The organism is Vreelandella sp. 2A-K22, assembly GCF_054065485.1.
Genome location: NZ_JBSUGC010000002.1, coordinates 1 through 115,343, shown reverse-complemented (window position 1 = coordinate 115,343; position 115,343 = coordinate 1). Strand labels below are relative to the sequence as shown.

94 protein-coding genes and 1 tRNA gene are annotated in these 115,343 nt (G+C 53.4%); 44 read left to right on the top strand and 51 right to left on the bottom strand.

The genetic code is table 11. The features are described from left to right. Positions 1–80 precede the first annotated feature (80 nt). Positions 81–740: a tetratricopeptide repeat protein gene (locus ACW17M_RS02835; RefSeq protein ID WP_027959025.1), complete on the bottom strand. Its 660-nt coding sequence runs from the start codon at positions 738–740 to the stop codon at positions 81–83. A gap of 172 nt (positions 741–912) precedes the next feature. On the opposite strand from ACW17M_RS02835, the gene greB reads away from it, so the two are divergent. Then, a complete protein-coding gene (gene greB, locus ACW17M_RS02830) occupies positions 913–1,443 on the top strand; it encodes a transcription elongation factor GreB (protein ID WP_009287719.1) in 531 nt (176 codons plus the stop codon). Positions 1,444–1,471: 28 nt separating this feature from the next. Here the strand turns inward: greB and ACW17M_RS02825 are convergent, their stop codons facing one another. The 4 genes from ACW17M_RS02825 to ACW17M_RS02810 all read right to left on the bottom strand — a co-directional run bounded on the left by ACW17M_RS02825 (position 1,472) and on the right by ACW17M_RS02810 (position 4,982). Then, on the bottom strand, positions 1,472–2,200 hold the full coding sequence (locus ACW17M_RS02825; protein ID WP_022524022.1) for an SIMPL domain-containing protein: 729 nt from the start codon (positions 2,198–2,200) through the stop codon (positions 1,472–1,474). Positions 2,201–2,330: 130 nt separating this feature from the next. After that, entirely contained in the window at positions 2,331–3,353 is a 1,023-nt protein-coding gene (locus tag ACW17M_RS02820) for a zinc-binding alcohol dehydrogenase family protein (protein WP_022524023.1), read from the bottom strand. Between the two features lie 23 nt (positions 3,354–3,376). Next, positions 3,377–4,219 (bottom strand): fumarylacetoacetate hydrolase family protein, encoded by an 843-nt coding sequence (locus tag ACW17M_RS02815; RefSeq protein ID WP_022524024.1) that lies wholly within the window; start codon positions 4,217–4,219, stop codon positions 3,377–3,379. A gap of 22 nt (positions 4,220–4,241) precedes the next feature. Continuing rightward, positions 4,242–4,982: an SDR family oxidoreductase gene (locus tag ACW17M_RS02810; RefSeq protein ID WP_022524025.1), complete on the bottom strand. Its 741-nt coding sequence runs from the start codon at positions 4,980–4,982 to the stop codon at positions 4,242–4,244. A gap of 248 nt (positions 4,983–5,230) precedes the next feature. On the opposite strand from ACW17M_RS02810, the gene ACW17M_RS02805 reads away from it, so the two are divergent. Beyond that, positions 5,231–5,986, top strand: a complete 756-nt coding sequence (locus ACW17M_RS02805; RefSeq protein WP_022524026.1) for a FadR/GntR family transcriptional regulator — start codon at positions 5,231–5,233, stop codon at positions 5,984–5,986. Between the two features lie 23 nt (positions 5,987–6,009). Here ACW17M_RS02805 and ACW17M_RS02800 read toward each other — a convergent pair whose 3' ends face one another. Next, positions 6,010–7,014 (bottom strand): methyltransferase, encoded by a 1,005-nt coding sequence (locus ACW17M_RS02800; RefSeq protein WP_022524027.1) that lies wholly within the window; start codon positions 7,012–7,014, stop codon positions 6,010–6,012. Then, positions 7,011–7,850 carry a methyltransferase domain-containing protein gene (locus tag ACW17M_RS02795; protein WP_022524028.1) on the bottom strand — a complete coding sequence of 280 codons (840 nt, stop codon included), beginning with the start codon at positions 7,848–7,850 and terminating at the stop codon, positions 7,011–7,013. Before ACW17M_RS02795 ends, ACW17M_RS02800 begins: the two co-directional genes overlap by 4 nt. A 279-nt stretch (positions 7,851–8,129) precedes the next feature. On the opposite strand from ACW17M_RS02795, the gene ACW17M_RS02790 reads away from it, so the two are divergent. The 11 genes from ACW17M_RS02790 to ACW17M_RS02740 all read left to right on the top strand — a co-directional run bounded on the left by ACW17M_RS02790 (position 8,130) and on the right by ACW17M_RS02740 (position 19,387). Further along, a complete protein-coding gene (locus ACW17M_RS02790; protein ID WP_009287713.1) occupies positions 8,130–9,869 on the top strand; it encodes an HD domain-containing phosphohydrolase in 1,740 nt (579 codons plus the stop codon). Positions 9,870–10,003: 134 nt separating this feature from the next. Continuing rightward, positions 10,004–11,020: a LacI family DNA-binding transcriptional regulator gene (locus ACW17M_RS02785; protein WP_414121056.1), complete on the top strand. Its 1,017-nt coding sequence runs from the start codon at positions 10,004–10,006 to the stop codon at positions 11,018–11,020. Between the two features lie 86 nt (positions 11,021–11,106). Beyond that, a complete protein-coding gene (locus ACW17M_RS02780; RefSeq protein ID WP_022524032.1) occupies positions 11,107–12,090 on the top strand; it encodes a sugar kinase in 984 nt (327 codons plus the stop codon). 78 nt (positions 12,091–12,168) lie between these two features. Continuing rightward, a complete protein-coding gene (locus tag ACW17M_RS02775; RefSeq protein ID WP_022524033.1) occupies positions 12,169–13,143 on the top strand; it encodes a 2-hydroxyacid dehydrogenase in 975 nt (324 codons plus the stop codon). Next, the gene (locus ACW17M_RS02770) at positions 13,140–13,805 is read left to right on the top strand and encodes an HAD family hydrolase (protein ID WP_022524034.1); all 666 of its coding nucleotides are present in this window, start codon (positions 13,140–13,142) and stop codon (positions 13,803–13,805) included. The genes ACW17M_RS02775 and ACW17M_RS02770 overlap by 4 nt, the downstream gene beginning before the upstream one ends. Before the next feature lie 273 nt (positions 13,806–14,078). Beyond that, entirely contained in the window at positions 14,079–15,077 is a 999-nt protein-coding gene (locus ACW17M_RS02765; RefSeq protein WP_022524035.1) for a TRAP transporter substrate-binding protein, read from the top strand. Beyond that, a complete protein-coding gene (locus ACW17M_RS02760) occupies positions 15,077–15,619 on the top strand; it encodes a TRAP transporter small permease (RefSeq protein WP_457546889.1) in 543 nt (180 codons plus the stop codon). Before ACW17M_RS02765 ends, ACW17M_RS02760 begins: the two co-directional genes overlap by 1 nt. Continuing rightward, positions 15,616–16,890, top strand: coding sequence for a TRAP transporter large permease (locus tag ACW17M_RS02755; RefSeq protein WP_457546888.1), 1,275 nt, complete (start codon positions 15,616–15,618; stop codon positions 16,888–16,890). Before ACW17M_RS02760 ends, ACW17M_RS02755 begins: the two co-directional genes overlap by 4 nt. Positions 16,891–16,923: 33 nt before the next feature. Continuing rightward, positions 16,924–17,754 (top strand): 5-dehydro-4-deoxy-D-glucuronate isomerase, encoded by an 831-nt coding sequence (kduI, locus tag ACW17M_RS02750; RefSeq protein WP_009287711.1) that lies wholly within the window; start codon positions 16,924–16,926, stop codon positions 17,752–17,754. Positions 17,755–17,778: 24 nt separating this feature from the next. Then, positions 17,779–18,531: a 2-dehydro-3-deoxy-D-gluconate 5-dehydrogenase KduD gene (gene kduD, locus ACW17M_RS02745; protein WP_159176580.1), complete on the top strand. Its 753-nt coding sequence runs from the start codon at positions 17,779–17,781 to the stop codon at positions 18,529–18,531. 61 nt (positions 18,532–18,592) lie between these two features. After that, positions 18,593–19,387, top strand: a complete 795-nt coding sequence (locus tag ACW17M_RS02740; RefSeq protein ID WP_009287709.1) for an IclR family transcriptional regulator — start codon at positions 18,593–18,595, stop codon at positions 19,385–19,387. A 38-nt stretch (positions 19,388–19,425) separates the two neighbouring features. On the opposite strand, the gene ACW17M_RS02735 is transcribed toward ACW17M_RS02740, so the two are convergent. Beyond that, a complete protein-coding gene (locus tag ACW17M_RS02735; RefSeq protein WP_027959015.1) occupies positions 19,426–20,634 on the bottom strand; it encodes an amino acid deaminase in 1,209 nt (402 codons plus the stop codon). 113 nt (positions 20,635–20,747) lie between these two features. Between ACW17M_RS02735 and ACW17M_RS02730 the strand changes: the two genes are divergently transcribed. The 4 genes from ACW17M_RS02730 (at position 20,748) to ACW17M_RS02715 (ending at position 25,147) form a co-directional block, all read left to right on the top strand. Beyond that, entirely contained in the window at positions 20,748–21,611 is an 864-nt protein-coding gene (locus ACW17M_RS02730; protein ID WP_009287708.1) for a MurR/RpiR family transcriptional regulator, read from the top strand. Position 21,612: 1 nt separating this feature from the next. Then, positions 21,613–23,100, top strand: a complete 1,488-nt coding sequence (locus ACW17M_RS02725) for an N-acyl-D-amino-acid deacylase family protein (RefSeq protein WP_457546887.1) — start codon at positions 21,613–21,615, stop codon at positions 23,098–23,100. Then, on the top strand, positions 23,097–23,489 hold the full coding sequence (locus tag ACW17M_RS02720) for a RidA family protein (RefSeq protein ID WP_022524043.1): 393 nt from the start codon (positions 23,097–23,099) through the stop codon (positions 23,487–23,489). Before ACW17M_RS02725 ends, ACW17M_RS02720 begins: the two co-directional genes overlap by 4 nt. A gap of 158 nt (positions 23,490–23,647) precedes the next feature. Next, positions 23,648–25,147: a sodium:solute symporter family protein gene (locus ACW17M_RS02715; RefSeq protein WP_161463487.1), complete on the top strand. Its 1,500-nt coding sequence runs from the start codon at positions 23,648–23,650 to the stop codon at positions 25,145–25,147. Positions 25,148–25,219: 72 nt separating this feature from the next. Here ACW17M_RS02715 and ACW17M_RS02710 read toward each other — a convergent pair whose 3' ends face one another. From ACW17M_RS02710 to ACW17M_RS02660, 11 genes are all read right to left on the bottom strand, one after another. Further along, the gene (locus ACW17M_RS02710; protein ID WP_138800020.1) at positions 25,220–26,695 is read right to left on the bottom strand and encodes a mannitol dehydrogenase family protein; all 1,476 of its coding nucleotides are present in this window, start codon (positions 26,693–26,695) and stop codon (positions 25,220–25,222) included. Positions 26,696–26,698: 3 nt separating this feature from the next. Next, positions 26,699–27,979, bottom strand: a complete 1,281-nt coding sequence (locus ACW17M_RS02705) for a TRAP transporter large permease (RefSeq protein ID WP_022524046.1) — start codon at positions 27,977–27,979, stop codon at positions 26,699–26,701. A 2-nt stretch (positions 27,980–27,981) separates the two neighbouring features. Then, complete coding sequence (locus ACW17M_RS02700) at positions 27,982–28,560, bottom strand: TRAP transporter small permease (protein ID WP_230803972.1); 579 nt, start codon at positions 28,558–28,560, stop codon at positions 27,982–27,984. Positions 28,561–28,655: 95 nt separating this feature from the next. Further along, positions 28,656–29,624 carry a TRAP transporter substrate-binding protein gene (locus tag ACW17M_RS02695; RefSeq protein ID WP_022524048.1) on the bottom strand — a complete coding sequence of 323 codons (969 nt, stop codon included), beginning with the start codon at positions 29,622–29,624 and terminating at the stop codon, positions 28,656–28,658. 86 nt (positions 29,625–29,710) lie between these two features. Then, entirely contained in the window at positions 29,711–30,733 is a 1,023-nt protein-coding gene (locus ACW17M_RS02690; RefSeq protein WP_457546886.1) for a Zn-dependent oxidoreductase, read from the bottom strand. 14 nt (positions 30,734–30,747) lie between these two features. Then, a complete protein-coding gene (gene manD / locus ACW17M_RS02685) occupies positions 30,748–31,959 on the bottom strand; it encodes a D-mannonate dehydratase ManD (protein ID WP_041157987.1) in 1,212 nt (403 codons plus the stop codon). 30 nt (positions 31,960–31,989) lie between these two features. After that, a complete protein-coding gene (gene uxaC / locus ACW17M_RS02680; protein WP_230803974.1) occupies positions 31,990–33,411 on the bottom strand; it encodes a glucuronate isomerase in 1,422 nt (473 codons plus the stop codon). Positions 33,412–33,447: 36 nt separating this feature from the next. Next, positions 33,448–34,737, bottom strand: coding sequence for a TRAP transporter large permease (locus ACW17M_RS02675; RefSeq protein WP_457546885.1), 1,290 nt, complete (start codon positions 34,735–34,737; stop codon positions 33,448–33,450). Continuing rightward, entirely contained in the window at positions 34,734–35,228 is a 495-nt protein-coding gene (locus tag ACW17M_RS02670; RefSeq protein WP_022524052.1) for a TRAP transporter small permease, read from the bottom strand. Before ACW17M_RS02670 ends, ACW17M_RS02675 begins: the two co-directional genes overlap by 4 nt. 97 nt (positions 35,229–35,325) lie before the next feature. Continuing rightward, on the bottom strand, positions 35,326–36,285 hold the full coding sequence (locus ACW17M_RS02665; RefSeq protein WP_009287701.1) for a C4-dicarboxylate TRAP transporter substrate-binding protein: 960 nt from the start codon (positions 36,283–36,285) through the stop codon (positions 35,326–35,328). Between the two features lie 106 nt (positions 36,286–36,391). After that, positions 36,392–37,123, bottom strand: a complete 732-nt coding sequence (locus ACW17M_RS02660) for a GntR family transcriptional regulator (RefSeq protein WP_027959012.1) — start codon at positions 37,121–37,123, stop codon at positions 36,392–36,394. Between the two features lie 355 nt (positions 37,124–37,478). Here ACW17M_RS02660 and ACW17M_RS02655 point away from each other — a divergent pair, with 355 nt between their 5' ends. The 8 genes from ACW17M_RS02655 to ACW17M_RS02620 all read left to right on the top strand — a co-directional run bounded on the left by ACW17M_RS02655 (position 37,479) and on the right by ACW17M_RS02620 (position 46,679). Beyond that, positions 37,479–39,032 carry a sensor domain-containing diguanylate cyclase gene (locus ACW17M_RS02655; protein WP_035539125.1) on the top strand — a complete coding sequence of 518 codons (1,554 nt, stop codon included), beginning with the start codon at positions 37,479–37,481 and terminating at the stop codon, positions 39,030–39,032. 40 nt (positions 39,033–39,072) lie between these two features. Next, positions 39,073–39,738, top strand: coding sequence for an ABC transporter ATP-binding protein (locus ACW17M_RS02650; RefSeq protein ID WP_138800013.1), 666 nt, complete (start codon positions 39,073–39,075; stop codon positions 39,736–39,738). Continuing rightward, on the top strand, positions 39,735–42,236 hold the full coding sequence (locus tag ACW17M_RS02645; RefSeq protein ID WP_457546884.1) for an FtsX-like permease family protein: 2,502 nt from the start codon (positions 39,735–39,737) through the stop codon (positions 42,234–42,236). The genes ACW17M_RS02650 and ACW17M_RS02645 overlap by 4 nt, the downstream gene beginning before the upstream one ends. Further along, positions 42,233–43,405, top strand: coding sequence for a lipocalin-like domain-containing protein (locus tag ACW17M_RS02640; RefSeq protein WP_457546883.1), 1,173 nt, complete (start codon positions 42,233–42,235; stop codon positions 43,403–43,405). Before ACW17M_RS02645 ends, ACW17M_RS02640 begins: the two co-directional genes overlap by 4 nt. Before the next feature lie 115 nt (positions 43,406–43,520). Beyond that, positions 43,521–44,441, top strand: a complete 921-nt coding sequence (locus ACW17M_RS02635) for a BKACE family enzyme (protein WP_230803982.1) — start codon at positions 43,521–43,523, stop codon at positions 44,439–44,441. Continuing rightward, positions 44,438–45,391, top strand: a complete 954-nt coding sequence (locus tag ACW17M_RS02630; RefSeq protein ID WP_230803984.1) for an L-carnitine dehydrogenase — start codon at positions 44,438–44,440, stop codon at positions 45,389–45,391. The genes ACW17M_RS02635 and ACW17M_RS02630 overlap by 4 nt, the downstream gene beginning before the upstream one ends. Continuing rightward, positions 45,391–45,846 carry a thioesterase family protein gene (locus ACW17M_RS02625; RefSeq protein WP_230803987.1) on the top strand — a complete coding sequence of 152 codons (456 nt, stop codon included), beginning with the start codon at positions 45,391–45,393 and terminating at the stop codon, positions 45,844–45,846. Before ACW17M_RS02630 ends, ACW17M_RS02625 begins: the two co-directional genes overlap by 1 nt. Positions 45,847–45,860: 14 nt before the next feature. After that, positions 45,861–46,679, top strand: a complete 819-nt coding sequence (locus ACW17M_RS02620; RefSeq protein WP_230804002.1) for an alpha/beta hydrolase — start codon at positions 45,861–45,863, stop codon at positions 46,677–46,679. Positions 46,680–46,743: 64 nt separating this feature from the next. Here the strand turns inward: ACW17M_RS02620 and ACW17M_RS02615 are convergent, their stop codons facing one another. From ACW17M_RS02615 to ACW17M_RS02605, 3 genes are all read right to left on the bottom strand, one after another. Continuing rightward, a complete protein-coding gene (locus ACW17M_RS02615; RefSeq protein ID WP_230804005.1) occupies positions 46,744–47,727 on the bottom strand; it encodes an ABC transporter substrate-binding protein in 984 nt (327 codons plus the stop codon). Between the two features lie 97 nt (positions 47,728–47,824). Beyond that, positions 47,825–48,814 (bottom strand): GlxA family transcriptional regulator, encoded by a 990-nt coding sequence (locus ACW17M_RS02610; RefSeq protein ID WP_052475578.1) that lies wholly within the window; start codon positions 48,812–48,814, stop codon positions 47,825–47,827. 34 nt (positions 48,815–48,848) lie between these two features. After that, a complete protein-coding gene (locus ACW17M_RS02605; protein ID WP_233974770.1) occupies positions 48,849–50,084 on the bottom strand; it encodes a GAK system CofD-like protein in 1,236 nt (411 codons plus the stop codon). A gap of 258 nt (positions 50,085–50,342) precedes the next feature. Between ACW17M_RS02605 and ACW17M_RS02600 the strand changes: the two genes are divergently transcribed. The 7 genes from ACW17M_RS02600 (at position 50,343) to ACW17M_RS02570 (ending at position 56,632) form a co-directional block, all read left to right on the top strand. Then, positions 50,343–51,803 (top strand): aminoglycoside phosphotransferase family protein, encoded by a 1,461-nt coding sequence (locus ACW17M_RS02600; protein WP_457546882.1) that lies wholly within the window; start codon positions 50,343–50,345, stop codon positions 51,801–51,803. Beyond that, complete coding sequence (locus ACW17M_RS02595; protein WP_457546881.1) at positions 51,796–52,722, top strand: GAK system ATP-grasp enzyme; 927 nt, start codon at positions 51,796–51,798, stop codon at positions 52,720–52,722. Before ACW17M_RS02600 ends, ACW17M_RS02595 begins: the two co-directional genes overlap by 8 nt. Then, positions 52,719–53,828 carry an HprK-related kinase B gene (locus tag ACW17M_RS02590; RefSeq protein ID WP_233974767.1) on the top strand — a complete coding sequence of 370 codons (1,110 nt, stop codon included), beginning with the start codon at positions 52,719–52,721 and terminating at the stop codon, positions 53,826–53,828. The genes ACW17M_RS02595 and ACW17M_RS02590 overlap by 4 nt, the downstream gene beginning before the upstream one ends. Then, positions 53,828–54,556, top strand: a complete 729-nt coding sequence (locus tag ACW17M_RS02585; RefSeq protein WP_233974766.1) for a histidine phosphatase family protein — start codon at positions 53,828–53,830, stop codon at positions 54,554–54,556. Before ACW17M_RS02590 ends, ACW17M_RS02585 begins: the two co-directional genes overlap by 1 nt. A 27-nt stretch (positions 54,557–54,583) precedes the next feature. Next, complete coding sequence (locus ACW17M_RS02580) at positions 54,584–55,918, top strand: metallophosphoesterase (protein ID WP_022524070.1); 1,335 nt, start codon at positions 54,584–54,586, stop codon at positions 55,916–55,918. Further along, entirely contained in the window at positions 55,915–56,196 is a 282-nt protein-coding gene (locus tag ACW17M_RS02575; RefSeq protein WP_161463505.1) for an amphi-Trp domain-containing protein, read from the top strand. Before ACW17M_RS02580 ends, ACW17M_RS02575 begins: the two co-directional genes overlap by 4 nt. 118 nt (positions 56,197–56,314) lie before the next feature. Beyond that, on the top strand, positions 56,315–56,632 hold the full coding sequence (locus ACW17M_RS02570; RefSeq protein WP_041157975.1) for a hypothetical protein: 318 nt from the start codon (positions 56,315–56,317) through the stop codon (positions 56,630–56,632). A 46-nt stretch (positions 56,633–56,678) separates the two neighbouring features. Here the strand turns inward: ACW17M_RS02570 and ACW17M_RS02565 are convergent, their stop codons facing one another. Further along, positions 56,679–56,933, bottom strand: a complete 255-nt coding sequence (locus ACW17M_RS02565; RefSeq protein ID WP_022524073.1) for a putative hemolysin — start codon at positions 56,931–56,933, stop codon at positions 56,679–56,681. A 238-nt stretch (positions 56,934–57,171) separates the two neighbouring features. On the opposite strand from ACW17M_RS02565, the gene ACW17M_RS02560 reads away from it, so the two are divergent. Beyond that, positions 57,172–57,660, top strand: coding sequence for a pyridoxamine 5'-phosphate oxidase family protein (locus ACW17M_RS02560; protein WP_223288177.1), 489 nt, complete (start codon positions 57,172–57,174; stop codon positions 57,658–57,660). After that, the gene (locus ACW17M_RS02555) at positions 57,641–58,216 is read left to right on the top strand and encodes a CAP domain-containing protein (RefSeq protein ID WP_457546880.1); all 576 of its coding nucleotides are present in this window, start codon (positions 57,641–57,643) and stop codon (positions 58,214–58,216) included. The genes ACW17M_RS02560 and ACW17M_RS02555 overlap by 20 nt, the downstream gene beginning before the upstream one ends. 15 nt (positions 58,217–58,231) lie before the next feature. Here ACW17M_RS02555 and ACW17M_RS02550 read toward each other — a convergent pair whose 3' ends face one another. From ACW17M_RS02550 to hutI, 7 genes are all read right to left on the bottom strand, one after another. Next, entirely contained in the window at positions 58,232–58,720 is a 489-nt protein-coding gene (locus ACW17M_RS02550) for a CreA family protein (protein ID WP_457546879.1), read from the bottom strand. A 251-nt stretch (positions 58,721–58,971) separates the two neighbouring features. Further along, on the bottom strand, positions 58,972–62,703 hold the full coding sequence (locus ACW17M_RS02545; protein WP_457546878.1) for an SIR2 family NAD-dependent protein deacylase: 3,732 nt from the start codon (positions 62,701–62,703) through the stop codon (positions 58,972–58,974). 890 nt (positions 62,704–63,593) lie between these two features. Further along, complete coding sequence (locus ACW17M_RS02540; RefSeq protein ID WP_342583090.1) at positions 63,594–64,940, bottom strand: Na+/H+ antiporter family protein; 1,347 nt, start codon at positions 64,938–64,940, stop codon at positions 63,594–63,596. A gap of 76 nt (positions 64,941–65,016) precedes the next feature. Further along, positions 65,017–66,552, bottom strand: coding sequence for a histidine ammonia-lyase (gene hutH / locus ACW17M_RS02535; RefSeq protein ID WP_027958996.1), 1,536 nt, complete (start codon positions 66,550–66,552; stop codon positions 65,017–65,019). 65 nt (positions 66,553–66,617) lie between these two features. After that, entirely contained in the window at positions 66,618–68,297 is a 1,680-nt protein-coding gene (gene hutU, locus ACW17M_RS02530) for a urocanate hydratase (RefSeq protein ID WP_039860458.1), read from the bottom strand. Between the two features lie 83 nt (positions 68,298–68,380). Further along, positions 68,381–69,328, bottom strand: coding sequence for a formimidoylglutamase (gene hutG / locus ACW17M_RS02525; protein WP_009288317.1), 948 nt, complete (start codon positions 69,326–69,328; stop codon positions 68,381–68,383). After that, complete coding sequence (hutI, locus tag ACW17M_RS02520; protein WP_457546877.1) at positions 69,318–70,532, bottom strand: imidazolonepropionase; 1,215 nt, start codon at positions 70,530–70,532, stop codon at positions 69,318–69,320. Before hutI ends, hutG begins: the two co-directional genes overlap by 11 nt. 314 nt (positions 70,533–70,846) lie before the next feature. On the opposite strand from hutI, the gene ACW17M_RS02515 reads away from it, so the two are divergent. Beyond that, a complete protein-coding gene (locus ACW17M_RS02515; RefSeq protein ID WP_457546876.1) occupies positions 70,847–72,169 on the top strand; it encodes a YjiH family protein in 1,323 nt (440 codons plus the stop codon). Positions 72,170–72,238: 69 nt separating this feature from the next. On the opposite strand, the gene hutC is transcribed toward ACW17M_RS02515, so the two are convergent. Then, positions 72,239–72,952 (bottom strand): histidine utilization repressor, encoded by a 714-nt coding sequence (gene hutC, locus ACW17M_RS02510; RefSeq protein WP_190373487.1) that lies wholly within the window; start codon positions 72,950–72,952, stop codon positions 72,239–72,241. A gap of 382 nt (positions 72,953–73,334) precedes the next feature. Next, positions 73,335–73,643, bottom strand: coding sequence for an Arc family DNA-binding protein (locus ACW17M_RS02505; protein ID WP_035539112.1), 309 nt, complete (start codon positions 73,641–73,643; stop codon positions 73,335–73,337). Between the two features lie 227 nt (positions 73,644–73,870). Here ACW17M_RS02505 and ACW17M_RS02500 point away from each other — a divergent pair, with 227 nt between their 5' ends. Beyond that, positions 73,871–74,332 (top strand): hypothetical protein, encoded by a 462-nt coding sequence (locus ACW17M_RS02500; protein WP_161463518.1) that lies wholly within the window; start codon positions 73,871–73,873, stop codon positions 74,330–74,332. Between the two features lie 372 nt (positions 74,333–74,704). On the opposite strand, the gene ACW17M_RS02495 is transcribed toward ACW17M_RS02500, so the two are convergent. The 5 genes from ACW17M_RS02495 to ACW17M_RS02475 form a co-directional block, all read right to left on the bottom strand. Next, positions 74,705–75,826: a Fic family protein gene (locus tag ACW17M_RS02495; RefSeq protein WP_400672067.1), complete on the bottom strand. Its 1,122-nt coding sequence runs from the start codon at positions 75,824–75,826 to the stop codon at positions 74,705–74,707. A 751-nt stretch (positions 75,827–76,577) separates the two neighbouring features. Beyond that, positions 76,578–76,760, bottom strand: a complete 183-nt coding sequence (locus tag ACW17M_RS02490; protein ID WP_457546875.1) for an Arm DNA-binding domain-containing protein — start codon at positions 76,758–76,760, stop codon at positions 76,578–76,580. Positions 76,761–76,926: 166 nt separating this feature from the next. Beyond that, positions 76,927–77,003, bottom strand: a tRNA-Arg gene (locus ACW17M_RS02485). A 77-nt stretch (positions 77,004–77,080) separates the two neighbouring features. Further along, positions 77,081–78,028: an AEC family transporter gene (locus tag ACW17M_RS02480; protein ID WP_009288312.1), complete on the bottom strand. Its 948-nt coding sequence runs from the start codon at positions 78,026–78,028 to the stop codon at positions 77,081–77,083. Between the two features lie 144 nt (positions 78,029–78,172). Next, complete coding sequence (locus tag ACW17M_RS02475) at positions 78,173–80,200, bottom strand: diguanylate cyclase (RefSeq protein ID WP_457546874.1); 2,028 nt, start codon at positions 80,198–80,200, stop codon at positions 78,173–78,175. 260 nt (positions 80,201–80,460) lie between these two features. Between ACW17M_RS02475 and ACW17M_RS02470 the strand changes: the two genes are divergently transcribed. The 8 genes from ACW17M_RS02470 to ACW17M_RS02435 all read left to right on the top strand — a co-directional run bounded on the left by ACW17M_RS02470 (position 80,461) and on the right by ACW17M_RS02435 (position 96,039). After that, entirely contained in the window at positions 80,461–82,467 is a 2,007-nt protein-coding gene (locus ACW17M_RS02470) for a capsular polysaccharide biosynthesis protein (RefSeq protein ID WP_457546873.1), read from the top strand. 1 nt (position 82,468) lies between these two features. Beyond that, entirely contained in the window at positions 82,469–83,710 is a 1,242-nt protein-coding gene (locus ACW17M_RS02465; protein WP_159176539.1) for a capsule biosynthesis protein, read from the top strand. A 32-nt stretch (positions 83,711–83,742) separates the two neighbouring features. After that, complete coding sequence (locus ACW17M_RS02460) at positions 83,743–84,540, top strand: SDR family NAD(P)-dependent oxidoreductase (RefSeq protein ID WP_027958983.1); 798 nt, start codon at positions 83,743–83,745, stop codon at positions 84,538–84,540. Beyond that, positions 84,533–86,143 carry an LTA synthase family protein gene (locus ACW17M_RS02455; protein WP_457546872.1) on the top strand — a complete coding sequence of 537 codons (1,611 nt, stop codon included), beginning with the start codon at positions 84,533–84,535 and terminating at the stop codon, positions 86,141–86,143. Before ACW17M_RS02460 ends, ACW17M_RS02455 begins: the two co-directional genes overlap by 8 nt. Further along, the gene (locus ACW17M_RS02450; RefSeq protein ID WP_457546871.1) at positions 86,140–93,582 is read left to right on the top strand and encodes a type I polyketide synthase; all 7,443 of its coding nucleotides are present in this window, start codon (positions 86,140–86,142) and stop codon (positions 93,580–93,582) included. The genes ACW17M_RS02455 and ACW17M_RS02450 overlap by 4 nt, the downstream gene beginning before the upstream one ends. Further along, entirely contained in the window at positions 93,579–94,901 is a 1,323-nt protein-coding gene (locus tag ACW17M_RS02445) for an aminotransferase class I/II-fold pyridoxal phosphate-dependent enzyme (RefSeq protein ID WP_009288306.1), read from the top strand. Before ACW17M_RS02450 ends, ACW17M_RS02445 begins: the two co-directional genes overlap by 4 nt. A gap of 35 nt (positions 94,902–94,936) precedes the next feature. Continuing rightward, complete coding sequence (rfaH, locus tag ACW17M_RS02440) at positions 94,937–95,458, top strand: transcription/translation regulatory transformer protein RfaH (RefSeq protein ID WP_022524098.1); 522 nt, start codon at positions 94,937–94,939, stop codon at positions 95,456–95,458. A gap of 71 nt (positions 95,459–95,529) precedes the next feature. Next, entirely contained in the window at positions 95,530–96,039 is a 510-nt protein-coding gene (locus tag ACW17M_RS02435; RefSeq protein ID WP_457546870.1) for an REP-associated tyrosine transposase, read from the top strand. A 240-nt stretch (positions 96,040–96,279) separates the two neighbouring features. Here the strand turns inward: ACW17M_RS02435 and ACW17M_RS02430 are convergent, their stop codons facing one another. The 14 genes from ACW17M_RS02430 to glmM all read right to left on the bottom strand — a co-directional run bounded on the left by ACW17M_RS02430 (position 96,280) and on the right by glmM (position 115,198). Continuing rightward, entirely contained in the window at positions 96,280–96,519 is a 240-nt protein-coding gene (locus ACW17M_RS02430; protein ID WP_022524100.1) for a DUF2442 domain-containing protein, read from the bottom strand. Next, positions 96,500–96,610 carry a DUF4160 domain-containing protein gene (locus ACW17M_RS02425; protein ID WP_457546869.1) on the bottom strand — a complete coding sequence of 37 codons (111 nt, stop codon included), beginning with the start codon at positions 96,608–96,610 and terminating at the stop codon, positions 96,500–96,502. The genes ACW17M_RS02430 and ACW17M_RS02425 overlap by 20 nt, the downstream gene beginning before the upstream one ends. Before the next feature lie 13 nt (positions 96,611–96,623). After that, positions 96,624–96,731: a DUF4160 domain-containing protein gene (locus tag ACW17M_RS02420; RefSeq protein ID WP_457546868.1), complete on the bottom strand. Its 108-nt coding sequence runs from the start codon at positions 96,729–96,731 to the stop codon at positions 96,624–96,626. A gap of 106 nt (positions 96,732–96,837) precedes the next feature. Further along, on the bottom strand, positions 96,838–97,131 hold the full coding sequence (locus ACW17M_RS02415) for a hypothetical protein (protein WP_457546867.1): 294 nt from the start codon (positions 97,129–97,131) through the stop codon (positions 96,838–96,840). Between the two features lie 364 nt (positions 97,132–97,495). Further along, positions 97,496–98,662 carry a nucleotide sugar dehydrogenase gene (locus ACW17M_RS02410; RefSeq protein ID WP_427770735.1) on the bottom strand — a complete coding sequence of 389 codons (1,167 nt, stop codon included), beginning with the start codon at positions 98,660–98,662 and terminating at the stop codon, positions 97,496–97,498. 108 nt (positions 98,663–98,770) lie between these two features. After that, positions 98,771–100,363 (bottom strand): phosphoglucomutase (alpha-D-glucose-1,6-bisphosphate-dependent), encoded by a 1,593-nt coding sequence (gene pgm / locus ACW17M_RS02405; protein ID WP_457546866.1) that lies wholly within the window; start codon positions 100,361–100,363, stop codon positions 98,771–98,773. 21 nt (positions 100,364–100,384) lie between these two features. Continuing rightward, positions 100,385–101,446: a glycosyltransferase family 1 protein gene (locus tag ACW17M_RS02400; RefSeq protein ID WP_457546865.1), complete on the bottom strand. Its 1,062-nt coding sequence runs from the start codon at positions 101,444–101,446 to the stop codon at positions 100,385–100,387. Between the two features lie 309 nt (positions 101,447–101,755). After that, the gene (locus ACW17M_RS02395) at positions 101,756–102,787 is read right to left on the bottom strand and encodes an aminoglycoside phosphotransferase family protein (protein WP_457546864.1); all 1,032 of its coding nucleotides are present in this window, start codon (positions 102,785–102,787) and stop codon (positions 101,756–101,758) included. A gap of 258 nt (positions 102,788–103,045) precedes the next feature. Next, positions 103,046–105,319: a glycosyltransferase family 2 protein gene (locus ACW17M_RS02390; RefSeq protein ID WP_457546863.1), complete on the bottom strand. Its 2,274-nt coding sequence runs from the start codon at positions 105,317–105,319 to the stop codon at positions 103,046–103,048. An 84-nt stretch (positions 105,320–105,403) separates the two neighbouring features. After that, entirely contained in the window at positions 105,404–106,795 is a 1,392-nt protein-coding gene (locus tag ACW17M_RS02385; protein WP_457546862.1) for an alginate O-acetyltransferase AlgX-related protein, read from the bottom strand. A 193-nt stretch (positions 106,796–106,988) separates the two neighbouring features. Further along, entirely contained in the window at positions 106,989–110,072 is a 3,084-nt protein-coding gene (locus ACW17M_RS02380; protein ID WP_457546861.1) for a glycosyltransferase, read from the bottom strand. 2 nt (positions 110,073–110,074) lie between these two features. Next, positions 110,075–112,108, bottom strand: coding sequence for a hypothetical protein (locus ACW17M_RS02375; RefSeq protein WP_457546860.1), 2,034 nt, complete (start codon positions 112,106–112,108; stop codon positions 110,075–110,077). A 43-nt stretch (positions 112,109–112,151) separates the two neighbouring features. Next, on the bottom strand, positions 112,152–113,765 hold the full coding sequence (locus ACW17M_RS02370; protein ID WP_457546859.1) for a glycosyltransferase family 2 protein: 1,614 nt from the start codon (positions 113,763–113,765) through the stop codon (positions 112,152–112,154). Between the two features lie 95 nt (positions 113,766–113,860). Beyond that, complete coding sequence (gene glmM, locus ACW17M_RS02365; protein ID WP_457546858.1) at positions 113,861–115,198, bottom strand: phosphoglucosamine mutase; 1,338 nt, start codon at positions 115,196–115,198, stop codon at positions 113,861–113,863. Between the last annotated feature and the right edge of the window lie 145 nt (positions 115,199–115,343).

The window sequence follows — 115,343 nt, the reverse complement described above, 5'->3', positions numbered from 1 at the left end:
GACGCCATGAGGCACTCCCGGTGGTGATAATCGATCTATTATCAATGCTTGCCACCGGGAACACCCACTCAGCGGGTGGTTTACAGCTGCTTGAGCAGCGCTTCGGCATCACGGCGTAGCGCTTCATCGGAGACTTGCCGGTTGTCTCGAGCGGTACCGTTAACCGCTCGCTGGGCGTGCTCGCGAGCGGCCTGCTCATTGCCCTCTTCTTTCAAAAAGGCAGCGTAGTAGTAGTTCACATCGATGCCGTCTGGGCGGATCTCCAAGGCACGCTGGAACATGCGTTCAGCGGTATCACTATTGCCAAAACCGAGTGGCCGCCCTGGAGCGCGATCGTAAAGCGCACCTAGCGTGACGTAGGCGGAACCATTCAACCCCTGAGGATCTATTTCAATCGCCTTTTCTAACGCGTCACGCGCATCACCTGCGATTCCTAATGCGCCTAAACCACCGCGCTCACGGGCATAAGAAGCCAGAACTATGCCCTGCCAGACAAGTACATCAGCTTCATCGCTGTACTGCTCGGCCAACTGCTCCGCTTCACCTGCCAATGCCTTTAACGTGCTCTCGCGCTCGTTGGCGGGCATCTCAGTCACGGTATGCTCCCACCTGTTTTTAAGCGAAAACAGCTCGCCTTCAAAGGCAGAGGCGGTTAGCGGAGACAGCATCAGCGCGCTGCCAATAGCGGCGGCGATTAATGAGCGCGGTAAAAACATACGTGGAAAAGAGTGAGTTCGCATACATGCTCCTAACATTATTGTTGTCCTACTTAGACCCACCAATGACGGGCCTCTAGCCCAATATAGCAAAAAATGTAACGAACGTTTGAATGATTTACCAGTAGCATGCTGCTTGGTTGCTTCGCGCAATTAACGTAAGGTGGGTAGCTCGAAACACGATGGGGAATAGGTAATGAAAGGCCGCAACATGACCCGCTGGCGCGATCCAGCCAAAGATCCGCGTCAAGCCCCTAAGAGCAATCTGATTACCCCAGAAGGGGCGGCTCGCTTGCGCGCTATCTTGGATCACCTATCGCGGGTTAAACGCCCGGATATTTCAGCAAAAGTCGGCGAAGCAGCCGCCCAGGGCGACCGCAGTGAAAACGCCGATTACACCTATAACAAGAAAGAGCTGAACCGCGTTATCGCCCGGATTACTTACCTGACGAAACGCTTGGACGAACTGCAAATCGTAGACCGCCTGCCAGCCGATACCAGCAAGGTGTTTTTCGGCGCTTATGTAAGCCTGGAGGATGAAAGTGGCGGTGAGGTGCATCTCAGGATCGTTGGCCACGATGAAATCGACACCAAAAAGCGCTGGATCAGTATCGATGCACCTATGGCTAAAGCACTGCTCGGTAAGCAGGTGGGTGATGAAGCAAAAGTGCTCACGCCTAACGGTGATACGTTTTATACCATCACCGCCATTGATTACACTGGCTAATCCCTGCGCCATTAACGCCGCCTAGGGCCTAATCTTGTAAGGAGTAGTCCACCGTGGTGACAACGCGAACACGTTTGGTTTGCGGCGTGTAGCTGTCCAAGTCCTCGATGGAGAAGTAGCCCTGGGTCGCCTGACGAATCTGGCCCACTTGGCTACCGGAATCTTCGGCAAACTGCTGTGCGGCGTTACGCGCATCCGCAGTGGCCGCCGCAATCATTTCAGGCTTGATCGCATCAAGTCCGGTAAATAGAAACTCCGTGCGGTATTCGTAGCTGGGCGAGAGCAGTACGCCCTCTCGAACCAGTGAAGTCGCATTGGGGATTGCCTCGATCACGCCCTCAACATCGGGGGAGCGCAGTAGCAGTGTTGCTTCGGCGCGATAGCGCTCATCCGGGCGCTGACCACCGTACTGATTGCTATATTGGTCGGTAATCCGCGGCGGAGTGGAGCTAACATGCTCTGATGCAAACCCCTGGGCCTCCAGAAAATCGCGAATTGCCTGCTCGTCACTGGACAACTGCTGCTCAAGGTCACTCAAGCTATTAGCGCTGACACTGTAATTGAACGGCCACAGCACCAAATCCGCCGGCACTTCTCGCTCGGCTAAGCCGCGCACCGTGACGCTACGTGACGACTGCTGCCATACTTCTGCGGCGCCCTTGATATAACTACCGCTCCATACCAGCCCTAGCGCCAGCAGCCCGCCCAGCAGAACGGCACTTCCCAGTACCGCCGTATTTCGAATATTTCCCGCCATTGCTGCCACTCCTACTCACTACCGTTAAATTAACGACTACTTATTTGCATCATAGTCCTTAACGATAGACCTTACCGGTAAATTCGTCGGCGGCTGAATGTGGCAAGTTTGAGGAAACGATGCAGAAGTGTTAATGATCAATCGATATCATGGCCTTGATAACCTGATTAGCGGGGTCACACCACTGGGGCATCTGGGCAGGCACGTCAGCAAGGTAAGCACGGTGGGTAATCATTGCTTCAGCATTGATGTCCCCACTATCCATCAGTGACACCACACTATCGAAGTCTTCGCGAGTGGCATTACGGCTGCCGATCAAGGTCAACTCTTTCTTGTGGAAATCAGGATCACTGAAGGTAATGTCTGCTTTGACTATACTCACCAGAACATAGCAACCGCCATGCCCCACCAGATCGAACCCAGTCTCCATAGCACGAGGGCTCCCTGTGGCATCAAACACCACATCTGCTAACGCACCGCCATTTAGCTTGCTGATCTGTGCAGCCACTTCCACTTCCTGAGGGTTCGCCACCGCATCGGCACCCAGTACGTCACGGCAAAAAGCCAGACGTGATGGATTGGTATCCACCATCAAGGTACGCGCACCCTGGCTTTTAGCGACCTGGAGTACGCCCATACCAATAGGCCCCGCACCCACGATGACGGCTAATTCATCCGCTTGTAGCACGCTACGCCTTACAGCGTGAGCACCAATTGCCATGCACTCCACCAGGGCCAATTGATCGATGCTAAGGGTTTCAGATACCACTAAGTGAGTGGTAGGTACGGCCAGGTACTCCGCCATGCCACCATCTTGATGTACGCCAATAACCTGCATGTTCTGGCAGCAGTTGGTTTTATGCTGCTGGCAGGCACGGCATTCACCACAATGCAGGTAGGGTATGACATAAACCTGCTTGCCCAGTAAGTGCTGGTCATGGTCATCAGCGACTTCGACTATCTCACCGGCAAGCTCATGGCCTAACACCCTGGGATATTCAAAATAGGGTTGATTGCCACCATACGCATGAATATCCGTTCCGCAGATACCGATACGGCGTATCCATACCACGGCATGCCCAGGGGCACACTCTGGTTTAGCAGCGTGACGCAGCTCCAGATGTTGCGGCTTTGAACAGACAAGCACTTCCATAAGCGCGCTTCTCCTCGTTATGTTTAGGCCTGAACGACCCGCTGCTGCTGCTCACCTAAGCCCTCAATACCTAAACGCATTTGCTGCCCATCACGAAGGTAAACGGCAGGCTTCTGGCCCATACCCACACCGGGAGGTGTGCCGGTTGAGATAACATCGCCAGGCTGCAAACTCATGAAACGACTCAAGTAACTGATCAGAAAAGGCACTTGATACACCATGGTGCGTGTATTGCCGTCCTGGTAACGCTGGCCGTCTACCTCAAGCCACATACCTAACTGGTGTGGGTCAGCAATCTCATCACGGGTAACTAACCAGGGCCCCAAGGGGCCAAACGTATCGCAGCCTTTGCCCTTATCCCAAGTACCACTGCGCTCCAACTGAAACTCGCGTTCAGACACATCATTAACCACGCAAAACCCCGCCACATGTGACATCGCCTCGGCTTCATCAATGTAACGTCCACCCTTTCCAATAATTACCCCAAGCTCGACTTCCCAATCGGTTTTTTTGGAGCCACGGGGGATCTCCACATTGTCATTGGGACCACAGATAGCGCTTGTCCACTTATTGAAAATGACCGGCTCAGGGGGAACCTCGGCGCCGGTTTCTGCTGCGTGATCGGAGTAGTTGAGACCAATACAAATAAACTTGCCCACCTGACCAACACAAGGCCCCAGACGTACATCAGCCGCGACCTCTGGCAATATAGAGAGATCCACATCGCGAAGTTTCTGCAACCCTTCGTCGCTCAATACATCACCGGCAACATCGCTAACGAGGGCGGAAAGATCACGCACCTTACCCTGACTATCGAGAATGCCCGGCTTTTCCTGGCCCGGCGTTCCAAAGCGTAAAAGTTTCATATTGTTATTCCTTCTGAAGTAATCAGTTAGCCCAACCACCATCGATCAATTGCGTGGTGCCGGTAATAAACTGCGATTCATCACAAGCCAGGAAAGCCGCCAGCGCAGCCACTTCCTCCACTCGCCCCAGCCTACCCATTGGCTGACGGGCAATAAAAGAGGCTAGCACCTCTGCATCACTGCGCCCCTCTTTACGTGCCTGCTCAGCAATACGCTGTTTGAGAGAGGGAGACTCAACGGTGCCAGGGCAGATCGCATTGCAGCGAATTCCCTGGGTCATAAAGTCGGCGGCGACTGACTTGGTCAGTCCGATCACCGCGGCTTTAGAGGTACCGTAAGCGCAGCGATTAGCAACTCCTTTAATGCTAGATGCCAGGGAAGCCATGTTGATGATGCTGCCACTCTCTTTTGCCAACATGCCCGGTAAAAAAGCCTGCAAGGTATGAAACATTGAAGTGACATTCAGATCCATCGATCGCTGCCAAGTGGCCTCGTCGCATTCGAGTACGCTGCCACCTGCCACCATACCGGCGCAGTTAAACAGTACATCCAAGGCTGGCAGTGAAGCGGCTAAATGGTGGATCGCTTGGCTATCCGTGACGTCCAGGCGATAAGCTTCAACACCCGGTATACCTTCTAAGCTGGCAATATCGATATCTGTCGCGAATACGCGTGCGCCCTCGGCAACAAAGCGCTCGACGCTAGCACGCCCAATGCCGTTTGCAGCGGCGGTGATCAGTGCAGTTTTGTTCTTGAGTCTCATGTTATTTGCACATCCCTAACGGCTAAGGCGCGCCCCTAAAAGCTGTGGCACGACCTTGAAAAGAATGGGAACATACATTAGGCCAAATCATCCAGACACCTAATGGCCTGACCAATGAGCCGAGTATGAGCGAGAAACTTTGACCCTGACAAGCCTCAAAAGGCCAAATAGCAGCTTTTGGGAATAAACTTTAGTAGCCATCAACTTTAGTCGAAAAACACCAGTGAAACGGATAGGAAACACCACGAATGCCGATTCAAACCATCCGCTCGCAGCGCCTCTATCGCCAGATTGCTGATCAATTACAGCAGTTAATCAATGATGGTGAGTTTCCCCCAGGAACGCTGTTACCCCCCGAGCGAGAGCTTGCCCAAGCTCTTGGCGTTAGTCGGGCTTCAGTGAGAGAGGCCTTGATTGCTCTCGAAGTGGTTGGGCAGGTAGCTGTTCGAGTCGGCCATGGTGTCGTGGTGCTTGAATCGCGCGCCACTCCCATGGAGTCGGTGATGCGCGCAGCCGCTCGAACCGAGCCCTGGGCAATAGACCCAGAGTTCGAGAGCGAAATTGAGCTCAATCTGGACGAAGAGATCCCGCCCTTTTCACTTCTCCAGACGCGCCGCTATCTGGAACCGGAAATTGCCGCGTTAGCAGCCATGAACGCCACTGAAGAGGATATGAAAGCGATCCGTTTGGCATTTGAGCGGAATGTGTCTGACAACGCCAATGGCGGGCGCAACTGCGCCGGAGATCGATTACTGCATATTCGTATTGCTGAGGCCTCAGGCAACGCGGCCTACGCACTTGTCATCAAGCATCTGCTTGGCCACAAGTACGGCGCCATGTTTCGTCGACTCCAGGAACTCTTTATGGAAACAGATATGCCGCAGCGCTCCCAGGATGACCATAAGCGCATCGTTGAAGCCATTGAAGAACGTGACCCGGCGGCTGCTCGTCGTGCTATGGAAGTGCATCTGGATCACGTACTTAATGTTTTCTTTGCTGAGTAAGTGCCTCATCAAATGCCGTAGACCTAGCGCTGTGACTTAATCGCACCGTAAACCTTGAAGCGGCGATTATCCGCCAGGGTCTGGAAGTCTTGAAATGCCCGCTGCAAGAGGTCTGGATAGGGCAAAAAGCCATTTGCCACCAGGATTAACCGCCCGCCCGCATTGAGATGCTCTGGCGCTGCGCTGATCAAACGCTGGCTAGGGCCATAACTGATATCACGCTCTTTATGGAAAGGCGGGTTGCTAACAATCCAGTCAAACTGCTCACCTTCAAGTGCACTGAATACATCACTGCAGAGTACCCGCCCCTCTAGCCCATTCGCCGCCAAGGTGCGCTTACACGCCTCTACCGCAAAAGCGCTGACGTCCACCGCGGTCACATGATGGCCACGCTGGGCCAACCAAGCGCTAATAATCCCATCGCCACAGCCCATATCCAGCACTTTGAGCGGTTTTTTCGGCAAGCTATTCTCAATGCTTTCCAACAGTAACAGCGTACCTTCATCGACTTTGCCGTGGCCAAATACGCCCGGATGGCTGTTCAGCGTCAGTCCTAATGTCTCGAATTGCTGCCAAGCGCTATCGCTAGTCGAATCCAATGCCACGGTTTGGGTGGCAAAGAGTGAACAGCGCCGGGCGTTGTCGCGCTTATCCCAAGGCATCCCCAGCTCTTCCAGCATTTTAGGAACGCGTTTAATGCCACCTTGATGCTCGCCGACAATTTCAATGGGTGTGCCTTCAGGTAGCTGCTCACATAACCACTTGAGCCACCAAATACCTAACTGATGCGCCTTCGGCCAAAACAGCACTACCTCTTTGCCGAATGGCTCACCCACCGCCAAGTCAAAAGGCGTTCGAGCCTGCTTGCCTTTCGCCTGCCACTCACGCAGTACGTCAAAATCGCCACTGACCACACCCGACGATTGACCAATAAGCCAGCTATCGACTGGCGGGCCAATGACCCACAGCGCTACATAGTTATCTTTTTGTCGCTCTAACAGCTGGCACGCTGGGGCTTGGGCACTCATTCAACGATCTCCGGTTTAATTAATGTATAAAGTAGGTAGCGGCCTAAGCGCCAGTGGGGGTCATGGCGACAATACTTTTTTTCCAGCGCCAGCAGCGTTTCAGTTTCTGCTGGCGTGGCGGGAGGATGGCGCAAGTAATCTTGAAAGACGCGGATACCGGCGACTGCATCTATCACTAAGCCGTTATCCGCACTCCACTGCTCTATCTCGGCATGACTAACGGGCGAAATAGGCGTCAATCGTTGGCGCTTGCCCTTCCCTGCCAAGCGGTCGCTCAACGCCTTCTCAAGGTTGCCTTTGACCGCGTTGGAAAAGCGCAGTGCATCGCGATTAAACACCATCAAGCTAAGCTGGCCACCTGGGGCCAATAAATCACTCAAGGTGGCCAGCGCCGCTTGCGGGTCGCCCAACCACTCCAACACTGCATGGCAGGTAATGAGCGGCCATGGGCCAGGCGTTTGTTCTGTTAACCGTTGCAGCGGCGCCTGCAGATAAGTAATCGCCTCTTCCGGTAACGTTTTAACGTCCCGGTGCCAGGTTTTTGCGTAGCTGAGCATATCTGCTGAGGGTTCAGTCATCGTGACATCGTGCCCCCGCTCAGCAAACCATGCCGCCTGCTGGCCCAGGCCACCGCCCACGTCCAGCACGCACTGCCCCTCTAGATTCAGCATTTCCGGTAGCAGGTAGTCGAGCATTGCGAGACGCAGCTCGCCCCGGGGCGCCTGATAGAGCGAACGGGAGAATTTCTCGGCTAGGCCATCGAAATAGCGATCGCCAGACGGCGTTAATTCATAGCTGCTCGATTGAGAATGGAGTGATTTAGGATTTGAGGGCATGCCGCGAGCATCGCTGTAAAAGAAAGCGTGCAGTTTACCTGATTATCCCTACCCGTCCGAATGGCGGCCTGGCCTGCATCAAACATAAACAAAAATTATCAAATCATTACAAATGACTCTTAAAATCGATATAAATAGGTTTGCAAACTGGAGCGAAATAATAGCTAATCGACACAGGAAAAATGTCCTATCATGGTAGGAGTGACAAGCAATAGAAGCATATAGCAGTCACCACCAAGTCGATATTAATTATAACAAAATAAATACGGTGGGTTTTATATGATTATCAATACGGCGAACCAAAATACCACTGGGCAAATAATACGGTCTTTGCTAAAAAAAGAACATACTATTTCTATTTTTTCAAAAGAAGCGGCCTACGCCATAGAGGCGAAGGCTATTAAGATAGAATTGGACAGTGGTAAAATAACGTTAGCGATACATTACACAGGTAGCTCGCTTTCTCCTTATTTGCAAAACGACACCATTTGCTTTGACATAGAAGCTTCCCATCCTACGCCAGGTATAGAAGAAGAAATTTATAATATTGAACAAGTGCCGGCACACGTCATTAAAATAGATACCTGCACTTACCATTTAGAGTGCCAGCTTCCCGGCTCTATTTTTTCCTCCGATAATCGAAGAGCTTTGCGTGTACCCTTCATTCTGGGTATGCACGCACGTGTGCACTTGGAAGTATTTGCCCATGAGCTCAACGTGGAAGGTAAAGTGCGTAACCTTTCAGTAGGTGGCTGCATGGTGTATGTCAGACTGGAAGATAGCATGGCTCTTAGCATTAATCAGGTACTGCCGGAGGTCACTCTCGAGTTTCCAAACGGAGAAATATTCAACACTCAAGGACGTATTTGTCATATGCGACCTTTTGGGAGCCATGACTATGCGGCTATCGGTATTGAGTTTATTAATATGTCAGCCACGATGACTGAGACTCTTTTCCATTATGTATCGGAATCTGAGTTCGAAGCTGCTTTTCGCTCAGGTATACAGGATAGCTCCTCTCGAGCTAAGTCACGGCTTTTCATCGCAGATGCCAAAGAGAAGAAAATGCAGCACAAAGAAGAGCATGATCAAACCAAGAGTAGCCAACGATCTCCTCTGTTACGCGGTGTTCTTGAAGTCGCTCACCAGCTACAAGTCATGTTAATGTTTACTAAAAACAAGGATTTATTTCCAGAAGAGAGCCTCTATGAGTGTGTCGACAGCCTTCTTTATATGGTCACTCAAGACCGAAGGGGGCTTCAGTATGCACTGGCTTTTTTGCATGATGAACCCGAGTGGGTGCGCCATGCCATACAAGTGAGTAGCCAGCTAGCAATGATCCTGATCAGTCGTGACCCATACGCGTCACAGACACGGGAAACAGTGGCGGGCGCCCTACTACACACCATGGGTAAACCACTGCTGATTAGCGAACAGCTCCCCTCACTTAAAATTCGCATGTCTCCATCGCAAGCCGAGCTACTCAAAGAACATGTTGTTGCACTGAATAACAAGCTAACAGCACTGGGCTGGGTCGCCAGCCCAGCCTGCCATGACATTATCCTCAATGCCAACGAACGGCTCGATGGCAGCGGCTATCCAGCTGGAAAGCAGGCTGCAGAGTTATCCGAGCGTGTTCGACTAATCAGTGTTATTAAAATAATCAATAAATTAACCCATGAGCGAAATGGTCAGCATCCGCGGCAACCTCTTGATGCCTACCGCTGGGTTAATAACTGCCCAACTATTTATGAAAAGTCATTACTTGTAGAGTATATCCAACACTTTGGCTTATACCCTATCGGTAGCTTAGCAAAGTTCTCAAACGGTTTCTTAGCATGGATAATGGATGTAGATGCAAAGGGAATGCCGTGTAAAGTTAACGTTATTAAAAACCTCTCCTTTAGAGACACATCTATTGACACGGTTCTTGAAAATAATGACTTTACTCAAATTGGACGTCTTGAGGGCACGGTGAACCCCACAGACTACAATATTCATATGGCCAATCACCCTTAGCGGCTCGCACGCCGTTGCTTTTGGCCTAGCAAACACCCAAAATTGAGCTACTTTCATTCCGTTAATCACAATGTAACGGAAGACACTTTAACGCAAAACGCTATTTATTTAAGCACTCTATTTTAAAGTACACTATGCCACCTACACCGCGCCGTTCCACCATTCTTGAAGTAGCCCGCCTCGCTGGTGCCTCTAAAACCAGCGTATCGCGCTATTTTGGCGAAGAGCGTGATCGGCTCTCGCCCTCACTTCAAGCGCGCATCGCCCATGCGGCAGGTACCCTTGGCTACCAGCCAAATCAAATGGCACGCGGGTTAAAAGGTGGTCGCTCTAAATTGTTAGGTATGTTGGTGGCAGATATCCGCAACCCATTTTCAGTGGCTATCACACATGGTGTAGAGCAAGCGTGCCGCCAATACGGCTACTCATTGGTAGTATGTAATACTGATAACGACCCAGAACAGGAGCGCCAGCATTTAGACCTGTTGGGTGCCTATCAGGTGGAAGGTCTCGTGGTAAATGCATCCGGCAGCCCTGAACGCCAACTACATACTTTCATCAGCCAGGGGACACCCATTGTGCTGCTAGACCGCGAAGTCGATCATGTGGAAGCGGAGGTGGTTGGACTCGATAATCATCTGGCGGTCGATATGGCGCTAGAACACTTGGCCGATCAGGGCTACCAGGCCGTGCTGTATGTCAGCGAAGCTCCCCAGCAGTCAAGCACCCGACAAAAACGCTTGGCCCGCTTTAACCACACTGCCGAGCAGTTGGGGCTTATTCATTCATCCTCCCTGCTTGCTAACTCAGATGGCACTGCAACGCTTCAAGAATTAAGCGACTTTTTAGCCGCCCACCAACAGCACGCTTGCGCTGTCTTGTGCGGCAATGGCACTGCCACCCTAACCGTGACCCGCCTGTTTCAGCAGTTGGACTTACTGCTTGGCAAGGTAGGCTTGATGGGGATTGATGAACTCGATTGGTGCGCTTTGATCTCTCCCGGCATTACCACGCTTGCCCAACCCACCGATGCAATGGGTAAAACGGCTGTTCAATGCTTGATGCATCGCATTGCGCCCCACGTATCATCAATGCCAGCGGCGCTGAGTTTTTCACCTACTCTGATCGAACGAGGTTCTACTCAACGCTAATTTTTTTAGTCGGTGCTAAAAAATTGCCACAAAAATGGTATCGTTCCCATTGGATGATAATGAACAACTCGAAGAGATTACTGACTATGCCTCACTCCTTCTCTAACCCACCAGAAATTCTCACCTTCGGCGAAGCCATGGCTATGTTTGTCGCTGATTCACCAGGCGACTTATCCAACATTGATCGTTTCCACCGCCGCTTGGCAGGCGCCGATAATAATGTCGCTATCGGCCTCTCCAGGCTGGGTTTCCACGTGGGCTGGTTAAGTCGAGTGGGAACCGATAGCTTTGGAGGGTTTATTCAGGCGGCATTAACAGCGGAAGGTATCGATGATCGCTATATTCACGCCGATGCACAGCACCCCACCGGGCTGCTCTTTAAAGAGCGTGCCCAGAACGGCGCCGACCCGCGAGTTGAATATTTTAGACGTGGCAGTGCCGCCAGCCATCTCACTATTGACGACGCCCGGAATGTCGACTTTCAGGCGCTTAACCACCTTCACGCGACGGGCATTACCCCAGCGTTATCTGAAAGCGCCTGCCAGCTTAGCCATCATTTGATGGAAGAGGCCCGCGCCCACGGCGCTAGTATTTCCTTTGACCCCAATTTACGGCCGTCACTTTGGCCCAGCGAAAACGTTATGCGGTCGACCCTTAATGAACTCGCCAGCCGCGCCGACTGGGTGTTGCCTGGGCTTTCAGAGGGCCAGCTTCTCACCGGGCAGAAGACGCCTTACGACATAGCAGGCTATTATCTGGATCAAGGTGCCTCGGCTGTGATCATCAAGCTGGGCCCCGAAGGTAGCTATTACCGTGGCAACCTGGATGGGCAAGAAGAGAGCTTTACAGTGGCCGGTTGCCACGTTGCTGAGGTGGTGGATACCGTAGGTGCAGGCGATGGCTTCGCCGTCGGTGTCATTAGCGCCCTGCTTGACGGAAGAACGGCGCGTCAAGCCGCCCAACGCGGCAACCTCATTGGCGCCCAAGCCATCCAGGTAGTGGGTGATATGGAAGGTTTGCCTAATCGCGAGCAACTATTAGCGCTTGAAGTCGACCAGCCCATTGGCTAATCGCCACACACTATTTTTTAAATAGCAGGTTTTAAATAACAGGTTTTAGATAACAGGCTTTTCACCATGGAGATAACAATGAAAAAACGTCTAGTGATTCAAGGACGACTCAGCGACGCTCAACAGACTGAACTTAGCGATTTGTTTGAAGTGGATGTGTTGCCGAAAACCAGCTCGCTTGATGCCCCTGAAAATCGCGCTCTATTAGCGGAGACACACGGCATTATCGGTTCCGGCTTAGCCATTACCCCCCAGTTGCTGGACGCAGCGCCCAACTTGAAAGTCATCGCGACCATCTCTGTTGGCTACGACAACATCCCTGTTGATGAACTTACTAAGCGCGGCATTATGCTGTGCAATACGCCTGATGTGCTTACCGAAACCACTGCCGACACCGGCTTTGCGTTGATCATGGCCGCGGCGCGCCGGGTGGTTGAACTAGCCGAGTGGGTCAAAGCGGACAAATGGCAAGCCAGCATTGGCCCGGCACTGTTTGGCAGCGATGTGCATGGCAAAACCCTAGGCATGGTGGGGTTTGGGCGCATCGGTCAAGCCGTTGCCAGGCGCGGAGCCCTGGGCTTTGGTATGCAGGTGCTCTACTCCAACGCTTCACCCAAGCCCGATTTAGAGAGTGAGCTTGGTGCGCAGCGCCGCGAACTCAACGAGCTATTGGCTGAAGCCGATTTCGTCTGTGTCACTGTGCCGCTTACCGCCGAGACCGAGCATTTGATCGGTGCCCAAGAGTTTGCGCTGATGAAGCCTTCAGGCATTTTTATCAATATCGCCCGCGGCAAAGTCGTCGATGAAAGCGCCTTAATACACGCCTTGGAAACCAGCGTTATTCAAGCAGCAGGGCTGGATGTATTTGAGCAGGAGCCACTACGCGCTGCGTCACCGCTGACGAAGATGCCCAATGTGGTCGCCCTGCCGCATATCGGCTCTGCAACCCATGAAACCCGCGACGCCATGGCCCAGCGAGCGGTGGATAATATTCGTCTAGCACTCCAGGGTGAGCGGCCAATTAGCTTAGTCAACGAGGAAACCTATCAATGAAGCCTGCCACGCCCCTATGCTTACTGTTCGATTGCGATGGCACCCTGGTGGACAGCGAAATACTGCTTGCCGAGGTAATGGGGGATATTCTTCCCGAGTTCGGCTTACCCTTTTCAGCGCGTCAGTATATGGATGAATTTCGCGGGGTGCGTTTCCAGACGATCGTCCAAACCCTGGAAAAGCGTTTTCAAACATTAGCAGAAGATGCATTTTCCCAGCTTGAGGCAGGTATGCGGGCGCGTATGGAAGCCCGTATGCGTGCCGAGCTGGTGGCGATTCCTGGTATGGTCGCCGCGCTGGAACAGTTAAGTAGCCACCCCAAGGCCGTGGTCTCTAATGGCCCCGAGCGCAAAATTCGTTGTGCGCTGGAAAGCACCGAACTAGGCCATCACTTTGCTGACAAGCTCTTTAGCGCCTATACCCTCAACGTCTGGAAACCCGACCCCGAGCTGTATCGTAAGGCCGCCGCCGCTATGGGCCATGTTCCTCAGCAGTGCGTGGTGATCGATGACGCGGCGGTGGGTGTGGAAGCAGGGCTAGCGGCGGGCATGCACGTGATTCACCTCAACCACTTCCCTAATGAAGAACTCACCCCCGAAGGGGCGATTGGTATCCACCACGCCAGCGAGCTTCCCTCCGCTATTGCGCGGCTAAACCTCTGATCGCGGTTGCTTAGTTAACTGCTTAACCGCCGCCCCTCAACTCTCCAACATCGGCTCTCGTCAGGCATGTTTCCCGTGCCTGCCGACGATACCGCCTGCGTGCTTATAACCCCCTCTCTCTGTATCGCGACCAATGTCGCATAGCCCAAGCATTGACCTATGCAGGAATGACGTTAAGCTTGGCCTTACATCAAATATAAAAACAGATTTTATATTTGAGAAAACAACCATCGCATCGCAACAAAAACATCACAATAAAACGGAGAACCTTCCATGCGCCTAACCCACTTAATGATGGCCAGCCTCGCTATTGGCTTCACCACATCGCTTCAAGCTGCCGATTTCACCTTCAAGTACGCTCATTCGCAAACCGATGAGGCGCCACGCTCTGAGTCCATGCGCTACTTCAAAGAAGCGCTTGAAGAGCGCAGTGATGGGCGTATCGCTGTCGAACTCTATTTCAATGGCACCCTGGGGAAGGAGGAGGACGTACTTCAGCAAGTCCAAATGGGGCTTATTCAGGGCTATCGCGGTGGTTTGTTTGCCCAAGCTAACCCCGCCTATCTGATCTATACCATGCCGTTCCTGTTCACCACGCCAGAACAGGCTATTGACGTGATGGAGGGCGAGCTTGGTCAGGCCATTAATGAAGGCGCACGAGAAAGCCAGCTGCATATACCGGTAACCGGCGTTGCAGGTGGCATGCGCCAGTTAACCAATAACGTTCGCGCCGTTAATCAAGTTGATGACCTCCGTGGCTTGAAGATTCGCACCCCGCCACTGGCACCCACGCTGCGGGCATTTGAAGCGTTGGGAGCATCCCCCCAGCAAGTGCCTTACACCGAGACCTATATGGCGCTGCGCACAGGGGTGGTCGATGGGCAAGAAAACCCGCCCTCCAATATCGCCGATATGAAGTTCCATGAAGCTCAGGAGTACATGTCATTACTGAACTGGCAAATCCATCCTGATCCCTTCTTTATCAGCGCCCAGTGGTACGACCAGCTACCTGAAGAGCTGCAGTTGATCGTCGACGACGTCGCTCAGGAGACGATGACCCGCTCCAACGAAATTTGGCTAGCCTCCGAAGCCAACTACCTCGAAACACTGGGCGAGCACATGAGCATTAATGACATCGCCGACGAACACCGCCAAGGCTTCGTAGATGCCGTCGTTCCTGTCTGGGAGCACTTTGTTGAGCGTGGTGACTTTAGCCAGGAGCAGTTAGAGCAAGTGCTCGCGCTGACCGATCAAGCCGAGGTATTGGAGTAATGAACCCACCTCCACTGGCGCAGCCAATGGCGGAAGATACCGCCTTGATGCGGGTAATGCGCCGCTTCGCTAGCCTGCTGGAAAATCTGATCGCCGCATTAATTGCGGCGGTTTTCCTGCTCTGCCTGGCACTGGTAATACTGCGCTACGTATTCAGCATTGGCTTTGCCGGTGCTGAAGAGGTGATGCGCTTTCTATTTGTATATTCCACCGCACTGGGGGCATCGGTCGCCATTTTACGCGGCGAGCATATTCGTATCAGCGTGCTGGTGGATGCACTGCCTACGTCAATAGCCGTCTGGCTGAACCGCTTACGCCACTGTCTCGTGATGCTATTCAATGGCTATTTGGCATGGCTCAGCATCAGCTGGATTGGGCAAGTCGGTCGTTTCCGCTCCGCCGTGCTGGATGTGCCTAATTGGGTAGTACAAATCAGCGTTCCTATTGGCGCGCTACTGGTCATTCTATTTTCCTTGGCGGTGCTAATGGGTGGCGAGCGGCCCTCCGCTCAACGAGAAGACGCGCAGGAGGGTCAGGCATGATCTTACTGCTTGTTAGCCTAATGTTGCTGTTGCTGATTGGGGTGCCCATCGCCTATTCCCTAGGGCTTTCGGGGTTGGTCTACTTTTTGATCATGCAGCCAGGCTTGATTGGCGTGCTACCCCAGCGGGTACTGTCCGGTATGGATCTGTACACCATGATTGCCCTGCCGCTGTTCATTTTGATGGGGCTGGTGATGAACGCCTCAGGCATTACCGCGCGCTTGATCGACTTCTGTTTGATGTTGGTAGGCCGTTTTCCAGGTGGGTTGGGGCACGTCAATATCTCGACCTCGATGATCTTTGGCGGCATATCGGGCTCTTCTGTGTCTGATACAGCCTCGGTGGGTTCCGCCATGATTCCGGAGATGGCACGCAAGGGATACAGCGTAGAAACCGCCAGCGGTATTACCGTGGCATCTTCCACCATGGGCATGATCATTCCTCCCAGTGTGCCCATGGTGATCTACGCTGTTACCGCGCAGCAGTCTATCGGCACCATGTTTATGGCGAGCCTTGTGCCAGGTTTACTCATTGGCCTGCTGATGATGGGCATCATTGCGCTAATGGCCGGTCGTCAAGGCTACCCCCGTGCCCACGCAGGATTAAACCCGCAACAGCGCCGCCAGGTGATTCAGCGTGCGGTACTCGCGCTATTAATTCCTCTGTTTGTAGTGGGTGCGGTGGTCGGCGGTGTCGCTACAGCCACTGAGTCTGCCGCGTTAGGCGTGGGCTATGCGCTGTTTCTAGCATTGGTGGTATTTAAAAGCCTCAAACTGCGTGAACTGCCCGCACTGTTTCGCTCTGCCGTAATGACCAGCGCAACGGTGATGATCATTATTGCCATGAGCCAGCTGTACGTGTGGATTCTCTCGATGGAGCAGATTCCCCAGCTGTTGGCAGGCTTTTTAGGCGGGCTGGATCTTACCCCGATATTGCTTCTGCTGGTGATTGCAGCTGCCGTGCTACTGATCGGCACCTTTATTGATGTGACCCCCGCGATTTTGCTGATTACCCCAGTGGTGCTGCCGGTGCTTGCCCTGGCCAATATTTCACCTGTGCAGTTTGGTGTCCTGTTGATCAGTGGCTTGGCTATTGGCTTGGTCACGCCGCCGGTGGGCATGTGCCTGAACGTCTGCTCATCCATCACTGGCCTCTCGATTGGGCGTATTTTCCGCGGCGCCCTGCCGTTCCTGCTCGCAAATCTCCTGGTGATACTGCTGGTCATTGTCTTTCCGGCTATCACCCTGTGGCCGCTCACGCTGTTCTCGTGAGCCCATTTACTTTTACTATTAAAGGAAATTCATATGGATATTCGCCAAGCGCTTCATAGCGATCATTTTAAAACCCTCGATACCCAGGGCCTGCGTGACAAAATGCTGGTCACCAAGATTATGGAGCCTGGGCAACTGTCGCTAACCTACAGCCACGTTGACCGCATTATTGTCGGTGGCGCGGTACCCACTGATTCACCGCTTACCCTGAGCGGTGGCAAAGAACTTGGCGTTGACTATTTTCTAGAGCGGCGGGAAATGGGCGTTATCAACATTGGCGCGCCCGGGCGCATTACTGTCGACGGTGAAACGGTCGAGCTGGGCACCCACCACGGCTTGTATATTCCCAAAGAGAGCCGTGAAGTCAGCTTTGAGAGCCTCGATGCGACCAAGCCTGCGCGCTTTTATATCAACTCAACGCCTGCCCATGTACGTTACCAGCTTCGCCATATCCGCCCGGAAGATGCCTCGCCCACCACCCTTGGCGACCCCGAAACCGGCAATGTGCGTACCATTAATAAGTACCTACATACCGATGTACTGGATACCTGCCAGCTCTCCATGGGGCTTACCCAGTTAGAGCCCGGCAGTATGTGGAACACCATGCCCTGCCATACCCACGAACGGCGCATGGAAGTGTACTTCTACTTTGACTTGAGTGAAGACGATGTGGTGTTCCACCTGTGTGGTGAACCCCAAGAGACCCGGCATATCGTGGTTGCCAACGAACAAGCCGTGATTCACCCCAGCTGGTCGATTCACTGCGGCTTTGGCACTCGCCGCTACACCTTTATTTGGGGTATGTGCGGTGAAAACCTGACCTACGATGATATGGACTTTATCGCTTCTAAAGAGCTGCGCTAAACCACTACCCAGGGAGAGTGACCAATGAAGCTATTTTCGCTGAACGGACAAGTTGCCATGGTGACGGGTTGCAACAAAGGGTTGGGCCAGGGAATTGCCATTGCACTGGCACAGGCGGGTGCCGATATCGTGGGGGTCAACCGCAGCCCTGCTGATGACACCCGCCAGCAGGTGGAGGCTCTAGGGCGCCAGTTTTACGACATTACGGCGGAGCTGGGCAGCCAAGCGCCTAGCGAGATTGTCTCACAGGCGATCGCGCAAGCGGGCAAGGTGGATATCCTGGTCAACAATGCGGGGATTATTCGCCGGGCAGCAGCCGTTGAATTTTCAGAGCAAGATTGGGATGACGTCATTGACGTTAACTTAAAAGCCGCTTTCTTTCTCGCACAGCAGGTTGCCAAACACCTTATCGAGCGCAAAGCGCCGGGCAAGATCGTCAATATCGCTTCATTACTGTCGTTTCAGGGCGGCATTCGCGTGCCCTCCTACACCGCCAGCAAAAGCGGCATTCTCGGCTTAACGCGCCTGCTCGCCAATGAGTGGGCGGGCCATGACATCAACGTTAATGGCATCGCCCCTGGCTATATGGCCACCGACAACACCCAAGCATTGCGCGACGATCCCCAGCGCCATGCTGAAATTCTTGGCCGAATCCCCGCCGGACGCTGGGGCACGCCAGAAGACTTAGCCGGCGCTGTGATATTCTTATGCTCCGATGCCGCCCGCTACGTGCATGGACATACCCTGGCGGTAGACGGCGGCTGGCTGGCACGCTAACCAAGCGTTTTGGTTAACGCCACGATCAACGAGCGATTGGCAATCACGTAAGGGAGCTTGAATGAAGGAGAAGGCTGAAACGCAGTACCACGCCCCTGCCTTAGAGAAAGGGTTGGATATTTTGGAGCTGCTTGCCCAATCTCCCCAGCCGCTAAGCACCCAAGCGATTGCCGAACAGATCGGCCGTAAAACCAATGAGATGTACCGCATGCTGATGGTGCTGCGAGATCGTGGCTACGTCAGCATGGATGATAGCGGTAGCCGCTATCAGCTAACGCTAAAGATGTTTGAGATGGCCCACCGCTTCCCGCCCACCAAGCGGTTAGTACAGGCCGCACTACCGCGCATGGAAGAGCTGTGCCATGAAATCTCCCAGTCGTGTCATCTTAGCGTTGCTCGTCCTGGCCATCTATTGGTAGTGGCCCAGTACGAAAACCCTGACAAGATGGGCTTTGGGCTGCGCCTGGGGGCCAACATCGATATATGCGGCTCCGGTTCTGGGGCCGTCATGCTGGCCTTTCTGGATGAGCCACGCCGGGAGCGCATTCTCGCCGCCAGCGATGCAACGCAACAAGAGGTTGACCGAACGCGGGCGCTATTTGATCCGATTCGCCAGCAGGGCTACCACGTGGGGCCAAGCCCTCAAGTCCAAGGGTTAACCAATATCAGCTTCCCTGTCTTTGGGGTTCATGACGTTATCGAAGCCGTTATCACCATCCCTTATCTCACTCTGATTCCAGAAGCGATGCATCGGGAAGTTCCCAGCATCGACCGCTGCCGGGAACAGCTAGGAGAGCTGGCAGACGCCCTGACACTGGCTATTGGTGGGCGCCTACCAGCAGGTACGACGAGCTAAATGATGTTCTCTATAACGGTTTTCTCAATAACAGGGCGCTAAAAGTAGGTCGCCATACGCTCTTTAACGTTTAGTTGATCATCCACTAACAATATCTGGCGCCATTTATCGAAGGTTAAACAAGGATGAGAGGCGCCAAAGGCGACAATATCACCGACCTCGACATCTTGAGCCCCTTCCGGAAGGCCCACAAAGGTGTGCTGATCCATAATTTTCGTCACTTCCCAACCAGTCACCGGCAATGGCTGCGAGGGGTCACCTCCTTCCCGGAACCGACGCAGGGCAATAGGTAGCTGGTCATGACCGATATCACGCTTACCTAGCGCCACAATGGCAAGCCCAGGTTCGGGAAGCGACTGCACCTGGGCAAAGACTTCCAGGGCAGGCTCAAGCCCCTGCTGCAAATCCGGCCGGCGGCCTAATACCGCTGATTGCGCTTCACGATAAAGCCCATGGTCGTGGACGATGTAGCAACCTGGGCGTAGCACGGGGGTAAATCTTCCCTGAAGCGGTGCGCCCTGAAAGGCCTCTGCAATCACATCATACCAGGCGGAACCTGACGCGGTGACAATCGGGTTCTCTTCAGCAAAGCGTCCAGCAGCTTCGAGCTCTACGGCAACATCCACCAGGTATTTAGCATAGGTACGAATACCAGATTCGGGATTATCCCCGTGAACCACACCCTCATAGCCCTCCAGGCCCACCAGAGAAAGTGCTGGTTCACTAGCAATCACCTCCGCCAGCGAAAGAATTTGCTGCTGATTGCGGCAGCCACAGCGGCCACCCTCCACGCCTATCTCAATAAGCACCGATAACGTCAAGCCCCGCTCAGCAAAAAAGCGCCCGAGCTGGCGCGCATTCTCATGGCTATCGACCACACAATAAAACGCAGCGCCCTGTTCGATCAGACTGGCGATAATGGCCATATTTGCCTGACCCACCAGTTGGTTCGCCATCAATATTCGGGTAACGCCATTGGCGAAAGCCGCACGACACTGGGGCGCAGTGGCAAGTGTGATACCCCACGCACCTGCCTGGAGCTGTCGATGGAAAAGCGCGGGCGTCATGGTGGTTTTGCCATGGGGCGCCAAGCGAGCACCGTGAGCCTCTGCGAATCGTTGCATCCACTCTACGTTATGAGCCAGTGGGCCTTCATGCACCACGGCGGCGGGAAGGCTGACACCTGATAGAAGGTTTGATCCCAATTCCTCACCGCCTTTATCCATCGCTAACGCCATTGTCTGCATTCGCCCATATCCTCTTTTTTAATAAAGCATCTATGTTAGATACTTTCACAACTATTGACTTAAGGTTAGAAACTAACATACTTTTTAAATCAGGCAACCATTAGGAGTCCACGGTGAGCCAGGAAATCGACATCTTGTCACGTATTACCACTGACTTTGCTGCCTTGCGTGAAGCTGAAAAAAAAGTCGCCGAGCTGATATTTGCTGACATCGAGTTTGTCACCGAAGCAAGCATCGGTGACATCGCCCAGCGCGCGGGGGTAAGTGATGCCAGTGTCACCCGATTTGCACGCGCTATCGGCTGCACTAATGTGCGTGACTTAAAAACGCGCTTAACACGCGCTTTAGCAGCAGGTCGCCGTTTTATACAAGAAGCGACCCCCGAAGACAGCTCAAGCGTGGTGTATGACATTGCCACACAAACCCTCGCGCTTAACCGTGACTTGCTCGCCCAGGCCGATGTGGCAGGCGCGGTCGAACAGCTGGATAAAGCGCGCCAGATATTGGTATTTGGCGCAGGGGGCGGTTCCAGCATTCTCTGCCAAGAGTTTCAATTCCGTTTAGTCCGTCTTGGCTATGCGATCTGCGCTTACCCTCAAGCACTCTTACCCCGCATGGTAGCGTCAACCCTTGAGCCAAATGACGTAGTGGTTGTGCTATCGGTCACTGGCTATACCCCGGAGATGGTGGAGTCGGCACAAATTGCCAGGCAGTACGGCGCAAAAGTGATTGCCATCACCGCCCTGAATTCTCCTTTAGCCGATACATCCGACATTGTGCTCCCGATTACCTCTCGGGAAACCGACTTTATCTATCACCCTTCAGCTTCCCGCTACGCCATGCTGGCGGTCATCGATGTGTTAGCGCTTGAACTTGCCATGCGCCACCGAGAGCGTTCACGGACTAAATTGCGTCGTCTCAAGCTTAGCCTCGATGACCATCGCGGTGGCGACAACCGCCAGCCACTAGGAGATTAAGATGGTTTACGACCTGCTGATTCGTAACGCCAACGTACTGGATGGCTCCGGCGCCGCTCATTTTCGTGCCGATGTGGCTATTCAAGGCGAGCGTATCTGCGCCATCGGTGACATGCCCTACGCCACCGCCACCACCATGATTGACGCCGAAGGGCGCTATCTGACGCCTGGCTTTATCGATGTCCACACTCACGACGACACCAATGTCATTCGTACCCCAGAGATGCTGCCGAAACTGACACAAGGAGTAACGACGGTGGTGGTGGGTAACTGTGGGATCAGTGCGAGCCCCGTGACACTCACTCACGAAGTACCCGACCCCATGAATTTACTGGGCAAGCTAGAGGACTTTCGCTACCCAAGCTTCAGCGCCTATACCAATGCCGTAGACGCTGCCGCACCCAGTATTAACGTCGCCGCTTTGGTGGGGCATACGAGTCTGCGCAGCCAGGTGATGGACAGCTTCGCCCGCCCTGCCACTGCTGAAGAAATTGCACAAATGGAAGTGCTGCTAAGCCAAGCGCTGGATGAGGGAGCCCTAGGGCTTAGTTCAGGGCTTGCCTACCGTAACGCGATACACGCGCCGACCGCCGAGATGGCCCCACTGGTGGCAGCCGTTGGCCAATCAGGCGGCGTATATACCACCCATCTTCGAGATGAGTTTGCGGGCCTGCTGGGTGCCATGGACGAAGCATTTTCCACCGCTCGCAATGGCCAGGTGCCTCTGGTGATCTCGCACCTTAAATGCGCAGGCGCGGGCAATTGGGGAGGAGCGGGTAAAGCGCTGAGTAAACTGGAGACTGCCGCCCAGCACCAGCATGCCCACTGCGACTGCTACCCCTACACCGCAGGCTCCTCCACTCTCGATCTGGGCCAGGTCACGGATGAGATTGAGATCACCATTACCTGGTCGACACCGCACCCTAAGCAGGCGCGTCGCCCGTTAAAAGAGATCGCCGCCGAATGGGGGGTATCACTGTTAGATGCGGCCAAGCAGCTACAGCCGGCGGGGGCGGTTTACCACAACATGAGTGAAGCGGATATGCAGCAAGTGTTAGCGCACCCGCTCTCCATGGTCGGTTCCGATGGATTACCGAACGACCCGCACCCCCACCCACGCCTTTGGGGAGCCTTTCCGCGTGTGCTGGCCCACTACAGCCGCGATTTAAAGCTAATGCCGCTGGCCGAAGCGGTACGCAAAATGACCAGCCTTTCAGCGGCTAATTTCGGTTTAACGGATCGCGGCGTGATCCGCATAGGCGCCTACGCAGACCTCACTCTTTTTGATCTAACGATTCTTGAAGATACGGCCAATTACGAGACCCCCATCGCGGCCGCTAAAGGCATCGAAATGGTCATAGTGAACGGCAAAATCGCCTATTACCAAGGCGCAATTTCAGACCAGCGCGCTGGCAGGATGCTGCGCAGAACAGAGCGCATTTCTCAATCGATCCCCACCTTTCAACCCAACCAGGAGCAAACATCATGAGCATTACTCGATACGGCACGGAAGGCGGCGTAGGCACCGGCGGTCAGAAACTACCCTTTGCCCGCGCCGTAGAGGCAGGTGGCTGGCTATACGTCTCCGGACAAACACCCATGACCGACGGCGAAGTCGTTGAAGGCGGCATTGTTGAGCAGACCCGCCTCGCCTTCGATAACTGCCTGGCCATTATGCAAGAAGCAGGTTTCGGTGTTGAAGACGTCGTGCATGTCACCACCGTGCTCACCGATGCGCGCTATTTCACCTCGTTCAACAAGGTGTTTAAGGAGGTCTTTGGCGACAACCCACCAGCACGCATCTGCAGCGTTCAAGACTTGGTGGTGGATTGCAAAGTCGAGGTTGACGTGAAGTGCTTCCGCGCTGATCGCGTCTAGACACCCAACGTTAAGTACCCACAAAAAAAGCGCCGCACCCCGGCAAGGGCGCAGCGCCAGATTACCGCGTGATTAGGATAAAAAGCCCCGCGGTAATCGCTTCCATTGCCTACCTTCGGCCGCGGCAACGGCCGGATAAACAACGATAAGAGGTTAACATGAACAGCCAACTATTCCTTATTACCTTCGTGCTCTACATTGTCGCCATGATTGTGTTTGGCTGGTGGATTTCAAGACACAAACGGGGCAGCGGCGACGACTTTCTACTCGGCGGGCGAAGCGTACCGCTATTTCTCACCGTAGGTACTACGGTCGCGACCATGGTGGGCACCGGCTCCAGCATGGGCGCCGTCGGATTTGGTTACGCCAACGGCTGGGCAGGTGCTTTATACGGGCTTGGGGGCGCCGTGGGTATTTTACTGCTCGCGGTCTGTTTTGCTCCCGTACGTAAACTTCGCTTTATGACCATGAGTGAGGAACTCGCCTATTACGTCGGTGCTAATCGGCTGGTACGTAATGTGGTCGCGCTACTTATCTATATTGCCTGTATAGGCTGGCTGGGAGCACATATTCTTGGCGGTGGTCTCTACCTTTCCTGGATGGCGGATATCGATCTAACCACTGCGCGTATTCTGGTGGCGTTAGGCTTCGGCATTTACTGCGTGGTGGGAGGGTATTTTGCGGTTATCTGGACTGACACCATTCAAGCGGTTGTACTGTTTGCGGGTTTTATTTTGATGGCGGTGCTGGCGCTAGTGGAGGTTGGCGGCTTCTCAGGCCTTACGGCAGGTATGGATGCGGGGGCCACTAGCTTTCTAGGTATTGGTCAAATTGGTCCGCTGCCAGCGCTGTCACTGGCTGCCGTCATTGCCATTGGCGTGCTTGCTACACCCTCCTTTCGTCAGCGCATTTATTCAGGAAAATCAGTCAAATCGGTACGCCGCTCGTTCTTAATCACCGGCGTTCTTTACCTGGGCTTTTCGATCATTCCCGCGATTATTGGTATGGCCACCCACGCCCTTAACCCTGGGCTTGAAAATAGCAACTTCGCCTTCCCTTTCCTGGCCACTGAAATTATGCCCCTAGGATTAGGACTACTGCTATTGGTAGCGGGTCTTTCCGCTACGATGTCTAGCGCGAGCTCCGATGCCATTGCCGGTGTTTCCACGCTGATTCGCGATCTATATGTGCTGGCAACGGGCCGCACGCCCTCAGCGCGAAATGTAGTGCGCTTCTCGCGTATTGCGCTAGTGGCAACCATTGGTCTGGCGCTGCTGTTCGCGCTGGCCTCAGACAATGTCATCACCTACATCACCCGCATGATCTCGACGATTCTGTCAGGGCTGTTTGTGAGTGCCATGCTGGGCCGTTTCTGGTCACGTTATAACTGGCAGGGTGCCATCGCCACGTTAATTTTCGCGTCGGTGACCTCCTTAACGATTATTGCCAATAGCGACTGGACAGCCTTCTGGGGTAACCCAAGCATCCCCGCTGTGCTAGTAGCGCTGGTAGCGGGTGTGGTTGTAAGCCTAGTGACGCCCGCCTCACGCGTGACTTCTGCCCAGGCACTGGCAATTCTTGACCAAGAGCGCAAGCGTATGGAGCAAGTGCCCGAACCGACTCTCACGAACGCTGAAGCGCCCGCTGCACCTCGCTAATCGTTAGCCATTAGTGCGCACTAAAAAACCCCACTGATTGATTCAATCAGTGGGGTTTTGAACTTAACGGGATTATAAGCCCGCTAGTGCCTCACGCAACCCGCCCTGGGTGAGTGTTTGATATGCCACCAGCACCGCCTGTGCAAACGCATCGTCTTGTGCCAATGCGTTTGGCACCACATCGTCCATGGCTAAATAGGCCGCTACCAGCGCGCGGGGATCGCTACCATGCATCTGGTGCAGCTCTGCAAAGCGCTTGGCTAGCGGATCATCCACGGGGTAACTATTTCCTTGCAGGTCTTGACCCGCGGTATAGCGAATCCAGGCCGCCACCCCCAGCGCCACGCAGGGCGAAGTTTGACCAGCGGCACTACGTTCCAGCGCGCCGGAAAGCCAGCGCTGTGGAAGCTTTTGGCTACCATCCATAGCGATCTGCTGCAGACGATGACGCAAACTGTCATTGGCAAAGCGTGCCAGCAGCGAGTCAGCATAAGCGTCTAAATCGATTCCCTTGGGCATCTCAAGTGTAGGCGCCGCTTCTTCAAGCATATAGCGGCGCAGCAGCGCCCGAAGCTCGACGTGATTGATGCCGTCATAAACCGTTTCGATACCTGCAAGCGCACCCAGATAGGCAAGCAAGGAGTGGCTGCCATTGAGCATGCGCAGCTTCATGGTTTCAAACGGCGCCACATCTGCCACCATCTCAACCCCCTCAGCTTCCCAGCCGGGTCGACCCTGGGGGAAGTTATCTTCAACCACCCACTGCGTGAACGCTTCGCATACCACGGCATTTTGATCGGAAACGCCCAGTGCCGCTAAGCGCTCAAAATCGGCGTCGGTCATCGCAGGGACGATGCGATCCACCATGCTGCAGGGAAACGCCACTTCTCTGGCAATCCAACTGGCCAACGCTGCGTCTCGATGCTCGGCCAGTTGGACCACCGCTTGGCGTGTTCGCTTACCGTTATCCGGCATGTTGTCGCAAGAGAGAACGGTAAAGGGAGCAAGACCAGCCTCACGCCGCTGAGCTAACGCTTCTACCAATAGTCCAGGGGCAGTTCGCGGCTGTTGGGGCGAGACCATATCGCCGATGATCATCGGGTCATCGATTTTTAACTCACCGCTCGCGGGGTTTAAAAAGTAGCCCTTCTCAGTGACTGTTAACGTAACAACACGGGTATCCGCAGACGCCATTCGCGCCAGTAGCGCCTCTCGGTCTCGCCCCCAGCTATCCATACCTTCGTCCGCGCCATCACGGCCCGAGAATAGCGTCTCTTCAATAACGCCAATTTCACGCAGCGTGACGCTGTCACTATCGGCGTACTCCGCTACATGATAGCGCTGCCCTGCCGCACGTAAGCCGTCGACTAAACCAACGCTAGAGCGTAAATTCGCGCTGCAAACGCCCCACTCACCATCGCCACTGCGTTGACGATAACGTTCTAAATAGACCGCTTGGTGGGCGCGGTGAAAAGCGCCTAACCCCAGATGGACAATCCCGATCCGACCACTTCTTGGCTTTGCTTCAATAAGCTTTGGAGCCATCATCAACTACTCTCCCATCAGCAAGTTAGGCAACCAAAGCGAAATCGCGGGGACATAGGTCACCAACAACAGTACCGCCAAGTTGCACAGTAAAAAAGGCACGATGGCTTTTGCCACCGTCAACATAGGTAGCTTGCCAATCCCCGCTACCACGAATAGGCAGACCCCCACCGGCGGGGTTGTCAGCCCAATCATCAGGTTCAACACCGCGATTACCGCAAAGTGAACCGGATCGACACCCACGCCAGTGGCGACTCCCACCAAGGCCGGGAAAAGAATAATCAGCGCGGCAATGGTCTCCATAAAAGCGCCAACAAACAAAAGAATCAGGTTAAGGATGAGTAAGACAATGAGCGGGTTATCGCTAATGGAGAGAATCAGTGAGGCTATCATCTGAGGGATCTGCTCACTGGTGAGTATCCAGCCAAACAGGTTGGCTAACCCCACCATCAGCAGTAGTGCCGAAGAGGTTAATACGGTGTCTGACAAAATCGCCGGAAGCTTTTTCCACGACAGGCCTTTATACACATACATGCCGACGACCAAGGCATAGAGGCAAGCCACAATAGAAGCTTCGGTAGGGGTAAAGAACCCGCCAATAATGCCGTAGAGAATAATCACGGTCATCAGCAGTGCCCAGAAGGCCGTTTTGGCTTCGCGCAGCAGCTGCAAAAACGGTACCCGCTGCTCTTTGGGATATCCACGCCGAACGGCCAGGATATACACCGTAATCATCATGGCGAGGCCCATTAGAAGCCCCGGTACGGCACCTGCCAGGAACATCCGTCCGACCGAAATCCCGCTGAGCGAACCGGCAATGATCATGGGTACGCTGGGCGGTATAATCGGCCCAACGGTTGACGAGGCGGCGGTCACCGCAGCAGCAAACGGCTTGTCATAGCCTGAGCGAGCCATACCGGGAATCATCACCGAACCGATGCTGGCTGAATCTGCAACCGCCGTGCCGGAGATACCACCGAAAATCATCGACCCTGCCACATTGGCCAAGCCAAGACCGCCGCGAATGTGGCCTAACAGAGCATTGGAAAAACGCACAATATGATCAGTGATATTGCCCACGTTCATTAAATTGCCGGCCAGCACAAAGCCGGGAATACACAGCAGCACGAAGGTGTCGATACCCGCATACATGCGCTGCGGCACGATGGTTAATGAAATGCCTTCAAGCAGCAGATAAGAGAGCGAGGCTAACCCCAGCGCAAACGCAATGGGCATTCCCACCAAGAGCAAAACCAAGAAAACGCTAAAGAGGATAATAACTTCCATGCTTACGACTCCGGAAGGGAGGCAGAGGAGTGACACATTGCGATAATTCCCTCAAGACACCCCAGCAAGCTATAAACCAGGAGAAGCGCAAAGGTGACTACCGTTGAGAAAAAGATATACAGCATGGGAACATGCAGCGTGGGCGAGGTTTGCCAAGCGCCGTTTTGCGCATACTGCCAAGCGTAAGGCAGCACCAAAAAGGCAAACAGGCCAATCAGCGCACAGATCAACACTTGAAAGGCTGCCTGTATGCGCGGCCCCAGTAGATGATGGAAAAGCTCAACGCTGATGTTTCGGTTCTGTCGCAGCACCACACCAACAGATAGTGCCACCATATAAATAAACAGATAGCGCGAGAGTTCTTCGGTCCAGGCTATCGAAAACGGCAAAAATAGCCGTGAACAAATTTGCAGCAGTACCGTGGCGGCAATCGCAATCAGCGCCGTAACAGCCAACGTCAGAAAGCACGTGTCCACCCAGCCAATGACGCGCCCAATGGGGCCTTTAAATTTAGGCACCACCGACATTGAATCCAGACTCTCCAACGCTTGCTGTTCAAGCGCTTTGTGATCCGAGTTCATAACCGTATCCTCATGGGCAAGCTGCTTGTATCGTTAGAAAATGGACTGGCGCACGGCCAGCCCATTGTCATTATCAATTGACCACAAATCCGAGCTTACAGGTCTTGGATAGCGTCAAAGAGTTCACGCTGCTCTTCGGTTAAGGCCTCAAGCACGGCGGGGCGAGCTTTCTCTGCAAAGGCATCGACATCGACTTCCACGAACTCCATGCCACGCTCCTGTAGCGCTTGCTCAAGACGTGCTTGGTCATCAACGAAAAGCTCGGCTTGATACTCCTGCATCGTTTGAGCAGCGTCTCGCACCACTTGCTGAAGTTCTTCCGGCATACTTTCCAACTGGTTACGGCCAATCACCACGTAGATCCAGCTGCGCACATGGCCGGTCATGTTGACGTAGTCCTGCACCTCATTAAAGCTGGCGCTTTCGATCAGACTAAGCGGGTTCTCTTGACCTTCCAGGGTGTTTTGCTGCAGCGCAGTGAACACTTCGCTAAACGCCATTGGGGTTGGACGTGCCCCCATTGCCTGCCATGTATCAACGAATAGCGGCACGTTAGGAACGCGAAGACGTAACCCATCCAGCTCATCAGGCGTGCGGATAGGACGATTGGAGGTCAGCTCACGGGGGCCACGCTCAAACCACGCCAAAGGTACCAGGTTAGTGCGTTCAGTGATTTGCGCTTCAATCTCAGCACCAATATCGCCGTTAACGGCGGCATGGAGGTGTTCGGAATCTCTAAAGGCGTACGGTACCGCCATCATCGCGGCTTTCGGCGCCCAGTTCTGTAAGCTTTCACCGGTAATAGTCATATCCGCCGTGCCCAGTTGGATACTGTTGATCACGTCCATCTCGTTCCCAAGCTGCTCACTGGGATAGAGGCGTACTTCGATCTGCCCGTCAGAGTTTGCTTCGACCTCCTGTTTAAATTTCTCAGCGGCCTGGTGCCAAATGTTCTGCTCATTGGCTAAATGGCCAAAACGCAGGGTAAAGTCTGCCGCCATTAGTGAGTGACTGCCTAGCATGGCGGCCCCAAGAACAGCGCTGGTGATAAGTTGTTTGATCATTGTCTTTCTCCTGCACACGGGTGTTGTTAGTTGTTTATTGCAGCTATTAATTTCGCGTGGGTTGGCGTGGGTTGGAGTAGCATCCCTCAAGCACTGATTTGAATCAGCACCTTGCGGGCCTCTTCTGGCCGGTGGTCAAGCATGTCGATGGCGCTGGGCATGTCGCTTAGCGGCAACCGGTGGCTGACTAACGCCAACGGATCCAACTGCCCACTTGCCATTAGCTTTAGCACCTCCGGAAACTTACGGTTGTTGAGCCGCGACCCGATCAGGGTCAGCTCTTTCTTAATCACCTCTAACTGCACTAGCTCGCTGGGCTGAACGCTAAAGCCCAGTAGACCAATGCGCCCTGCTGGCGACGCTAAACGCAGCATTTGCGGTAACAGCGCTGGCACGCAGGCCGCATCGGCAATCAGCGGCACGCCTTCCCCCTGGGTTAAGGCAAGCACCTCTTTTTCCACATCCTGCTCGCGGCTATTAAATACCTGCGTTGCCCCAAGCTGTTTTGCCGCCACTAATCGCTCGTTAATAACATCAGTGACGATGACCTCTTCAATCCCCTTGGCCAAAGCCATTTGCAGGATCGTAAGGCCAATAACGCCGGCGCCCAGAATCATTAGTCGATCACCAGGGTGCGGCTGCATACGATCAAGTACGTTGGCGGCAATGGTATAAGGCTCAACTAAGGCAGCGGCGTCTAGCCCGATATGCTCAGGTAGGTGGTGTACGTTAGCCGCGGGTACGGCCACAAACTCTTCAAAACCACCATCGCGATGCACACCGATCACTTCAAGCGAACTGCACACGTTGGGACGGCCAATCCGACAGGGGTAGCACTCACCACAGCTGATAACGGGGTCAATGCACACGCGATCCCCAACGGCTACGTCAGCCACGCCTTCCCCTACCGCCTCCACTACCCCGGCGAACTCATGGCCGGTGATGCGCGGAAAGCGCACAAAGGCGTTGTCGCCATGGATAATGTGCATATCCGAGCCGCAGATACCGGCAAATGCTACGCGTACCAACGCTTCACCAGCGGCCACCTTGGGCGGATCAACTTCCGCGACCTGGTAGTCATGGGGCGCCTTTACCTGGAATGCTTTCATCTAGATGAACTCCTTCACCAGTGCCACAAGGTGCCGTCTTCTAACCGGTTCACCGGCAGGCTGGCGCGCTTATAGGGGTATTGCTTGGCTAACTGTTCATCGATATCAACACCATGCCCCGGCTTTTCACCAACGATGAAATGCCCGTCCTCAAAGCGATAATCGTGGGGGAATACCTCGTCAGTGGCGCTGGTATGCGGCATATACTCCTGGATGCCGAAGTTGGGTACCCAGGTGTCAAAGTGAATCGCCGCCCCCAAGCAAACCGGCGAAAGATCCGTTGGCCCGTGGAAGCCGGTACGCACGTGGTAAAGACCCGCCAAATCGGCAATGCGCCGTACGTGGGTGATCCCCCCGGCGTGGGTTAAAGTGGCGCGTATATAGTCAATCCACTGATTCTCGATCAACGCTTTGGCGTCAAACAGGCTGTTAAAGACTTCACCTACGGCCAGCGGCGTGGTGGTGTGCTGGCGGATAAGGCCAAACGCCTCCTGATTTTCAGCCGGTACGCAGTCTTCAAGCCAAAAGAGATGGTAGGGCTCCACTTCTTTACCTAAGCGAGCAGCCTCGATGGGCGTCAGGCGATGATGAACATCGTGTAGCACGTGCAAATCATCGCCGAAGCGCTCACGCACGGCGGCAAATAGTTTAGGCACATGGTTTAAGTATTTACTGGTACTCCACACATGCTCTGCGGGCAAATCAGAATCTGCAGGTTCATAGGGCTCACCCTCTTTTTTGGCGACACCATAGATGCTGGCAATGCCTGGCACACCAGCTTGAACGCGTACCGCTCTGTAGCCCTCATCCACATGGCGGGCGACCTCTTCTAGGCACGCTTCAATATCACGCCCTGTCGCATGACCGTAGACCATCACCCGATCGCGACTCTTACCACCCAACAGCTGGTAAAGCGGCATCCCCGCAAGCTTTGCTTTGATGTCCCATAGGGCTACGTCCACTGCGGCAATAGCCGTCATCGTTACTGGCCCACGCCGCCAGTAAGCGCCGCGATACAGAAAGTGCCAGATATCTTCAATGCGGCTAGCATCGCGACCAATTAATGTTGGTAACACATGTTCTTCCAGGTAGGCGACCACCGACAGCTCGCGGCCATTTAATGTGGCATCGCCGATCCCATACACTCCTGATTCGGTAACAATTTTCAGCGTGACAAAGTTGCGGCCTGGGGACGTTACGATTAAATATGCATCGCTAATGATCATGGTAAATCCATCACAAGAAGTAAAAAGAAGTTAACGCTCAAATAGGTAGCGCTGCACATTGTGGTAGCACACCGCACGAACCAGCTCGCCAACTCGGTCAATATCGTTGGGTAACTCGCCGCGGGTCATTTGAGTCCCCAGCATTTGGCAAAAAATACGCCGAAAATACTCATGACGAGAAAACGATAGAAGGCTACGAGAATCAGTCAGCATGCCCACAAAGTGGCGCAGCAAACCAAACTGCATCTGGGTAGTTAGCTGGCGTTCCATGCCATCACGCTGGTCGTTAAACCACCATGCGGCTCCAAACTGCACTTTTCCGGGGATTCCATCACCTTGAAAGGAACCGGCCAGCCCAGCGAGCATTTCGTTATCCCGCGGGTTAAGGTTATAAAGCACGGTGCGCGGCAGTTGATGCTGGCTATCCAGCGCATCCAACAGCGCCGCTAAAGGTTCTGCGTAGGTGATATCGCCAATCGCATCGAAACCACTGTTAGCGCCTATGTCACGACGCCCCCGCTGGCTTAAATCGCGCAAAGCGCCAATGTGAAGCTGCATGACCCAGCCCCGGCGTGCATACTCCTTACCGAGCCATAGCAGCACCGCTGTGGTAAAGCCGTGCACATCATCACTACTCAGTTCATTTCCGCGCTTTCTGCGGTCGAGTATCCGATCCAGCTCATAAGCTGCAGGAGGCTCAACAAAAACGGGCTTCTCAAGGCTATGGTCGGAAAGGCAGCAACCTAAACTTTCGAAATGTTCGAGACGCTGGTACAGAGCAGCCAGCAAATCATCGAAACGCTGTATCGTCACACCACTGGCAACTTCGAGCGTAGCGAGATAATCGACAAACGCTGGCTGTTCTATTTTGAGAACCGCATCAGCTCGAAATGTCGGCAGCATAGTCGGCCCAGTGTTCGCCTTCGCGTGCCGTTGATGGGTTTCCAAGCTATCCACAGGATCATCCGTGGTACAAATAGTACGCACGTTAAAGCGCTCCAAAATCCCTTGAGCACTAAGCTGTGGAGTTGCTAGCCGCTGTTTAGATAGGTGCCATATCTCCTCAGCTGTCTGTGCAGAGAGGAGAATATTGTCGATCCCTAACGGCTTCTTAAGCTCAAGATGCGTCCAATGATAGAGTGGATTGCCTAAGCAGTCGGGTACGGTTTCCGCCCATGCTTGAAAGCGTTCTCGGTCACTGACATCTCCGGTTATACGCTGCTCAGCAACACCCGCGCAGCGCATTGCACGCCATTTATAGTGATCCCCTTTTAGCCATAGCTGGGTTAAATTATCGAACTGGGTATTATGAGCTATTTCGACTGGATCTAAGTGCGAGTGATAATCGCAAATCGGCATGATCGCTGCGTGCTCATGATAAAGCCGTCGGGCTGCTTCATTTTCTAACAGAAAGTCTTTGCCCATGAACTCAACATTATCATTAAACTTCATCATCGCTCCTTCATTATGAGAGTGTCATAGGCAGATTTAGCCCAGCAATAAATTAGGCAAAAACAGCACTACATTGGGGAAGAAGAGAATGCCTAGCACAACCACAAATACAGCAAAGGCAAAAGGCAGTAACTCACGGCTATACTCATAAAAAGAGCATCGTAATATTCCGCACACGGTATACATTGAAATACCCACAGGAGGTGTCATGCCACCGAACGTAACCAGCGTCATCATTAACAGCCCAAAATGAACAGGATCAACACCTGCGGCTTTAATAACGGGCACCAAGATGGGGGTTAACAACATGACAACAACCGTGGCTTCTAACAACATACCTAGAAAAACAAGTATTACGGAAACTGCCAGCAACAGTGTTATATGACTAGAGAATACGCCGAGTGTTAGCTCTGCTATTGTTTGCGGCACCCTTTCGAAAGAGACGACATAACCAATAATGCCTGAGAACATAATAATCAGCATTATCATGCCAATATCTCTTACGCTGGCACGCATGGCATTAAGTATCTCTTTAATACCCATTTCTCGGTGTATTACGTAGCCCACCAACAAGGCATAAGCAACCGCAAAAGCACCTGCTTCGGAAGGGGTAAAAAGTCCATAGCGAATACCCACCAAGAGCCATACGGGGAAGAGAATTGCCCAGATACTGCCACGTAGGGCCTTAAGCACTTCACGGCCGGTGGGCAACCGCTCCCTTACTGGCTGATAGCCCCGTCGTTTAGCCATGATGTAAGTGGTCAGCATCAGCGCCACCATTAGCAAGAAGCCCGGCACGAGGCCTGCGATAAATAGCCGCCCTATCGAAACTTCGCCAAGATAGCCGTAAAGGATCAAACCGATACTCGGTGGAATGGTCGCAGTAATCAGCCCCCCAATAGAGAGCACCGCCCCAGTAAACCCCGCTGAATAGCCTCCCTTGATCATGCTTTTTCCCAGCACCCTGGATTGCATTGCGGCATCCGCCACGGCAGAACCGGAAACCCCGCCCATTAAGGTGCTCAACACGATACTTGCCTGGGCTAAACCACCGCTCATCCATCCTGCTAATAGAGTAGAAAGGTGAACCAAACGGGGGGTAATACCGCTGGCGTTCATTAAATGGCCGATGAAAATAAACAACGGCACAGCTAATAGTGGAAATGATTGCGTCGAAGATACAATGCGCTGGACGGCAATGCTTGTCGGTAAAAATGTTTCTGGCAATAAGAAATAGGAGAAACCCGCAATTCCAATAGCAAAGGCAACGGGCATACCTATCGCCATGAGAAGCAGACCGAATCCTAATAACAGAGCTGCCGTCATAGCGCCTCCTCCACAATGTCATCATCGTCAACAACCAAACTCCCGATGACGCCCTTAGCGAACAAGCGGCGTACCAGTGAAAGCATCATTAACAATGCCCCGACAGGAAGTGCCAGAGTGATATACCCATAACTAAGTCCTGCCACTCCCATGGGACGCTGCCAGTTTGAAGCTGCTAGAACGAAGCCATACCAGATTAAAAGAGCCAGAAAGAGCATCATCATCCCAACACATAGGCTGGTAATCATGAGCTGTAACTTAAGAGGTAAACGAATGACAAGGGCATCAATTCGCACCTGGCCTCCCTGGCGCAGGGTAATATCAGCCCCTAATACAGCAGTCCAAATAAACAAAAATTGTGCAAGCTCAGCGCCCCCTGCAAAAGGATTCCCTATTGCCCTAGCCGTTGAGCTAACTAACATGGTGAGAGAGGTACCACCGAGTAGCATAATAGCCAGCCACTCCTCACCTTTATCGTACCAATGCCACATACAGCATTCCTCGCCCTATACGGGCATCCGGACAGTTAAGTAATAGCAAAAGACAAAAAGGGTGCAGCCCCCGCCCTGGCGAGCAGAGGGCTGAGACTCACTCTGAAGAAAGCAATTGATCACGATACTGGTTGTAACCTAGCTCTTCATAAACGCTGCCCATTCGATCTCTGAATACGCCCATATCCACTTGAGAAAACGTAACGCCCTCCGCTACCATCCGCGCGCGCACTGAGGCTTGAGCCGCTGCGGTTGCTTGACTAGCAGCTTCACCAGCTTTTAGCAGTTCTTCATCAAGAATAGAGCGCAGCTCATCAGGTAATGCTTGATACCACTGTTCAGAAGTCGCAATACCGGTCATCAAATGAATATGGTTTGTTAGTGCCACATGAGTAATAACTTCATGCAGATTTTGGCCTTCAGCGGCGGTTAGTTGTGCTTCAGCCCCGTCGATCGACCCTAGCTGTAGCGCTGAGTAAACTTCTGACCAAGGCAGCGGTGTTGGAGTAGCGCCCATCGCTTCGACGGTTTTCACCCATACTGGTGAGTTGATAGTCCGCACACGCACACCACTCAAATCATCAGGTGTCTTCACTTCATTTTGAGTCAGCATCTGCCGTGACCCTTGAAACCAGTTATAATTGAGTAATCGTAAACCACTGGTTTCTGCCATACTTTCGACCCAATCAAGGTAAAGCGGAGATGTTGTGATTTGGTCATAGTCACGATAGTCTTCAACTAAATAAGGGGCACTTAAGATACCCAACTCAGGTTGATACTCCGATAAACGCCCCGCATCGACTAAGATCGCGATATTGGCACCACTACGAATTTGTTCGATCACGTCTTCGTCAGAACCAAGCTGGCTGTTTGGGAAAATCTGAATGGTCAGCTCTCCCTCTGAGCGCTCATCAATCGCCTCTTTAGCGCTCTCCATCGCCTGAGCAATGGGATCCTGAGGACTCAACGCAATTGAGACATTAAGCTGGTAAGCAGCGTGAGCCGAATGGCTTGCGACAACCAATGCAACAGCAGGCAGTAATTTTGTGAGTTTCATGTAGGGCTCCTAAAGACATCTATTTATTGTTGATAATTCACCAGCCAGTTCTGGCTGGATCTACTTCATGCAACTTGTGCAGCGTTGTTGTACTCATTAGTGGGTTTTATATAGTTAGCGCATGAACATTCATGCTCACACCTTCAAACAGCTCCGGAAAGCGATGCTCTAATTCAGGCAGAGAGTGGAGTATTTCACATTGATGAATACTCATTGCCTGAACTGCCGCGTCAGTATCTCCAGCAGATATCGCATCCACGATGGCCTGATGCTGATCGGCCAATTTCGGAATAGGCGTAGAATCAGGAATACTCAAATACCGTACTCTGTCTAATTGTGCTTTGACGTCTTCAATCACATTCCACGCCATGGTTTGTCCCGTAGCCAATGCCAAGGTGCGATGAAACATTTCATCAAGAAAGAAGAAGCGGTCATGGTCTTGTCGCTCGATGCAGCTACGCTGTCGATCAATAAGCTCGTTAAGCTCCATTAGCACGCCAGACTGAAGGGGTTGCTTGGTGGCTTCGCGTACGATTGACACCTCAAGCGACTCACGAATAAATCGTGCCTCTAGCACCGCTTGGCGCGAAATGCGTACAACATAGGTTCCCCTTTGAGGGCGAACTTCCACCAAGCCTGACTCTGAGAGCCTTATGAAAGCTTCCCGCACTGGCTGACGGCTCACCGAAAAAGTGTCGGCAAGCTCCTTTTCCGATAGCGCCTGCCCCGGCGCCAGTACCATCTGAATAATCGACTGCCTCAGCACATGAAATAGCCGTTGGCGAACCGATTCCCCTTCGTGGGTTCCCTGCCAGAGCGTTTGTAATGTCGTGTGCATTGCACCTGATCCTAATTAGAGAAGCCCGAGACGATTAGCGCCAGAAGCTGATATGACTAGTATGGTAGTTGAATTGAGATAAAAAAAGGCTCATCGCTATACCCTTTAGTCGCATGTCGCGCCGGACATCTAATAGCCAACTTCTTAGCTGGTTCTGAGAAATATCTTACATAACATCTCGGTTTAGCGTATTTTTTGAACTTTGAGCTGTAATAAAATCGGCATTCAAACGCGAGTATTTAGCAGACGAATCACCTAAAATGGTTTGAGACAAACGACTGAATACTGCCCAATACGGCAATTGCCATGGATGGCTCACGGCTGCTGCAAGCTAAATACGCGTAAGGAGAGAATAATGCAGGCCATCCAGGCAAAGGATAATTCGAAAGACCTGGTCTTAACGACAGAATTACCGTTATTTTTGATAGCTGATCTACTCAAGTGTCCAAACTTACCTACCCTCCCTGCTGTCGCCGTTAACGTTTTAAAAGTGGCACGTACTGAGCATCCGTCGGTAAACGACTACGCCAATGCTATCGAGCGTGATCCTGCCTTGAGCATGCGTATCATTACCCTTGCCAATAGCGCTTTTTTCTCACGTAGTCATATAAAGGTACATGCGTGCCAAGAAGCAACGGCACGTTTGGGGTTAGACACCACGCTGGCAGCGGTAATGAGCTTCAGCCTGCTTCAAAACAGAGGTATTGACGCCCATTACCAGCGGGTATGGATGCGCTCTATCATCGCCTCGTTAGCAGCACGACACCTTGCCATACAGCTTTGCCCGGACATGGCGGGGCCCGTTTTCACTGCCGCCTTACTACAAGACATTGGCATCATGGCTTTAAGGGCGACATACCCTAAAGAGAGCAATGAGTTGTATGCTGAAGCCGCACTCTCTCATCGACAGTTATCCGAGTCGGAACAGCGCCTTTTTGGCTGCGATCACTCTCAAGTAGGTGCTTGGCTCGCTGCCAAATGGGGTGTTCCAACACCGCTCGCTCAGCGTATCTGCGATAGCCACAATGAGTACGACATTACCGCCGCCGATAGGCTTTGCATTCAGCTGTCTGGGCCCATCGCCGACGCCTGGCTCTCTTCACATCCTGCGCAGTCGCTCGTCGCCGTGGTACGAGAGTTTGAAACCTACCAGGGCGCCCATGCGATCTCATTACGGCTTTTGTTAGAGAATATTCAGGAACAGTTGCCAGCGCTGGCGGACATGCTGCAAATGACGGCCCCCCCTTTGCAGGATAACGAATCGTTGCTTGCCGAGGCTCAACAACTGCTGTTCCAACAGACGTTACAGCTCAAAGCGCGCTTTGAAACGCAACAAGTAGAGCTCGCCTCCCTGCGTCAACGACAAGATGAGTTAGAAGAGCGTTCACGAACCGATATGCTCACCGGTCTTGCCAACCGATCCTGGCTTGAAGAGCAAATGCATAAGCGCTTTGCCTTATGCCAGGAACAGTCTCGCATCATGTCAGTGGTATTTATTGACCTTGACCACTTTAAGAAGCTCAACGATCAATACGGCCACCAAATGGGCGACAACGTGCTGCAAAAATTCGGCAAAACGCTGCAGTCGCTTATTCGTGAAGGCGATCTTGCGGGGCGCTGGGGAGGCGAAGAGTTCCTGGTCATTTTGCCAGATGAAGATGCCCAGGCAGCTCAAGTATTCGCCAAACGTATTGCCCAGCGTTTAGAAAAAACGCCCATGGCTCACAACGACCAGCACCCTATCTATGTCTCCGTTTCGATTGGCATTGCCTGCCTGAACGACGGCGGATTTGGCGATGCGGGCGAGCTTATTGATGCCGCGGATAAAAGTATGTATTTCATTAAACGCACGGGTAGGGGTGGAATAGCAGTATATGGGGAGCGCGGCGCGCCAGGGGCTCCAAACTAGCATCAACTAGCCTCTACCTTAATGGACAACAAAGGCAGCCATGCTGGAATTTCATCAGGTACATAAAACCTACACGACGCCACAAGGGCCGCTGAACGTGCTCAACGATGTCTCCCTTCGTCTCGCGGCAGGAGAAAGCCTGGCGCTAATGGGAGAATCTGGGAGCGGCAAATCCACCCTACTGCATCTTGCCGCCGGTTTAGATCTTCCCGACCAAGGAACAGTTAGCTTCGAAAACCAGAATGTCGCGTCTCTACCTGAGCCCACGCGCGCCAAGCTACGCCGCGAGCAACTGGGTTTAGTCTTCCAGCAATTCCACTTAGTGCCCAGCTTAACGGTCATCGACAATCTGCGCTTACAGGCGCGCTTAGCCAATCGCGACGATGCCGACTGGACAGACCACTTAATTGAGCGGCTTGGGCTGAGTGGCATGGAAACACGTTACCCGGAGCAGCTCTCTGGCGGGCAGCAGCAGCGCTTAGCTATTGGTCGTGCTCTGGCGCCGCGCCCACCTCTGCTGCTTGCCGATGAACCCACGGGCAATTTGGATGAAACCACCGCAGGTGAAGTGCTTGAACTGCTATTGAGCCTGGTTCGCGAAACTCAGTGCGCCCTGCTCATTGTCACCCACAGCCCCCAAGTGGCGGCTCCGCTTGATCGCTGCCTACGTCTAAGCCACGGTCATCTACTAGAAGCGGCACTATGACCCGGGTGCTATCCACGCTACTTAGCCACTACCGGCGCCACCCCGGCCAACTGATAATGCTGCTGCTCGGACTATGGGTGGCTAGTGCCCTATGGAGTGGCATCCAGGCGATCAACGCCACCGCTCGCGACAGCTACGCCCGCGCCGATGCGCTGTTTGACACCCAGCTGGATCAGCTTGAGCGGCGCGATGGCATGCCATTCAGTCGTGCCGAGTATCACGCCCTGCGTCAAGCAGACTTGCCCGTATCGCCCATGCTAGAGGGTGAAGTCGTTACCCAAGATGGCACCCGGCTAACTCTGATCGGCATTGACCCACTGACCCTTTCCAGCGATAACGCGCTGGCTCAAGCCAACACCTCCGCGTCGTTAAGTGACTTTCTAACGCCCCCGTGGCAAACACGCGTAGCGCCTGACGCTTTGGAAACCCTAGGGATAACGCGCGAGAATGCATCGGCTGCCACCCCGACCTTGGCAGATGGCAAAACACTCCCGCCGCTCGTTTTAGCGCCAGCACTACCCCCAGACACGCTGATCATGGATATTGCCGCCGCAGCGCGGTTGCTTGAAAGCGGCGACCAGCTTACGCGCATCGTGGCCGCCCCGGGGGCACTCACTGAAGCGCCCCCGGGATTAACGCTCACCCGCGCCACCACGCTTGCCTCCCCTGGTCAACTGACCGAAAGCTTTCACCTGAACCTTACCGCACTGGGGCTACTTGCCTGGGTCGTGGGGCTATTCATCGTTCAAGCAGCGCTAGGCCTAGCGTTGGAGCAACGCCTGGGCATGCTGCGCACCCTGCGAGTGCTGGGTGTATCAGGGCGCAGTTTAGTGCTAGCGCTCAGCTTAGAGCTGCTCCTGCTCGGCCTAATCGGAGCACTTGCCGGTATTGCCAGCGGCGTATGGCTGGCACGTTTGTTACTGCCCGATGTCGCGGCAACCCTGGGCTCACTTTATGGCGCAGGCATCGGGCAAGAGCTCAACCTGCCCTGGCATTACTGGGTCGGTGGGCTGGCGGTTAGCCTTGGCGGACTACTGCTGGCAGGCAGCGGCGTGCTATGGCGCGCGGCCCGCTTAAACATGTTGGAGTTAGGTCAGATGCAGGCCTGGCGTAGCGGTTACCGCCGCCAATTATCGCTAATGAGCATCGGCGGCGCTTTCGCGATGGGCGTTGCGCTAGCATTGTATGTTTGGCTTCGCTTTCAGCCCCCTGGCGATGGATTAGTGACAGGCTTTACGCTGGTAGCGGCGTTACTTCTGGCTAGCGCCCTGTGGCTGCCGCCCTTTTTAGCACTGCTACTAAAAGCGCTGACGTACCTCGCCCGGCGGCGCCCACTTATTCACTGGGCACTGGCGGATATGCAGCTTCAGCTACCTAGGCTGTCACTGGCCATGATGGCACTACTTATCGCCCTGGCGACCAATCTGGGGGTCGGTAGCATGGTCGGCGGCTTTCGCCTGACGTTTTTAGACTGGCTCGATCAGCGCTTGGTCGCCCCGCTCTACTTGAATGCCCCCGCCGAGCAATATGCGGATATTGATGCTTGGCTGGCTGATCGCCCGGAGGTCTTCGAGCGCCTGCTCACACGGCGCAGCGATGCAACACTACAGGCCGCTACAACGCCGGAAGGTAGCCGCTCTTTAGGCACGCCTATCGAGCTTTACGGCATTACCCCTGGCGAATCACTCACTCCGCACTGGCCGCTGCTGGCAACCCAACAAGACCGCTCATCCGCCTGGGCAGCCTTTAGTGATGGCGCGATTTTTATTAACGAGCAACTTGCCACTGCAGAGAACCTCTCCCCCGGTGATCGCCTGACGCTGAACGCGCCCGGCGCCAATGAAACGCTGACCATCGCCGCTATTTATCCCGACTACGGCAACCCCAGCGGGCAGGTGCTAATGGCATCGCCCCAGCTTGCCGCTCGTTTTGATGCCCCGCCTAGCTCCATGGGGTTAGTGCTGAGTGACGAGGCTGATGTTGATGCCCTGCATGCTGCTCTGCTCGAACGCTTTGACCTCGGCAGCGATGCGCTGAGCGATCAGCGCGAGATCAAGCGTATTGCCACCGAGATTTTTGAGCGTACCTTTACCATTACCCGCGCGCTCAATGCATTAACCCTAGCAGTAGCGGCACTAGCGCTGCTCGCCAGCCTGCTGACCCAGGCACGCAGCCGACGCCAACAGTTAGCGCCGCTATGGGCGCTGGGCGTTCCCCGAGCACAGCTGGCACAATTAAATCTGGCACAACTGAGCGGTGCCGCATTAGCCACCGGCCTGCTGGCCATTCCACTGGGTATCGCGATTACCTGGGGATTAGTGGCGATTATTAATGTGGCCGCCTTCGGCTGGCGACTACCGCTCTATCTATTTCCTGGGGAAATGGCCGTTACCCTGGCCACCGCCGTTGGTGTGGCACTCCTGGCAGCAGCCCTGCCCACGCTGCGTTTCTGGCGCGCCTCACCGCGGGCCTTACTGGCAGAAGAGGCCAATCAATGAGCTTAAGGCTTCGACTAACCTTGCATCTTCTACTGATAGCCACTGTAGCGCTAACGCTTTACGGCTGTGACGAAGAGAATCAAACCGAAACCAACAACACAGGCTTTGCCGGTTTAGGACAAGACGCCGATGGTTTTAGGCATGCCGAGCCTAATCAGCCGCTCAGTTTTCCACAAGAGCACGCCGCCCACCCGGACTACCGCATTGAATGGTGGTATTTAACCGCCAATTTAGAAGACGCCGACGGTGAGCCACTTGGCCTGCAGTGGACGCTCTTTCGCCAGGCGCTGATACCTCCCAACGAACGCCCTGCGCCTACTCCTTGGGCGGCCGATCAACTGTGGATGGCCCATATGGCGATCTCCCAGGGCGAGCAACACCAGGTGGCCGAACGTTTCGGGCGCAGCCATTCACAGGCCTCATTGAACACTCCCCAGGACAGCCAAGCAGGCGTAATGATTAGCCCCTTTCATGCCTGGCTGGATGATTGGCAGCTTAAAGCTAACGAAGAAGCCGACAGCAGCGATTTTAATCACCTCACACTAACCGCCTACAGCGGCGAGGGTGCATCGCGTTTTGGCTACCGTTTAGAACTGACTGCAGAGGGGCCGCTGGTGCTTCACGGCGAAGAGGGTTTTAGCCAGAAAGCCGCCAATGGCCAGGGCTCCATGTACTACAGCCAGCCCTTCTGGCAAATAAACGGCGAAGTCACCATTAACGGCGAGACAAAAACCGTTAGCGGGCGCGGCTGGCTGGATCGGGAGTGGAGCAGTCAACTGCTTGATGCCCGCCAATCAGGCTGGGACTGGTTCTCGATTCACCTTGAGGATGGCCACAAGCTGATGGCGTTCCAACTACGTGGCGGCTCCGCCCAAAACGCCGACTACCGCTCCGGCACCTGGATTACTCCCCAAGGCGACGCCACCCCCTTAGCATCAGATGACATTACCCTAACGCCGCTGGCAACGTCGGCTGTCGCCGGTCGCAATGTGCCCACCCAATGGCGGCTGGAAATACCGTCAGTAGGGATCGACATCAACATCGAAGCGCCCCACGCCAACCGCTGGATGACCACCAGCGTGCCCTACTGGGAAGGTGAAGTGGTGGTCAACGACCGCGCCAGCGGCGAACCGCTTGGCGAGGGTTATTTGGAAATGACCGGGTATTAATTAGCCGAGATCAAAAATCGCATCTTATGTATAGCGAATGTCGCTTTATGACAACTAATGTCTGCGCACGGCGACACACTAGTAAGCGAATAAACTGCTGACTAGAGAGCACGCCATGAACCGCAATGTCATTCTTACCTGTGCCGTGACGGGCGCGGGAGATACCACCGCAAAAAACCCCAATGTGCCTGTTACACCCAAGGCCATTGCAGCTTCCTGCATTGAAGCGGCGCATGCCGGGGCCAGCATCGCGCATATCCATGTTCGCGACCCGGAGACCGGCGGCATCAGCCACTCTACTGAGCAGTTCCGCGAAGTGATGGAGCGCGTACGCGAGGCCGATGTGGATATTGTGATGAACATCACCGCTGGTGGCGGCGGCGACTGGATACCCGATGCCACCGACCCAACGCGCGGCGGCCCAGGCACCGATATCCAAACACCCGCCGAGCGTCACGCCCCGGTCGGCGAACTGCTTCCCGAGCTGTGCACGCTGGACTGCGGCAGCCTCAATTTTGGCGATATGGTCTACGTAAACCCCGCAGACTGGCTACGCGAACACGCCCGCCTGGTTCAGGCCGCAGGCGTTAAGCCAGAGCTGGAGTGCTTTGATTTGGGCCATGTCTGGTTTGCCCGCCAGCTTCAGCAAGAGGGCTTGATCGATGGCGACCCGCTCTATCAGCTCTGTCTGGGTATTCCCTGGGGTGCTGAAGCGGACACAGAAACGATGCTGGCCATGCGCAACAAATTACCTGCCAATGCTAACTGGGCCGCCTTCGGCATTGGTCGACATCAAATGCCCATGGTCGCCCAGGCGGTGCTGCTGGGTGGCCACGCTAGGGTTGGGTTGGAAGATAACCTGTTTTTAGAGAAAGGCGTGTTGGCTAACAACGGCCAACTGGTCGAGAAAGCGTCGACCATTATTGAAAACCTCGGCGCCCGAGTAATGACGCCTGCAGAAACCCGCGCTCATCTCAAACTACGCGACCCGTTGACCGGAAGTATCATGGGTAACACAGCAGGAGGTGACAAATGAGCCGCTTAGCCGTCATCGGTACCGGCGTGATTGGCAACGGCTGGATTGCCCGCGCCCTCGCTCAAGGCTGGGACGTCGTCGCCTTCGACCCGGATCCCAAGGCACCGGCGCGTACCCAATCGTTTATCGACAATGCCTGGCCCTCGTTAACCCAGCTCGGCTTAGCGCCCGATGCTAGCCCTGAGCGGTTAACCTTTGCGGATACGATTGAAAAAGCCGTGGATGGCGCTGACCTGATTCAGGAAAACGTGCCCGAGCGCCTACCGCTAAAGCAAGAGATTTTATCCGCGATTGACGCTGCTGCCCCACCGGACGTCATTATTGGCTCGTCTACCTCCGGCTTTAAACCCACCGACCTGCAGCAGCAGTGCCAACAAGCGCCTGGGCGCGTGATCGTCGCTCACCCCTTCAACCCGGTGTATTTACTGCCATTGGTAGAGCTTGTTGGCGGTAAGGCCACCCAGCCCACACAGATCGCCAGCGCCCAGAGGCTGTATCAGGCCCTCGCCATGCGCCCACTGGTGGTTCGCCGTGAAATTGAGGGCCACATCGCCGACCGCTTAATGGAGGCGCTGTGGCGGGAAGCCCTGCATCTGGTTAACGATGGCGTAGCAACCACCGAAGAGATCGATGCCGCCGTGGTTTACGGCTGTGGACTCCGCTGGCCGTTAATGGGCACGTTCTTAACCTTCCACCTAGCGGGCGGCGAGCCAGGCATGCGCCATATGCTGGAGCAGTTTGGCCCAGCGCTTAAACTGCCCTGGACCAAGCTGGAGGCCCCGGAACTCACCGATGAACTGATTGATAAAGTCGTCGAGGGGTGTGAGCATCAAGCGGCAGGACGATCAGTGGCCACCCTTGACCGGCGCCGGGATGACTTTTTAGTCGAGCTGCTCGAGGTGGTGCAAAAATATTGGCCGGAAGCCGAAGGCTTACAGGGGCGCATTTAATGATTATTTATGAAACCCACGTCGCTCCCGAGTGGGTCGACTACAACGGGCATATGAACGACGCGGAGTACGCCCGCGTCTTCTCTCTGGCCTGCGAGGCGCTTATCGACACCATTGGGTTGGATGAAGCGGGCCGAGAACACTATGGCTACACGATCTATACCCTGGAAACGCATCTTTGCTACCGCCGCGAGGCCCACCAAGGCCAAGCCCTGAACGTCAGTCTGACGCTACTGGATAGCGACACAAAGCGCCTGCACGTCTTTTTCACCCTGTTCGATGACGAAGATAACCTGATCGCGACCAGCGAGCAGATGTTGATGGGCATGAAACAAGCCTCTGGGCGCCCAAGCCCGTTTCCAGAAGCGGTCGCAAATCGCGTGACAGAACTACCCCAAGCCCATAAAGACGCTTGGCCCGAGCTTGCCAGCCGCACCATTGGTATTCGGCGCTAAGGGTTACAGTAGCGATGAACGTGGACGACTTCATTCAGCGCTTTAGCGCCGGGCTGGCAAAGATAAAGGAGCTGCCATTACCTCAAGCACGGCGCGCCTACGTTGAGCTTTGCCAAACGTTCGCCCCACCCGACCCGGCAGGAATGCGGGTTAAAAATAGCGCTTTGGGTGGTATTCGCGTGCGCCGTTTTATTCCCCAGCAGCGCACACCAGGCCGCGCGCTGTTTATCCATGGCGGCGGTTTTACCATCGGCTCAACAGAGAGCCACCATGGCCCCGCCGCCAGCTTGGCCCAGATGCTTGAGCGTGAAGTGGTAAGCGTTAACTATCGGCTGGCACCAGAGGTAGATTACCCCGCCATGTTGGCAGACTGCCGTACGGTGTTAGAAGCGATTCAACCTATCGCGCTGGTGGGTGACAGCGCGGGCGGGCGATTAGCCATTGACCTTGCCCATCAGCGCAATGAAGCGCCGCCGCTAGGATTGATCTACCCAACCGTTGGCGCGCTTTCCCTTGAATGCTTGGGAGAAGATGCGCCACTGCTTTCACGCGGCGATGTGCTCGGCATTCGTCAACAGTGTCCTGACATCATTGCGACTCAGCGTGATCGCCACCCTCCTGCCACAAGCATTGAAATGCTTACCGTGGAGAGGGATCCACTGACACTACCCATCGAAGCCGCAATAGCCAATTGGCGCGAGGAAGGTGCCTCGGTAGGCTATCGCTGCGCCCCGAACATGGTTCATGCCGCCCTTCACGCCCATGCGCTGCTACCCGATATGAGTGCGGCTTGGCAGGACTTTTGCCAAAAACTAAAACAGCGCCTTAATTAATAAGGCGCTGTTTGTCGTTAATCACAGCTTAGGCTTTACGAGCCGTGCTATTAACGAATAACTATTAAGAGTCGAACTGGGCTCGCACCTGCTCAATGGCGGACTCCCCATCGCGGGTTTCAACCCCCTCCAGCCATTCGGCAACGGTATCCAGGTTGTTGCCAATCCACTCATTAGCCACTTCATCCGCCGGGCGCTCTTCGTAACTGTACTCATGCACCCAATCGTTTTGATCTTCGATATCGATCACGTACTGCGACAGAAAGCGGTGAACCTCAGGCGCTTCTTCCGCCAGGCTGGCAGGGGTAATTGTCCATACCGTGCTTTCAATAGAAGCCACGCCCGCGTCATCGCTATCGGCTAAATAGGCCAGATCAAAGCTCACGTTCATCCAGTGAGGCTCCCAGCCGACAAAGGTCACCCACTCTTCATCGGCCATTTTTTGCTCAGCCTGGGCCAGCATGGCCGAAGTCGAGCTTTCGCGGAGCTGCCAATCGCCCAGCCCCGCAAGATCATTATCGATGGCATTGAGAATCGCATCGTTAATACCGGTGCCCGCTTCAATCCCCTGAATTTCACCATCGAAGCGGTCGTGATGCTCTGCCAGCTCAGCCACCGTGGTGACGCCTGCATCGTAAACATACTGGGGAACCACTAGCCCGGAATTGGCGCCGCGGATATTGGAAACCACTTTTTCGACTTTACCGTCGGCCACCAGGGGCTCGACCATATCAGTCTGAACGGGATACCAGCCGCCTAGATAAATTTCCAAGTCGTTCCGCGTTAAGCCTTCGAGGATAACGCTCACGGCTAAATCTTGCTGTCGGGTCTCGTACCCCATGGTCTCAAGTAGCTGGGCCGCCACTTCAGACTTTACCGTCACCCCAGGCCACGGCGGCACCCCAAAGCGCAGTTCATCAAGCTCTGCCATAGCGGGTGTGGCAGTAAACGCAGCGAGTAAAAAACTCGCTGTCAACGACAGCGTCTTAGTAGTGGTAGGGCTGGTAGTGGCAGAGCTAGTGGTGGCGAAGCTAGTTGTGACCGACATTTGGCTAAACCTCTTTATTAGTTGGGTTTAGCTAGTATGCGCGGCTACTCCCCTATCACTAGACACTAAGCGACGCTTATCAGGCATTAAGCGACACTCATTGCGCTTTAAAGGTCTTCTCCGCTATGGCAGAACGCACCTGCCGAGGCGAGTAGCCGTAATGCGCACGAAACGTACGCGCAAAGCTCGACGACGAACTAAACCCACAGGCCACGCCCACTTCTAATACCGCTAAGTCAGTCTCGGCCAGCAGCCGCCGGGCGCGCTTCACACGCAGCTGCAAATACCATTGACGCGGGGTCACGTTTAGCTCCTGCTCAAACAGACGCTGCAACTGGCGCACCGATACCTCTACTTGGCTGGCTATCTCGTCAAGGGGGAGCGGTTCTTCCAGGTTCTGCTCCATCAGCGCAACCGCCTCCACAACGCGCCGGTTATGCGTACCTAAGCGCTTCACCAACGCCATGCGCTGCTGATCGCTGCGGGTGCGAATTCGGTCATGGATCAGTTGCTCGGAGACATCGATAGCCAACTTTGCGCCATGCCGCCGGGCAATCACTTCCAGCGCCATATCCATCGCCGCTGCCCCACCCGCACAGGAGAAGCGCCGCTCGCCCAACTCGTAAAGCTCATCGGTAGTGTCAATACCCGGAAAACGCTCACGAAACGCGGGCAGACTCTCCCAGTGCAGTGCCACCCGCTCGTGCTTTAATAACCCTGTAGCGGCGAGTAGAAACGCTCCGGTATCAATACCACCCAAACAGCAGCCCGCCTGATCCAACTGATGAAGCCAGGCCATTAACGGCCGGGTAAGATGCGCCTCGGGAGTAAAGCCGCTGCATACCGCAAGCGAGGGCAAATGGTGAACATCCGCCGTTGCGTGATCCACCATCAAGGTCATACCGTTCGACGCCGTCACCGGCCCGCCATCAGCGCTAATCAACGTCCAGTCGAACAGCGGTCGATGGGCAATGCGGTTGGCAATTCGCAGCGGCTCCACCGCCGCAAAGAAAGCCATCATCGAATACTGCGGCAATAGCAAAAACCCCACCATTTCAGGCAGCGGGCCCTGGTAACTAAGACGCATAGCAATGCCCAAGGTCATTTAGAGTATGTCGGTGTCAGGTCAACCCAAGCAGCGCTTCAGCCAGCTTAACGTCGTCATAACGTTGGGTATCAGCATTCTCCGGCGCAAGATCTAGATCAATGATTTGAATACCCATTTCATCGCGTAGCGTCTCAATCTGATCAGCCGAAACACTCAGAAGCTGCGAATCAAACAGTAAAAAATCGATTGAAGACCGCTTAGACGATAGGGGTTCGAGTGTGCCAGACAAATGCTCATTGAGCACTTGAACCTGATCCACCAACGTCATGCCAAGCGTTTCAAGATCAGTTCCCAGGCTTGGCACATACACTTTGGGTGACGGATTTTTAGCCAATGCCTTATCAACCCCCTTGGGCAGCAGGTTGGCAATGACACTGCTATAAAAACTACCCGGCGGGAAAACCAACAGCTCAGCCGAATCAATGAGCTTACGGGTCTCTTTACACACTTTGGAAGCATCCAAGGTATCGATATCGTCCGCCTCGCCTGATAATTTTATCGCTCTGATAGGCGAATCGATTTGAGCCGTCTCTTTGCCGGTAAAGCAGTGTTGGCCAATAATCGTTCGACCGTTCTCTAACAATACCTCCAGTTGAAGGTTGGCATCCGTCGTTGTCCGAACGGTGCCGCGGGTCTTGATCAGTTGACCAAAGAGAAAGGCAATCGGATCCAGAGAGCGATCATGAATCAGATAACCGCCGGTCAAGATCAGGTTCCCCACACTGGCACCAGCGAGGTTAAAATCTTTGGGCATATGTTTGTAGAATGCGGCGATATAGCTCTGGATCAGCGACCGCATGGGCTCAGCAATTGCCTTGAGCAGCGGATGCTTAGCACTGACAAGGGCCTGCAGACTTTGCTCAAGTGCTGTCTTTGCCGTCGCGTCTTCCCCCTCCCTTGCCGATAGCCGATGTGAAAAAAGCGCAGCCACCTCAGGGTGCCCGGTAACTGAATCATCAGCCAGAGCAAGCAGGCGTGCCCTTAGGTCGCCCACCGCAGGCATCGCGAAGGCCCGGCGTAACTCTGCCGAGCTGCCTCCTGAATCAAAAGGGGTAACCAGATGAATGGAATTATGGGTATAGTCCGTCAACACCTCAGAAAAATGTCTTAGTGCCGTGCCGCCACTAAAGAAGAGTATTTTCGGCCCTAGCTCGGGGGCTTTTCGGTATCTGGCCAGACGCAGATCCCGCCCCTTGCCAATCTCACGGGGCAGGCACATTCGGGTACCGATAAAACGTCTTTTTTTCATACAAGTCTTTGTACTGTAAGAAACATGTAACGTAAACGATGGCACTGTTATTTATACTGTTGACTCTCAGAAGCAGTAACCACCTAAGCGCACTTTATCTCGGTGAGGCAGCGTATCAATACGTCGATTTTGGAGCATTTCTATTTTCTACGATTCGAAGTTGAAAATCACTTCGAGTTAGTTGAAGTTTATGTGACTCAGCCAAGTGAATCCGTTTCTCGGCGCCTGATCAATCGCAAAGGCTATAGGAACACGCTGGTGGAGAAAGTTGAGCTCGCCGTCGCCATGGATGTGCAGCGACGCAAAGTCGATGGGCAGGGTTTTCAGCAATCCAAATCCCTTGAGCGCTTAGCCCGACTACTTGACCAGTTAGGCCAATCCTGCCTTGAATTCACCGACATCAAGGCCCTGAAGCAGCTTCCCGATAAATCGCGAAAAGAGTACGCCAAGCTCATTCGATTGGTGGGTAAATCATTGAAGCTGGTGATCATTAATATCGATGATGCAAACACTCGCCAAGGCCTGAAAATTGGACGCCGAATTCCCAAAATAACCGCCCGCTTAACCACTGCTTTTGAGCCGGGCGCTTCAGACATGCGTAACAGCGCCGTGGTGGATTTTCAGCTTCACCGCATGATTCATCTGCTTTCAGAGCTTGCCGACGCCCTACTCGCCGCCAATTTCGGCCCTGCCGTACGCTTGCAAAATTACAAGCAACTGAAAAATGCCGCCCACGCGATGACCGCCCAGAATGACGAATTTACCGTTGAGCGGCTGGCGCTTACCCGCAGCGGCAGCACCATTGCCACACTGAGAGCCGAGCATGCCACCTCTGGCAAGATGATGGCAGTCTACAAAGAGGGTGAAAGCCAGAAAGTCATTGAAGAACTTTACGGGGTAGATCAATGGAAACGGGTCTATCCTAAGGTGGCCCCAACGGTTCTTTCGCACCATGTCGAGCAGGGGGATGAACTGGGTTCAATGGTGATCGAACACCTCCCCGGCCGAACGCTTGAGTCACTACTGTTAAACGACCAGTGGAAATCCGCCAAGCAACTTGCCCACACACTCCAACGGACGTTGAGAAAGACCTGGAAGACATCACGTACTAACGAGCCGGCTCAGCCCGAGTATATGCAGCAGTTGCGTAAACGCATGCCCGAAACCCGCCACACGCACCCAACACTGTTTCATACACACCAAACCATTTGCGGACTGCCCCGCCCCAGTTTTGATGAGTTGATCGATCGCGTAGAGCCCCTAGAGCGTCAGCTTAGGGCGCCATTTTCCGTGCTGATCCACGGCGACTTTAACGTCGACAACCTCATCTATGACGAACTCAAAAATCGCATCTACTTTATCGACCTGCACCGCGCCTCCTATTCTGATTATGTTCAGGATTTATCCGTTCTGATGGCGTCAATTTATCGGCTCCCCATTATGGATGCGGCCCCTAGAGCGGAACTAATGGGATTGATCAGACAGCTCTATCAGTTTGCGCGCCGGTTCGCCAAAGAGAATAAAGATGTAAGCTTTGATGCGCGGCTAGCCATCGCGCTAGGTCGCTCCTTTGCCACCTCGACGCGCTTTATTTACGACAAGCTTTTTGCCAACCGACTCGCCCTTAGAGCGAGCTACCTGCTAGAGGCCATAACACTTCTCCCCCCTGAGAAAATAGAGAAGTACAGGCTTCCCCTAGAGGATATTTTTAGTGATTAATAAGCGAATTGCGGTCATCGGGATACCTGGCAAATGGTCAACCGAAGTATTGGCGAATCATTTGGAACAGCGCACCGGCTACCGCTGCGTTATCGATATGGCTGACGTCGTGCTAGAACTTGAAACCGGCGAGTTACGTTATCGGGACACCTTGCTCAACACGCTTGACGGCGTGATCATCAAAAAAATAAGCGAAACCTACTCCCATGCCGCCGACGACCGACTGCGCATGCTCAAAACCCTTGAAGCGGACGGGGTGCGCTGTTTCAGCTCGCCAAGCCAGGTGGGGCGCCTGATTAATCGTCTTGAGGGCACCGCCGCCCTGGCATCCGGCGGTATCCCGCTGCCCGCGACGCAAGTCACCGAGAGCACTGATGCAGCGCTGGAGGCTATCCAAACGTTCGGAAAGGCGATCCTAAAACCGCTCTACTCAACCAAAGCCCGCGGCATGGTGGTGTTAAAAGCGGCAGATGGTGTTAAAGCCAATACTCAAATACTGAATAAATTTAAGGCTAAGCATGGCCTTTTTTACCTTCAGAAGTTCGTCAACCTGGGCGGTCAGGATCTAGGCATGGTATTTCTAGGCGGCAAGTACCTGTGCACCTATGCCCGTGTCGGCGATGACAAGTCGTGGAATACAACGATACACAGCGGGGGCAAATATCGAACCTTTGATGCAAGCCCTGAGCTGATTGAGCTTGGCCTAAAAGCCCAGTCATGCTTCGACCTAAGCTTTACCACTGTAGACATTGCATTGACTGATGAAGGGCCCGTGGTCTTTGAGGTCTCGGCCTTTGGCGGATTTAGCGGCGCGAAAAAAGGGTGTGGTATCGATGCTGCTGAGAAGCTGTGTGATTATGTGCTTAGCCAGCTTGAGGCCGAGACAGCAGAGACAGATACAGCAGAGGCAGGTGAATGATCAACCTTTTTGATAATCAACAAATCAATCAGGCAAAGGCCGCCTGCACCTATGCGTTACCGCTGACGTTCAATGGTTTAACAATTCGCGTGCTGGCCGACCACCCAGCCATTCTTGACCATCTTGAGGTTTACTATGCTGGTTTAACGGCGTCTGGTTTGCTCCCGAAAGAAGTCCATACCCTTGACCAGCCAGAACTACCGGTATGGCTGTTGGATCAGCAAGCGGATACCAGCGGCCGCGAGTGGACAGCAGTAACACGGGCCAAAACCAGCACTCTGGGACTGAAAGAGGCCTACGTGGATACGCCTCAAGGGCGCTGGATTCATAAAGTACGCACGGGGATGGTGCTGTTCCAATCGTTAACGGCGCCAGCTGCGATTGGCGAGTTAAACAAGCACTCATCGCAAGTCATCAACTTTATTAACAACCAGTTCCTCAATCATCATCAACGCGATGGTTACCTGCTCGGCCACGCCTCGGCCTTTGATATCGATGGCAACGTCACGGCCATTGCCGCCAGCTCCGGTGGCGGTAAATCGACGCTAATGCTGAAAGCGCTGGAAACCGCAACGGCGCGCTTTCTCTCCAATGACCGGATTCTGTTTAAGCCCGACAACGACCAGGTAAGCGTTATCGGTGTCGCCAAGCACCCCCGCGTTAACCCAGGCACGCTGATCAACTCCCCGCGTTTGAGCGACATACTGCCTACTGAAGAGCGCGACCGATTTACCGGCATGCATAAAAGCCAGCTATGGGATATTGAGCAGAAGTACGATGTGTTGATTCCTAACGCCTATGGCGAGGGTAAAACCGCCCTCTCCGGCACGCTCAAACACCTGATACTGCTGGACTGGGCATTAGACGCTACCGCCCCGACAGCCCTGAGTAGCGTGGATATCACCCAAACACCTGAGGCGCTTGAGGGCTTACGCAAAAGCCCAGGGCCATTTTTTCAACACGCGGATGGCCGCTTTCCCACCGAGCATGCCCAATCTGCCAAGGTCTATGCCGAACATCTAGAGCGCGTTGAAGTGCTGCGCCTCACCGGTACCATCGATTTTGAGCGTGCCATTGCGCTGCTCCAAGCCAAAGGCATTCTCTGATGGTGGCACTGGCGCTGATTCGGCACGGTGAATATTCTCAACTAGCGGATACACCCAGCGCCCTGCAGCCTTACCCGCTCACGGAAAAGGGTGCGGAAGACGTTCGAGAGCAGGCGCGGCGATTCGGCGCGTGGCTAACCACTTCAGGCTATCAGCTCAATGCGGAGATACACTGCTCGACACTGCTAAGAGCCTGGCAAACAGCCGAAATCTTCCGCGAAGAGCTAACGCCGCTGTTTGCGGAGCCGCCCCGTTTGCGCAGCTTTTCGGCCCTCTGTGAACGCAGCGTTGGGGCGCTGGCCAATCTTAGCATTCAGGAAATAGAACGGATCGTCGCCCTCGACCCTCGCCTTGAGCCCTTACCTAAGGGCTGGAAATCAGCCAGCGATTTCAGACTGCCCTTCGACGGCGCGGAATCTCTGTTGGAGGCAGGTGCAAGGGTCGCTGCTCATTTACAAGCACTTTTAGAGCCACAGCCGCGACCTGAGACAACGAAGCAACGGAATCAGCTCAAGCAACTCAATCACCTAAATCAACTACAGCTGGTGGTGGGCCACGGCGCCTCCATTCGCCACGCAAGCTATCATTTAAATGTCATACCCTTCAGCGATATTAAACGGTTAAGTATGTTTCATGGTCATCCGGTCGTTTTCGAGCGGCATAACCAAGGCTGGCACCGACTGTACGGAAACTGGAAACAGCGCCAGCCAGCAGACCCACTCGATTAGACGATAGCGATGAATAAGATGGCTTCTATGACCGCGTTCAATGTTATTCCAAAGGTAAGCAAACAACCGTATCACAACGCCATCTTGACGCGCCTTCCGACAGAGTGGGCGCCCTGGCCCGATGACGCGACTTCGGTCAATCACGATGAGGCGCTAAGCACCTTTGTTAAGCGCTCGCGAAAAAAAGGCTTCGCCTGGCCCAAAAAGCCAGTGGCATTCATCTCAGATCCCCATGCGGACGCCGAGGCATTTGAAGCCTCGCTAATTGCTGCAGGCGTGATCGAACGCGAAGGCTCCCACCTATGTGAATATGCACTGACGAAATTCGGCAAAAAGGCCGAAATCGTGGTGGGCGGAGACTGCCTGGACAAAGGCCCCAGCAATCTGATGATGCTGCGCAGCCTGGCCCATTTATACCGCCTAAAAGCAGATATCACTCTGCTGGCCGGTAACCATGATCTCCGCTTGCTGATGGGGCTGCTATCGTTGGAACGCGACACTGACGCCGGTAGCCAACATCTCTTTGTGCGCATGGGCAAGAAGGTCATACCGCTGTTTAAAGAGGTATTCGATCAATACCTGGCCGATACCCAGTGGGACAAAGGATTACCGTCCGAGCAGGCGTGCCGACAGGCGCTGTTTCCAGGCAACGACTGGTTCGAAAACTTCCCCTTCTATGCCGCCGGGTTTCTCACCCCCGAGGGTATAGAGCGTGAAATCAGCAAGATGACCACCAAGGCGCAGAGCTTCGAGGCGCACTGTGCAAAAAACGGCCTGTCGCTCACCCAAGTCTACGCCGCGGCGATGAAGTGTCGTTCGCTATTTCTTAACAAATCGGGGGAATTTAGCTGGTTTTTCCGACGCATGCAGTTGGTTAAAAAGCGCGGTTCCTTTCTGTTTCTGCATGCCGGCCTTGATGATCATATGGCCGAACTGCTGGCCAAATACGGCGTAAAACATGCCAACCGCGCTTTCAAAAAAAACCTAATGCACCAAAACCTGTTCAGTTTTTATTATGGCTCTCTGGCCAATACCTTTAGAACCAAATACCGTAAAGCCGATCTTCCCCTTACGCCGCGCGGCGCCTACGTTGCCCGGCGAGCGGGCATTCAGGTGCTGGTTCACGGCCATATCAACCAACACTTTGGCCAGCGGGTCACGCTCAAAAACGGGCTTATCCATATCGAAGCCGATATCACCCTGGACGCTCACTCGCGTAAAAATGAGGGGCTCGATGGCTACGGTGTAGGGGTAACGTTAATCGACAAAAACCGTGGAGTGATCGGCCTTAGCTGCGATTACCCTCAGGCAAAAGTATTCAAGCCCGGCCGCAAAGGAAAACTGGTGGAGCCCGCTAAATGAAGTCAAAAACGAAATTCAGCCACGATTCCCTGCTGGATCGTCAGTCAACCCAAGAGTTACTGGTTACCCTGGCAAATGCGATCAATAAAGGCGAATTAGCCTTTCAGGAAAGTGAAGGAGAACTGGTACTTTCCCCCCAGCAGTTACTGCAAGTCTCCCTGCGCGCCAGTGATGAAGGCGATAAACAGGAGGTGGAAGTAAAGATTAAATGGCGCACCAAAGAGAAAGAGCTTTCCGACACACCTCCCAAAATTAAAACAAAAGCAGGTAAACGTTAAGAGCTGACGCCCCGAGCCCTACCCACATGAATGTGGGTGTATGATGCCCATGTTCGCGCCAGAGCCCTTTCGGCTCACGGAAGAAAGACTATGGGAGAAAGACTATGGGAGCGTGGAAATGGACATTACCCATTTAGAGCACGTCATTATCGCTTTGATCATTCAGCTCTCACTATTGCCCTTTGTTTCTGCTTACGTGGCCGGTGTTATCCCGGTGGCGATACTGCTCGGCCGCGAGATTGCTCAGCACGAATACAGGCTAGGCATCCAACGAGGTTGGGCATGGGGCGAAACGCTACCGGTAGGTATGTTTGAGGGTGTCTGGCGTGGATGGACGTTAGACTCAGTGCTTGATGTTTTGCTTCCAGCACTGGCGTGCGGGCTGCTAGCGGTTATGATTGGCTTTAAGAAAAGGCATACAACCAAAAACAGCTAGGCCCTTGGCACCCAGTGGCTGGCCTGGGTGGCATCAAAGGTGTCAGCTAGTCATTATCGAGATGCTCGGTACGGTATAACTTCCACTCATTTTCAACCCGGCCATCAGGCAAGCGGCAATAGCGGCCAGTGCCTAGGCTGCTTTCGCGAATTTCATTCTCCCCACCGACACTTCTGCAGTATTCAGCCGCGTATTGGGTCATCTGGTTTTGAGAATTGGGGTCACCACCGCCCGTGGCACAGCCGCCGAGCATTAGTAGCACTGTCATTGGGCCGTAGCGGTATATAGATCCTGTAAGCATTGGAACCTCCCTCCCTGAGCATACAGTTCAGCGTCACTTTGATTCTGGTGAGTAACCGCGAGCACATCAAGCAGGATGTTACTGGGCAAGAGATATGATGATTCCATAGAGCGTTTGCTGATATGGAAAATGGTAGCTAGGCTGTAGCTAGTCATCTTCGATGTACAAGCATTGTCTATGGCTATTTTCAGCATTGAATTCATAAGGCCAGGATCGTATTCATAAGGAGAGTGACGCTATGTCCAGCCCGGAACATAAGCAAAAGATCTGGAAGATGATCAAAGATATCAAAGTCGGCATGCTCGTGACGTTGGATCACGACACCCCACGCGCCCGGCCAATGCATCTGGTTCAAGATGAGTATGACGGCACCCTGTGGTTCTTCACCCGCCGCAGTGCTGAGAAGGTATTTGAAACCGAAAGCGACCATGATGTGTGCCTTAGCTTCTCCGACCAGGAAGATGGCGTCTACGTTTCACTATCGGGTAAAGCCAACCTGACAGATAACCGCGAACTGATCGAAAAATACTGGAACCCTTTCATCGCCGCTTGGTTCCCCGAAGGTAAAGACGACCCAGACGTCGCCCTGCTAGAAATTAAAGTGCAGATGGGTGAGCACTGGAAAGCAAAAGAGAGCAAGACATTCCAGCTTTACGAAATTGCCAAAGCCAACCTCAAAAAGGACGCTACCCCGAACCTTGGCGAGAATGAAAAGTTCGGTGGGTAACTTCCTTCCCAAGCGCCCCGCTGCCGGGGCGCTTTACGGCCTGACCATTCTCATGCTGCTCATGAGTTCATCCACCTCATGGGCCACTGATCAGTCCCAGAGTGATAATGCTCCCCCACAGGGCGAATGCGAACTCAACGATCAGCAGCAGGCAATGCTGTCTCAGATCAACGAGGCGCGTAGCCAAGCGCGACAATGCGGTGACCAGCAGTTTGAAGCCGCAGAGCCGTTAGCCTGGAGCTGCAAGTTGGAAGCAGCGGCCAAGAGCCACTCCCAGGACATGGCCGAGAATGACTACTTTAGCCATACCGACCCGGAGGGTGCTGGTATCGAGCAGCGTGTGGGTAATCAGGATTATGTGTGGCAAGCCGTGGGTGAAAATATCGCCGCTGGCCACACCTCCGTTTCCGCCGTGGTGGAAGGCTGGCTAGACAGCCCCGGCCATTGCCGCAACATCATGAATGACGACTTTACCGAGATGGGCATGGCAAAAGCCGAGGATTCGGAGTCGCGCTACTCAACCTACTGGACACAAACGCTAGGCAACCCGCGCTAAGCACCCACGAGTCAATTATTGCCCGCCTCCTAACTCACCGTAGTGGACAGCCGTAATCGCGTTTTTAGGCGAGCCATCGACCAGCTTGGTGCTATAGGTCAGGTACACAAAGGTCTGGGTTTCGGCGTCATGCATGCGAACGACGCGCATATTCTTGAAAAGCGCCGAGCGGCGTTGACTAAAAATCACCTCTTGCTCTTCTACTTCAGCGGGATCGAAGACAACCTCCCCTGTCTGCCGACACGCCACGCTCGCCTCACTAGCCTCCTCAGCCAGCCCCACCGCCCCAGTGATCCCGCCAATCTGTGAATAGGAGAGATAACAGGAGATACCCTGAACCTTCGGGTCATCGAAGCGCTCCACTTCAATGGTATTGTTCGGGCCCAGTAGCTTGAACTCGGTACGCACGCTGCCAATGTGAGCATCCTGAGCTAATAGCGTGGGCGGCAATAGCGCAAACATAGCAATGAGCGACGTGAGGGCAGCGTGTTTTGGGAAAAACATGGGTCATTTCCTTGGCAATATTCAGCCGAACGATGGGCAAGCGAAGAGCATACCTGATGCGCACAGTTCTTGGAGAACATTCAGGAAAATGGAGGCGTAGAACGGAGGTAAAAGCAAAGCGAGTGAGGCGAATGGCGTCCTGGCAGGAGTCTATAAAAAGATATAAACACTTGTTTTTTTTAAAAAAACCCTATATACCATAAAGTATACCAAAACAGTGTCCATATAGGGTTTAGACGTCTTCTGGAGTATTATGCTGAAAAATTCTGTTCTTTCATCCTAGCGGCGTTTCTTACCTCAGGTAGGGGATCGTTTTCTGCTACTGAAACCCATTTTTTTACAATAGGATCATTACCAAAGCCACCTTCAGTCATAGCTAATGCAAGGTGGGCACATCCCCATCGCCATAAGGGAATACTGTCGGTATCAGCATTATGGCTGCGGCTATAATCTAATTCTTCAATCAGATAGCTTAATCCATGTAAAATCATTTCATAAACTAGCGTTTTCTGTGTGTTCTCACCCTTAGAAAAAACCTTACGGCAAAACTGTAAAGATCTATTCAGCCCATTTTTCCTACGAGTTGCTACTATTATCCCAACCTCTTTAACTATATCATCTGGAATAGCTGGCAGATGATAAGCGTTGTCACTTGAATATCTCATCCAAACGTTTAACATTTTAAGTACTTTATCAACAGACTCTTCATCCTCGGACGAGAGAAACATTCTAATCTGATGAGAAATCTCATTAGCATTAGAAGCATAATATTTAGACAGACCAGGATATAAGAAACAAAATATTGCGTTATCCTCAGACATTACTTTTTTATATACTTCGTCAACAATCTTCTTAGGAAAATCAAAAAATATGAGCAAATAGCCCAACCCAACACAAACTTTTTCTTTTACATAATTTTCTCTTGAAAATGGATCTTTTACCTCCTTTATATAAAAGGTTTTAGCCCAGTCCATAACACAATCAAAAACCTTTGATTTTTCATCAACATCTAAATCTATAAAAACTCCTTCCATATGAAGGGCATTCAAATCTGAACCCAAATCAGATAACAGCTCACGTTTTGGCAAAGGATCTCTAAATATATTCTTTTTGTAGTATTTACAAGCAACTCCAGGCTCTACTTGTGGCAGCAAGAAAAATACCCAGTTATTTAAATTTGTATCTAGTGGCAAATTGCTTTTACGATTCACTTTACCCCATATAGCGTTTGCAAACTGTAACCTTTCTTCATCATTTAGTTGATGACAAACTCCAGGCACCGCCAACCTTAAACAAGCATTTTCACGCTCAAAACTAATGCTAAGCAGCCCTCTCTTGATAATTTCTAAAAAAAACAACCAGCTGTCATTATTATCACCATTTCGCTCAGAAACACTAAACTCATTTTTATTTAAAAGCAATTTAACTGGATCACTTACTTCAGAAACTTTTTCATTAAGTCTTAAAATCGGCATCTTCATTATATCTAAAGATCTTAAATCTTGTGTTCTTTTAGGAATCGCCTCCCATGATCTAGAAAGAAGATTTTCTATAGGCTTAATTAACCATGGATGTACAAATATCAAATCAGAACTATAAATCGAAACAGCTTTATCCAAAATCTTCTCAGCTTCATCCTTATCGAGTCTAAGAACTAACCTTGACAAAGCTTCAATAGCAACTCTTAAACGACCAACCCAATAGATTTTATTTTTTGAATTAGCAGAAGCCTTGGTGGAAGAAAAGTCGATAACCCCCACAACTTCTTCAACTAAAAAACTCACATCCATCAATTTAATGCTTGCAATAACCGGCCTAGACCAGATTATATTAAAGGAGTTATCATCTTCAAAATCCGTGATACGTAGCATTAATTTCATCGCAAATAAAGGATCGTTCTCAAGCAAGATTTCAGAAGCAATTTTTAAATCATCAAGGGATACCTTTACATTGTTAACCTTAGTCGGCAAGCCAGCGACCTCAGTTAACCTTAAAACTCTTAATGCTGCTCTCCATTTGATAAATTGCCGTTCAGAAAGATTTATTATCTTTCCTCTTACAGCACCTAGATCAAAGGGATGAGCCTCTTTACTTTCCCTGTTATCCAGTAATTCTTTAACATAAAATTCTTTATGATCAGAGACATCGCAAGCAAGATGTGAAAGTTCTTTCCACCTATCAAATGCGGACTTATCGCTATAGTCAAAACCCTTATCTAATTTATATCTCCATTCAATAGCCTGAGCCATCCATAGCATCCAAGACTCTCTTGAAGAAGAACTTATTAAAGAATCCCCTCTTTCACTTTTTCTTATTTCTTCTAAAGCATGTTCTAATATTCTTACTCCATCTTCTGATCTTCCAACTTCAACTAGAATTGCGGCTTTCCGAGCCATCCAAATTGGATCCACACCGGTTACATCCCATTTATCGAGAGCAGAATCCAAAGCTTCTAGCTTAAAATTATTTAACAGCCACAAACACTTTTCATGAGATACAAACTGTGCAGTTTCCTCCTCACAACCAAGAAAGCTACTTAGCTGCAGCACGTAAAAATTAAAATCAGTTTCATTATAGTCAAATCTGAAATGAGTCACTAATGATTTAGTTAGACGATAACAGCATAAATACAGCTCACCCCAGCCTAAAACTTCAAGATTACCGTCTATTCTTCTAGAATGGCAGTCAACAACAGAAAGTACGTTTCTTATCTCATTAACTATTTCATCTGGAAGAGGGTTCAAAACCAAATCATTTCTAAAAACAAACTCATCCAAATAAAAAACTATCTCCTCATAGGTCAAAGCCTCCTTATTATCCAAGAACGCCTTCCCCCAACGCTCAAGTGTTCTTAGCATAAAGCGACTATTATCAGGCGGTAGAACCAACCAGCCTGGATACATTTTTCGGTTAAACTTACAGTTATCAAAATGCTTTTTTAAATCCTCAACTGTAATTTTATCTTCTCCATACCCTACAGGATATTTACTTTCATTCTGAGGTATTTCTCCAGTTAACACTTCAACCGGCTGCAAGTATTCGGGAATTTTTTTTGTTTTATTTTCAGTGATTTGAGGCCAGTTAATAAAATCATAAGGCTTGCCACACTCTAATGTTTTCAAAAGCCACTCTGTTGCATACTGGTGCCTAAGGTGTTCCGGCCACGTTTTAGCTTTAGGATGACTAGCAAGGTCAATCGGAACAACATTTCTACTCTCTAGCATTCTCCTTCTGTGTGCTGATAAATCCAACCAACCCGCAAGATATATTTTAGGTGCGGCATCGCCAAGATTATCCCTAACCCAACCAGTCCAATGTAAAAAGTTTGGATCTTCCCCTGAGAATCCAATCAGTAAAAAAACTGTTTCCATCATAGACTGCTGAACGGTATTAACAAATGGAGCATTTTTTTTAGGATAATTTCTATAATCTTCCTCAGTGAAAATAAAGGGTACGCTTGAGGGGAATGAACCATGTAACTTAAAAATACGTGCTCCATTAGATGATGAAATTTCATCTACTGTTCTAACTACATGGTAACTTCTATTGGTAATATGCAATAGCGTTCTTTCTAGAAGAGTATCCCAATTAGTTGTAAAAACATCTTTCCAAGGTAGCTTTAGCAAGCTTTTATGAAAGTCGCTTGGTAAATAATTTTCGTCTGGAACTGCTTTTCTTATTAATTCATGAAGAGCACCTCGCCCGAATGCAGATTCATATTCTTGAGCAAGTCGCAAAAAACCACTTGTTCCAGAAGCTTCTGCTAAAGCACTCTCACGACGATATTGATCGTCTTCAGAATATAAGTGGTAGCACAATTCTTTAGCTGTATCATGCCAAAGAGGAAACTCACTAACCCCAGGGCCTATTTTTTTTCCGTTGCGAGAGAATCCAGCGCCTACCATTACCGAAGCGCGACTTCCCGAAGGATGCCACAAAGCATTTCGAACCTGGTTCATATGACTTTGATCAGGCAATGGCATCACGAATCTCCATTAAGTTGGGACTATTAAGATCATTCAAGAACAATTAGGCCTTCCCAAGCTATCCAACCAACTCACTATGCACAAGACATTTTATCTTCTTACTAATTAATATCGTAATTCGCATGTGGTACTGCATAACCCCGCATGAATCCGCATAATTTTCATGCACCCATTTTCCGCCAGCCAGCCCAGCAGTGGCACGGCTTGGCGGCGAGCACAGGGGTGCATAAAAACCACTACATTTAGCGCGCGGGCGGGGCGGGGTGACGAGTGCGCGGCGTGGGTCGCGGCCGGTGTCGGGGTGGATGGTTGGCAACATCACCGCATGAAGCCCCGTAGGCGCTCGTTCAAGGCTGGCCACCCTTTCACCCTGCCTAACACACCAACGCCCCGCACAAAGGCGGGGCGTTGGCCGTAAGCTAGCGAATGGCTGAGGTTAGGCTTGGGCGCTATCCAAATCGTCCAGGCTCGGTACATACTTCATTTGTAGTGGTGCCAAAGTTTGGCTCTTGCAGGCAGTGTTGATTGGGTGCCATTGGGCGTCGTTCCGCCGCCTCCCGCGGGTGCCTCATTCGCTCGTGCCTCGCGAGATTCGTTACCACGCGCTACGGGTATGTGCACGAAGCTACGTCGGTGGATTTCGTAGCGCGTGAGCCCGTTGGCGTACCTCGCAGGAGTCTAAAAAATCACATAACAACATGATTTTAAATAACTTAATTTAAAAAAATATCCCAACTCATATCTCAGCTTCATCATTTACAACCCGCCTACCTGCCTAACACGCCAACGCCCCGCACAAAGGCGGGGCGTTGGTCATTCGCTAGCTCATAGTTAGGTGATGCTTATGCGCTGCCGAGATCGTAATCTGGGCCGATCCCTCAGTTGATTTAAAGCACCATGGCAGCGACCCAGCCGAATACAATCAACGGGATGTTGTAGTGCAGGAAGGTAGGCACCACGCTATCCCAGATATGGTCATGCTGCCCATCGGCGTTGAGGCCTGCGGTGGGGCCTAGGGTGGAGTCTGAGGCGGGTGAGCCAGCGTCGCCCAGAGCGGCAGCCGTGCCTACCAATGCCACTGTTGCCATGGGTGAAAAGCCAAAGCTCAGTGCCAAAGGCACATAGAGCGACGCAATAATGGGAATGGTCGAAAACGAAGAGCCAATGCCCATGGTGATAAAGAGACCGACCAGCAGCATAATCAATGCTGCCAGCCCTTTATTATCACCGATAAGCTCGGCAGAACTCGCCACTAGCCCTTCCACCTCGCCACTGGCTTGCATCACACTGGCAAAACCAGCCGCTGAAATCATGATAAAGCCGACCAGGGCCATCATGCGCATCCCCTCGGTAAAGATACCGTCCTGCTCATGCCAGCGGAAAACGCCGCTCATGGAAAGCAAGGCAAACCCAAAGATGCCGCCAAGTACCATAGAGCCCGTCATCAGTTGCACAGTGACCGTACCTACCAGGGAAATAACCAACATGGCCTTTTGCCATCCGGCTAGAGAAAGTGCAGCTTCTTGGGGCGATTTATCACCATGGGCCAGCTCACGGTCTTGGTAGTCACGCCCCTTGCGATAACTCCAAAACACCGCCACCGCTAACCCTAATGCCATTCCCCCAATGGGAATCGCCATCGCCAGTGGCACCATTTGACGGGTCACTTCCAATCCCAGCGCCGCGCCACTTTCGTTGAGGTTCGCGAGCAGTATGTCATTCAGGAATATCGCCCCAAAACCTACGGGCAATAACATATACGGCGCCGTGATACCGAAGGTAATCACGCAAGCCACCAGTCGCCGGTCAAGCTTCAGATGATTCATCAGCTTTAGCAGCGGCGGTACCAGCACTGGAATAAAAGCGATATGGACAGGGATCAGGTTCTGCGAGCTGACTGCCGCGGCTAACAGCGCCGCCAGCAGCGTATAGGTAACCGTGCGGCGGCTACCCCCGGACTCGTCTAACTGGAAGCGTTTAATGGCCCGGCTGGCTAGCAGCTCGGTGATACCAGAACGGGATAAAGCGACGGCAAACGCCCCTAACACCGCATAAGAGAGCGCGATGGTGGCGCCATTACCCAGCCCCTCATTAAAAGCGTCAAGGATCTCACCAATAGGCATACCCGCATATAACCCACCTACCAGCGTGGCGACGATAAGGGCAAACACAACTGAAACGCGAGCAAGACTCAAGCCGACCATCACTAGGATAGCCAGAACGATAGCATTCATGAAAAACCTACTTTGTTGTTAGATGGTAATAATGCGTTCCCTATGGCCTAGCGCCACAGGGGACGCATGAAACGCCTTAAAACTGGCTTGGCAACGTATGCGGATGCGCCAGCGGGCTTAACGTGCGCTCACGTATTAGTTCGCTAGCGGCTTCGATATCGGGCGCGAAGAAGCGATCCTGCTTGTAGTGGCTGACCCGCGCACGTAGCAGTTGCCTGGCTTGCTCTAGCGGCTGGGTAGTGGTCAAGCCCTGGCGCATGTCCAACCCCTGGCACGCTCCCAGCCATTCGATGGCTAAAATGCCACACACATTCTCCGCCATTTCCCACAACCGCTTACCGGCGGCAGGCGCCATTGAGACATGGTCTTCCTGATTAGCCGAGGTAGGCAGGCTGTCGACACTATGGGGGTGCGCCAAGGCTTTATTTTCACTCGCCAGCGCCGCGGCGGTAACCTGGGCAATCATAAACCCGGAATTGACCCCGCCGTTCTCGACCAAAAATGGCGGTAGCTGAGACATGTGTTTGTCCATCATCAAAGAGACACGCCGCTCGGCCAGAGAGCCAATCTCGGCGATGGCTAACGCCAGGTTGTCAGCGGCCATGGCTACCGGTTCAGCATGAAAATTACCGCCGGAGATAATGTCATCCTGCTCGGCAAATACCAGCGGGTTATCAGAGACCGCGTTGATTTCCGCCGCGAGCACCTCGGCTGTCTGACGGATCTGGGTTAATACAGCACCCATCACCTGTGGCTGGCAGCGCAACGAGTAGGGATCCTGGACTTTATCGCAGTTGGCATGGGAGTCGCCGACGGCACTCTTTTCACCGAGTAGATGGCGATAAGCGGCGGCCGCGTCAATTTGGCCACGCTGGCCACGTACCTCATGAATCCGGGCATCGAAGGGTGAACGTGACCCCAAGGTGGCTTCTACGGTTAGCGAACCGCACACCGTCGCCGCCGCAAACAGGTCTTCGGCGTCGAATAGCCCCCGCAGGGCATAGGCGGTCGATACCTGCGTGCCATTAAGCAGCGCCAGACCCTCTTTGGGTGCCAGCGTGATTGGCGCCAGGCCAGCGATTTCCAACGCCTTTTCGGCGGAAATCCACTCACCTTTGTAGCGGGCTTTGCCCTCGCCTAGCAGCACAACACTCATATGCGCCAGGGGCGCCAAATCACCGGAAGCGCCCACCGATCCTTTAAGCGGAATATGCGGGTAAACCTCGGCATTGATCAGTGCCACCAGGGCATCCAATACCTCACGGCGGATGCCGGAGAAGCCTCTCGCCAGGCTGTTGACCTTAAGCACCATAATCAAACGCACCAGGGCGTCGTCTATCGCCCTTCCCACGCCAGTGGCATGAGAGAGCACCAGAGAGCTCTGTAACGATTCAAGATCTTCGTTGGCAATGCGGGTCTGGGCCAATAAGCCAAACCCCGTATTAATGCCATAGACCGTACGGTTCTCACTGACGACCCGGTTAACGCAATCGACGCTTCGCTGGATATCCGCATTGGCGCTTTCCGGTAACGTGACAGGCACATGCGCTTCGTGGATCTGGCGGGCCTGGGCAAGGGTCATTTTGCCGGGCTGAATTTCTAGATGTTTCATTTGTTCGCCTTTAGAGACAGGAAGGTGGTCATCCCACCTTCTCAACTGTTGTATTTGTGCGGGCTTTACTGATTGAGCATCGGCAAATCAAGACCGTTTTCGCTGGCGCACTTTTTAGCAATGTCATAACCAGCATCGGCATGACGCATCACGCCAGTGCCCGGGTCGTTGCGCAGCACACGGCCTAAGCGGGCGTGGGCATCATCGCTGCCGTCACACACGATCACCACGCCAGAATGCTGGGAGTAGCCCATGCCAACCCCACCGCCATGATGTAACGACACCCATGTGGCACCGCCTGCGGTGTTTAGCAGCGCGTTGAGCAGTGGCCAGTCGGAAACGGCGTCAGAACCATCCATCATCGCCTCGGTTTCGCGATTGGGGCTGGCAACGGAGCCTGAGTCGAGATGGTCGCGACCAATAACGATCGGTGCTTTTAGCTCGCCGTTCTTCACCATTTCGTTGAAGGCCTGCCCCAAGCGGGCACGGTCTTTAAGCCCCACCCAGCAAATGCGTGCTGGCAGCCCCTGGAAACTAATGCGCTCGCGCGCCATGTCGAGCCAGTTGTGCAGGTGCGGGTCATCGGGAATGAGCTCTTTGACCTTCTGGTCGGTCTTATAAATGTCCTCAGGATCCCCGGAGAGCGCCACCCAGCGGAAGGGGCCGATGCCCTGGCAAAAGAGAGGACGAATATAGGCAGGCACAAAACCCGGAAAATCAAAGGCGTTGGCAACCCCTTCTTCCATTGCCATCTGCCGAATGTTATTGCCGTAATCAAACGTGGGTACGCCCATTTTCTGGAAGTCGAGCATCGCTTGCACATGCACCGCCATCGATTGCTTGGCCGCCTTCACGGTGGCTTCAGGTTCAGACTTGCCTCGCGCCACGTACTCTTCCCATGTCCAGCCGGAAGGCAGGTAGCCATGCAATGGGTCGTGGGCGCTGGTCTGATCCGTGACCATATCTGGTTTGATGCCGCGTTTAACCAGCTCCGGAAGCACGTCGGCAGCGTTACCACACAGGCCGATAGAAATAGCCTTACCTTCGGCGGTATAGCGCTCAATACGCGCCAGGGCGTCATCAAGGTTGTCAGCCTGTTCATCCAGGTAGCGGGTACGCAAGCGGAAGTCGAGGCTCGCCTGCCGACACTCAATATTCAGTGAACAGGCACCGGCCAACGTAGCCGCCAACGGCTGAGCGCCGCCCATACCGCCAAGCCCGGCGGTCAGAATCCAACGCCCCTTAAGCTCACCGTCGTAGTGCTGGCGACCCGCCTCAACAAAGGTTTCATAGGTGCCTTGCACAATGCCCTGGGAGCCAATATAGATCCAAGAACCCGCCGTCATCTGGCCGTACATCATCAAGCCTTTGCGATCCAGTTCGTTGAAGTGCTCCCAGTTAGCCCAGGCGGGTACCAGGTTGGAGTTGGCGATCAATACCCGGGGCGCATCCTTATGGGTTTCAAAAACGCCGACGGGTTTACCAGACTGCACTAGCAGGGTCTGGGTATCTTCCAAGCGCTGTAACGTTTCGACGATTTTGTCGTAGCACGCCCAGTCACGGGCAGCGCGGCCGATGCCGCCGTACACCACTAAATCCTCGGGGCTTTCGGCTACATCCGGATGAAGGTTGTTCATCAGCATGCGAAGCGGCGCTTCGGTCAGCCAGCTTTTACAGCTGAGCTCAGTACCGGTCGGCGCAATGATCTTACGTGAAGCATCGTGACGTTTATCGTTGGTTGGCATGGCGTCATTCCTTGTGTTTCCGTTCGTTATTCGTTGGTCTAGAGCGGTGCCCTGGTCAGTCATTCAGGGTTAGCTTTCTAAATTCAGTTATCTAAGGTCAGCAAATGCACAAGCCGAGCCGCCGCTCTGGCGGTACGGCTGTCGATATCCAGGCTGGGGTTGAGCTCTGCCAAGTCCGCCAGACGAAGCTTGCCGCTGTCACGCACTGCTTCAATCAGCGGCTCAATCAAGGCAAGCGAAACACCGCGTGCGGCAGACGCACTGACGCCGGGGGCTTCGGCAGCAGGCAGTACATCCAGGTCAATGGTCAGATAAATGTGGTCGCACTTGGCGATGAAGCGCTGTACGTCTCTGACGATAGAATCAAGACGTAGCGCATCAATCTCGCGGTCTTCCCGAACCAATGTTCCGAGCGCGGCGGCGCGGGTAAATAAGGCGCGCGTATTAGCAGCGCGGCTTACCCCCAGGCAGGCGTAGCGAAACGACCAACCCCACTCTTGGCACTTATCGGCAATCTGGGCGAAGGGTGTGCCTGAGGAGCGAATATGCGCTGGATCGCGCAAATCAAAGTGCGCGTCCAGGTTTATGATGCCAATCCGCGGTGGTGCCGTTTTTGGCATACAAGACTGCGCCAGACCAAGCCAGCTGGCATAGGCCACTTCATGCCCGCCACCCAGCACAATGGGCAGATGGCCAGCGGTTAATAATGACGTCAGACGGTCAGCAAGCGTCTGTTGCGCTGCCTCTAACCCATCATCAACACAGCGCACATTGCCGGCATCGTAAGCAGGCGCTGTGCGATGCCAAGCCAACGGCGCCAGCGCACGGCGTAACGCATTAGGGCCTTCAGCAGCGCCGGTGCGGCCCTGATTGCGCGCAACACCTGCATCACTTTCGAAGCCCAGCAATACACACCCCGGCACGGCGTTACTGGCTAACGGCTCAATACGCTGGTGCCAACGGTCACTATCGGGTTCAGGATCCGTGCGCCCCTGCCAGAGCGACATATCAATAGGCGTATCAGCGGCCATGGGTTAACTCCCCCTGATAGACGCGCTGCCGTAGGCGTCCTGGCTGCACCGCGTACGCCAATTCAGCAGGTGTCTCAATATCCCAGACACACAAATCAGCCACCGCGCCTTCGTGAAGCTGCCCCTGCCCTTTCAACCCTAGCGCGGCAGCACCATTGGCAGTCATACCCGCCAACGCTTCCTGGGGCGTCATTCGAAACAGCGTACAAGCCAGGTTGAGCATTAACGTGGGCATAAATATCGGCGAGCTGCCTGGGTTGGCGTCGGTAGCAACAGCCATCGGCACGCCCGCTTCGCGCAGCCCCGCAATGGGCGGTTGCTGCGTTTCACGCAGGGTGTGGAAAGCACCGGGAAGAATGACAGCCACGCTGCCTGCCTCGCGCATGGCAGCAATACCGGCGTCGTCGAGATACTCAATGTGGTCAGCGGACAATGCGCAGTGGCGGGCTGCCATCGCAGCGCCCCCCAAATTTGAGAGTTGCTCGGCATGTGCTTTGATAGGTAAACCATGAGCTTGGGCGGCTTTGAAAACCCGCTCACACTGCGCTACTGAAAAGGCGATTTTTTCACAAAAGACATCGACGGCATCGGCCAGCCCCTCCGCCGCTGCGGCAGGAATCATTTCATTGCAGACCAGCTCGATATAGCCGTCGCTATCGTTCTGATACTCCGGCGGCAAGGCATGGGCACCTAACAGTGTCGTCAACACGCGTACTGGCAACTCTTCACCTAGACGCCGGGCCACCCGCAGCATTTTCAGTTCATTAGCCACGTCTAACCCATAGCCCGACTTGATCTCGACCGTAGTGACGCCTTCCTCAACCAGCGCTTTAAGACGTGGCAAGGCGGCATTGAAGAGCGTTTGTTCACTCGCTTCCCGCGTCGCCAAAACGGTACTCAGAATGCCCCCGCCACGGCGGGCAATGTCTTCATAACTGGCACCTTCCAAACGCGCCTCGAACTCGTCCGCGCGGGCGCCGCCAAACACCAAATGGGTATGGCAATCCACCAGGCCGGGCGTCATGACGCCGCCCCGCCCCATATCATGGCAACCATCCGCCTGTGACTCATCGAAGCCATCCATGGGCGTCATGGTGACAACACGTTCACCTTGAGTAATGACGGCCATAGGCTCCGGCAACGTTTTCTGACCATCGAAGACACTGATATCGCGCCAAATGTAGCGTCGTTTGTTATTAGCCATGGAGGTCTCCTTGGAGCAAACATAATGTATATACAATTAAGCCCACCCGCTAATCCTTCGTCAAGCAGTGCAACAACAAAACAAGCGCTAACAAAAGCCTAATAAAAAATTATAAAAACGGACAAAAATAATAAATATCAATAGATTAATAATGACAAAAGAATCGAATAAGGCGCACACAGCGACTAACAACTTAGACTAATGTCTATTTTTAAAGCGCTATACGTAAATGCCACATAGGGGTAGCTTATTGTATATACATGATAAGAAACCAAGGTCATAGCGATGACAACCAAACAACGAGAGGCGACCCCATGCACCCCGTAGACCCGCCCACTAAGCAGCGAACCAACGCTGCCACCATCTTTAAACTGTTTGTGCCTAGCGCTCTGGGCATCCTGATCTTTTTTGTTCCCATCGAGATAGCGGGGCGGCGTACTATCCTGCTCGATCATATGGTCACAGGACTGCGTTCGTTGATGGGTGAATACAGCGGCATCTATGCTTTAGCCATGATCGTGGCGGGTGCCGCCTACCCACTGTTCAAAGGCTATTGGCGGCGAACACTGACCGAAAGCATTTTCACAGTGCTGAAAATCATTGGCATCGTTGTTGCCGTAATGGCGTTAACGGGTTGGGGACCTGCGTTTCTGCACGAACCGGATATGCTGCCCTTCCTGTTCGAGAAACTGGTGATTCCGGTAGGTTTGATCGTACCAATCGGTGCTATTTTCCTGGCACTGTTGATCAGCTATGGGTTGCTGGAATTGATTGGCGTACTGGTTCAGCCGGTAATGCGGCCCATTTGGCGAACCCCAGGGCGCTCGGCAATCGATGCCGTTGCTTCTTTTGTAGGTAGTTACTCGATCGGGCTATTGATTACCAATCGGGTTTATCAAGCGGGACAGTATTCAGCCCGGGAAGCCGCCATCATTGCCACTGGTTTTTCCACGGTGTCGGCAACGTTCATGATCATCGTGGCCCGTACGCTAGATCTGATGAGCATTTGGAATTTGTACTTTTGGCTCACCCTGTTGATTACGTTCATCGTCACGGCTATCACAGTGCGGCTGCCGCCTCTGGCAAACATGGATGACTACAAGAGTGACGGAGAACCGGAGCCAGTACCGGGGAAGCGTTTGAGCACGGCCTGGCAAGCAGGTACGGAGATTGCAGCCAAAGCGCCCAGTCTTCACCGCAGCGTAGCGCTCAACTTTAAAGAAGGGTTGATAATGGCCATCAGCATCCTACCGTCGATCATGTCGGTAGGCCTGCTCGGGCTTCTCATCGCCAAATACACGCCTTTATTTGACTGGTTGGGATGGCTGTTTTACCCCTTTGTCGCCATCTGGGGGCTAGATGACGCTGCGGCGCTAGCGCAGGCATCTGCTTCTGGACTGGCGGAAATGTTCTTACCGGCCCTACTGATGGCCGAAGCTGAATTCGTCGCCCGTTTCGCAGCTGGCGTGGTGTCAGTCTCTGCCGTGCTATTCTTTTCTGCTTCCATCCCCTGCATTCTTTCTACCAGCATTCCGCTTTCCGTAGGCCGCATGTTGATCGTGTGGTTCATTCGCGTGGCCTTGAGCTTGTTACTCGCGATACCCGCGGGCTACTTGGTGCAGTCACTGACCAGTTGAATCCCAGTATTAACGAGATGCCACGAGGTCGAACAAACCGGCCTCGCTGGGCTCTTGCTTTGCTTCAATTTAAGCGCTTTTTCTTTGCAGGGAGGAGCGTAATTTATAGCGGTCTCCAGGGTGGATCAGGCGCGCATAGCTAATCAAGTGCTCTTCAGACCAAGTACGCCGCACCATGCTCAAGCAAGGCGTCTGGGTATCGATGCTTAGCCATTTTGCAGTCTGCTCATCCACCAGCACCGCCTCAACGATGTGCTCCATATCCGTCATAGGACAGGCGGCGACCAGCACCTCGTTAGGCGTATGGCGTGAAAAATCGGTGTCAAGATAATCAGGCACCCAGCGTGGGTTAACGTAGCGGTTCTCAAGCTGAATCGGAATGTCATTCTCATAGTGCACCAACAGGGTATGAAAAACCCGACTCCCAAGCCTCACGCCTAACCGCAGAGCAACTTCATCGTCTGCTTCAATCGCCTCTTGGGTGATTACTTTATTGCTGTATCGATGCCCACGCGAAAGCACTTCTTCGGCAATGTTGTATACCTCCACCAAAGAGGACTCAACCTTACGGTCGGTAACGAAGGTGCCGACACCGGGTTGACGCACGAGGTACCCTTGCTGCACTAAATCTCTAATGGCTTTATTGGCCGTCATTCGGCTCACGCCAAAGTCTTTCGCCAGCCGCTCTTCCGTAGGTATCTGATGATTCAGTTGCCAATCACCGCACTGAATCTTATCCAACAGATGTTGGCGGATCTGCTGGTAGAGAGGAGGACTAGTCATGAAACTCCTTTGAAATTAAGACCGTTTGTCTATACAGCTATCTTACTAGCCTTGGTTAACAAAGCACACTGCCGCCAGGTCAACGCCATTGACCAATCATGTGTGTAGCGCAAACGCCACCCACGGCTGCTTGTGCTGCATCACAATGAAGCTGGTGCACTTCGCTAGCCTGTACGTGTTCTCGCGGTCTGGAGGAGATCGTTGATAGCTTCGAGTCATTCATTTATTTTGAATGGGGAAAAAGCACATTATCTAGCGCGTCTGAACCTTTTCAGCTTTTACGCCAAATAATAAAAAGCGACCTGAACAAAGCTCAGATCGCTATCTCCATCATTTAGCATGAATAACCAAAACCTTTGGACATGTGGAGCTTGTACCAACCTCACTCACCTTTTTGCTGGCTTGCCTCCAGGTGGCGCAACTCCCGATCAAGCTGACTCATTGCAGCCTCTAGCTGACGCTTCACCTCGCTGAGGTTTCTATAATCGCTGTTCGGCATGGTTTCCTTCTCCTCATACCCCACCCTTTCGAGTGCTTTTTCTCGACCATCTAGCTCAACCGTGCGGAGCAGCCTGGCGACTATCTCAGCATTCATGGATCGATGGTTAGTGTCGGCAGCCTCTTTCAACCAGTCCCGTAACTCGGGCGGCATACGGAGTTTGTACTGTGTGTGGGTATCGTGAGTTGTCATTTCTTAATGATGAACCAGACCGGTTCTTTACAGCAATGGCACCCATCGGGTACCATACTGGACCCATTGGGTCCTTTTGACAAATCCAGTAGGTTACACAATTCAAAAGACAGCTTGAGACAGAGTTAAAACCACGGTTTTAGAGCAAAGCTCAGAACATGTGCTTCGCCTGAAATGGCTAGTGAGTCAGGTGGAACGAGAAGTGAAACAGCTTAAGGAAAAAAGCTATGCATAATGCCAGCTATATTCACGACCTAGAAAACATGTGTGAATTAATTCAAAACGGAATGTCTACCGACGAAGAGGCGGTATACCTAACCTTATCCATTTCACATATAGCCATTAGCTTTTCCCCAATGGACAATAAATCCACCTCAGAAAAAGAAGTAGAAGAAAAAATCAAAAATATTGATCAAGCAATGGCGTTGATTTCGAAAGCTTACAACGTGCTTGATAATTATCCAGAGTTACAGTTGCAACTAGGAAAGCTAAACAGTCTTTTCAAAGTCTTATTAATACAACAGCTAAGTTGTGGTATAAAAATTAACGGCTTAGCGCGTATGGGTAAGCACAGCAGACATGCTGCTAACCTACCACTCGGAGGTCACATACAAGACAACACCGTAAAACTGGAAAATACCACGGAATCGATTTGCTACATCACTGGCGACTTGAGACCTAAGGAATAATTTTCTGTTACTACCTCCCTGAGTCATATGGGGTTGTCGTTGCCATTAGCCGAAGGAGGTCAGCGAAAAAAGGTAAGCTCCAGCCCCCCTCAAGCTCTGGCATGCAGCTAGCCGCAACTCCACAGGCCAACATCCATTCAAGCAATAGATCCCCTCCCCTGATTCAATGAACCGGTCAACATCACACCTAAAGCTGGTAAACCCCCGCCGACCGAGAACTACCGTATCAAATGCATCGGCAAAGGCTTGCCTGATCTTGGGTAAAAACTTTTGTCTTGCATAAGCAAAAAAGCCGCCACGGGAGCAGCGACTTTCAATTAAAAATAAAAACACCATAAAATCATCATTTTCTATTACTACAATAAATATCACTCAAACACGGACTAGCTTCAGCAAAGGTTCAAAGGAATACATTGCTGGCCGCCGTCCTGATGCTTCTTCGACTGTACGTATAATGTCATTATCTAGCATAATCCTAGTAAATCTTGCAGCAGTAGCAGCCGGAATACCGCTTTGTGAAGTAAATTTATTATTACGAAAAACAGGATTCGTGAACACAAAATCTAGAGCAGTGACGCTCCATTTTGAAGACAACAGCTCAGCAAATAAAATCTTCATTTCTTCATATAAATTCCTTATATTTTCAGCAATAGTTAAATTTCTTATTGCCTGTTGCTCTACCGCTTCTAAAAAGAACGAGCACCATTCATCCCAATCCCCTGTCTCTGATACTCGCCTCATCGTATCAATGTACTCATCCTTATTTTCTTCAAAATATCCACTGATATAAAAGTGAGGTGCTGAAATAGTTCCGTATTTCCATAACATTAACGTTATCAACATCCTCCCAATTCTTCCATTACCGTCCTTAAACGGATGTAAGGCCTCAAACTCTATGTGCGTCAATGCTGCTTTAACGAGAGAGGGGCTGGGGTCTTCATTGATATACTTGAACAAAACATCTAAACCATCCTGCAGTCGCTCTGGACTAACGGGAATAAAAAGTATTTTCTTTTTATTCCTATCAGCCAAGTAATTTTGCTCAACCTTAAACTCTCCTGGTGACTTTGATGCTCCTCTACCAAATGATAAAAGACGCTGATGTATCCCTTTAAGCAATGATTGAGAAACTGGATACCCATCATTCAGTGCTTTTTGGGCGGCTTTTAATGCCCTCTGATAAAGTATTGTTTCAATAACCTCAGATCTTACACTTGATGTATTAGCTGTCTCATTTTCATGATCAGCCTCATATTGCAAGATCTCATCCATCGTACTAACAGTACCCTCCATCCTAGAAGAGATAACTGCTTCTTGATTTCTTAAAGGGGCAAGTAATATTTCACTATTATGCATATTTTTCAGCATTTGATCATAGCGTGCAACTGCGTCAGTCGCTTTTATAAGCTTGTCCACAAACCTACTATAATCTATTTTTCGAGGTGGAAATTTATCGTAGTGATAATTCACAGCTTCGTCTAAATTTAAATCCATATCACTTGCCTCTCAAATTCACACTTTTTTTAACGCCAAACATAGTACATCATATTTATCAATTTTTGAGAGTCAACATTTTTCAATAACTCTATGCATTACAGCTTATGAGGCACAGCTTAGATTAGAATCTCACTTTTAGAATCTTATGAGATTGTAGCTATTTTGACGTGCATCTGCGCAAACCTACGACGCTAGCTTCTCACTTTTAGAAAATTATGAGACTGTAACTATCTTGACGTGCATCTGTGCAAACCTACGACGCTAGCTTCTCACTTTTAGAAAATTATGAGACTGTAACTATCTTGACGTGCATCTGTGCAAACCTACGACGCTAGCTTCTCACTTTTTGCAGATTATGAGACTGTAACTATCTTGACGTGTATCTGTGCAAGCCTATGACGCTAGCTTCTCACATTTAGACACTTATGAGACTGTAGCTATCTTGACGTGCATCTGTGCAAGCCTACGACGCTAGCTTCTCACTTTTAGAAACTTATGAGGCTGTAGCTATACTGACGTGTAACTGCGCAAACCTACGGAACTAGCTGAATTTTTAAGCTTCTAGAGACAGTAGACTTTTTATTTATCAAGCATTACGCCCGGCGAATCCGCTGAAAGCACCAATAGAGGACTGCATCAAAAATAACGGAATATTGCTGCTTACGTTTATCATCCTGCTTCTGCTCGACAGGGACGATACCTTGGGATGCTATCTTATCTGCCCGCTTCTCTCGCGCTTGAGCAAGGCTCACCTCGGGATAAAAATACCCTGGCTGATCATGTTGCGCTTGCCATTGGGACGTGTGTAGCGCAAACGCCATCCACGACTGCCATTGGTTGAGATCCTAAGTTCTAATCCCATGCCATCTGAGAGGGTAATAATTTTCGTGCCGGGCTTAGTTGCGTTTATTTGTCGGATAGTTAGCGCCATGGAGGTATACCGAGTATTTCCGAATGGAGGCATATACCGGAATGTATACCACTTGGCAGCGGGATTTGGAAGGAACTGCGAGGAACAACGAGGTGCTAAAAAACCATGTATTTCAGAGTATTGTACTCTTTTTTAGGCCTTCTCAGGACGTCTCAAGAATGGCCGTTGGCGTCCCTGGCAGGAGTCGAACCTGCGACCTGCCGCTTAGGAGGCGGCTGCTCTATCCTACTGAGCTACAGGGACTAACGTCGTCCAAACTTGCGGGCGCGTAGTATAACGCGTCAGCTTAGGCAGGGCCAACCGAGTTGCGCTATTCAACTCTATATCCAGCCGAGTAAACGCAGCGCAAAGACGCCCAGCGTAACGGTAATGCTCGCCATCAGAGTGGTAATGGCGATGATATTGGCGGCCAGAGCCACATTGCCGCCTATTGCTTTGACCATTACAAAACTTGCGGCAGCGGTGGGGCTGGCAAAGAACAGAAACAGTAAGCCCAGCTGTTCGCCGGAAAAGCCCACCAACCAGGCCGCCACGGTGGAGAGCACCGGTAGTGTTACCATCTTCATCAAGCTAGCGCCAAGTGCCACTTGGCTGCTGTCACGCATGCTCGACACGGAGAGCGTCGCACCAATACAAATCAGCGCCAACGGTAGTGTTAACGAGGCAAAATAGTTTCCTGAGGTAATCACCCAACTGGGCAGTGGGATCGACAGCGCGGTAAAGGGTAATGCTGCAAATACGGAAATAATGAGTGGGTTTTTCGCTACATGTTTGAGCAGGCTGCGCCAATCGGTGGATTGACCAGGTTGGTAAAATGCCAGCACGATGACCGAAAGCGCGTTATACATCACGATGACCACGCCCAGCAAAAGACTGCCCGCTGACAGGCCATAGTTACCGTACATGCCCGCCGCTAGCGCCAAACCCACTATCCCACAATTGCCGCGAAACGCGCCTTGAACGTAAATACCACGATCCTGAGGTGCTACACGGTAGCGCGCCCAGCCCCAACTGAATAAAAACTGCCCCAGCGTTGCCACAGCAAAAAACAGCATCAGCGAAACGTCCAGCGCAACGCTTAGGTCAGCTTTAATCAAACTAAGGAAGATCAGCGTGGGGAGTGTTGCTTTGAATACCAGCGCAGAAGCGGTCGAGACGAAGGCACTATCAATCCATTTCAAGCGCTTAAGGCCCAGGCCTACAAACACCATCGCAAAGACAGGCAGCGTGACATCCAGCGTGCGGGCAAACAGTTCAAGTAGGTTCACAACAGTATCTCAGTCAGCCTTGATTTTAAAAACTGGCTTCTAACGACAAGTTCAGCATCTGCTTATACTCTACTGCTGGACATGTTTTGTCGACTGCTAAGCACGCCAAGCCGCTGCACAGGCTTAGAGTGCTTTTATGAGAAACTATTTGGGCGAATCGAAAAGCGCCATTACGTCATCGTTATTGTGAGGCATATTGACAACTACCCCATCGCGTCCCATCCCTTTGGCTTTGTAACTACCGGCATCGGCCCGTGCCAGAACGTCAGACACATTAGAATCCTCTTCATCAAAGGTGGTAACGCCAATACTGAGTGTAACCATGTACTCTTTGCCTTCATGGGTAACAGAGATTTCCCCTACCGACTGACGCAGGGATTCAGCGATTCTCCTTGCCTGAGCCAGGGTGCAGCTGGGGAGCAGCACACCAAACTCATCTCCCCCTTGGCGCGCCACATGGTCGCTACGGCGGACTTCCCAGGCAACCACCTGAGCAATGCGGCGCAACATCTCATCGCCTAGAGCATGGCCACCTTCATCATTGATGGGTTTGAAGTGATCCAAATCAAACAACAAAAGAGCTGAAGGCGTGCTGGTTTTTTGGAAATCGGCAAAGGCTTCTTCTAGGCGGCGCTCAAAGCCTCTGCGATTCAACAGGCCGGTTAACGGATCATGTTCTGCTTCCCAGCGCTGTATGGCTTCCTGCTCCCGGCGCTCAGTAATATCCTTAACTACGCCCACTAAACCAAGAGTCTGTCCATCTTGAGAAAGCGTGACTACCCGAGCATGTATATCTAGCCAAAGAAGTTCGTTATCGCTGCGCAAAAAACGCAGTTGGCGAACAAAATCACTACCGGTGCGCAGGCTATGTAGCCACATGTCTTTAGCTCCATCACGATCAGACATGTGGATCTGCTTAAGCCAAGACTCCATAGGCGAGCCTGGAAAGATGCCCAGCATCTCTAGTAGCGCAGGGTTCATGTAAGTAATGTCACCTTTAATATTAGCGACAAACATACCCTGCGGCGCTGCATTCAGTACCGAGTCAAGAAACGCCTCGCGCTCTTGAAGATTGTCTAACAACAGCTGCCGTTCATCTTCCACTCGGTTAAAGGTGCTCGCCACCTGCTGTAGCTCTTGCATCTTGGTAGCCAAACTGACGCTCTCACGGTGCCCTAAACCCACCTCGCCAATCTGCTTCTCCAAATGCCTCAAAGGTGTAAGCACTCGGCCCAACATCCACCACAGCAAAGGGAACATAAGTAAAACAAGTACAACCCATGCCCACCAAAGCTGCCTGATAAAATCAGCTAGGGGAAGTTGTACTTGGGAAATAGGCATGTAAAGGCCAACGACCCAGCCAGCAGGCCAAATCTGCGCATAAGATTGTAGCCCCATTTCCCCACTCACAAGCCGACCTACGGCATCACCTTCCCAGCCATCCAGCGCCAAGTCCAACCATGGGTTAAATGACTCACTGGGCACAGAAGCATTAATTAATGAATTTTCAGGATGGTATAAGACCTTACCCGAAGCAGTAGCAACACCAGCATAGCCTTTTTCGCCCAAGCGCACTTTAGCTAAACGGCTAAATATCCCTCCTGAATCCAAGCTAAGGATACCTCCAATAAAACCGTCAAACTCGCCTTGCTCAGTAAAGCGTGGCACGCCCACTAGCACCATTGGCATGCCGCTCGCACGACCGACAAAGGGCTCGCTAACATAGGGTCGGCGAATACCACGAAGCATATGAAAATACTCAAGCTCAGAGGTGTCGAGCCCTACGCGACCAACGATTGCAGGCCAATCAGCAATAATCTCTCCATCGCTGTCGGCAACCACAATCCCCTCAAACCAAGCTAGTAGGCTATCGTTCTGCTGCAGTTGATAGCTGATCCAACTCGCATCCTCGGTGGCGCCGATCATTTCGTTTAAGCGCTCTAATGCTTGGAAGCGCATCTCGATTTGTTGGGTTACCTCATCAGCAAGTAGAGTGGCTTCATAACGCAAGTGCGACATATTAGCCTCTTGCACCATAGTCTTTCCGACTTGCCACGCCATCCCCAGCACCAATGCGATCAGCAACAGCAAAGTAAAGGAGAGCCCCAGCAAAAGGCGCCCCTTTAAGGAACTGAAAGCAAATAGATTTTTTAGCAGATAGGCAAAGCGCACCGATTATCCTTTTTTATGCATACTTTACTTAATTCCAGATCCTGCAGAGCTGTATCAAGGGTACATAGAGTGGGCGAATCTACCAAAAAAGTGACGATCATGCGCGTTGAATAAATCAAACTTAAGGTAATTTTTTTTATCATGCAAATAGTTGCTATGCATCGAAAAAATAGTGAGTACTCACAACGCCTGAATTGATAACCCCCTCCAATTGACGTATGTTCGCCCGCCTACCCCTGTTACCTCAAGCGGCCTTATGTATGGCGAAACGAACGGCAGGTTACACATCCCCAGGTATTCGCAAGCTGGCTACCTTGCCTGCACTGCTACCCGAATTTGACCAATTCGTCCGAATAAGCTCCCTTAAGAAAATGCCCGAGGCGGTGATTGGCTGGGGGCTAAAACCCACTAGCGTAAGCGCTAGGCAGTATGCCCAACGCCATCAACTGACCTATATCGCATTAGAAGATGGCTTTTTACGCTCGTTAGGGCTAGGCGTAAATGGCTTTCAGCCGCACAGTTTGGTAGTCGATGAGACCGGCATTTATTACGACGCCTCACGCCCTTCTGATTTGGAAAACTGGCTCAACACAGCCAGTTTCAACAATGAAGAGTTAGAGCAGGCTGAACGATGCATGGCATTGATCGCTCGCTATCGGCTCTCCAAATATAACCACTCCCCCGATCAGCCGATTAACGATGCCAGCCGGGCGAGTGTATTAGTGGTCGACCAAACCGCTGGGGATGCTTCAATTCACTATGGGGGCGCTAGCGCTAGTAGCTTCAACCAGATGCTTGAGGCGGCATTAGCAGAGCACCCCGACGCCGAGATACTAGTCAAGATCCATCCTGACGTTATCGCGGGTAAAAAACAGGGCCACCTACTTAACGCCGCAGACCACCCGCGCTGCAGGGTCATCGGTGAAGACCTCAACCCCTGGGCGCTATTTGACCAGGTTGACCACGTTTACGTCGTGACCAGCCAGCTCGGCTTTGAAGCACTGCTGGCCGAAAAGCAGGTGCACTGTTTTGGTATTCCGTTTTATGCAGGTTGGGGGCTTACCCATGATCAACTGCCCTGCCACCGCCGTCGTGTAAAGCGCACCTTAGTTGAGGTCTTTGCCGCCGCCTATTTACGCTATTGCCGCTACGCTAACCCTTACACTCAGCAGCCTGCCACGCTGGAAGAGACCATTGCCTTGATCGCCGATCAAAGGCGCCAGCAGGAGCGCTATCGGGGAAGCTGGCGAGCATGCGGGTTCTCTACTTGGAAGCGTCGCTTTATTGGCGACTTTCTAGGCGCCTTCGCACGCGTGAACTATCAAGCGAAGCTTCCCGAGAGCGAGCAGCCCGATGAACGGCTGCTGGTATGGTCAAGCCGTATTGATGCAGACTTTAAATGCCAGCACGCCCAACACATGGAGAAGCTATGGCGCATGGAAGATGGGTTCATTCGTTCAGTGGGGCTGGGAGTCGATCTTACTCAGCCGTTGTCGCTGGTGATTGATTCACAGGGTATCTACTACGACCCCAGCCAACCCAGTGATTTAGAGACGCTGCTCAATAGCGCCCCCTTTAGCGACGACCTGCTGCAACGTGCGCTGCAGTTACGTAAGCGATTAGTGGCGCTCAAACTCTCCAAGTACAACGTACGTGGAAAGTCGGGGATCGAACTGCCCAAAGGGCGTTACACCATACTGGTGCCTGGCCAAGTAGAGAGCGACGCCTCGATTGCCACCGGCTCGCCGCACATTAACACCAATAGCGGGCTGTTAAGGGCAGTGCGGGAAGCACATCCGGATGCCTTTATTGTCTATAAAGCCCATCCCGATGTATTGAGCGGTGCGCGTGTCGGAGCACTCGATACCGATGCCAAACGCCTGTATGATCTAGACGCCAGCGATATCGACATCGCAACCCTTTTAGAGCGCGTCGATGCAGTGCATACGATGAGCTCTTTAACCGGCTTTGAAGCACTTTTGCGCAAACGAGAAGTCAGCACCTACGGCCTACCGTTTTATGCTGGCTGGGGCTTAACTCAGGATGCGCTTAGCTGCCCACGCCGTACGCGTTCACTCTCGCTGGATGCCTTGGTCGCCGGCACCCTGATTCTCTATCCCGGCTATGTAGACCCAACGACTCGCCAGCTATGCAATGCTGAAACCGTCGTCAGCCTGTTGGAACAGGCAAGAGCACACAAAAACACCCTTACATGGAAACAGCATCTCTACCGCTGTTATCGTAATTTGTTGATCGGAAGGCATTGAGTTGAAGCATCAGAAGCGTGCATTCTTATTTTTGCAGGGCGTTTGCTCACCTTTTTACCAGCGCTTAGCCAAGCGCCTGGTGAACGATGGGCACCGTGTCGTTAAGGTCAACTTCAATGCGGGCGATATCGCCTACTGGCAGCGCACCCACGGCCAAAGCCATCTGTTTCGTGGCCCTACCGCTGAACTACCTGGCTATATCAAGTCACTCTGGCAGCGGTACTCGATCACCGACCAAGTAGTATTTGGTGATCGTCGCCCGATTCATCGCCCAGCAGTGGATAACGCCGCCGCGGCCGGTATACGCACCCACGTATTTGAAGAGGGCTACTTTCGCCCGTTCTGGATCACACTGGAGCGCGAAGGCGTTAACGGCCACTCGCTACTGCCCCGTGACCCAAGTTGGTTTTATGAAACCGGCAAAGCACTGCCCGAACTACCCGCCCCTGTGCGTTTTCGCTCCTCGTTTAAAATTCGCGCCATGCACGATGTGGGTTACCACTTGGCCGGGCTAGCCAATCCGCTGGTTGCGCCGCACTACCGCAATCACGCGCCGATCACCGCGCCGGTCGAGTACGCGGGCTACCTGAAGCGCTTTGCTCAGTTAAAAGCCGCTTGGAAAAAACGCGATGCCGAACGCATCAAAGCGTTGATCGAAAGTGGCCGCCCCTATTTTATGCTGCCGCTGCAGCTAAATAGCGATGCGCAAATTCGCGATCACTCCCCCTACGCCAATATGCAGGAAGTGATGGACGATGTGATGGCCTCGTTCGCCAAGCACGCGCCCAGCGATTCTCAGCTGTGTATTAAGAACCATCCTTTGGATATGGGCTTGGTCAATTACCCCAAGATCATCAAGCAGCTTGCCGAACGCCATGGTCTGCAAGGGCGCATCGTCTATCTAGAGTCTGGGGATCTCAACGCCCTGCTCAAACACGCCAAGGGCAATGTCACCGTTAACAGCACCGTGGGCATCGTTTCACTGGAGAAGAACTGCCCCACCTACGCGCTTAGCGACCCGATCTATAATCTGGATGGGCTAACTTATCAAGGTGACTTAGCGGATTTTTGGCAGCAGCCGCAGCCGCCTAACAGCGAGCTATTTGGTTATTTTCAAAAGACCGTGATGCATGCCGTTCAAGTTAACGGTGGCTACTACTGCCAGCCCGGTATCGATTTAGCCGTGGATAACGCCGCCCGCATACTAGAAGCCTGCCCATCGCCGTTGGAGAAGCTTCTGTGAACGTTGTTGTGAAAGAAGCTGCAAAAGAGGCTGTGAGCCCATCTCTACACTCACGCTGCGTGCTGATCACTGGCGCCACCGGCGCGATTGGGGGCGCCTTGGCAAACGCCTATGCCGATCCCAGCACCCACCTGGTATTGCACGGACGCCAGCAGGAGAAGCTAGAGGCGCTTGCCACCACTTGCCGCCAAAAAGGTGCCCAAGTCACTCTCTCAACCATCAATCTAACCGATGACCACGCCCTGAAAAGCTGGCTAGCCGAAGTCTGCGCCCAACAGGTACCGAACATCTTGATTGCCAATGCGGGCAAAAACACCCACCCCCAAGGGCCTGATATCTTAGAGCCCTGGGCAGACGTGCAGGCGCTGTTGGATATCAACCTGAAAACCCCCATCGCCATGGTGCAACACCTAGTGCCAGCCATGCAGACCCGCGGCAGCGGTCAATTGGTGCTGATCAGCTCGCTTGCCGCATGGCACGGTTTACCGACCACCCCCAGCTATAGCGCCAGCAAAGCAGGCATCAAAGCCTATGGCGAAGGGCTGCGCGGGCTACTCGCGCCTCACGGTATCGGCGTCACTGTGGTCATGCCCGGCTATGTTACCTCACCGATGTGCGAGGCCATGCCCGGCCCCAAACCCTGGGAGTGGCCGCCCGAGCGCGCGGCCAAGGTAATTAAACGCGGTATCGCCGCAAACCGTGCGCGCATCAGCTTCCCCTTCCCACTTAATTTTGGCACCTGGTGGCTGGCGGTACTGCCCGCAGGGGTTTCGCAATGGTTGATCGAGCGACTGGGCTTCAACCACTCAGGAGACACACCCCATGATTAGCGCGCTGATATGGCCGCTACTCGTGGGGCTATTGATCAGTGGTCTGTTTGAAGCCCTGCTTAGCCCTCGGCCGCGCCCATTTTGGCAGCGTGGAGCAGCGGCCAATAGTGTCCACCTTGGCTCATGGCTTCTACTTTTCGGGCTGCAGGTATTGTTACTCCAGCGCCCCTGGTTTGCGGTGATGGTGTGTCTCTCGCTGCAACTAGTCGTAGTGCAGTCGAGCAACGCCAAATCGAATACGCTCAACGAGCCGTTTATCTGCCATGACTTTGAATACTTCTGGGACGCTATCCTGCACCCGCGCCTTTACGTGCCCTTTTTCGGCGTAGGTTTGGCGATTGCCGCCAGCAGCGCCGCCGTAGTGGCAATTGGTGGATTCTTTTACTGGGAAGGGTCGCTGGTCACTAGCGAGGGCGCCAACCGCTTTCTAACCAATGCGCTGGGATTAATAGCCTTGGGCTCGCTGCTGCTTGCTGTTAGTGTCCGCAGGCTGCCCGCCATCGTCTTACAGCCCATAGACGACATGCACCGTTTAGGGCTTTTCGCTAGCCTATGGGCCTACGGCGTGGCGCTAATGCGCGCTCCCGTTCCGACGCCAGAGCAATCGCCCTTCCACGCTTTAACACCGGTAGCGAGTGCGCATCAGGGCAAACAGCCACTGCCCAACGTGGTGCTGGTGCAGAGTGAATCGTTTTTCGACCCTCGGCCCTGGTGTGAAGAGGTCGATGCCAGCCTGCTTCACCATTTCGACACCTCTCGCGCAAACGCCACCCTGCATGGCGCATTAAACGTGCCCGCCTGGGGTGCCAATACAGTGCGTACCGAGTGCGCGGTATTAACGGGCATTGCACCCGACCACTGGGGCATTCGCCAGTTCAACCCTTACCGCACGCTTGCCCGCCATCCAATGCCCAGTTTAGCGAGCGCGCTAAAAGCGGCAGGCTATCGCACGGTTTGTGTGCATCCGTACCTGGCGAGCTTCTATTTTCGTCACAAGGTGATCCCCCAATTAGGCTTTGACCACTTTATAGATATCAATGCCTTCCAGAGCAGCGACAAAAACGGTCAATACGTTAGTGACCAGGCAGTGGCACGAAAAATTGGACGGCTGCTTGAAGATGACGATAATAGACCGCTATTTGTATTTGTTATCACCATGGAAAATCACGGCCCGCTACATTTAGAAGCACCGAACCAAGCAACGTTAGCCGATACGCTGCCCGGCGCTCCTTGGCCGTTACCCGACCATCTGCGTGACTTAGCGGTCTATTTGCAGCATTTAAGTGAATCCGACAAGATGTTGGCAAGCGTTAAAAATTCGCTGAATACTGCAAAGCGACCGGGCCTGCTAGGCTGGTATGGGGATCATGTTCCCATTCTGCCTGAGGCGTATGCACACTTCACACCGCCTGATGGCCGCACTCCCTACATGGTATGGTCAACAGAGAGTTGGGTAACAGCAGGGGTAGGGGCAGCGAACGCTTACGAGCCATTTGAGCTAGCCGCAAACGAACTTGGTGTCCAGTTATTCAAACAGGTGTTTGGACACGATATAAGTAGCGATGTGATCAAGGTAGAACCAGAACCTCAGGAGCAAGAATGACTAAACGCGTTGCCATCATCGGCGCCGCCCATCGTTTCCCCGGCACCACCCCTGAAACGTTCTGGCAGGATCTGCAAGCCGAAAAAGATTTAGTGACTGAAGTGGCCGCTGACCGCTGGAGCCACGACGTTTTTATGCACCCGGATAAGCGCCACCCGGGTACCAGCGTGACTTTTGCCGCCGGTAGCCTGGGCGATATCAGCGGGTTTGACGCTGAGTTTTTTGGTATTTCGCCCCGTGAAGCGGCCAATATGGATCCTCAGCAGCGCATGCTTCTAGAGCTCGCCTGGGAAGCCATGGAAGATGCCAGCATTCTGCCCAGCTCCCTGCGCGGCAGCCAGTGCGGGGTATTTTTGGGCGTGGCCAGCCTCGACTACTCTTATCGCATCGCGGACGATATGGCAGCGATTGATGCCTCCACCGCTACTGGCAACACCTCCAGCATCGCCTCGAATCGATTGTCTTACGTGTTTGACCTGCACGGCCCCAGCATGTCGCTGGATACTGCCTGCTCGTCCTCCATGGTGGCCTTTCACCAGGCCTGCCAATCGATTCGCAGTGGCGAAACCAGTATGGCGCTGGCGGGCGGCATCAGCCTGCACCTGCACCCCTATGGCTTTATCATCTTCTCTAAAGCCAGCATGCTTTCACCCACTGGCCGCTGTCAGGTATTCGATGAAGCGGGTAACGGCTATGTGCGCTCGGAAGGCGGTGGCATTTTCCTGCTTAAGGATTACGACCAAGCGGTAGCCGACGGCGACAATATTATTGCCGTAGTAGCAGGCTCCGCGGTGAACACAGACGGTCACAAATCTGGCCTAACGGTGCCTAACCCAAGCGCCCAAATTGATCTAATGAAGCGCGCCTATGAACAGGCGGGCATCTCGCCGGATGAAATCGACTACCTGGAAGCCCACGGCACCGGCACCGCCGTTGGCGACCCGATTGAAACCCGTGCGATTGGTGAAGCACTCGGCCAGCAGCGCAAAACGCCGCTGCTGATTGGCTCGGTAAAGAGCAACCTGGGCCACCTGGAAACCGCTTCCGGCGTAGCGGGGCTGGCCAAGGCGCTCTACAGCATTCAGCACCGCGAAGTCCCTGCCACGATTGGCATCCGCAAACTCAATCCGCGCATCAAGTTTGATGAGTGGAACATCTCAGTGGTCACCAAAGGCCAGCCGCTGAAAAAACAAGGCCGTCTGGTTATCGGCGTGAACTCCTTTGGTTTTGGCGGGGCCAACGCCCACGTTATTTTGGAAAGCCCGCCTGAACGGGTCAAACCTGAAACGCAGGCGCCAGACTTACCGCTACCGATTCACCTTAGCGCCCGCAGTGAAGCCGCGCTCAGCCAAAGCGCCGAAACGCTCGCCAACTACCTGCGCGAGAACGACTTACGCGAAAGTAGCGACATCAGCCTGTATGACATCGCTTATACGCTGTTCCACCACCGTGACCGACATAGCCATGGCGCACTGCTGTTTGCACAAACGGCTGAAGAAGCCGCCACGCAACTCAGCGAGTTTGCCGCGGGTGAAACCAACAGCGTTACCACACTCGAGCGCTTGCCCGACGCAGTAGGCCCAGTGTTTGTTTATGATGGCAACGGCTGCCAGTGGGAAACCATGGGGCGCGATCTGCTCAGCGATTCGCCGGTTTTCGCCGCGGCGATTGATCGCGTCGACGCACTCTTTCAGCAGCACGGGGATTTCTCGTTACGCGCCGAACTGGAAGGCCGCAATGGGGAGAACCGTTTCCCGCTAACTGAAATCGCCCAGCCAGCGCTGTTTGCACTGCAGGTGGCATTAACTGAGTGGCTGCACGACCAAGGCATTACGCCCACGGCAGTATTCGGTCACAGCGTAGGTGAAGTGGCCGCCGCCTGGGCCTGCGGTGCGTTGAGTCTGGAAGATGCGGTCAAAGTGATTTACTACCGCAGCGACTACCAGGGTAAAACCCGTGGCCTTGGCGAAATGACCGCGGTGGCCATGAGCGCTGACGACATCGCCGCGTGGCTAGAAAAGCCCGAGTTCAATCAGGTATGCCTGGCAGGTATTAACAGCCCGAAAGGCATTACGCTGGCGGGAGATAGCCAACAGCTAAGCGCTTTGGAAGCCGCCCTGGGTGAGCAGGATGTTTTTGCCAAACGCCTGCCCCTGGACTACGCCTTCCACAGCCCCGCGATGGACAGCATTCAAGCTGGGGTCATTGACGCGCTGGCCGATATTACCCCGAGTGCCACGCAGATTCCCTACTACTCCACCGTTACCGGTACGCTGAGTGACGGGCTTGAGCTGGATGCCACCTACTGGTGGAAAAACATTCGTGAGCCGGTGCTGTTTGAAGCCGTCGCTAGCGCGCTGATCGAACAAGGCAATAACGTCTTTGTAGAAATTGGCGCCCACCCCATTCTACGCCGCTACCTTAATGAGTCACTGCGCCAACTGGAGCGACCAGGGTTGGTATTCGGCACCATTGAGCGCCACAAGCCCGGCCTTGAAGGTTTGCAACGTAGCCTAAGCCAACTACTGCTGAGTGGTCTTAGCCTGGCTAGCCGCCACTTCCCGGTGGTCGGTCTGCGTGTGCCGCTACCGCGCTATGCCTGGCAGCGCAGCCACCACTGGGTACACGGCACCAATGACGGTCAAGGCCTGCTGTCACGCTATTATCAGCACCCACTGCTGGGCTACCCGTTAGCGCAGCACGAACACACCTGGGAGAGCCAGCTCGACACCCAACGCCAGCCCTGGTTGGCCGACCATGTGGTGGGCGAAGGCGCGGTGTTCCCCGGTGCCGGTTTTGTGGAACTGACGCTGGCGGCGGCGCTGCAGCTAAAAGACAGCCCGTTGCTGGATATCGAAGAGTTGGAAATCCGTGCCCCGCTGCTGCTGGACGGCCCCTATGGCCGCACCATGCGGCTTAGCTACCTACCGGAAGATGGCCGCCTGGAGATCCACTCCCGCGAACCTGCCACCGGGGTAGAGTGGCAGTTAAATGCCGTGGCCCGCACCATGCGTGAAAGCCGTGGTTTCCTGCTCAACCGCACAGCGCCGGTGATGCCTACTCGTGCCCCGGACTACACGCTGGAAGATCACCTGCAGATGGCTGAGCGTATTGGCCTTCACTATGGCCCTGCCTTTCAGGCTATCTCCAGGGGCTGGATTGACGGCGATGCAGTGATTGGTGAAATAGCCCTGTCGGACGAAGTCCAGGCGCAGCTCAGCACATTGCACGTGCACCCCGGCATTCTGGATAGCGCCTTCCAGATGTTTATCCCACTGCTCGCGCAACATAGTGAGTTTGCCACCCAGCTCGCCTTTGTGCCGGTTCGCGTGGAACGTATTCAAGTGAATACCCAGGCAGGCGTGCCGGTTCTCGCCCGCGCCGTGATGGGTAAGCGCGCACCGCACTCCTTTACCGCCGATTTCGAGCTGTATGACGCCGCCGGTAACGCCGTTGCAGTACTGAGCAAAACCCGCTTCAAAGCGATTCGACTCAACCGCGCCCATCATCAGCACTTCAGCTATTTGGATGTGGAACTGACGCCGGCGCCGCTACACGCAGAACCGCTGGCACTACCTGCCGATGCGCTTGCTCGTCTTGCAGATATCGCCAGCGTTTACGGCGAAAGCACCGGCCAGCGTTACGGCAACGAAGTCGCCCCTCTGCTCGATAGCCTTAGCGAAGCCTTTGCTCAGCAGGGTCTCGGCGTTAATAGCGAAGAAGCACAGCACTCGCCGGACGTTATCTGGCAACTGCTGGTGCAAGACTACCCCGACTACTTTGCGCCCATTCACCTGGTGGGCCGGTTAGGGCTTCACCAACAGGCGCTGCGTAGCGGCACCAGTGACCTGGAAACCCTGGGCATTAGCCACGACCACTTGGCGCGATTAAACCGTGTGTTAGTGGGCGAAAGCGGCTGGCAAGCGTTGGCAGGCGAGTTAGCCGAGTTAATAGATGCGCTGATCGCAGAGCTCCCCGCCGGGCAGCGTTTGCAACTGCTCGAAGCAGGCCCCAGCGCGCCAGCGTTGGGCGAACGCCTACTGGAACGCAGCGCTCAAGCGCTGTATCACGACCTTACCCATTACCGCGTGATCACCACCCTCGACAGCACGCGCCATCAGGCAGAACAGCTGCAAGAGCGTTTCCCGCTGATGGATATGCAGCACCTTGGCCAAAACGAGGTTGCTGCGCTAACCGCCCCCATCGGTGTTGAAAAGGCTCAATTGGCGTTTGTAAGCGTGGATATCACCCACCCGGCCGCCACGCGTCAGTTAATCGAAGCATTACCTGAGCAACTCGCCCCTGGCGCCCAGGTCATGCTGATTGGTATCGCCCCAAGTCGCTGGCTGGATGATCTGCTGGCCACGCCCGGCATCGATCAAACCGCCTTGGAGCAAGATACGCTCATTAGCTGGCTAAACGACCAGGGCTTTGTGGTTTCCGCGCCCATGGCGCTGGAAGAGAGCGACAGTGGCGCGTACCTGCTCCATGCGCACTACCCTTTAGAAACGGCTGCAAGCACATCAAACACGGCGCAACGGCGTCACTTGGTGGTCGCCGACCACAACAGTGAAGCGCTGGCGGCCAATCTGGTCGAGGCACTGCAATCGCAAGGCGCTTCCGCGCTGCTCAGCGTTAGTCAGAGTGCACCTGCTGAGCTGCTGGCTCATGCATTGGCTCAACCTGCATTGGCTCAACCTGAAATGGCCCAAGCCGCACCTGATAATCAGGGCGAGCTAACCCTCAATGTGATTGACCTGCGTGGCCTGGGCGCGAACAGCACTGAAGCGCAAACCGCCCGCTGTAATCACGCTCTGCAGTGGACGCTGGCCTTAGAGCAGCACTCACTTGCTGCCTCTTTATGGTTGGTGACCAACGGGGTAAGCGCTTTATGGCAGACAACGTCACCCGCCAGCGCGACAGACGCCCCTGGTGATGCCGTGCTGTGGGGCTTTGGCCGCTCGCTAGCCAACGAAGCCGTCGGCCATAGCGTCTACCTGCTGGATATACCGGCAGCCGTCAGCGAGCCTGCGTTACACGCCTGGGCCACCCTACTGACTCAACCAGATAGCGAAAACGAAGCGCTGATCGATAACCAGGGCCATCGCTTTGCGACGCGGCTGCGCACCCTGCCCGCGCCGCACCCAGCTGCGGAAGGGCAGACCAATGAACAGACCAAGCAGCCGCATCAGGCGATGTCACTGGGCTTTGCCATGCCCGGCCAGCTGCGCCAATTAACCTGGCGTCCGCGCCCGTTGCCACAAGTCAGTGCCGACGAGGTGGAAATCAGTGTTAAGGCCACCGGGCTTAACTTCCGCGATGTGATGTACACCCTGGGTTTGCTCTCCGATGAAGCGATAGAGAACGGCTTCGCCGGCCCCACCCTCGGCCTTGAGTTTTCAGGCGTGGTCAAGGCCGTGGGCAGCAACGTCACCCACGTGGCGCCTGGGCAAGCCGTGGTCGGCTTCGGCCCTGCCAGCTTTAGCGACAAGGTCATTGCCAACCAGCACGCCGTTGCAGCACTGCCGGAAGGCATTAGCTTTGCGGCTGCGGCGACGATTCCGACGACCTTCTTCACGGTCTACTACGCGCTCAAGCATCTGGCGCGAGTCGAACCTGGCGAAAAAATCCTGATTCACGGCGCCGCGGGCGGCGTGGGTATTGCAGCGCTGCAAATCGCCCAGTGGCTGGGAGCGGAAATTTACGCCACGGTGGGCTCCGAAGAGAAGCGCGACTTCCTGCGTCTGATGGGCATCGAGCGACTCTATGACTCGCGCTCGCTCACCTTCGCCGAAGAAATCCTGGAAGACACCCAGGGCGAAGGCGTGGATGTGGTGCTCAACTCCCTGGCCGGGGAAGCGATCAACCAGAACCTGCGCGCCCTGCGCCCGTTCGGCCGCTTCCTGGAGCTGGGCAAACGCGATTTCTACGAAAACACTCATATTGGCCTGCGCCCGTTCCGCAATAACCTCAGCTACTTCGGTATCGACTCCGATCAGCTAATGAAGGTGCAGCCTGCGCTGACACAACGCCTGTTTGGCGAGATGATGGCGCTATTTAACGACGGTACCTTAAGCCCGCTGCCGTTTACCTCGTTTAGCCACACCCAGGTAATCGACGCCTTCCGCTATATGCAGCAGGCGCGCCAGATCGGCAAAGTGGTAGTGACCTATGAACAACCCATAGCGCCACCCAAGAACGAGGTGTTGGGCACGGCAGCAATGCAGCTCTCCGCAGATGCCAGCTACCTGGTCACCGGCGGCCTGGGTGGCTTTGGGTTAAGAACTGCTCAGTGGCTGGTAGAGAAAGGCGCGCGGCAGTTGATCCTACTCAGCCGCAGCGGCCCCACCAGTGAAGAGGCTCAGGCAGCCATTGCGTCGTTTGAACAGCAAGGCGTTACGATACTCGCCGCCGCCTGCGATATTACCGACCGCACTGCGCTGGCCGATGTGCTGGAGCGCGCCAAGGGTGAACTAGCACCGCTGCGAGGCATTGTGCACGCCGCCACGGTGATCGACGACGGTTTGATTCGCAACCTGGATGCCGAGCGCATTCAGAAAGTGTTAGCGCCCAAAATCGATGGCGCCCGCCACCTGGACGCACTCACCCGCGAGGAGGAACTGGAGTTCTTCGTGCTCTACTCATCGGCCACCACCCTGTTCGGCAACCCCGGCCAGGCCAACTACGTGGCCGCCAACCACTGGCTGGAGGCGTTCGCCGCCAATCGCCGTGCCGCGGGTTTACCAGCCACCTGCGTACGCTGGGGCGCCATTGAAGATGTCGGCTTCCTGGCTCGTAACACCCGCACCCGTGATGCGCTGCAAGAGCGCCTGGGCGGTTCCGCGCTACGCTCGGATGACGCGCTGAAAGTGCTCGAACAGATGCTGCTGGCCCCTGGGCCAAGCCTTGGTGTACTGGAACTAGAGTGGGGCGCGCTTGCTCGTTTCCTCCCCACTGCCGAAGCGCCGCGCTTTAACGAAATTGCCCGCGCTAGCGACGACGACGGCAGCGCGGATGCAGATGACGACATCAGCGCCCTGCTCGCCGACCTCTCACCCGAGGAGCTGCACAGCACGGTCACCGATCTACTGCGCGCCGAGCTGGCCAGCATTCTGCTGATTGATGAAGAGAAGCTCGATATTCACCGCTCGGTCTACGATATGGGCTTCGACTCCCTGATGGGCGTTGAGCTAATGACCGCTATCGAGAACCGCTTGGGCGTTCAGGTGTCAGTGATGGTGCTCAGTGAAGCATCGACACTCGACAAACTGGCGGGCGTGCTGATTCAGAAAATGCATCAGCACGACGATGTTGAAGACGCTCCGCAAGATGCGATAGCCTCACTGGCCGCACAACATGGCACTGAAGATTTAGGCCCTGAAGGGCTCACCACTGAGCCTGCGTCCGCTTCCTCATCACCCGCGACTGAGACTCCATGACCGCTAAGCGCTCTGAACTGAAACAGCAATTGTTGGAACAAGCACGCCGGCGTACTACGCCGCGTGCTGCCAGCGCCACGCCCTCTTCCAATGGGCAAGGCGGAGAGCAACGCACGGTGCCCGAGCGCTTCACGCGCTTTGATGCCCAGCCGGGCTATCAGCAAATCGCCATGATGCGCCAGGCCGCCGATCAGTTGGGCCTGGTCGACCCATTCTTCAAGGTCCACGAAGGCACCGCCGGGGCGACCAGCGTGATCAATGGGCAGACCTGCATCAACTTTGCCAGCTATAACTACCTCGGCTTTTCAGGCGACCCGCGCATCAATCAGGCCGCCTGCGATGCCGTGGCGCGCTACGGTACTTCGGTCTCCGCCAGCCGCGTGGTCTCCGGCGAACGGCCTATCCACCAAGAGCTGGAACAGGCCCTCGCCACTGCCTACAACGTTGAAGATGCGGTGGTGTTTGTGAGCGGTCACGCCACTAACGTCTCCACACTGGGCCACCTGCTGGGCCCTAAAGATTTAGTGCTCCACGACGAGTACATCCATAACAGCTCGTTGGTTGGCACGCAGCTTTCCGGCGCCAAGCGCATGTCGTTTAGCCATAACGACCCCGCCGCGCTGGAAGCCCTGTTGGCCCGGCATCGGCATCAGTTCGAACGCGTTCTGGTAGTGATCGAAGGGCTCTACAGCATGGATGGCGACATCCCTGAGCTGCCGCGTTTTATCGAACTGAAGCAACGCTATCAAGCCTGGCTGATGGTCGATGAAGCCCACTCCTTTGGGGTCATGGGCGACACCGGCCTGGGGCTGCGCGAGTATTTCGATATCGACCCGCGCGACGTGGATATCTGGATGGGCACCATGAGCAAAACCATGGCAGGCTGCGGCGGCTATATCGCAGGCAGCAAGCCGCTGGTGGAAACACTACGCTACCTGGCCCCCGGTTTTCTCTACAGCGTGGGCATGCCCGCCCAAGTCGCCGCCCCCTCACTAGCCGCGCTGCAGCTGATGCAGCAAGAACCCGAACGGGTTCAGCGCCTGCATGCTATTTCGCGCTACTTTCTTGAACAGGCCACTGCCCGCGGCTTGGATACCGGCAAAAGCATCGGTGCCGCGGTCGTACCGGTGATTATTGGCAGCTCCGCGGCGGCTGCCCGGCTTTCTAACGCATTGTTAGAACAGCACATCAACGTACAGCCGATTCTGCACCCAGCGGTACCCGAAAAAAGCGCACGGCTGCGCTTCTTTCTCTCCTGTGAGCATACCCAGGCGCACATTGACCAAACGCTTGATGCACTCACCGCGCTACTGCCATAATTTTGTAACGCTTTTCCAGACGCAAGGATGATGGTATGGATGTTTACAATGACCAGGAGGGCGCAGCAACGCCCGCCTGGTACGTTATTCAGTGCAAAGGGGGCGAATCATTTCGCGCTGCCGAACATCTCGCCAACCAAGGTTATGAGGTGTTTCATCCTGTCCTGAAGAGCCAACGCAAGCGCCAGGGAAAGCTCACCACGGTGACCGAGCCGCTCTTCCCCTACTACCTGTTTATCTGTTTGGATCAGTTGGTCAGCAACTGGCGTCCGATTCGCTCTACTCGCGGGGTGCTACGCCTGCTGACCTTCGGTGACAGGCCCGTCGCCGTGCCCTCACAGCTTGTCGAGACCCTACGCGCTCAGCCGCACAGCAAGGAAGGGATTCACACCTACTTCAGTGCTGGCGAGAAAGTCACCATCACCGACGGCCCCTTCAAAGACCTGGAAGCCATCTTCACCCGCCTTAAAGGCGAAGAGCGCGCCATCGTCCTGCTCAACGTGCTCAATCGGCCACAGTATTTGGAAGTACCGCTAGACACCCTAAGCAAGCCGTAGGCTGCCCCACCGCTAATAACGATGCGCTACAATGGGCCTTTATAAGCCAATTATTTTGCATGGAGGCACGGGTGGCAACCTATCGACGCGCGCATGTTTCTGGCGGCAGCTACTTTTTTACAGTCGTCACCTACGCACGACAACCCCTGCTGGCGGATCGTCTCAATATTGAAGCCCTTGGTCGTGCCTTTCGCACAGTTCGAGAAGAGCGCCCCTTCGTAATGGATGCGTTCGTACTTCTCCCCGACCACCTCCACTGCCTGTGGAGGCTGCCAGAAGGCGACGCGGACTACTCCTCACGCTGGCGGGACATCAAAAAATACGCCTCACAGGAATTCTTCTTCCCGCCCGGCACCCACAACGCCTGGCAGCGCGGCTTCTGGGAGCACGTCATTCGTGACGAAAACGACTGGCAACGACATATGGATTACATCCATTACAACCCCGTCAAACACGGCTGGACTAGAGCCCCCCGCGACTGGGAATGGTCAAGCTTTCAACAATGCGTACAAAAAGGCTGGTACACCCCCGACTGGGGCACCCAACAAGCCCCCGACGTCGCCGAAATGGATTGGGAGTGATGGCGAAAACCCCGGCACCGCTTCGCGATGCATCCGCGGGTGCGCTTCGCTTACCACGCGCTACTAAATCTCGCATGCACATGAAGGTGGGGATGCCACCGGATTCGAGTGAGCACCCGTAGCGCGTGGTAACGAGAAAGCGAGTTCAGCAAGCGTTTCGAGGCACCCGCGGGAGGCGGCGGAACGACGCCCGGTGGCACCCAACCTTCCTACATGGGCCAACCCCGGCACCGCTTCGCTCTACGCTACCTTTTGAGAGTGAGTTTCCAGCATTGCAGCAATGCTCAAGTGGTAATCAATATCCGGCCATTCAATACCGGTGGCGTCACAAATAAACAGGTAATGCCGCAAGACCTTCACAGAGGCCTGCTCAAGTTCTGGATACCAGCTCATAGGCGTTGAAATGCGCCGCCCATCACTCAATTCGACATGAAGATAATGGTCGTCAAAATGGACTTCTTTACCTGATAAACCAGTCATTCCACACCTCCAAAAATTCCTGTCTATGCAAACTTACTAGCTCAAGACACTCCTTGAGCTCTTGCTTCTTTAGTGACGAATAAATTACCACACTAGTCTCAGTCTCAATTTTTAGCCCAGCCTCCTGCCTTCATCACATGCACATGTGGCGGAGGATGTTCATTTGCATAGAAAAAGAATTTGAAACCTTTTTCATTAAGTAGAGTTGGCACTTCATTATCTCTTGCAGTGATGCTAGAAGCATACCAACCCCCTTGCACATCGTCACTTATAAGCCTAAGCGAATACGGCTCTCCAACACATTCACAGCCAACTACATTATTGCTTCAACATCACCATCTCACCAACCCCGGCACCGCTTCGCGCTGCTTCCGCGGGTGCGCTTCGCTTACCACGCGCTACTAAATCTCGCATACACATTGAGGTGAGGATTCCACCGGAATCGAGTGATTGTCGTAGCGCGTGGTAACGAGAAAGCGAGTTCAGCGAGCGTTTCGAGGCACCCGCGGGAGGCGGCGGAACGACGCCCAATGGCACCGAACCATCATCGCCTACACGGGCCAAACCCGGCACCGCTTCGCGCTGCTTCCGCGGGTGCGCTTCGCTTACCACGCGCTACTAAATCTCGCATGCACATTGAGGTGAGGATTCCACCGGAATAGAGTGTGTGCACCCGTAGCGCGTGGTAACAAGAAAGCGAGTTCAGCGAGCGTTTCGAGGCACCCGCGGGAGGCGGCGGAACGACGCCCAATGGCACCCAACCATCATCGCCTACACAGGCCAACCCCGGCACCGCTTCGCGCTGCTTCCGCGGGTGCGCTTCGCTTACCACGCGCTACTAAATCTCGCGTGCACATTGAGGTGAGGATTCCAAGGATGTGTGCACATGGCCATGGCACGTCATCACGCCACAGAAGCCAAACCCGTAGCGCGTGGTAACGAAGAACGCGAGCTGAGCGAGCGTAAAGCCACCTTCTCAATCACTGCCAAACAAATCGCGGGTGTATACCTTGGATTCCACATCGCTAAGCTCAGTGACCATGCGGTTAGCCAGGATGACATCACACTTGTCTTTAAACGCGGCTAAATCGCGCATAACGGTTGAGCCAAAGAATTTATCTTCCTCCAGCACCGGCTCGTAAACGACCACTTCCACACCTTTCGCTTTGATGCGCTTCATAACGCCCTGCATGGCACTGGCGCGGAAGTTGTCCGAGCCCGTTTTCATGATCAGACGATAAACCCCGACCACGGTTGGATTACGGCGCAGAACGGACTCGGCAATAAAGTCTTTACGCGTGCGGTTGGCATCTACAATTGCCTGAACCATATTACTCGGCACATCGGTATAGTTGGCGAGCAGTTGCTTGGTATCCTTCGGCAGGCAATAGCCACCATACCCAAAGCTGGGGTTGTTATAGTGCTTACCAATACGCGGGTCTAGGCCAACGCCTTGAATGATCTGCTTGGCATCAAGGCCATGGGTTTCCGCATAGGTATCTAATTCATTAAAGTAAGCGACCCGCATTGCCAGATACGTATTCGCAAACAGCTTGATTGCCTCGGCCTCGGTGCTGTTCGTCAACAATACCTCTATTTCTTCGGCAATCGCCCCCTGTTTGAGGAGTTCAGCAAAGGCCTCGCCCCGCTCGGAACGCTCTCCGACAATAATGCGCGAAGGATAAAGATTATCGTAAAGCGCCTTTCCTTCCCGTAAAAATTCAGGCGAGAAAATAAGGTTTTGCGTGTTAAAGCGTTCAGCGGCACCTTTGGTGTACCCCACTGGCACGGTGGATTTTATGACCATCACCGCCTCAGGGTTAATCTGCATGACCTGCTCAATAACAGCTTCAACGCTTTTAGTATTGAAATAGTTGGTTTGAGGATCGTAATCAGTGGGAGTGGCAATAATCACGAACTGCGCGCCAGCGTAAGCCTGCTCGGCATCCAACGTCGCAGTAAAATTCAGGTCAGTACGATTTAAAAAAGCCGCTATTTCAGCATCCTCAATCGGAGAGAGGCGATTGTTCAACAGCGCTACTTTCTCGGGGACGATATCCACCGCGACCACTTCGTGGTGCTGCGCTAACAACATCGCATTGGAAAGCCCCACATAGCCGGTTCCTGCAACGGCAATTTTCATCCAAATAATTCCTAAAATTAATATAAAACAAAAACTTGAAGCAAATTCTAAAAGCATAACGGGCACCACTAAAGGTGCCCGCCGAAGGATGAAACGGCCTCAAAGAATCTATTTCAACACACCAGCCAGCAATGCCTGGGCGTTCCCAATCAATTCATCCAAGTGCTGTGCGCCTTTGAAGCTTTCGGCATACACCTTGTAAAGCGATTCAGTGCCGCTTGGCCGAGCGGCAAACCAGCCGTTTTCGGTGGTGACTTTGATGCCGCCAATAGCAGCGCCATTGCCCGGCGCGTCTACCAATACAGCGGTGATAGCGTCGCCTGCCAGAGTTTTCTCAGTCACGCTCTCAGCACTCAGCTTTTTAAACGCCGCTTTCTCTTCGGGTGAACAGGCGGTATCGACGCGCTTGTAAAAAGGCTCACCAAAGCGCTCGGTAAGCGTGCGGTAATACTCGCTGGGCGTTTTGCCGGTGACCGCCATAATTTCCGCTGCCAACAAACACAGCACGATGCCGTCTTTATCGGTGGACCACGCCTTACCGTCGCGGGTTAGCAAGCTGGCGCCTGCACTCTCTTCCCCGCCGAAGGCAAGCCAGCCCTCGTGCAGGCCATCCACGAACCACTTGAAGCCTACCGGCACTTCGTAAAGCTCGCGCTGGTGGGAAGCCACCACCCGGTCGATCATGGAAGAGGACACCAACGTCTTGCCGATCTTCAGGCTAGCCGCCCACTCTGGGCGGTGGGTGATCAGGTAATCGATGCACACGGCCAAAAAGTGGTTCGGGTTCATCAGGCCACTGGCATCAACTATACCGTGGCGATCGGCATCGGGGTCGTTGCCAAAAGCGATATCAAAGCGGTCTTTAATCTTGAGTAGGTTAGCCATTGCTGCCGGGCTAGAGCAATCCATACGAATTTTGCCGTCGTGATCCGGCGGCATAAACGCAAACTCAGGATCAACTATAGTATTCACGACATCAAGATTCAGGTCGTAGTGCGCCGCTATCGCCTGCCATACCGGCAGCGCGGTGCCGCCCATGGGGTCAGCACCTAACGCTAAGTTGGCGCCCTGAATAGCGACCATATCCACTACGCTGCCAAGCTTGGCAACGTAATGCGCAGTGAAATCGTACTCCTGGGCGTGGGCAATCGCCTCATCCACCGGCACGGCGGGTATATCTTCCAACTGGCGCAGCAGGTAAGCGTTTGCACGCAGTTCAATCCAGCCGGTGGCATCAGTATCCGCGGGGCCACCATGGTGCGGATTATACTTAATACCGCCATCTTCCGGCGGGTTGTGCGAAGGCGTGATGATTAAGCCATCCGCAAGAGCCACATCGGGCGCCGCCAGGTCATGGGGATTATTATGGTGCAGGATCGCCTGGCTAATCAGCGGCGTCGCGGTGTAACCGTGATCTTTCTCGACAAATACCGGCACCTTGTTGGCAGCCAACACTTGCAGCGCGCACTCCCAGGCAGGGCGAGAAAGCGCGTGGGTATCGAAACCTAAAAACAGCGGCCCCTGATAGCCCGCCTCACGCCGGTAGTCGACCACCGCCTGGGTGATGGCATAAATATGCGAAGCATTAAACGTACGCTCAATGGAGCGGCCACGATGGCCAGAGGTACCAAACGACACGCGCTCCCCAACGACGTTAGCGCTGGGTCGCTCTTCATAAAAAGCTTTAACAGTAGATTCCATGGTTCCCTCTCCCTGTTTATCTTATTGCGGCACGGCACCACTACGTTTTAGCCAAAACTGCACAGCTGCTTCTACGTTACCGATACGTTTTGCATCAACAGCGGCTTGCTTAGCCATGTTGGCAGTCGCTATAGGATTTTCTAACAAGTGTTCTAACGCACTTCGCCATTCAACGGGCGCATCATTGACTAGCAAACCATTTTTCCCGTGCTGGACAATCTCAGTGTACGGGTAACGATTTGAGTATATTCCTACCCCGCCCATGGCGGTAATATCAAAAAATTTGATGAAAGATTTGCCATGGTTAAACGGGGTATTTAACAACGGGGCTAGGCCTATATGGCAGCGGTGCTCTCGTTGATAAACCTTAAACGTCTCCCAGGCTAAGGGGCAAGGCGCGTTTAAGCGTGGCAGCGTGATTAAACTTTCTGGAGTGTGTGGCCCCAGCATAATTTCCACCTGGGTATCCATACGCTGGGACTGTATGCCTTCTATGGCCGGGGCGATGTGCATAAGGTCAGCTAAATGCGCCCGCGTGCCGTAAAAGCCGATTTTCCAGTTAGCGCTGGAAGATGGCGGTTGCGAGAAATGCTGAAGTGAAGGCAGAGGAGTAATCAGAGGTGGCGTGAGCACTTGAACATTATCGTGCTCGCTAAAAAAACAGCGCGCCAATTGCTCGCTAGAGGCCACCACTTCATCAGCCAGTGACACTAAGCGAGGTTGATGTTTAGCAATCCCACCCATTCGCTTACGGTAGGCAGCCGGTAAGGTTGGGTCATTGGACGCCTCAAAAATATCATCATCGATTAAATAGGCAATATAGCCAAAAGCATCGCGGTGACGTTCTAGCCAGCGCAGCCAACCTAACGGTAGCGAGCGGCAAAGCAGAAGATTAGCCCCCGCGAAACGCCGCAGCAGAGAACGACCATGTACCCAGCTGGCCCCGAAAGATCGAGAAGCGGTAAAACGTTCGACCGCCACGCCCCGGCGGCGCAGACCGGAGGCAGCAGATGCCAAGAAATAAATGTCCTCGGTCGGCCGCGCCCCATCGCTCAGAACAACCCAGGTGGTGTGGCGACTCACGGTACATCCTTGATTAAGATAATTCTTCTCCTTTCCACTAGCCCTATTCAGCACCGCTTCGCGGGTAGCGGCGGAACGACGCCCCGTGGCACGGAACCAACCCCGCCTGCACAAGCAAACCCCGGCACCGCTTCGCGGTGCATCCGCGGGTGCGCTTCGCTTACCACGCGCTACTAAATCTCGCATGCACATGAAGGTGGGGATTCCAAGGACATGTGCACATTATGTACATGGCCGTGGCACGTAATCACTCCACCGGAATCGAGTGAGTGCACCCGCGGAACGCCCCCCGGAGCTTCCAACTCAGCGTTATTGACTAACACCAGGGTACATTTTGAACTGTTTATATAGCTTGTAAATACGAACCCGCAGCTGGGCAGCCTCTTCAGACCGTATGAAATGGGCAACGTCCAAACATTGAAATAGATAGGTGAACACCAAGGCGCCCAACTGCTGGTCAACTCTTTTTTCAGCCAAGGTTTCTACGGCAGTCCAGGGTAGCCCACGCAACAGAAGCGCCACATCGAACCCTAACGGCAAATACGCCCATCGATCCCAGTCAACAAGCGCTACCTGCTGCTGCTGAGTATCAATGAGTACGTTATTACGGTGTAGGTCACCATGCGACAACACGCGTGGTAAGCGCGCAGTAACACGCATTAAAAAGACAAAAAATGTCAGTTCAATCCTACTACCGCCTTCCCGCAAGGCCTGCGCGATGACCGATGGAAATAACTTATGCAACAAACTTTTAAAACGACTGTAGCGGCGTTTTAAAGCGCTGCGCCCAACTTCACCAGCTTGCTGAAGAGTGACAAGTTGCGCCATTACCATAGGCACCCATGCTTCCCACCCGTTACCCACCTCTTCCAGAGTTATGCCTGGCTGAAAAGCAAACATCTGTAGCATGTGTCTTTCTTGAGAAAACGCAGCCAATAAAGGCGGCGCGGCTATACGACTAGGCGTGATCACTTTGTCATAAAGCTGCATCACGTTTGCATGAGCCTTGGGCTCTACATCAAAACGCGCCATGACAGGAGCCTGGTTAGCAACGTTAAGTACAGCGCCAGCCATTCGTCGTTCAGCAGACTGCCCAAACAGGGGTTTAAATCTATCAACCAACAATTGATCAGGAAGCGAAGCCACGGCTTTATACTCCGCGTGCTGATGGGAGATGGCAATAGGTAACCAATCGCTTTGCTTCGGATGCCTAAAGAGCCAAGGGCTATGCCGCAATGGCACGTCTTTCGGCGTTACCACGCGAACGACATCTCCATGCTTCAGCGCCAACGTTCCATGAAAACCCACGTTGCCACTCAACGAAAGCCCTGCCTTTTTCACATCCGCTCGTGGGCGGTTACAAGACAGCCGGCAACGTGTTCGGCCATTCACCACCACAGTCACGTATGGCGATAGGCTCCAGCCACTAATCGCATCCTCACTAACCCGGTCTATAAAACCTAGTACGCCCGGTTTTTTTATTACTTTCAACATAACCTATTACTTGAATATCCAGCGAAAATTGTTGATTGATGTATCAAAGTGTCTGATAAGTACCACTACACGGGTACTTTAAGATTTATATGGATATTCAAGCGTTTATCGCAACGAGAAATCCTCATGAACCAAGGTCAGATTAGGATTGTAGGCCGGGTCACTGTCCAGTAATTCGCCCCAGGTTTTACGCATATAGGCATATTCGCTTAGCCAACGCGCACGCTTTTCAGGGGTGTCATCGGCACCGCGGGAAATGGATTCATGATGGTAAAGCTCAGCAAACGGCGTCCACAGATTACGGTAACCCGCCTCACGAACCTTAATGCATAAATCCACATCGTTGTAAGCGACAGCCAGATCTTCCTCGTTCAAACCATTAACAGCATCGAAGACCTCTTTACGCAGTAGCAGACAGGCTGCCGTCACGGCAGAAAGGTTCTGAGCCACTTTCAAGCGCCCCATATAACCATCTTCGTCACGCTGAAAGAAGCGATGGGCATGTCCCGCTAAGCCACCTAACCCAAGAATCACACCACCATGCTGGATGGTGTCATTGGGGTAGTAGAGCTTCGCGCCTACACAACCAATATCAGGGCGTGAAACCTGCTCTACCATCTCCGTCAGCCACTGCCCATCAATCGGCTCTACATCATTATTGATTAAACCAATAACACTTCCCCGAGCATGGTCGGCACCATAGTTATTGATGGATGAATAATTAAACGGAGCGTTCCAGGACAACACCTTTACTCGGGTGTCACGGGCTGCCACTTCGTCCAAATACGCCAGGGTCTCTTTGCAGCTGCTTTGGTTATCCAGAATAAGCAGTTCAAAGTGGCTATAGTCGGTACGGTCTAAAATAGCATCAACACAAGGGCGCAATATATCGACGCCATCGCGGGTAGGCACCAGCAAGCTCACCAAGGGTTCTGGCGTAGGCATCGGCCAACGAATGCGCTGCGTGCCGGGCAATAACCCTGGCGCTACTTGTGCAACCTGCCCACAGGCCTCTAAATGCTGCTCAACAGCCCCAACATAACTGGAAGGCGTTGTGGCAGCCCCCGGTGCACCGTGATAGGCAATATGGGGTACGTGGGCAAGCTGTTGCGACGAAAAATGATCGCGCCGTGTTACGTCCAACGTTTGTACGTAATCCAGCCAATCAGGGTTATTGGCATTGTCACCACACATATCGGCTGAAAGGCGTGGAAAAAAGCGGTGCTGGTAACACACGGCCCGGCCCATATACGGCATCGAAAGCAGCAAATCAGCATTCCACTCAGGCTTAAACTGCGGCGAGTGCCGAACTCCCTCCTCGTCAAGGCTATCCTCATCGGCTATCAGCATCTGCGCTTGAGGATTATCTGCGGCAATACTGGCCATATGAAACAGTGCATTCGCCGCTAAACGATCGCCTGGGCGTAAAAACCATATCCAGGAGTGTTTGCAATAGGAAAGGGCCTCTATCCGCAAGGCCGCAACACTGGTGGCATGACTTTCTACAACGCGAAGAACGGGCATCTCACGCTGCCATTCTTCTAACCATGCCTGCCAGCCATGAAATGCCGGTGACGGTAACAAAAGTACGGCCTGCCGTGGCGACAAGGACTGCTCCGCCACACTGGCCAGGCTGCCTTTTAAGCTGTTTTGTAAAGCCTGTAATGCATCAGGCGTCGCCTCGCCAATAGGACACACCAGCAAAATACTACAATCAAAAGAGTGAACATGGTGGCGCATGGCCACCTCATGGTCGCTAGGCGCACGCCTTCGTTCTACCTGACGAATCCACTGCTGGTAGTGGCGACGAGTGGAAAAACTAATAAATGTACTTTCGTAGTCCTCTAGGGCAATGGTTTGCCATTTGCGGCTCTGTTTACGCGCCTGCTGCTTCAAACTGAGCTCAATTTCTTTCAAAGAAAGATCACGGTAGTGTTCATGCATGTTGGATAACCGCTGCAGCAAACGGTTATAGGCAAACATTGGCGTTAGCCATACGAAGCGAAAATGTTCCAGGGAAAACGTGCCCGTGGCGTTCATGGGCGCAAACGTCACACGTTTCACACCCCATGGCACGTATACAAGCCGCTTCGTGATCTTACCCACACGCAGAGGTAGCTCTACCGTTAACGAGCGCCGTGCAGACTCAAACGTGAGGCTAGACACCACACTGGTCACGTCTCGCTCACAGACAATTTCGACCATGTTCCAGCCGGGCAAAGGTAACTGCCCTTCTAACGCAAAAAGCGGCTCCGCGCCCAGGGATTGCCATTCACCAGGGCGTGAAGCCGCCTTTAATTGCTGTAAAGGAACAAATTGCTGAGGACTGCGGTAGTGAGGGTACCAAGGCTTATCGCGTGACGTGTGGTTAGCATTCATTCAAAAGCGTCTTATCCGGCGGATATGGAGCGAGCATGTTACCAGCCCTTAGGCTGCGTCACACCAGCCTGTTATAAAACCCTGCTAGACTAGCCAGGGTGTTAAATTAAGTTTATGAATCAAGGCATCATCGTGTGCGACGGAGATCTTTCGCTTAGCCACTGAAGCCCACTCATCTTCAGATAGCCTGGCGCGTTTTTCATCGATTAACTTCAAAAGTGACTGATCCACCTCAGGTACTTGCACCATAAACCGTGCATTGGTTTGCATCACCAAATAAGCCGGATTAACCGCTTTCACCAGCTCAGGGTCGAGGCTTCCCGCGCTGTGTACAAACACCACTTGTTGAAACAGGCGGCATAAGTAGTTAAGCATTGAATAGCTGGAAGACGAGCCAAAGAGTAAACACACACTAGGCATCAGTGCCTGGTCATTCACTAACACCGACAAACGCCCAAAGTTGGGCAAGCCATTATCATAATAGCGGCACTTCATATAGCTAAACGAGCGCAGCACCTCTATGTTGCAATGGCGTTCCGGCGTAAATTTATTGCCCAAGTCGCCGACAATTGTACGTTGCACGTACTCATCTTCGGCAAAAAGCGCGTTAACCGCATTGGGATCAAGGTCAAGCGCCGTTGCCAGCGCTTTTGCAGCCACCATCGCGCCTTGCTGGGACCAGTGACTATCCGTGCGAATAAAGGCCTCATCACCCAACTGGGTCAAAAGCGCCTGGGGGTACACAATGCTGTGTGCTTCCGGCAACGCCATTAACTGTTGTATGGGGCCATTGCTACCTTCAGTAAACGGATGATAACGAGGCCCCATGACACTCTCTTTAGACGGTGCCACCAACACCGCATGAGCGGCCTCGGCACTGTCAGCCAGTTGCTCAACGGCTTGAAAGTACTGTTGCCACTGCTCTACCCCTCCTTCCGTTAGGCGAAGCCGCCCCCGGTACTGATCAACACTCCCATTGGTATCATTATCCAAAAACAACCACCCCTGCTTACCCTCAAGCACTTTAAGGGAAGGAGGGAGTGCATCATCTAAATGAACACCAGACGGTATTTCTACCTGGGAAAGGGGAAACTGCATATCTCCTAAGCGCAGAAACAGTGAGAACTGCTCCAAACGGTGAGGAACCGTAAAACGAAAGCCACACTGCACTTGAGGGTGTGACTCATCAGCGGTTCCAAAAAGCGCTTCAATGACATCAGGACGGCGCACCGACAGAGGGTGGCAAAGCTCAAAGGTTTTGCTCCAGCGAGCAATTATTTCAGCCTTGCCTACCCACTCGGCTAACGCTTCAGGCAGCACTACCCACCCCTGCACGACCCACCCCCCTGGGAGCAACCACGGGGGGCGTTGCGCATCAGGGAAATCAAGGTGCCAGCGGAGCCCTGAGGTATAGCGGTCTAAAGTGTCCCGCCCAACAAACCGTTTAACAAAGCGAGCGAAACGTATGGCAGGCATCTCCCACGGGGTTTTAAAGGCTCTGTTTTGAAGAGCTCTGCTTTGAAGGACTATGCTTTCAATCATTCTCAGTGAAACCGTCCATAGCTGACTGTAAGAACGCTTGATCAGGCCCATAACGATGGGCCAAGTGGACAATCAGACAACCCCGTTAAGGGAAAGTGCAGAAGTGACATAAGCGACGCTCTTCCAGTCAGAGATCCCACACCGCTTTACGAAAGCCAAGGGTACGTCGCGTTGGTTCATCCCACTGATTTTTCCTGAACATTAGATCAAATTGACTATTGGATCGACCAGACAACACCCGAGTAGACTTCTGCAATTTATGCACGACACAAGCATCGCTGACATGATAAATCCGCAGCCCTAACAGGTGTCTTACCACATCGCAGTAAATACGATCAGAGCGGTAATGGCGGCCAAACTGCGCATCCAGAGGCCCAGCGCTACGATATGTTTCCCGGGGAATATAGACACAGAAGAACGGTGCAAAGCTGATCTCCAGCACTCTTCCGTCATGCAATAACGGCGGAGTCACAATATTACCGTGATGAGCCGAAAGATTGACATCACAGGGTTGATCGGCATCGGCGTAAGGCACGTGGGTGGTTAAAGTGGGCGTGCCACCAGGCAAAATTTGCTGGGGAACGACCAGGCCGCACTCTGGCAATTGAGTCGCTGCCAGTTGCATAGCTTCCAACGCACCTGGCTCAACCTGCGCATCGTTATTAAGCAGCATCAAATCATGGTCTGTTTTAGCTGCTGCCAACCCCAGGTTAACTGCGTGAGTAAAGCCATAGTTGCAGGAATTAAAAATTGCTTTCAGGCGCCCTGCAGCCTGAGCCTCTTCAAGGAACTTCTTCACCGGAGACGAAGAGTCATTATCGACAACGATCACCTCCAGCTTATCGCCCAGCGCCAGCGCTTCCAGGCTAGTGAGGCAATCACGCAGATCCTCCAACGACTCATAGCTGGGGATAACCACCGACACCCCTCGCTGCAGTGCAGTAGAGGCAGTTGATTTAGCGGCAGACCACTGATGCCCAGTTGCCTCACGTACCTGATCTAAATAGCCCACGTACTCCGTGTTAGCCGTCAACGTGTTAGCGGCACGGCCATAATAATAGTGGGTTAATACGACCGGCACTGAACAAAGCCGTACCCGCTGGCTATAGCGGCGGATCAAATCCCAATCCACAAACCTCGGCAGCGTCTCGTCAAAGCCCCCACACTGTTGATAGGCCTCGCGAGTGTGACAAAACGCATTGAGGTCTACATAGTTCTTATTGAACAGCAATGCGCGATTCAAAGGGCCAAACAGCACGCCTGAAGGCTCTGTGGCATTGCCGGTGTAGCGATATAAGCCTGAATAAAACGCCTGAGCCGTGGGTTCGCGGCTAAAAGCCCCCACCATGGCAGCCAAATAGCGTGGATCCCAAACGTTATCAGAGTCCAGGTAAGCGATATAAGCCCCCTGCGCTACCTCCAACCCTTGGTTGCGCGCATGGGAGACACCTCGATTTTTTTTCAGAGCAATCAGTTGAATACGTTCGTTTTTGGCGGCCTGCCGCTCACACCACTCACGGGTGCCATCGGTACTGCCATCATCTACCAACAGCAATTCCCAGTTGGCATACACCTGGCTACTCACCGACTCGACCGCTGCCTCAATGGTATCCAAACGGTTAAAGCAAGGCATAATGACGGTAACTAGCGGCGCCTTTGCGAGTGCTTGCGCATCACGAGTCAGCCCATCCGCCACGTTCTCCATGGCGGCCAAGCATCGCTTATCAGCCTCGCGAAACGGGCGCGACAAATAAGGATCAACCAGGCCATGGGCAAGATAACCCGCAAAATCACTGAAATCACGTTGAAACTCCCAACGCGCCTCACCGCTGGCCACGAGGTCTCCGCTCGCTGCGTCGATTAGCTCAATACGGTGGTTCTGACCATCCACCAACTCAACAGGAGGATAGACCTCAAAGGCATGGCGCCCGTCACCAATCCCGTTATCGCGCAGGTCAGAGCGAAATTGACTTGCCAAAGCTTCAATGTCGTAGTGGCCATCAATTCGAACCTGAACCTTACGCGGTGCTTTAGTATTGCAATCAGCCAGCCAACCACTAATGGCAAATCCACCCGTTAAGTTAAGATCGCCAGCAAGGCGAAGCTTACCACTGGATGGTGCCATCAACTGAGACGGCATGGTGTGCTCCAGTGCCATTCCAGAACGATACGGTGTCATTGAAAACTTGCCAGAAGCATCATGCGAGAGCAGCAGCAATCGCTCCGACTGGGGCTGTACCACCCCGGCCACTAATCGTTCTAATGCGTGAGCCAGCTCACCATCCTGCTGGCCAGTTTCTGGCTCGAAGGTCAACTTCGATACTTCCTCTGCCAGCGCAACCAAGGCTTGGGGGCGGCACCAGAACATGCTGCCAGCAAAAAAGCCCCAATCGCTTTCCAGAGGAACATTCAGGCTCTTGCCTAGACGCCCCAGCCATGAGCCATTGCCAAAACGCATCGCCAGTTGGCTCATAAACAGCCGCTGTGGCCCAGCCAATTGCAGTTGGGTATCGCTTCGCAACCGAGCCACCAATTGGCGCACACCATCACCGCTTGGCAACACGTTGCTCAGCAGTGTTTCGCGCCACTGTTTTGCCACCGGCGTAACACCCTGCTTCGTGTGCAACTTCAAGCAAAGCGTGTACTGCTGCAAACGCGGTAATAACGAAAAGAATGGCGCGATATCACGCCCACGGTTGGGACAGCACACTACCTGTGCCCCAGGATAACGCTTCTGTAGAGCCACAATCTCCCGCGTATTCGGCGCATGAGGAGTGGTAATAAATAAATCAAACGGCTCGGTAAGCAAGGTAAGCCGCTCGCCTAGCAGAGCTACCAAGTCCAGATGATAAGCATGTAAAACAACTGCCAACTGTGGCTGTGGCTGTGGCTGTGGCTGTGGCTGTGGCTGTGGCTGTGGCATTGAGGAGGAACCGCCTTCACCCACTACAGCCTGCCGTCCTTCATAACGGCCATGACGAATGTAGTGCAACAGTGGATCCAGCCCCGATTTACCAATATCAGGATAGCGCTGCAGGTACGCTTGAGGGTCAAAACCAGGCCCTGGGCAGCGCCCTAGCGGCCAGCCATAGTTTAAAAAGTGCTCCAGCGGTGGGAGATGGCTATGTTGTGCATCCGCGTAACGTTGCACATACCACACTTCATCGAATAACCCGGCGCTCAACAACAACGAACGGTTAGCGTTGCTCATTATTACCCCTTTACGCTACGTTGCTCTTTTTCGCCGAACTTGAGGTAGTGAATCAGCGGGTTGATACCACTTTCCACCACATCTGGGTTGTGAGCCAAATAGTAAGCTGAATCAAACCCCGGGCTAGGGTTACGCCCTTCGAAACCGCCCATCAACAGATAGTGGCGGGCAGGATTCGCCGACATTTTGCTATCACGAGCAATATCAGGGTATTGCGCTAAATACCACTTAGCGTCGAACCACTGACTCGCTTCGATTAACGCGACCTGCCGCTTGATCGCTCGCTTTGTCAGCGGTGGGGCTTTAGCAACACTTTTGGGGGCGCTTAACTCCGCTTGAGTAGACGTATCAGCACTAGGTGCTGCTGCTCGCAGAGCTTCTAGCTGATCCACTAGATTGGCTAACTCATGAGATTGACGCTCTATTTCGCGACGCTGCTGGGCCTGCGTTTCGCGGTTGGCTTTAGCGTCCACTTCAAGTTTCTGGTTAGCAGATTTTGTATCATCAAGCTCGCGTTTCAGCTGCCCGCGTTGCGCTTCGTTTTTCTTGAGCTGTTCGGTTAGCTCGTCAACAGTGCTAAGCGCTTCTTTTTCGCGCTCAGTGGTCGCTTTCAATTGAGCAGAAAGCATGGCGTGTTCTTTCTTTTGCTGCGCCAGCTGTTGTTCAACATCTGAACGGCTCTTTTCAGCATCGCCAATACGCTGCTCTGCTTCTTGTAGCTTACGGGTCAATTGGCCCAGTTCATTAAAGCGCGCCTGAAGCGAGGTCTCGATTTTTTGCAGCTTGTTAGTTAACCCAGTGTTCTCTTCATGGGCACTACGCAAGCTCTTTTCATTAGCTTCGAGCAGGCTGGTAAGTTTTGTCAGTTCGCTAAAGCGAGTTTCCAGCGTCCGCTTATGTTCATCCACTTCTTGCTGAGCTTTGTTGAGTGCCTGTTCGCTGGCTTTCAACGCCTGGGCATACTCACGTGACTCAGCAGCGTAGCGCTCTCTTTGCTCACGGGCCTCATTCGCTTGGCGTTCGCCCTGTTCACGCTGGCGCATCAGCTCCTTTTTCAGCTCGTCGTTAAATTCTTCCAGCGAACTCACCCGCTCGGCCAAACGGCCACGTTCCTGGGCGAACCGAGATTCTTGCTGTTCAAGGCACGCTTTCAGCTTATCGCGCTCTTCACCCACCTGCTGTAAATGCTCTTCCTGCTCATTTACCCGCTGTTCGGCAGCCGCCAGATTGCTCGCCTGTTCGTTAACTCGGGTTTCCAGAGCCTGTGAAAGCGCCTGCTGGTGGCGCACAGTCACTTTATCCTGGCAACTGCGCCCCAGGCGGGCGAAAACATCCTGCACCACCTGCGTAGAGGCAGCCGACTCCAGCGCGCCTAAAAGGTTTTTAAGCAGCGGGGGCAGATTATTACCTACCGCAATAATCCCCAGCCCACCGGCATGGTGAAACACAAAGTGCGGGTAGCGGGCTTTAAGGGTTTCAAAAGCACGGAACACAAGGCAACCTGGCTCGCGGCGGGCAACCCCTGGCACTACCACGACACCCTGAGTTGAAAGCTTGGATAACCAGCGATCCAGCAGATAATCCACGCTGTTGTCATCGGCTTCTACATGCAGCAGTAGCAGGTCGATTGAGCCCTCATCGAACTGGTCAATCGCCCGGATGGGAGTCGCCTCTAGCCACTGACTGATTGTAGAGAAATGATCAGCGGCATAGGCCCGAATAGCCTCGGCATCCTGCTTGCTTGCTGCATCTTCCTCATGCACTCCCACCATAAAGCAACGTGTACCCAGGCGAAGCCGGGAGGCTGACTGGCAAACCGCAAAGTGCGCGACGCTCTCGACCCCCAAGCCCACAGCCTGCTGTGGCCGCAACGCCTCTACCAACCAAAACAGAAACGGTAGATGTTCCAGCCAGGGAGATGCCTCACGGTAATCAGGCTGCCAAAACATGGATCCCTGGGCTAACGTATTGATAGAAGGCTTGATAGCAAGGTCTTGTGTAGCGTTGGCCGCTACCGAATGCTGTTGCTGGCTCACAATGAATTCCTAACACGTAATAAATGGGCAATAGGATACCAGCTCAACCGGGCAAGTTGGCAGCCGGTGCTGGAAAGGGGCGAACATCAGGGTTGGCCGGCAGGTACAAATCACTTGGCTGTTCGGCACTCTCGTGCCATTGAGCCGCCGCATAGCGGTAATCACTGCGCACCCCGTTAAACTGGGTAACTAAGTGCGTGGGGCCTGCCTGGCTAAGCGAGGTGGGCAAGCTACGGCCAAAGGCCAGCGGAACGCCTCTCTTAACACCACCAAAGGATTTAGCGCCAAAGGCAGTCGTAAAGCGCTGAAAGTACTCAGCATCAGCATCCACTCTGACAACGTCCCAAAACCCTAATGTTTCAAAAACCTTCCGCCGAAACATAAACGATGACGTATTGCGATAAATCCACCCATCCATCGCTTCAACACGCCAACGAGTAAAGAGCATTTCAGTAGAACAGCGAACCCAATCACTAAAGCATGCCTGCCACTCTGGCTTGCTTTCCAAGCCTGCTACCTGCACTTCAAGCTTTTGAGGATGCGACCAATCATCACTATCGTGAACGGTGATAAATGCTCCCTTCGCTGCCGCCAAACCACGGTTCCGCGCCGCGTAAGCTCCCTGATTGGTGGGCTGAGTTAGCACCCGAAAGCGAGAATCCTGCTGGCTAAATGCCCTGGCCACGGCTAACGAGTCATCTGTAGACGCATCGTCGACCACGATAACCTCTATATTGGCATAAGACTGCGCAGCCAGGCTGCGCAGTGCCGTTGCCAAGTGAGCCTCTGCATTAAATAACGGCACAATGACGCTGACCAATTCACCGCTCTCACACGCAGAAGAACGAGCCTCTGCTGTGTTTTCGTGCGTTAAGTTATCGAGCGTTAAGGGCTGGTTAGCATCTTTAAGCACGAGCGGATAGTGATTGGCACGGCTAAACAGCGCGTTAATGTGCTGTAAACGAAACTGCTCCGTTAGCGCGTGGGCCTGTGAAGACGCTGGAGGCGTGGCTGCCCCCCCTGCTTGAGCAGCGGCCTGCACTGCCAACAAATTAGCGAGCGCCAGGGAGGTATCAGGGTAGTCAGGGAATGCGGCCATTAACTGCTGGATACGCTGCCAAGATTCCACGAGCTGACCGTCGTTGATCAGGGCTTCCACCTCTAATAAACAGGGAGCCGCCGTAGCGGGCTTAACATCGTGTAGTTGATGGCGGCGTGACAATACCTCAGCGCAGCGCTGCCACTCACCTTGCCAAGCATACCAACGCCCCAGCGCCCATGCTGCATAGCTGACTTCCCAGGGATCTTGATGAGTAAGCAGGCCATTCAGTGTTGATAATTGCGTCGAGGTATCAGCCTGTTGCCAAAGTAGATCCTCAACCTGGTGCGCAAGTAGATCAACCGGCATGCGCCCCTCTTTTTCTCCATTACGCGTGAAATGGAGCAAGGGGCTAACGCCCGCCTTAGCGATATCCTGATGTTGATTACGGTAATACTCGGCATCAAAACGCGGGCCAGCTTTTCGACCCCAGGCCTCCCCCAGCAGCAAGTAGTGCTGCGCGGGCGACATACCGGAAACAGCCACATCGGGGTATTGCATCATATACCAGTCAGCATCAAACCAAGGGCTTTGCTCGATGTCCGCGATATCTGACAAATGCCTCTCTGTCTTATGCTCAGGGGGCAAGCTAAGCGTTGAAGATGATGTCAAAAGTCATTACCTCGTGTAACAGGAGAACCTACCGTGTTCGCCTAAGAAAACGCATCAGCAATTTGCTGGGCACTGCTTTGCGCCTGATTAGCATCTACAGCCTCGACCATCACACGAATCAATGGTTCGGTACCAGATTTGCGCAGCAGCACGCGGCCCGTTTGGCCAAGCTGCCGTTCGACCAGTGCGACAGCTTGCAGTACCGCTGGGGTATCAAGAGGATCATGCCCTGCTTGGGCGGTATAACGCACATTAATTAAGGTTTGCGGGAGTTTGTGCATACCCTGTTTGGCGTCATACAGCGTTGCCCGTTGCTCTAACAAACTAGCCAGCACGCGCAGTGAGGCAATAATAGCATCGCCAGTGGATGCATGATCCAGGCTTAGCAAGTGACCAGAGCCTTCCCCACCTAACCGCCAGCCCATGGCGTTTAACTGTTCCAGCACATAGCGGTCGCCTACTTTGGCGCGCTTAAAAGGAATATTCAATCCATTAAGCGCCTGCTCAAGCCCCAAATTACTCATTTGGGTACCCACTACACCGCCGGTGTAGCCCGCGCGCTTCGCATCCTTCGCAAGCAGGTATAAAAGCTCATCGCCGTCTACCACGGCCCCCGTATGATCCACCATCATCAGGCGGTCGGCATCGCCATCCAAAGCGATACCCATATCCGCCTGATGGGCGAGCACTGCATCGCACAGGCTCTGCATAGAGGTAGCACCGCAGTTTTCGTTTATGTTGAGGCCATTGGGCTTATCGTGAATACTAATTAGCTCGGCGCCTAACTCGCGAAAAACCGCTGGGCCCACTCGGTAACCCGCGCCATTGGCACTATCCAACACAATTTTCAGGCCATTCAAGCTCAAGTGCCCCGGCAGGTTAGCCTTACAGTATTCGGTATAACGGCCAGCGGCATCATCAATACGGCGCGCTTTACCTAGTTTCTCGGAGCTAACACAGGTCATGCCGCCGTCAATGGCTACTTGTAACCAGCGCTCTATTTCCTGCTCTTGGATATCATTAAGCTTCTGACCACCCTGCCCGAAAATCTTAATACCATTATCATCAAAAGGATTATGCGACGCGCTAATCACTACCCCCGCATCCGCACGGAAGGTAGAAGTTAAATAGGCAACGCCGGGGGTCGGCAACGGCCCCACCAGGGCAACATTAACACCCGCCGCGGAAAAGCCCGCCTCTAACGCGGATTCCAACATATACCCACTGGCACGGGTATCTTTACCAATTAACACTTCTCTAACACCTTCAGCACCCAACACCTGCCCTGCGGCCCAACCCAACTTCATAGCAAAATCAGGCGTCATGGGAAACTCCCCCACGCGACCGCGCACACCGTCAGTACCGAAATATTTACGCATTATTTAGTAACCTTAAAAGTGAATCGTGAATCGTGAATCGTGAATCGTGAATCGTGAATCGTGAATCGTGAATCGTGAATCGTGAATCGTGAATCGTGAATCGTGAATCGTGAATCGTGAATCGTGAATCGTGAATCGTGAATCG

Bases quoted from the DNA above. Each gene is read 5' to 3' on its own strand.
- ACW17M_RS02835 (WP_027959025.1), bottom strand. From the start codon at position 740: ATGCGAACTCACTCTTTTCCACGTATGTTTTTACCGCGCTCATTAATC.
- greB (WP_009287719.1), top strand. From the start codon at position 913: ATGAAAGGCCGCAACATGACCCGCTGGCGCGATCCAGCCAAAGATCCG.
- ACW17M_RS02825 (WP_022524022.1), bottom strand. From the start codon at position 2,200: ATGGCGGGAAATATTCGAAATACGGCGGTACTGGGAAGTGCCGTTCTG.
- ACW17M_RS02820 (WP_022524023.1), bottom strand. From the start codon at position 3,353: ATGGAAGTGCTTGTCTGTTCAAAGCCGCAACATCTGGAGCTGCGTCAC.
- ACW17M_RS02815 (WP_022524024.1), bottom strand. From the start codon at position 4,219: ATGAAACTTTTACGCTTTGGAACGCCGGGCCAGGAAAAGCCGGGCATT.
- ACW17M_RS02810 (WP_022524025.1), bottom strand. From the start codon at position 4,982: ATGAGACTCAAGAACAAAACTGCACTGATCACCGCCGCTGCAAACGGC.
- ACW17M_RS02805 (WP_022524026.1), top strand. From the start codon at position 5,231: ATGCCGATTCAAACCATCCGCTCGCAGCGCCTCTATCGCCAGATTGCT.
- ACW17M_RS02800 (WP_022524027.1), bottom strand. From the start codon at position 7,014: ATGAGTGCCCAAGCCCCAGCGTGCCAGCTGTTAGAGCGACAAAAAGAT.
- ACW17M_RS02795 (WP_022524028.1), bottom strand. From the start codon at position 7,850: ATGCCCTCAAATCCTAAATCACTCCATTCTCAATCGAGCAGCTATGAA.
- ACW17M_RS02790 (WP_009287713.1), top strand. From the start codon at position 8,130: ATGATTATCAATACGGCGAACCAAAATACCACTGGGCAAATAATACGG.
- ACW17M_RS02785 (WP_414121056.1), top strand. From the start codon at position 10,004: ATGCCACCTACACCGCGCCGTTCCACCATTCTTGAAGTAGCCCGCCTC.
- ACW17M_RS02780 (WP_022524032.1), top strand. From the start codon at position 11,107: ATGCCTCACTCCTTCTCTAACCCACCAGAAATTCTCACCTTCGGCGAA.
- ACW17M_RS02775 (WP_022524033.1), top strand. From the start codon at position 12,169: ATGAAAAAACGTCTAGTGATTCAAGGACGACTCAGCGACGCTCAACAG.
- ACW17M_RS02770 (WP_022524034.1), top strand. From the start codon at position 13,140: ATGAAGCCTGCCACGCCCCTATGCTTACTGTTCGATTGCGATGGCACC.
- ACW17M_RS02765 (WP_022524035.1), top strand. From the start codon at position 14,079: ATGCGCCTAACCCACTTAATGATGGCCAGCCTCGCTATTGGCTTCACC.
- ACW17M_RS02760 (WP_457546889.1), top strand. From the start codon at position 15,077: ATGAACCCACCTCCACTGGCGCAGCCAATGGCGGAAGATACCGCCTTG.
- ACW17M_RS02755 (WP_457546888.1), top strand. From the start codon at position 15,616: ATGATCTTACTGCTTGTTAGCCTAATGTTGCTGTTGCTGATTGGGGTG.
- kduI (WP_009287711.1), top strand. From the start codon at position 16,924: ATGGATATTCGCCAAGCGCTTCATAGCGATCATTTTAAAACCCTCGAT.
- kduD (WP_159176580.1), top strand. From the start codon at position 17,779: ATGAAGCTATTTTCGCTGAACGGACAAGTTGCCATGGTGACGGGTTGC.
- ACW17M_RS02740 (WP_009287709.1), top strand. From the start codon at position 18,593: ATGAAGGAGAAGGCTGAAACGCAGTACCACGCCCCTGCCTTAGAGAAA.
- ACW17M_RS02735 (WP_027959015.1), bottom strand. From the start codon at position 20,634: ATGCAGACAATGGCGTTAGCGATGGATAAAGGCGGTGAGGAATTGGGA.
- ACW17M_RS02725 (WP_457546887.1), top strand. From the start codon at position 21,613: ATGGTTTACGACCTGCTGATTCGTAACGCCAACGTACTGGATGGCTCC.
- ACW17M_RS02720 (WP_022524043.1), top strand. From the start codon at position 23,097: ATGAGCATTACTCGATACGGCACGGAAGGCGGCGTAGGCACCGGCGGT.
- ACW17M_RS02715 (WP_161463487.1), top strand. From the start codon at position 23,648: ATGAACAGCCAACTATTCCTTATTACCTTCGTGCTCTACATTGTCGCC.
- ACW17M_RS02710 (WP_138800020.1), bottom strand. From the start codon at position 26,695: ATGATGGCTCCAAAGCTTATTGAAGCAAAGCCAAGAAGTGGTCGGATC.
- ACW17M_RS02705 (WP_022524046.1), bottom strand. From the start codon at position 27,979: ATGGAAGTTATTATCCTCTTTAGCGTTTTCTTGGTTTTGCTCTTGGTG.
- ACW17M_RS02700 (WP_230803972.1), bottom strand. From the start codon at position 28,560: ATGAACTCGGATCACAAAGCGCTTGAACAGCAAGCGTTGGAGAGTCTG.
- ACW17M_RS02695 (WP_022524048.1), bottom strand. From the start codon at position 29,624: ATGATCAAACAACTTATCACCAGCGCTGTTCTTGGGGCCGCCATGCTA.
- ACW17M_RS02690 (WP_457546886.1), bottom strand. From the start codon at position 30,733: ATGAAAGCATTCCAGGTAAAGGCGCCCCATGACTACCAGGTCGCGGAA.
- manD (WP_041157987.1), bottom strand. From the start codon at position 31,959: ATGATCATTAGCGATGCATATTTAATCGTAACGTCCCCAGGCCGCAAC.
- uxaC (WP_230803974.1), bottom strand. From the start codon at position 33,411: ATGAAGTTTAATGATAATGTTGAGTTCATGGGCAAAGACTTTCTGTTA.
- ACW17M_RS02675 (WP_457546885.1), bottom strand. From the start codon at position 34,737: ATGACGGCAGCTCTGTTATTAGGATTCGGTCTGCTTCTCATGGCGATA.
- ACW17M_RS02670 (WP_022524052.1), bottom strand. From the start codon at position 35,228: ATGTGGCATTGGTACGATAAAGGTGAGGAGTGGCTGGCTATTATGCTA.
- ACW17M_RS02665 (WP_009287701.1), bottom strand. From the start codon at position 36,285: ATGAAACTCACAAAATTACTGCCTGCTGTTGCATTGGTTGTCGCAAGC.
- ACW17M_RS02660 (WP_027959012.1), bottom strand. From the start codon at position 37,123: ATGCACACGACATTACAAACGCTCTGGCAGGGAACCCACGAAGGGGAA.
- ACW17M_RS02655 (WP_035539125.1), top strand. From the start codon at position 37,479: ATGCAGGCCATCCAGGCAAAGGATAATTCGAAAGACCTGGTCTTAACG.
- ACW17M_RS02650 (WP_138800013.1), top strand. From the start codon at position 39,073: ATGCTGGAATTTCATCAGGTACATAAAACCTACACGACGCCACAAGGG.
- ACW17M_RS02645 (WP_457546884.1), top strand. From the start codon at position 39,735: ATGACCCGGGTGCTATCCACGCTACTTAGCCACTACCGGCGCCACCCC.
- ACW17M_RS02640 (WP_457546883.1), top strand. From the start codon at position 42,233: ATGAGCTTAAGGCTTCGACTAACCTTGCATCTTCTACTGATAGCCACT.
- ACW17M_RS02635 (WP_230803982.1), top strand. From the start codon at position 43,521: ATGAACCGCAATGTCATTCTTACCTGTGCCGTGACGGGCGCGGGAGAT.
- ACW17M_RS02630 (WP_230803984.1), top strand. From the start codon at position 44,438: ATGAGCCGCTTAGCCGTCATCGGTACCGGCGTGATTGGCAACGGCTGG.
- ACW17M_RS02625 (WP_230803987.1), top strand. From the start codon at position 45,391: ATGATTATTTATGAAACCCACGTCGCTCCCGAGTGGGTCGACTACAAC.
- ACW17M_RS02620 (WP_230804002.1), top strand. From the start codon at position 45,861: ATGAACGTGGACGACTTCATTCAGCGCTTTAGCGCCGGGCTGGCAAAG.
- ACW17M_RS02615 (WP_230804005.1), bottom strand. From the start codon at position 47,727: ATGTCGGTCACAACTAGCTTCGCCACCACTAGCTCTGCCACTACCAGC.
- ACW17M_RS02610 (WP_052475578.1), bottom strand. From the start codon at position 48,814: ATGCGTCTTAGTTACCAGGGCCCGCTGCCTGAAATGGTGGGGTTTTTG.
- ACW17M_RS02605 (WP_233974770.1), bottom strand. From the start codon at position 50,084: ATGAAAAAAAGACGTTTTATCGGTACCCGAATGTGCCTGCCCCGTGAG.
- ACW17M_RS02590 (WP_233974767.1), top strand. From the start codon at position 52,719: ATGATCAACCTTTTTGATAATCAACAAATCAATCAGGCAAAGGCCGCC.
- ACW17M_RS02585 (WP_233974766.1), top strand. From the start codon at position 53,828: ATGGTGGCACTGGCGCTGATTCGGCACGGTGAATATTCTCAACTAGCG.
- ACW17M_RS02580 (WP_022524070.1), top strand. From the start codon at position 54,584: ATGACCGCGTTCAATGTTATTCCAAAGGTAAGCAAACAACCGTATCAC.
- ACW17M_RS02575 (WP_161463505.1), top strand. From the start codon at position 55,915: ATGAAGTCAAAAACGAAATTCAGCCACGATTCCCTGCTGGATCGTCAG.
- ACW17M_RS02570 (WP_041157975.1), top strand. From the start codon at position 56,315: ATGGACATTACCCATTTAGAGCACGTCATTATCGCTTTGATCATTCAG.
- ACW17M_RS02565 (WP_022524073.1), bottom strand. From the start codon at position 56,933: ATGCTTACAGGATCTATATACCGCTACGGCCCAATGACAGTGCTACTA.
- ACW17M_RS02560 (WP_223288177.1), top strand. From the start codon at position 57,172: ATGTCCAGCCCGGAACATAAGCAAAAGATCTGGAAGATGATCAAAGAT.
- ACW17M_RS02555 (WP_457546880.1), top strand. From the start codon at position 57,641: ATGAAAAGTTCGGTGGGTAACTTCCTTCCCAAGCGCCCCGCTGCCGGG.
- ACW17M_RS02550 (WP_457546879.1), bottom strand. From the start codon at position 58,720: ATGTTTTTCCCAAAACACGCTGCCCTCACGTCGCTCATTGCTATGTTT.
- ACW17M_RS02545 (WP_457546878.1), bottom strand. From the start codon at position 62,703: ATGCCATTGCCTGATCAAAGTCATATGAACCAGGTTCGAAATGCTTTG.
- ACW17M_RS02540 (WP_342583090.1), bottom strand. From the start codon at position 64,940: ATGAATGCTATCGTTCTGGCTATCCTAGTGATGGTCGGCTTGAGTCTT.
- hutH (WP_027958996.1), bottom strand. From the start codon at position 66,552: ATGAAACATCTAGAAATTCAGCCCGGCAAAATGACCCTTGCCCAGGCC.
- hutU (WP_039860458.1), bottom strand. From the start codon at position 68,297: ATGCCAACCAACGATAAACGTCACGATGCTTCACGTAAGATCATTGCG.
- hutG (WP_009288317.1), bottom strand. From the start codon at position 69,328: ATGGCCGCTGATACGCCTATTGATATGTCGCTCTGGCAGGGGCGCACG.
- hutI (WP_457546877.1), bottom strand. From the start codon at position 70,532: ATGGCTAATAACAAACGACGCTACATTTGGCGCGATATCAGTGTCTTC.
- ACW17M_RS02515 (WP_457546876.1), top strand. From the start codon at position 70,847: ATGCACCCCGTAGACCCGCCCACTAAGCAGCGAACCAACGCTGCCACC.
- hutC (WP_190373487.1), bottom strand. From the start codon at position 72,952: ATGACTAGTCCTCCTCTCTACCAGCAGATCCGCCAACATCTGTTGGAT.
- ACW17M_RS02505 (WP_035539112.1), bottom strand. From the start codon at position 73,643: ATGACAACTCACGATACCCACACACAGTACAAACTCCGTATGCCGCCC.
- ACW17M_RS02500 (WP_161463518.1), top strand. From the start codon at position 73,871: ATGCATAATGCCAGCTATATTCACGACCTAGAAAACATGTGTGAATTA.
- ACW17M_RS02495 (WP_400672067.1), bottom strand. From the start codon at position 75,826: ATGGATTTAAATTTAGACGAAGCTGTGAATTATCACTACGATAAATTT.
- ACW17M_RS02490 (WP_457546875.1), bottom strand. From the start codon at position 76,760: ATGGCGCTAACTATCCGACAAATAAACGCAACTAAGCCCGGCACGAAA.
- ACW17M_RS02470 (WP_457546873.1), top strand. From the start codon at position 80,461: ATGGCGAAACGAACGGCAGGTTACACATCCCCAGGTATTCGCAAGCTG.
- ACW17M_RS02455 (WP_457546872.1), top strand. From the start codon at position 84,533: ATGATTAGCGCGCTGATATGGCCGCTACTCGTGGGGCTATTGATCAGT.
- ACW17M_RS02450 (WP_457546871.1), top strand. From the start codon at position 86,140: ATGACTAAACGCGTTGCCATCATCGGCGCCGCCCATCGTTTCCCCGGC.
- ACW17M_RS02445 (WP_009288306.1), top strand. From the start codon at position 93,579: ATGACCGCTAAGCGCTCTGAACTGAAACAGCAATTGTTGGAACAAGCA.
- rfaH (WP_022524098.1), top strand. From the start codon at position 94,937: ATGGATGTTTACAATGACCAGGAGGGCGCAGCAACGCCCGCCTGGTAC.
- ACW17M_RS02430 (WP_022524100.1), bottom strand. From the start codon at position 96,519: ATGACTGGTTTATCAGGTAAAGAAGTCCATTTTGACGACCATTATCTT.
- ACW17M_RS02410 (WP_427770735.1), bottom strand. From the start codon at position 98,662: ATGAAAATTGCCGTTGCAGGAACCGGCTATGTGGGGCTTTCCAATGCG.
- pgm (WP_457546866.1), bottom strand. From the start codon at position 100,363: ATGGAATCTACTGTTAAAGCTTTTTATGAAGAGCGACCCAGCGCTAAC.
- ACW17M_RS02390 (WP_457546863.1), bottom strand. From the start codon at position 105,319: ATGAATGCTAACCACACGTCACGCGATAAGCCTTGGTACCCTCACTAC.
- ACW17M_RS02385 (WP_457546862.1), bottom strand. From the start codon at position 106,795: ATGCCTGCCATACGTTTCGCTCGCTTTGTTAAACGGTTTGTTGGGCGG.
- ACW17M_RS02380 (WP_457546861.1), bottom strand. From the start codon at position 110,072: ATGAGCAACGCTAACCGTTCGTTGTTGTTGAGCGCCGGGTTATTCGAT.
- glmM (WP_457546858.1), bottom strand. From the start codon at position 115,198: ATGCGTAAATATTTCGGTACTGACGGTGTGCGCGGTCGCGTGGGGGAG.